Source organism: Pseudomonas sp. 15C (assembly GCF_055484735.1).
In genome coordinates this window covers 1-108,326 of sequence record NZ_JBUDGD010000016.1, presented here as the reverse complement: position 1 = coordinate 108,326, position 108,326 = coordinate 1, and the positions used below count along the sequence as shown (strand labels likewise).

Genomic DNA, 108,326 nt, shown 5'->3' with positions numbered 1-108,326 from the left:
TTGCTTCGCTGCACCTCCTTCCGCTGTGTCTGGCTGCGCCAGACGGTCGCTGCGCTCCCACGCCCGGATCAATCCCTCCGCTCAGCCTTCCGATGTCGCCGGTTAGGCAAGATCAAGATCAAGAGCACTCGAGCTGGCGCTCATTGTTGAGTGGTGAAGAGCGGTTGTTCGACTTGGAATTTGTAGTGGACTTCCCCTCACCCCAGCCCTCTCCCGAGGGAGAGGGAGCCGATTTTGGTTGGATTTGGCATTTGCGTTCGACTCGGTATCGCAGGTCGGCGTATCTCTTACATCCGCCACAATCAGTTCCCTCTCCCTTCGGGAGAGGGCTAGGGTGAGGGGCTTTTACTGAATCACTGACTACAGGCTAACAACTCACCTAATCAAAACGCCATCCGCCACTGTCCCATCACGCCATGAGTCCGGCTGTCATTGCCTGCTTCGGCTGTGAGGCCGAAGCCGACGGTGTGGTTGGCGGAGAGGCCGAGGTCGAGTCCGGCGTCGATGGACAGGCTATTGCGGTCCAGTGCGGCGCCGGCGACTTCGAAGCGTTTTCCGCCTTCGATCAGTTGTTGGTGCGTGTGGTTGTCGATTTCGCCGAAGGTGTGTTTCCAGCCGGCGCTGAAGCGCGGGGTCAGGCGCATGCCGTTGTCCAGTCGTGTGGTGTGGGCGGCGCGCAGGCCGAAGGTGCTGCTGAGGTTGCCGCGGGTTTGTTCGAAGACTTCGAGGGCTGCGTCGCCGCCTTTCTCGCGGTAGCTGTCGCGCTGGTAGCGTTGATAGCCGAGGCTGGCGAAGGGTTCGAGGGTAGCGTTGTGGCGGCCGAAGTTGTAGCCGAGTTCGGCGAAGGCTTGCTGGGTGTTGGCGTTGTAGTTTCCCTGCAGGCGGTCGCTGAAGCCGTTGAAGGCGACGCGGCGTTTGCTGCTGCCTTCGTGGCTGGCCCAGGTTGCGCCGAGGCGCAGGGCCATCGGGCCGTCCTGGCGTACGGCGTAGGCGCCGAGGTGCCAGCTGTCGAGGTCGCCGTCGTATTGGCGGGCGTCGAGTCGGGTTTGCGATTTGCCGCCGAGCAGGCCGACATGCCATTGCTCATCGAGCCGCCAGTCGGCGCCCAGGACCAGACCGTGGGTAGCGTGCTTGAGGGTGCTGTCGACATCGCGATCGACCTTGCCGCCATGGCCGAGTGCCTGAATCCATACCCGGCCGGTGTCGGCAGCAGTGGATGCCTGGCGAGGCGAGTTGGCCGATGTGTACGTCCTGTCCGAGTGGTTGCTCAACTGCTGCATCGCTGAAAGCATGCTGGCGCTCACGGGCGTAATGCTGCTGAGGGTGGCTTTGGCGAGGTTGGCGTTGCTGCCAGCGGCAAGTTGTTCGAGGGCGATGGGGGCGGTGGTCTTGTCGCTGGACAGGAGTGCGGCGACTGCAGTGTTTGCCGGTTTCATCGATACAGGCGCGGGCTGTTCGGCGGCCAGCTCTGCTTGTGCAATGACGGTTTGTTCCTGCTCAGGGGCTGATGCAGGTGCGGCGGCGAGTGCAGATGGCGGCGCCAAGGTTGGAACGGGTTCCACCGGCGGTGGCTTTGGCGTTGATGTTGGTATCGCTGATGGAGATGGCGCGACAGGCTCGATAATGCTCTCGGCGACCGCGCGGCCGGCGTCAGTCGTAGCCACCTCTTCCAGCGCCACGTCATTCCGGGCATAGGTGAGCCCGACCGATTTCTTGTTGTATTGAGGTGTAGCGGTCATGAACGCAAGGTTGTTGCGAATGGTGCCGAATTCACCTTCCACCGCGCCTGCTTCGATGATCTTGTACTGGCTGCTCTGCGGATACTCCCCCTCTGCGGCGACGATATTTAAAGTGGCGCCGGCGAGCGCGGCAGTGCCATCGACCTTGATCGTTTGACTGCCAGAAGGCGTGACCTCATACGCCAGCTCGGCGGTTGGCGCCAGGCGCAGATCGCCTTTGACCCGCGGCGCCCCCAGCGATCCGTTGACGGTGAGCAGGCCGCCGATATGCAGATTGGCCACCGCGCCTTTGCCAGCAAAGCTCCCGCCGTTATCGACATACACGTCGCCTTTGATACTTCCGAGGTTGGTCAGGGCTGTGCCACCTTGAACCAGCACACCTTCCTTGAAGTCTCCCTTGGAATTCGACGTCCAGTCGCCCTTGGCAACGACCAGCCCGTTGAAGTTGCGTGTGTCTTTCAATGCACCGCCGTCGGTGGCATCAAGAAACAGGACGTTGTCGCCCTCGCCACCGTCCAGTCGGCCGGTGAAGCTGGCACCGTCCTTGAGGCTGATCAGATCGTTGACCGCAGTGCCCTTGAAGGTTTTCTGCGCGGTTTCGAAAACGATGGGCACCGTTCCCGGATCACTGAGAAAGCTCTGAAGTCGTTCAGCAGCCTTCTCCTTGGCGCTGGCTTCGGTTGGCTGCGGTGCCGCGATGGTTGCAAACGGTTCAGCGGCTTCAGAGGGTTGCTCGGCGTTGGCAAACTCTACGCAACCGAGGGCCAGGGAAATGGCCAGCGCCAAGTGTTCTGGTTTACATCCGTGTTGAGTACGCATCAAGGAAAGCCTTTTCCAGAGAGTGAAGACTCAACTCTATGGAGGCCCTCAAAAGTCCGCTGTCGGCTGCTTCTCGTATATGTGCAGGCGACGTCGGAGCGTATCGGATGAAAAAGTCCGGCAGTTTCGACACCGGACCTTTTTTACGCGGCTTACTGGGCGCTTTTTCCTACAGCCAGGCCGGGCTGCCGTGGCGGTCGAGGTGCTTAAAAGCTCATCTGCCACTGCCCGATCAGCCCGTGGTTGCGGCTGTTGCTGCCGATCTCGCCGCTGTAACCCAGGCCAAGCGAGTGCCGTGCCGAGACTCCGACATCAAGTCCGGCTTCCAACATCAGACTGTCGCGATCCAGCGCGCTGCCCTCGACATTGAACGCCGTGCCACCGGTTACAAACGCCTGGCGCGTCGAGCTGCTGACATCGCCATAGGTGTGTTTCCAGCCGAGGGCCAGGCGTGGGGTGACGCTCATGCCGTTGTCCAGGCTGCTCAAGTGCGCCAGCCGCAAGCCGAGAGTGCTGCTGAAATTGTCCTGGGTCTGGCTGTCGATTTGCAGCGCCGCGGCGCCGCCTTTTTCCTGATAGCGGTCGCGGTGGTAGCGCTGGTAACCGAGGCTGGCAAACGGTTCGGCGCTGAGCCGGCCGCTGCCCATGGCGTAGCCGAGTTCGGCGAAGGCTTGTTGGCTGTCGGCGTCGTAGTCGCCTTTCGGACGATCGCTGAAACCGTTGAAAACGATGCTGCGCTGGCTGTCGCCTTGGTGAGCGCTGTACGCAGCGCCGAGGCGCAGGGCGAGCGGGCCGTTCTGATGCAGCGCATAAACCCCGGCGTGCCAGCTGTCGACCTCGCCATCGACGCCGCTGGCATCCAGATCGGTCTGCGAGTAACCGCCGAGAACGCCCACGCGCCAGGCCGGGTTCAGCGCCCAGTCGGCACCGAGCAAGCTGCCCTGGGTGCGTTGCTCCAGACCACTGCTGCCATGTTCGCCATCAAGCTTGCCGTAGCCACCGATACCTTGCAGCCAGAGGCGGCCGCGAGCGTTCGGGTCATTGAGATTGCGTGCCGCCGCCGGCACGCCACTGGCGGCCAGCACCGGCGTGTCGCGCTGATCGAGACCGACCAGCAAACCCGGCCCGGCCGTTTGCTGCATCGCTGCGAGCATGCTGCTGCCGACCTGACTGCTGGCACTGAGCGTGGCGCTGGTCAGGTTGGCATTGCTGGTCCCGGCCAGTTGTTCGATTGCCGCACCGGCGCTGTTTTGAGTGGTGTTGAGCAAGGCGTTGTATAGCGCATTGTTTTTGCCGATCGAGGCCAGGCTGTTGGCGGCATTGTTGCCGTTGGCAGTCGTGGCGAACTCGTTGAATGCTATGTCGTTGCGGGTGTAGGTCAGGTCGACCTGAGTCGCGGTGTAAGCGAGGGTTGGCGTCAGGAATGCGTAGTCGCTGGTGACCTGGCCGAACGTGCCGTTGACTTGTGCCGCTTGCAGCACCGTGTAGTGGCTCTGCCAAGGGTAGCTGCCGCTGCCGGGATTCACCGCGAGCGTCGCGCCATTGAGGTTGGCGACACCGCCGACCACCACCGGCGCGCTGCTGCCGTCGGCGTTGACGCCGTAGGCGAGGGTGGCAGCTTTGCCCATGGTCAAATCGTGAACAATGGTCGCACGGCCCAGGCGGGTGTCGGTGCGCAGGGTGCCGTTGACGTTGAGGCTGCCCACCGAGCCGCCCCCGGCATACACGCCGCCGGCATCGACAGTCAGGGTGCCAGCGATGCCGCCGTGGTTGATCAGGGTGGCGCCATTGCGAACTACGCCGCCATCGCTGAAGTCACCGCTGCCGTTCAGCGTCCAGGCACCTTGGCGGACCTCCAGCCACTCGAAGTTGCGGCTGGCGCCGAAATCGCCACCGAGCGCATCGTCCATGACCACCTGATCGGTGCCGCTGCCGCCATCGACGATGCCGATGAAGCGGCTGCCGTTGCGCAGCGTCAGGCGGTCATCGCCACCGCCCAGGTCCAGCGCCAGGCCGTTGCTGCCGCTGATAGTGCCGTTGTTGATTACGCTGTCGGCGAACTCGCCGACGAACTTCACGCCAAAACCGTTCAGGCCTTCGATGCGGCCGAAGTTTTCCAGCGTGGTCGCGGCCAGCCCCGAATTGCCGCTGCCGTCGTCGACCAGAATCGCGCTGTCGGCGCCGCTGATCAGCGCGCCGCGGGCGTTGAGAATGTAGCCGCCACCCAGGGCGATACCTTCGCTGCCATTGGCGAAGCCGGCCTTGTCCACGCCACCGGCGCCGACGCCTTGAATGGTGCCGTAGTTTTCGATGTGGGCGAGGTTGTCGATGTCCACGCCATCGCCGTCGCCGTTCTCTTGCAGGCCCGAATACGCGCCGGTGATGGTGCCGTGGTTGATCACCGTGCCATCGCCGTCGGAGCCAAACCCGGAACCGTTGCGCCCGGTGATCTGACCGTAGTTGATCAAGGTCGCGCCGAGGTCGGTGGTTATGCCGTGACGACCGCCGGAAATTACCCCGTAGTTGCTGATCGACACGCCGCTGGCGGTGTCGATGTCGACGCCGTCGAACTTCTGATCGGCGTTGTGCGAATCGCCCGTGGAGATCTCACCGTAATTGGTGAGGCTGGCGTTGGCGCCGGTCTTCACGCCGTCGCTGGCCTCGCCGCGAACTAGCCCGCCGGCGCGATTGATGATTGTAGTCTTCACCGCGTCGCTGCGCAGCGCGTCAAGATCCAGGCCCTGGCCGGTGGTCGAACGAATCACCCCGCTGTTGTCGATCAACAGGCTGCCGCTGACGAAGTTGCTGTCGATGCGCAACGCATCGTTGGCCCCCAGAATCTGCCCGCCACTGCGGTTGTAGATCGCGTAATTGCGCGCCTTGCTCTCATCGCCACTGCTGTCGATGGCCCGGCCACCGCTGGAAATGATCTTGCCGGCGTTATCGATCACCACACCGGCACCGCTGGTGCTGTCTTTCAGGCTCACGGCCTTGCCGCTGTTGGTGATACTGCCCGGCGCCGAAATCGTCAGCGTGTCGCTGCCGCCCAAGGTTTGCGAGGCGGTGGTGGCGGTGTTGATCTGCACGGTTTTACCGTGAGCAGTGGTGGCGGTGATCAGCAGGGCAATAGCGAGAGACAGGCGCTGTGGCGGAAACGGCATGAAGAGACGGCCTTTTTCTTATGGACGGGCCGTCCTGTATAGCGAGGGGTTTTTACAGAATGATGTCGGAGGCGATCTGCATTATTTTGCGCGGCGTCTAAGCTGGCGACGTCATGATCTGCATTTTGTTTACTGTTTCAACTACGTCGCACGTACGCCTTGCCGTAATGCCGTTCCATCTTCGCCTGAATCAGCTCCAGCCCGATCGACATCAGCCAATAGATGATCGCCGCGGTGGTGAGCATTTCGATATAGCGATAGCTCGAGCGGCCGTACGACTGGGCGAGGAACATCACTTCCCAGACGCCCATCACCGAGATCAGTGACGAGTCCTTGAGCATCGAAATGAACTGATTCGTGGTCGGCGGAATGATGGTGCGCATGGCCTGGGGCAGGGTGATGCGCCAGAAGATCACCGTTTCACGCATACCCAGTGCCAGCGATGCTTCGCGTTGGCCGTGATCGACGCCGAGAATGCCGGCGCGAAAGATCTCGCTGAGGTAGGCGCCATAGTTCAGTGACAGGGCGATGATGCCCGCGACAATCGCACCGGGGACGAGGCCCAGTTGCGGCAGGCCGAGGTAGATCAGCAGGATCTGGATCAGCAGCGGTGTGCCGCGAAAGAACGAGGTGTAGAAACTGGCGATGCCGAACGCCACGGCACTGCTCGACAGGCGCGCCAGTGCCGTGACGAAGCCCAGCAGCGACGAGGCGACAATCGAGCACAAACACAGAAACAGCGTCAGCGCCGCCCCTTGCAGAAAGCCGTTGGGCGCCAGATGCAAGCCGACGAGGTTGGGCAGCTTGTCGAGGATGATCGAGAACTTCAGATCGAAGCTCAGGAAGAATCCGGCGAACAGGCAGAACAGCGCAGCCCATGTCAGGTACAGCCGTGTGCGAAAACCGAACAGGCGCTGCAAGCGGGATTCAACTACCGGTTGCGGTGGCTGTGGCGGTGTCTGGAAAGAAGTCATTGACTGATATCGGCGCCGATCCATTTTTGCGACAACTGGCTCAGGGTGCCGTCCTGCTTGAGCTGCGCGAACACCTCACGGACTTTCGCGTCCCACTGCGCGTCGCCCTTTTCGATGGCCACCGAATTCGGCTCGGAGTACAACGCCGCGCCGGCCAGCTTGAAGCGTTTGTCCTGATTCAGGCGTGGCTGCGCGGTGACCAGGTTGGTGAGGATTGCATCAAGACGCACGCCGGCGCCGAGCCCCAGATCCTGAAACGCGACGTTGTCGGTGTCGTACGGGGCGATCTGCACATCCTCGAACGGATACTGCAGCTGCGTGTCTTCGGCACCTTCGATGACCAGGTTCTTGTTCAGATAGCTTTCGTAACTGGAGGCGCTGGTCAGGCCGACTTTCTTGCCGCTCAGGTCCTTGGCCCCGTGAATGCGATCATCCTTGGCGTTGACCACGATCACCGCCGGCGAGGCGTAATACTCGACCGGAAAATCGAAGACTTCGGCGCGGGCCTTGCTCGGTGTCATCGAGCAGATGCAGATGTCGTAACGCCCGCTCCAGCGTCCGGCTGCAATGATATCCCAGGATGGCGTCTCCAGGCGCAGTTTCACGCCCAGTTTGTCGGCGACGGCTTTGGCGACATCGACGTCGAAACCGTCGAGCTGGTTCTGATCATTGAGAAACGAGAACGGTGGGTAGCTTTCCATCAGCACGCTGACCAGTTCTTTGTTCTGCTCGATGCGATCCAGCGTGGCGCCGGCAAAAACCTGTGTCGAAGCGGCGAGCAGGGTCAGGCCCAGAGCCAGTAATGGTTGCAGTTTCACGGGCGATCCCTGAGCAAAAAAAGAGGTTGTCATTAACCGAATGGTGAGCATTAAATAGTTATAACAAAGACTCTGGTAGTGAGTTTTTTTCATAAGCATATGAGTGAAAAGCATATGGGCGCAGCAAGCACAGTGATTCTCGATGGCGGCATGGGCCGTGAGTTGCAGCGCGCCGGGGCGCCGTTTCGTCAGCCAGAGTGGTCAGCGCTGGCGTTGAGCGAAGCACCGCAGGCGGTCGAGGCGGTGCATGCCGCGTACATCGCCAGTGGCGCCAACGTGATCACCACCAACAGCTACGCCGTGGTGCCGTTCCATATCGGCGAAGCACGCTTCGCCGCTGAAGGCCAGGCGCTGGCGGCATTGGCCGGCGAGCTGGCGCAACGCGCGGTACAAGCCTCGGGTCAGTCCGTGCGCGTGGCGGGTTCATTGCCGCCGCTGTTTGGCTCCTATCGCCCGGATCTGTTCGAGGCGTCGCGAGTCAGCGAGTTGCTGACGCCATTGGTTCAGGGCCTGACGCCGCACGTGAATCTGTGGCTGGCGGAAACCCAGAGCTCGACCGTCGAAGCCCGAGCCATCCACGCCGGATTACCGAAGGATGGCAAGGCGTTCTGGCTGTCGTTTACCTTGAAAGATGAAGACACCGATGAAGTGCCGCGCCTGCGTTCCGGTGAGCCGGTCGCTGAAGCGGCGGCGGTGGCGGCTGAACTGGGTGTGGAGACGCTGCTGTTCAATTGCAGCCAGCCGGAAGTCATCGGCGCAGCGATTGACGCGGCGCGAGCGACCTTCGAGCGTCTCGGGGTGAGCATCCATATCGGCGCCTACGCCAATGCGTTTCCGCCACAGCCCAAGGAAGCCACGGCCAACGATGGGCTCGACCCGTTGCGCGAAGACCTCGACCCGCCGGGATACTTGCAGTGGGCGCGGGATTGGCAGCAGCGCGGCGCCAGTCATCTGGGCGGTTGCTGCGGCATTGGCCCGGAGCACATCGCGGTGCTGGCGCAGCAACTGCGTCGTTGAGCCATACCCGGCCAATTGTAGGAGCGAGCCTGCTCGCGAAAGCGTTGGGTCAGTCGATGCAAAGATGACTGATCCGCCGTCTTCGCGAGCAGGCTCGCTCCCACAGGGGCGTCTGTGAAGACTAGGTTCGGCACTCGGCCAGACCTTTGACCTGACCGGTCGGCGTCTGATTGTCATCGCTCAACCAGCGTTCGAAGCCTGCGCCAATCGCCGGCCACTCCGAATCCAGGATCGAATACCACGCGGTGTCGCGGTTCTGGCCTTTGACCACCATGTGCTGACGGAACACCCCTTCGAAGCTGAAACCCAAACGCTCGGCGGCGTATCTGGAGCGGGCGTTGCCGTTGTTGCATTTCCATTCGAGACGGCGATAACCGAGCTCAAAGGCATATTGGCCCAGCAGATACACCGCCTCGGTGCTTTTCGGCGAGCGCTGCATCGGCGCACCGAACGTGACGTGACCGATTTCGATGCGACCCTGCGCCGGGACAATCGACATCAGGCTGAGAATGCCCTGCACCTGACCGGTTGCCCGATCGACAACGCTGAAAAAATACGGGTCGCTGTTGGCCGCGTGATTGTTCAGCCAGTCATTGAATGCACCACGCTCGGGAAACGGGCCGTACGGCAAATAATCCCAGAGTTTCGGGTCGGCACCGGGGCCTTCGAGGGCGGCGTACAGCTCATCGGCATGCCGCGCCGGGTCAAGTTTTTCCAGGCGGATGAAGCGGCCTTCCAGCAGGGTGGCGGTGGGGGCGGGGACGCCTTTCCAGTCAGCGAGTGAAGCGGTCATGTGCGCGTCTCCTTAAAGGGCTTTGCGAAACTGGATAAGGCCCGGGCGTTCGGCGATCCGTTCGTAGAGCTGGATCGCCGTGGCGTTGGTTTCGTGGGTCAACCAATGGACTTTGCCACAGCCGTCGACCTTGGCGGTGGCGTAGACGTGTTCGATCAGCAGCCGGCCGACGCCACTGCCACGGGTTTCAGGAACCACCAGCAAATCCTGCAGGTAGCAGGCGTTTTCTATGCTCCAGTTCGAACGGTGATAGATGTAATGCACCATGCCCACCGCCTTGCCGTCGGCCCAGGCCAACGCGGCATGGGTGGGCTCGCTGGGCTCGAGAAAGCGCTGCCAGGTACTGTGCGTCACGCTGTCCGCCAGTTCGGTGTTGTAGAAACGCAGGTACGCCTGCCACAACGGCAGCCACGCAGCATGGTCAGCGGCGCTGACCGGGCGAATGTCGATCTGACTCATGGTGATTTCCTTAACGCATCAAGCGGGCGAGGGTTTGATCGTTGACGTCCGGGCTGGCGGCGAGGCCGTCGCGCACCCCGGCAACGTCTTCGGCACTGCGGTTCTGGCTGAGCTTGCGTTTGCCTTCGAGGCGTTCGATCGGAATGGCAAAACCGACGATGGCCTTGAGCATGCCGTCAATATAATCGGCAGGCGCGTCGGCGACGGCCCAGGGTTGCGCCTGCCCGGCTTCGTGGCGGTCGGTGAGGGTGCTGACGATGTCGAGCAGGCGCCCGCCATCGCTGAAGGTCTCGGCATGCCCGTAGGCGTGGACGGCGATGTAATTCCAGGTCGGCACGACTTTGCCGTGCTCGGCCTTGCTCGGGTAGAAGCCCGGGCTGACGTAGGCGTCGGCGCCGGCAAAGATCAACATGGCTTCGGCACCGTCGCGCAAGTCTTTCCACTGCGGGTTGGCCTTGGCCAGATGCCCGTACAGCGTGCCGTATTCGCCTTGTTCGCGATGCAGCAGCACCGGCACGTGGCTGGCCTGCAGGCCGTTTTCGCCATGGCTGACGAGAATGGCGAGGCGGGTGGCGAGGATCAATTCGTGCAATTGGGACAGTTCTTCGATGGCAAAGGCGCGGGGTGTATACATGACAGAATTTCCTTGGCGAATGCCCGCATCCTAGGCAGGCTATTGGTCTGTTGTAAGAGCCATTGCTGACCAATTTAATAGGTCCATTGTCATGCCTGATTCAGCGCTGTTGTCCATGCCGTTCAATCCGGCCGGTATCGAACTCGATCGCCGTCTGGGTCTAAGCCGCCAGCTTTACCAGGCGCTGCGCCTGCGGGTTCTGGATGGACGCCTGGGGAGCGGCACGCGGTTGCCGGCCAGTCGTGATCTGGCGGCAGCGCTGGGGATTTCCCGCAACAGCGTGGTGCGGGCTTATGATCAGCTCTATGCCGAAGGGTTTATCGAAGGGCGCGTGGGCGACGGTACTTACGTTGCGCAATTAGTGCCGGCAGCGGCGCTGGCGAAAAAACTATCCACAAAACTGTCCACAGGGTTTTCAACAGGCTTACCCACAGCCTTATCCACAAATTGGCTGGATTTGCCTGTGGTTTCATCCAATAAAGTTATCCACAGTGGCGGTTTTTTGCGCATTGAAGGCAACCATTTGCCGCGACCGCCGAGTGGTCCGCCCCGGGCATTTCGGGTCGGCGTTCCGGCATTTGATCTATTCCCGTTTGACGTGTGGGCCAAGCTGAATGCGGCTTTCTGGCGCAAGCCGGACCTGGAACAGTTGTGCTACGGCGATCCTTCCGGCGATCAGCGTCTGCGCGCGATGATCGCTGCGTACCTGCGCAGCTCGCGCGGTATGCAGTGCTCGGCTGAACAAATTGTGATCACCAGCGGTGCACAACAGGGCATCAGCCTTTGTGCACAGTTGCTGGTGGAGCCTGGGGACAGTGTCGCGATCGAAAATCCGGGTTACCGCGCCGCCGGTCACGCCTTCGCCGTGGCGGGCGCTCATTTGCAGGGCATCGCGGTGGACGCCGAGGGCATGGATTGCTCGGCGTTATCCGCCAGCGGCGACTGCCGCGTCGCTTACGTAACGCCCTCCCACCAGTACCCGACCGGCGTGGTGATGAGCCTGGCGCGGCGCCTGGAATTGCTGGCGTGGGCCGAGCGCAGCCAAGGCTGGATCGTCGAGGACGACTACGATGGTGAGTACCGTTACACCGGGGCGCCGCTGGCACCGTTGGCAGCACTCGATCGCCAGGGGCGCGTGCTTTATGTCGGCACGTTCGGCAAGGTCGCGTTCCCGGCATTGCGTCTCGGTTATCTGGTGTTGCCGCCGGCATTGGTAGATGGCTTCTCGCAACGCCGCGCAGTGGACGTCCGGCACTCCGAAGTCAGCACTCAAGCGGTGATGGCCGAGTTCATGGCCGCCGGGCATTTCCAGCGGCACATCCGGCGCATGCGCCGGGCCGCACTGAGCCGCCGCAATACGCTGCTCGACGGTTGGCCGCGTGAGATTGAAGGCGTGGGCGAATTGCCCGCCGTCTCGGCCGGGCTGCATTTGACCGTGGTCGTCGATAGCCTCGAACGCGAGCGGCAACTGATTGAACAGGCCGCCCGCGTCGAGGTGGAAATCAATGGCTTGAGCGGTTACTGGCTCCCGGACTCCAGCACCCCGGCGGATCAGCGCGCCGGGCTGGTGCTGGGTTTTGCCGCTGTGCCGGAACCTGCGATCAAAGCGGCGCTGACCCGCTTGCGGCAGGCGTGGCGGGCTTAGAAAACAACGCGCGGGGACAAGAAAGACCCGCGTCGGCGGGTCATTTATTGCTTGAAGATGATGGGATTTATCGCTCGAAACCTTCCAGCACGTTCACCGCGTTGATGCCGATTTCTTCCACGGCATAGCCACCCTCCATGACAAACAGGGTCGGCTTGCCAAGCGCGGCGATGCGTTTGCCCATGGCCAGGTAATCGGGGCTGTCGAGCTTGAATTGTGAGATCGGATCGTCCTTGAAGGTGTCGACGCCGAGCGACACGACGATGACGTCGGCGCCGTAACCTTCGATTTCCTTGCAGGCCCGCTCCAGCGCGGCACTCCACGCGTCCCAACCGGAACCGGCCGGCAACGGATAGTTGAAATTGAAGCCTTCACCAGCGCCTTCGCCACGTTCGTCGTCATAGCCGAGGAAGAACGGAAATTCCGCTTCCGGGTGGCCGTGGATCGAGGTGAACAGCACGTCGCTGCGCTGATAGAAAATCGATTGGGTACCGTTGCCGTGGTGGTAATCGACGTCAAGGATCGCAACCTTCGTGTGGCCCTGATCGAGGAACGCCTGCGCGGCGATAGCGGCGTTGTTGAGGTAGCAATATCCGCCCATCAGGTCACTGGCGGCGTGGTGTCCCGGTGGACGGCACAGGGCGAAGGCGCTGCGTGCGCCGCGCTGGATCGCGGCTTGCGCGGTCAGCGCCACTTGCGCTGCGCTGTAGGCTGCTTGCCAGGTCCCGGCCGTGATCGGTGCGCCGCCGTCGAAGCTGTAGTAACCGAGCTGGCCATGCAGGCTGGTCGGTTTGATCGCGCGCAGGGTGCGCGCCGGCCAGGTGTACGGCAGCAAGTCGCCGTCGGTATTGAATTCGGTCCAGCGCGCCCAGGCGCCCTTGAAGAAGTCCAGATAGTCGCGGTCATGAATGCGTGCGATCGGCTCCAGACCGAAATCCTGCGGTGCTTCAACCGGGCCGAGGTTCTGGCTTTTCACTCGCTGCAAAACATGGTCGGCGCGTGAAGGCATCTCGAAGCAGGGTTTGAGCTGTCCATCGATGAGCTCGCAGCGGCCATGGTGCAGGTGGTGATCGTCCGAGTAGATCGTCAGCATTTGTTGTTCTCCGCAAGGCTGGTTCGGTGGCCTTCAGTGTTGCGGCGCAAGGTCAATCGGAGAACGGCAGGAGCGGCCAAAAGGGGATGGATCTGGCCAAAAGCTGTGTCCGCAATTCGCCCCTTCGATTTGAATCCACCCTCCATCGGCGCTTGGAACAAGGCCCCTGCAGGAGTGAGCCTGCTCGCGATAGCGGTCTGTCAGTTACCAATAAAGCTTTCTGATACACCGCAATCGCGAGCAGGCTCACTGCTACATTCTGTCCTCAGTGTGGGCGAAACTGGCTCGGCGCCACACCGCTCCAGCGCACAAACGCATGGCGGAAACTTGCGGTCTCGCTGAACCCCAAAGTCTCGGCGATGCGGTAGATCGGCAACTGATCCTCACACAGCATCTGCTTGGCCCGCTCGAAACGCAGCTCATCGAGCAGTTCCTGGTAGCTGCTGCCCATGTCCTTGAGGTGTCGGCGCAAAGTGCGCGGTGAGCATTTCATTTGCTGCGCCAGACCGTCGAGCCCTGGCGCGGCGTTCAACTGCGCGCTGAGCAACTGCCGAATCCGTCCGAGCCAGGCCTGGCGTCCGGTGAATTCAAGGTTCTGTTTGCGGCAGCGCTCGGCCATGGCTTGATGGGTAATGCTGTCGGCCAATGGCAGCGGTTGGTCCAGCCATTGGCGCTCGAAGGCGAACGCATTGTCCCCGGCACCGAAGTGCAGCGGCGCATCGAAATGCTCGGCGTAACTGTCGCGGTAGTCCGGCGCGGCATGTTCGAAGCGTGTCGCGAGCAGTGGCAATGAATGCCCGAGCAAGTCATCGCAAATGACCTTCAGCGAGACCAGGCAGAATTCGGCGTTGAACACTGCCATGGCCGGGCTCTCACGGTAATCGGCGGCGGCAAACCAGATGCGCTCGCCGTCATCTTCAAGGCTCAACTCGAAAAGTGTTCCCAGCAGCGCCGGATAACGAATCGCCAAGCGCAATGCGTCACCGAAGGTGGCACACGTGAGCAAGGCGTACCCGAGGATGCCGTAGCAGGAAACATGCATGCGCCGTCCCAGTTCCAGGCCAATGTCCCGCTTGAGTGCGACCGCGTTGGCGCAGACCTGCATCTCCTGATTGGTGGTGATGCGTGTGTCGGCCCGTTGCAAATCCGCGGCGGTGATGCCGCTGCCGGCCAGCAACGCCTCGCTCGACAAGCCTTCGGCCTTGAAGGTGTTGAGAATCAGCGAGACCGCGTTGAGGGTGGTGAGGTGGGAGTGGAGCATGGGCATCTTCCGGAAACAGACCGTGGAATCACAGCAAGTTACGTGCCGCCATGCTAGGTCGATTAGTTGGTTCAATCAAGTTGGTCGCCGCTTGTGCAAATAAGAACAAGATACTGTTAATGGCTTGTAATAAATAGCACAGCATGTCGTGCACCTCAGGTTATTCTTTTTTCTTTGTGAATGGCACTGTAATAGTTGACAGGTTTTCGACGCAAAAATGCCCGCTCGTCTGAATTAGGATGCTTTTAGAAAGTACGAATTTGTTGTTTGTTTTTTTCTTGACCGGTTGCTTTTTCGGGTCTAGTTTTGTTTTGGAAGTTTCGTTAATCAAGTATTGAAGGGAGCGTGCGCCATGACTGGTTCGTCGAATGAAAAGTCAAAGTCTGAAAATAAGGCTGTAACAGGAGAGTTAAGCGTTATAGTCAATGGTAAGCAGGAAACGCTTAGAGCGTTTCAGTTGTTTGATATTAGTGGAAGTCTGGTCTTTATGTTTGGTGATGCCAGTTCGCACACTGGCGTGGTTAGTACAAGATTTCCGAAAGAGAAATTGGGGCAGGAGCTTGTATATATCGAAGGTGATTCGAGTGTGAATGTCAGTTATAGCGTTAATAGTGAACATGTTTCCTGGAGCGGTGGCAAGATCAGGGTGGCTACAAAGGATGATGGTGGTTACGAAGGGACTCTTCAAGCAGTTATTTCGGCGCCGGGTTCAAGCTGGAATCTAACCGGCGGGGAATTCACAGTCAACAACGCATAAGCTACGTTCCAGTAAGATATTCAATCATCTCTATCAACTGGACTGGCTTCAGGCCGGCGGCATTATAGTTTCCCTGAGAGGAGTTAATCATGGCTGACAATAAATCGAATGTGAAAATTGGAGCCGCTGGAGTAGAAGTATCTGGCGAGTTGACGGCATTTATCGACGGCAGTACCCAGCCGGAATCTTTTCTCGCTTTCAAGTGTGATGTGGATCCCAATGATCCAAGTCTCATTGTGGCGTCGTTTGGGCAGCAAGGCGTCTATTCTGTAACGCTAAAGAATGGCGAGTTTGCAAATGTTTTTATCTTTAAAGACCTTGCCTTTGTTCCAGCGCAGTCAGTATCAAAGTTAGAAATAAATCGAGGGGCGGAGAAGGGGCATTATTACGGTGAGATCGAAGCCCGTTTTGCTCATGAAGATATTCCAGAAAGTATAACGGGTAAGTTTGTAGTAACGAAAAACGCATAGTTGCTATGAGCCGCTCCCTTTGAGGTTCAGGGAGAGCGGCTCGCGACTCAATGCGGCTTTGGTAACCTGGACTTAGCCCACATGCGCTGCCAGTTCACCGCAAAGATCCAACTCGATCAACTGTCTCGCCTCGGCAGTGTCCAGTCCGGCGCCTAGCAAACCTTGCAACTTACCGAACGCCGCTTCCCGGGTCATGCCACCACCGGACAGCACACCAGCACCGCGTAAGCGACTACCCGCCTCATACACATCCAGCTCGACGCCACCTTCATGGCACTGCGTGACCGCTACCACCACAACACCGTTATCCCGTGCCCGACCAAGGCTGGCGAGGAACTCAGGGTTATCGCTCGGCCCGGTGCCGCTGCCGTAGCATTCCAGCACCAATCCTTGAATGCCGCTGTCGAGCAAGCCGTTTAGATTTTCGGCGCTGATGCCCGGAAACAACGGCAGCACGGCAACCTTGGCCAGTTGTTTCGGCTGGTTGTAGTGCAACGACGCTGGAATCGAAGGGGCTTTGAGACCGCCGCCCTGACGCTCCAGACGCTTGAACGGATGACGGCCGGAGCTGCGCACCTTCGCGCAACGGGTTGGCGGCAGCAGTTCGCCGTGGAAGTACAAATGCACGCCGGGCGCCAGCCCCTGGCCGAGAGCGACCAGTGCGCCACTGAGGTTTTCCCAGGCATCGCTGTCGGTAACGCCGGCGGGCAGCATCGAACCGGTGAAGCACACGCGAGCCTGCAGGCCGAGCAGTTGAAAGCTCATCGCCGCCGCGCTGTACGCCAGCGTGTCGGTGCCATGCAGGATCAATACGCTGTCGCAACCCTGCACGTCGACGGCATCGACCACCGCATCGCGCAGTTGCTGCCAATAGTCAGGGGTCATGTTGGCGCTGTCGATCAGCGGCGACATCTCGCGAAAGCGCCACTGCGGCACGACCAGCTCCGGCTGACTGTGCAGATATTCGCGCATGCGCGCTTCGAAACCGGACGCCGGGGCCAGACCGTTGGCGCTGGCCTGCATGCCGATGGTGCCACCGGTGTAGAGCACCATGACGTGTTGGGCGGCGGGATAAGTCGACGAATTCATGGGATTCTCCGAAACGATGAGGGCCCTGTGGGAGCGAGCCTGCTCGCGAAAGCGATGTGTCAGTCAGCCTTGTATCAACTGACGGATAGCATTCGCGAGCAGGCTCACTCCTACAAGTTATTGCACCACAATAACTGACGGGCGCAGGGGATGCGCCCGTCATTCACCTGTCAGCGTTGCGCGGCAGGTACGCCTTGCGGCTCGGCTTCGGTCTTGCCTGCAGCTGCTGGCGGGTTGGCCGGCCAGGCGTTGCGATCCAGATCCAGATCGAGGAATTTGCTCGAGTCGAACACCGGCTGCTTGACGCCGGCGCGACGCTGCTCATCGTAGTCGCGCATGACGCGCATGCCGACCTTGAACAGCATGGCCAGGGCCAGCAGGTTAACGAACGCCAGGCAGGTCATGGTGATGTCGGCAAAGGCGAATACGGTCGTGAGGTCCTGCATCGAACCCCACACCACCAGTGCCAGCACCAGACCTCGGAAAATCATCAGTGCGGCGCGGTTGCGGGTGAGGAATTGCAGGCTGTTCTCGCCCAGGTAGTAGTTGTAGAGGATGCAGGTGAAGACGAACAGCGACAGCGCGACGCTGACGAACATGCGACCCCAGTCACCGACCACGGCGGCCAGCGAGTTCTGGGTCAGGACAATGCCGTCACCTTCGAAACCCGGGGTGTAGAAGCCCGACAGCAGAATCAGCAGCGCGGTGCAGGTGCAGATCACGAAGGTGTCGAGGAACACGCTGAATGCCTGGACCACGCCCTGCGCGCCCGGGTGCTTGACGGCCGCCACGGCGGCGACGTTCGGCGCACTGCCCAGGCCCGCTTCGTTGGCGAACACGCCACGCTTTACGCCCATGACGATGGCGCTGCCGAGCAGGCCGGCAAAGGCCGGGTCTAGACCGAAGGCGCTTTTGAAGATGGTTTCCAGCATCGCTGGCACGTGTTCGATCTGGGTGCCGATCACGTACAGGGTCACGCCGATATAGGCCAGCGTCTTGATCGGTACCAACAGGTCGGACACCGAAGCGATACGCTTGATGCCGCCGATGAAGGTGATGGCCAGCAGCACGGCCAGTACGATACCGGTGTGTTGTGGGTTGAACTCGAAGGCATTCTGCAGCGAGTGCGTCACGGTGTAGGACTGCAGGCCAATGAAGGCGAAGCCGTAGGTGACCAGCAGCAGAATGGAGAACACCACCGCCATGCCTTTAAGCTTGAGGCCATGCTGGATGTAATAGGCCGGGCCACCACGGTACAGACCGTCACCATCGGCGCGCTTGTAGACCTGGGCCAGGGTGCACTCGAAGAAGCTGCTGGACATGCCGACCAGTGCGGTCACCCACATCCAGAACACCGCACCCGGACCACCAAGGGTCACGGCGATGCCGACACCAGCGATGTTACCCGCGCCTACGCGGCCGGCGAGGCTGAGCATCAAGGCCTGGAATGAGCTGAGTTGCCCGGCGCTGCCTTTGAGGCTGTCGCGGAACACCGCAAACATATGGAAGAAGTGGCGCAGTTGAACGAAACGCGAGCGAATCGTGAAGTAGCTACCGAGCCCGACAATGAGCACGATCAGTACTTTCCCTGAGAGGAAGTCGTTGATGACTTCGAGCATGGATTTTTCCTCGCTGTTTTTTGTGAGAGCAAATGCTGGATCGGAGAAACATCGTGTTACACCGCTGTGCGCACGGCACAACGGGTGAGGCGAAGGTTTCGTCCCGGATCCATATCGCGGGTTTTGTTATTAGTTCGGGTTTCGCATGGGTTATGGCCTCGTTACCGACGACCGCTCACGCGAAGAGGGGCGGCACTATACCGATCAGTGGCGCGCCCGTCTGCACGGTTGTGGTGCAAGCGACGAAACGAAGCGTTGAAACACCCGGCGTAACCGGCGCCGGGCTTTTGCAGGAGTGAGCCTGCTCGCGATGCAGGCGCTGCGGTTCTCATGGCACACCGCGTCATCGTTCATCGCGAGCAGGCTCACTCCCACAGAAGACGTTTGTCCTTCAAACGGTTAAAAAAAAGGGCTCGGGGAACAGGTCCCCAAGCCCTCAAAAGGTGAGAGGTGTCTAGTCCCTCGACCTGGTGAGCGGTGCTACAAGTTACGTGTCGGTTCAGGCTTTGAGCGGAACCAGACGCGGGGCAATCATGTTTTCCGGACGCAGGATGTCGGCGAGCATGGCTTCGTCGAGCAGGCCTTCTTCACGTACCAGTTCCAGCACGCCGCGGCCGCTTTCAAGGGCGAGGCCGGCGATGCGCGTGGCGTTTTTGTAGCCGATGTACGGGTTCAGTGCGGTGACCAGCCCGATCGAGTGTTCGACCAGTTCGCGGCAGCGCGCTTCGTTGGCGGTGATGCCGACGATGCAGTGCTCGCGCAGCATGTCCATGGCGCGTTGCAGCAGGCGGATCGAGTCGAAGATCTTGAAGGCGATCAGCGGTTCCATCACGTTCAGTTGCAGTTGGCCGCCTTCGGCGGCCATGGTCAGCGCCAGGTCGTTACCGATGACCTGGAACGCCACCTGGTTTACCGCTTCCGGGATCACCGGGTTAACCTTGCCAGGCATGATCGAGCTGCCTGGCTGACGCGCCGGCAGGTTGATTTCGTTGATGCCGGTGCGCGGGCCGCTGGACAGCAGACGCAGGTCGTTGCAGATCTTCGACAGCTTGACCGCGGTGCGCTTGAGCATGCCGGAGAACAGCACGAAGGCGCCCATGTCGGAAGTCGCTTCGATCAGGTCGGCCGCCGGCACCAGCGGTTGGCCGCTGATCAGCGCCAGACGCTGTACCGCCAGTGCTTGATAACGCGGGTCGGCGTTGATGCCGGTACCGATCGCGGTGCCGCCCAGGTTCACTTCGGTGAGCAGTTCCGGGGCCAGCGTCTTCAGACGGGCCAGGTCTTCGCCCATGGTGGTGGCGAAGGCACGGAATTCCTGGCCGAGGGTCATCGGCACGGCGTCTTGCAGTTGGGTACGGCCCATTTTCAGGACGTGATCGAACTCTTTGCCCTTGGCCGCGAAGGCCTGGATCAAGCTGTCGAGGCTCGCCAGCAGAGTGTCGTGACCGAGCAGCAGACCCAGGCGAATGGCCGTCGGGTAGGCGTCGTTGGTCGACTGCGCCATGTTCACGTCGTCATTCGGGTGCAGGTACTGGTACTCGCCTTTCTGGTGACCCATTGCCTCTAGCGCAATGTTGGCGATCACTTCGTTGGCGTTCATGTTGGTGGACGTACCGGCGCCACCTTGAATCATGTCGACCACGAACTCTTCGTGGAAATCACCGCGGATCAATCGGGCGCAGGCTTCGCTGATGGCAGCGTGCTTGGCTTCGCTCAGGTGACCCAACTCGCGGTTGGCGTCAGCGGCGGCCTGTTTGACCATCGCCAGGCCCACAACCAGTTTCGGGTAATGCGAAATCGGAACGCCGGAGAGACGGAAGTTATTCACCGCTCGCAGGGTCTGGATGCCGTAATACGCTTGCGCCGGTACGTCGAGGGCGCCAAGCAGGTCGGTTTCTGTGCGGAAAGATGCAGCGGAGGACATGATGGAAATCATCTCGATAAGGACCCGGTCTGTGCCGGAACGCTGCGAATGCTAGGCTTGCAGGAAATTTTGGGCCAATGCTGTTAAGCGCTGGCCTATGCACATTCGGCATAATGACCATGTGACGCCGCTGGTGCGGCAGACGTGTGACCTGTTTTGGTGCGTGTCCGGGAGGACGTGATGAATCTGGAAAGCAAATGGCTCGAGGACTTCAGTGCTCTGGCCGCCACCCGCAGCTTCTCGCAGGCGGCAGAACGGCGTTTCGTGACCCAGCCGGCGTTCAGTCGGCGGATCCGCAGCCTTGAAGCTGCACTGGGCCTGACGCTGGTCAATCGCTCGCGCACGCCGGTCGAGCTGACGGCGGCGGGGCAGCTGTTTCTAGTGACCGCACGCACCGTGGTTGAACAGCTCGGCGAAGTGCTGCGCCATCTGCATCATCTGGAAGGCGGGCAGGGCGAAGTCATGCAGGTGGCGGCGGCGCACTCGCTGGCGCTGGGTTTTTTCCCGCGCTGGATCGCGCAATTGCGCAATGACGGCTTGAACATCGCCACGCGGCTGGTGGCGACCAACGTCGGCGACGCGGTGCACGCCTTGCGCGAGGGCGGTTGCGATCTGATGCTGGCGTTTTACGACCCGGATTCGGCGATGCAGATGGACCCGGAAATCTTCCCTTCGCTGCATCTGGGCCAGACCGAAATGCTCCCGGTGTGCGCGGCGGACGGCGAGGGCAAGCCGTTGTTCGACCTGGAGGGCGAGGCAAGCGTGCCGCTGCTGGCCTACAGCGCCGGGGCGTTCCTCGGGCGTTCGGTGAACGGTCTGCTGCGCCAGCGCCAGTTGCGCTTCACCACGATCTACGAAACCGCCATGGCCGACAGCCTGAAAAGCATGGCGCTGGAAGGCCTCGGGATCGCCTGGGTGCCACAATTGAGCGTGCGCGCCGAGTTGGCCCGTGGCGAACTGGTGGTCTGCGGCGGTCCGCAATGGCATGTGCCGCTGGAGATTCGCCTGTATCGCTGCGCCCTGGTGCGCAAGGCCAACGTGCGATTGCTGTGGCGCAAGCTCGAAGGCGGCGCTGCACAATCCTCCTGACCCACCACAAACCCCTGTAGGAGTGAGCCTGCTCGCGATTGCGTCTGCACATTCAATGTTGATGAGACTGATCCACCGCTATCGCGAGCAGGCTCTCTCCTACAGGGGATTTACAGTGTTCTGTCGCTGACCTTAAGGTCAACAAAACCGGGCTTTTGCGGCAGAAGACAGATGGTCGCGCAGGGGGCTGCTTATTGCTTTCTTTGCGGTATACTGCGCGGCCTTCGGCCGGCACGTCCGGCCATTTTTCGTACAATCAAGCCACGCAACCTGCGTGGCTTGTTGTTTTATGACGCGCCTGCGGGCGCTCCTGAGAGAAGAGGCGCGACGATGAGTGCACTGGTTGGCGTGATCATGGGCTCCAAGTCCGATTGGTCCACCCTTAGCCACACCGCCGATATGCTGGAAAAGCTCGGCATCCCGTACGAGGTCAAAGTGGTCTCTGCCCACCGCACCCCGGATCTGCTGTTCCAGTACGCCGAAGAGGCTGAAGGCCGTGGCATCGAGGTAATCATTGCCGGTGCCGGTGGCGCTGCCCACTTGCCGGGCATGTGCGCGGCCAAGACCCACCTGCCGGTGCTGGGCGTGCCGGTCCAGTCGGCCATGCTCTCGGGCGTCGATTCGCTGCTGTCGATCGTGCAGATGCCGGCGGGCATTCCGGTCGCCACCCTGGCCATCGGCAAGGCCGGCGCGATCAACGCCGCCCTGCTCTCGGCGAGCATTCTCGGCGCCAAGCATCCGCAGTTCCACGCGGTACTGAAAACCTTCCGTGCCGAGCAGACAGACAGCGTCCTGGACAATCCAGATCCACGTATTGCCTGAGGTTGTTGAGATGAAGATCGGTGTAATCGGTGGCGGCCAGTTGGGTCGCATGTTGGCCCTGGCGGGTACTCCGCTGGGGATGAACTTCGCTTTTCTCGACCCTGCGCCGGACGCCTGTGCCGCCGCGTTGGGCGAACACCTGCGGGCCGATTACGGCGATCAGGATCATCTGCGCCAACTGGCCGATGAAGTCGATCTGGTGACCTTCGAATTCGAAAGTGTCCCGGCCGAAACCGTGGCGTTCCTCTCGCAATTCGTGCCGGTCTACCCGAGTGCCGAAGCCCTGCGCATCGCTCGCGACCGCTGGTTCGAAAAGAGCATGTTCAAGGATCTGGGGATTCCGACCCCGGCCTTCGCCGACATCCAGTCGCAAGCCGATCTGGACGCCGCTGTTGCTGCGATCGGTCTGCCGGCCGTGCTGAAAACCCGCACCCTGGGTTATGACGGCAAGGGCCAGAAAGTCCTGCGCACGTCGCAAGACGTGGTCGGTACGTTCGCCGAGCTGGGCAGCGTCGCCTGCCTGCTCGAAGGCTTCGTGCCGTTCACCGGTGAAGTCTCGCTGATCGCCGTGCGCGCTCGCGATGGCGAGACGAAGTTCTATCCGCTGGTGCACAACACCCACGACAGCGGCATTCTCAAATTGTCGGTGGCCAGCACCGATCATCCGTTGCAGGCACTGGCGGAAGACTATTCCAGCCGCGTGCTCAAGCAGCTCGATTACGTCGGCGTAATGGCGTTCGAATTCTTTGAGGTCGACGGTGGCCTCAAGGCCAACGAAATCGCCCCGCGCGTGCACAACTCCGGGCACTGGACCACCGAAGGCGCCGAGTGCAGCCAGTTCGAAAACCATCTGCGCGCCGTTGCCGGCCTGCCGCTGGGTTCGACCGCCAAGGTCGGCGAGAGCGCCATGCTGAATTTCATCGGCGTGGTTCCGCCAGTGGAGAAGGTCATCGCCATTGAAGACTGCCACCTGCATCACTACGGCAAAGCCTTCAAGGCCGGACGCAAGGTCGGTCACGCCAACCTGCGTTGCGCCGACATGGCTACGCTGCAGGCGCAGATCGTCAAGGTTCAAGCGCTGATTGCCGAGTAACGGCAGTTTCATGTGACAACGGCGGAACCATTCAGGGACCGCCGTTCTCTCATGGCAGGATGCGAAACTCTGACTAGGCTTTCGCATATCTACCAAATCAGAGGGAAATGTCATGGGAATTATCGGAACCATCTTTATCGGCTTGATCGTCGGCCTGCTCGCGCGGTTCCTGAAACCGGGCAATGACAGCATGGGCTGGATCATGACCATCCTGCTCGGTATCGGCGGTTCGCTGGCGGCCACTTATGGCGGCCAGGCTCTGGGCATTTATCAGGCGGGCGAGGGTGCCGGTTTCATCGGTGCGCTGGTTGGTGCGATCGTGCTGCTGGTGATCTACGGCCTGATCAAAAAGAACTGATCCAAAGCGACAAAGCCCTCTCTGCCAAACTGGCCGGGAGGGCTAGAATGCTCGGCGATTCAACGTTCCTTCCTTTCTATGCCGAGCACCTTCATGCGCCGTCTTTTGTTGACTCTCCTCTTGCTGGGCAGCGGTTTGGCCCACGCCGGCGAACTGCCGGAAACCGACTGGCTCGAACTGATGCCCAAGTCGGATCAGAAAGCCCTCGAGGCCATGCCTGAAATCGACCACAACACCCCGGAAGCCACCGGCACCTTCACCGAGAAGGGCGGAATGAAGCAGGCCAAAGGTCTGCCGGCGGTGATGTACTCGACCAAAACCGTGGCGTCGATGAATGACAAGCACATCCGCATCGGGGGTTACCCGGTGCCGCTGGAGTCCGACGCCAAGGGCCGCAGCACGCTGTTTTTCCTCGTGCCGTATCCGGGCGCGTGCATCCACGTGCCGCCACCGCCGCCGAATCAGCTGGTGCTGGTGCGTTATCCGAAGGGTTTGAAGCTGGACGATATCTACACGCCGTTGTGGGTGACCGGCACGCTGAAAATCGAGAAGGTCAGCAACGACCTGGCCGATGCGGCGTATGCGCTGGAGGCGGACAAGGTGCGGGTGGTGCAGGAAGCTGATCTCTAACAGCCACCCCAAACCAACTGTGGGAGCCAGCCTGCTGGCGATAGCGGTCTGTCAGAGACTTTTCCGTTGCCTGACACAACGCCATCGCCAGCAGGCTGGCTCCCACATTTCGTATAGCGGTGTAGCTTAGAGCGGTGTCGCGGCGACGCTGACACCCATCGTATGGCTCGCCCCCGGTGCGAGGGTGACGATGTCATCCATCACATTCGCGGTCTCGATGCACAGCATGCGCTGCCAGCCATCGTTGTCCATGTCCGGCAATGCGGCGGCGCGGTCGATCCACGGGTTCCAGATCACCGCCGTGCGCGAACCCGTCGAGGTCAGCTCGATGCGTCGTTCCCGGGTCGGATCGACAATGCTCAGTTGCGGCGGCGCGTCGAGGTAGATGCGGTCGGTTTCGCCGGCAAACTGCAGATCGCCTTGCTGGCTGGCAATGTTCCAGTCGTCCAGGGTCTCGATGTAATCCAGCCCGGCGACACCGTCGACCTGCACGTTACGCACGTCACTGACGGCGAAATACGTGTGCAGCGCCTGGCTGAGGGTCACGCTGTCGGTGCCGTGGTTGTGGCTGGTCAGGCTGTAGCTCAACTGATCTGCCAGATGCAAAGTCAGGGTCAGATCGACTTCGTGGGGCCAGCCCGGCAGGCCACCTTCCGGGTAGGGCAGTTTGAACTCGACCTTGACGCCGTCAGCCTCCGACTCGATGCCGCCCAGTTCCCAATCCATCGCCCGCACCAGACCGTGCGCGGGGGCCGGCTGTGCGCCGGTGTACATGGCCTGCACGCTCTGCGGGTTGCGTTCGAACTTGCCGAACCACGGCCAGCACACCGGTACGCCGGCACGGATGCTCTTGCCAGTCTTGAAGTCGGCCTTGTCGTTGAGCCAGATGATCGGCGGCTGGCCGTCGACCTGGTAACTGAGGATGTGCGCGCCTTGCTGGGCCACCAGCACTTCGGCCTTGCCGTGGCGGATGCGCCAGCAGTTCAGTTCATCCTGTTTCACGGCTTCAACGTTGGGCGTGTTCATGGGCAACTCTCGATCAGACACTGGGGACGACTATCGACCGCAAAACGGCCGCGAGGTTTAACGCGCGCGTGGCGGCACCGAACGGGTGCGACCGCTGCCGTCGATGGCGACGAAGACGAAGACCGCTTCGGTGACCTTGCGCCATTCGCTGGACAGTGGGTCATCGCTCCACACTTCGACCATCATCTGGATCGAGCTGCGGCCGATTTCCAGGGTCTGGGTATAAAAGGACAACTGCGCGCCAACGGCCACCGGCACCAGAAACGCCATGCGGTCGATCGCTACCGTGGCGACACGGCCGCCGGCGACGCGACTGGCCATGGCGGTGCCAGCCAGGTCCATCTGCGCGACCAGCCAGCCGCCGAAAATATCGCCAAAGCCGTTGGTTTCGCGCGGGAGCGCGGTGATTTGCAGGGCCAGGTCGCCCTGTGGGATCGGATCTTCTTGTTCGAGCTCTATCATGCCGAGGGGCCTCTGACCCGTGACTCTTCGTGGGTATTGCGGGTGGTAGCCGTCTTCGGGAAAAACGATTCAACACCGAACACACTGCGTTCGTCACGTTTTCCATCAGGCGCCTAAAGGGAAACTCTGCGAAAAAGGCTAAATCCCGAGCAAAGGGCGGGCCAACAACGTTTTCGCACAGCAACCTCTTACAAAACCTGCGCAGGTGGCGAGTATATCGGTCGGTAGACTCCACGACGACCGTCCGGTTCTGATTTCGACCGTCAATTACGCGCCTCTATGTGCTTTTTCGAACAATTTGCTATGGTGCCGAACCTGTCCGAGCCACCGCCAGCGTTGTTGTGGCGACAGATTCGACTATAAGAGAAGCCCTTGCCATGACCACAGCGCCTTCGAGCCTCGCGCAGCCCGAGCAACCCGCACGACCGTTGACCCGCAATGACTACAAGACCCTGTCGCTGTCCGCCCTTGGCGGGGCGCTGGAATTTTACGATTTCATCATCTTCGTATTCTTCGCCACCGTGGTCGGCAAGCTGTTCTTCCCGGCCGACATGCCCGAGTGGCTGCGGCTGATGCAGACGTTCGGCATCTTCGCTGCCGGCTACCTCGCCCGGCCGCTGGGCGGCATCGTCATGGCGCACTTCGGCGACCTGCTGGGGCGCAAGAAGATGTTCACCCTGAGCATTTTCATGATGGCCGTGCCGACCCTGATCATGGGCCTGTTGCCAACGTATGCGCAGATCGGCATCTGGGCACCGATCCTGCTGTTGTTGATGCGCGTCATTCAGGGCGCGGCGATCGGCGGGGAAGTGCCGGGGGCGTGGGTCTTCGTTTCCGAACACGTCCCGCAAAAACACATCGGCTACGCCTGCGGCACGCTCACCAGCGGCTTGACTGCCGGTATTCTGCTCGGCTCGCTGGTCGCCACGGCGATCAACAGCATTTATACGCCGGCGGAAGTCTCCGACTACGCATGGCGGATCCCGTTCCTGCTGGGCGGTGTGTTCGGCCTGTTCTCCGTGTACCTGCGCCGCTGGCTGCACGAAACCCCGGTGTTCGCCGAGCTGCAGCAGCGCAAGGCACTGGCCGAAGAAGTACCGCTGCGCGCGGTGCTGCGTGATCACCGCGGCGCGATCGCGATTTCGATGCTGCTGACCTGGTTGCTGTCGGCCGGCGTGGTCGTGGTGATCCTGATGACCCCGACCGTGCTGCAAACGGTCTATCACTTCTCGCCAACCACCGCGTTGCAGGCCAACAGCCTGGCCATCGTCTTCCTCAGCCTGGGTTGCATCGGTGCTGGCGCACTGGCCGATCGCTTCGGTGCCGGTCGCGTTTTCGTTTTCGGCTGCCTCGGCCTGCTGATCAGCTCGTGGACTTTCTATCACAGCCTCGCCGACCACCCGGACTGGCTGTTCCCGCTGTACGCATTGACCGGTCTGCTGGTCGGCACCATCGGTGCGGTGCCGTATGTGATGGTCAAGGCGTTCCCGCCGGTGGTGCGCTTCAGCGGCTTGTCGTTCTCCTACAACGTCGCGTACGCGATCTTTGGCGGCTTGACACCGATGGTGGTGAGTCTGCTGCTCAAGGAAAGCGCGATGGGGCCTGCTTATTACGTGGCGGTGCTGTGCGGGATGGGGATTCTTGTAGGTGCGTGGCTGTGGAAAAAGGGGCGCTGATCTGTACTTCAGATTACGTAAGGCTCTCGCCAGCGCGAGAGCCTTGCTTCGCACTCGCCAGCCGGTAGTCGGGCGCCGTGCTCAAGCATGTGGTCCAAGGCATTTGCTGCGTGCTGTTCGTTGATCACTTTATGCTCAACCATAAGATCCAGTAACCAAAGTGCACCGTGTACCCGCAGCCCATCGCGTTGTGCCTGCCGCCGTAACCTGCCATCTCCAGTCAAGAGCGGCCGTCCTGTTTCCTGCGCCAGCAAGTAGCAAGACACGTCCGCCAGTGAGCTGTTGTTGTGCTCGATTTTCAACCCGAAAAGTTTGATCACACCAGATTCATCAAATGACTCGACGCTCAATCCTCGCTTGAGCAGTTCTTCATGTGGGAAGTCGGCGAGCTCTTGCATTACGAAGTCGGTACAACAAAGGGTGAAGGGCAGTTGGAACATTTGCTCCAGTAGTCCGGCATTTCTAAAGTCGATCCAGATATTCGTATCGCTGATGTAGATCAGACTCATGCATTCTCCAGTGAACCCAGGAAATTAGGGTCCAATGCGCTCACCGGCTTGCGCAGGAGTTCAGCAGCTCTGGATTTGCTGATCAGTCCTTCGGCCAGCGCCCAGAATGCCAGGGACTCAAATCGTTGTGGCGGCTTGCATGGCAGAGGTTCGGGTTCCGACTTGCGCCAGCCGTTTGCACTGAACTGGATGGTCAGTGACTTATAGCCACTTTCGCTGAGCAGCTTCAGATCCTTCAGGCGTCTGAGCGCCGCATGCATCGATATGCCGTATTGGCGCTTGGCAATCAGCAGTTCTCTTGGGTGAACTCTGGAGCGAGGATGGCTGCCGAAATCACTGGTGACGCCTTTTGCCGGATAGAGGAAGGCCCCGGCAAATCGATGGCAGCAATTTTCCTTGTCTTTCTCGGGCATGTCCTCAGGTAATGCCATGACCCAGTGACCGAGTTCGTGAGCGGCAGTAAACCTGATGCGTTCGCCTGGTCGATTGGCATTCAATGCAATCAACACATGCTCGCCGTTACCGGTGGCAGCACAGGCTCCATCGAAATCATCAGGACCTTTGAGCATCGCTACCTTGATGCTGTGCTCCTCCAGTTGCTCGGTGAGGTTGGCAATCGGGTCGCTGCCGATTCCCCAGACCTGGCGAAGCTCTTCAGCCGCTTGCTCGGCTTCATCGAGGCAAGACACCGGGATCATTTGCGCAGGAGTGGCCGGGGTATATATTTCGGCAGGATTGAAACATTCCTCGAGCGCTATGTAGCGCTCGAGGTGTTCGCGGATTTTCTCTTCGACTTGTGCCTGGCGGTATTTAGGCATCTTGGCCAGCTTTCGAAATTCCAACGGCGCAAGCGGAATTGCATCCGCGCGGAAGAAATACTCCGGGCTGACCTGCAGCGCCTTGGCCAATTGCAACAGGCGAGTCGAGCTTGGAGTGCTCAACCCTTTTTCATATTTGCTCAAGGCTTGTTTGGTTATATCGCCAAGCTGATCGGCCAGAGCCTCAAGGGTGAGGCCACTTTGCAGGCGCGCGCGGCGAATACGGTCGTTTATCATAGGGGCCTCTCGTGGTTGACAAGGCTATATTCTGATAGTGATTTGTCAACTCGCCAAACGTTTCTTCTTATTTGCTGGCGGCAATACTGGCCTTTCATCCAATTGTCATATTTCAGCCATAGAGTGTTCACACGGCCTGCTGATACTTGGCCCCGACTTAACACACCCTATCTGCTAGGAGTAAGGCATGAAACTGAAGCGTTTGATGGCGGCAATGACTTTTGTCGCTGCTGGCGTTGCGACTGCCAACGCGGTTGCCGCTGTTGACCCTGCTATCCCGAGCTACACCAAGACCACTGGTGTGTCGGGCAACCTGTCCAGCGTCGGTTCCGATACCCTGGCCAACCTCATGACCCTGTGGGCCGAGAACTACAAAAAAGAATACCCGAACGTCAACATCCAGATTCAGGCCGCCGGTTCTTCTACCGCGCCACCTGCACTCACCGAAGGCACCGCCAACCTGGGCCCGATGAGCCGCAAGATGAAGGACAACGAGCTGCAGGCTTTCGAGCAGAAGTACGGCTACAAGCCGACTGCCATCCCGGTAGCCGTGGATGCGCTGGCCGTGTTCGTGCACAAGGACAACCCGATCAAGCACCTGACCATGGCTCAGGTCGATGCGATTTTCTCCTCGACACGCCTGTGCGGTGCCAAGGCTGACGTCAAGACCTGGGGCGACCTCGGTGTGACCGGCGACCTGGCCAACAAGCCAGTGCAACTGTTCGGCCGCAACTCGGTATCCGGCACCTATGGCTACTTCAAGGAAGAAGCCCTGTGCAAAGGCGACTACAAGCCAAACGTCAACGAACAACCAGGTTCGGCGTCGGTGGTGCAGTCTATCAGCAGCTCGCTTAACGGCGTTGGCTACTCGGGTATCGGCTACAAGACCGCCAGCGTGAAAACCGTGGCCCTGGCCAAGAAAGAAGGCGGCGAGTTCATCGAAGACACCGAAGAAAACGCCCTGAACGGCAAGTACCCGCTCTCGCGTTTCCTCTACGTATACGTCAACAAAGCCCCGAACAAGCCTCTGGCCCCGCTGGAAGCCGAGTTCGTCAAACTGGTGCTGTCGAAGCAGGGCCAGGAAGTGGTTGTGAAAGACGGCTACATCCCGCTGCCAGCCAAGGTTGCTGCCAAAGCACTGGCTGACCTCGGTCTGCAGGAAGGCGGCTCTGTCGCCAAGCAGTAACAAATCGAGCCCGGCGTAACGCCGGACTCTTTGTGGGAGTGAGCAGGCTCGCTCCCACAATTACCAAATTTTCGACTCCGCTGCCGGGCCTTCCGGGTGGCGGATTTGCTGCGTCACTGCATTGTCATCTTTCTGTCATACAGGATCGCTAGGGTGTGCGCATGAATGATCTGGCCAATTCCCCAATGACTACGACTTCCCCTCCCAAGCGCATTGATTTCAATACGCCTGAGCTGCAACGCAAGCGCCGCATTCGCGCGCTCAAGGATCGCTTCACCCGTTGGTACGTCCTCGTTGGCGGCCTCGCGGTGCTCGCGGCCATCACCCTGATCTTTTTCTTCCTCGCTTACGTGGTTGCGCCATTGTTTCAAGGTGCCGACCTGACCGCGAAAGACTCGATCACCCCGGCCTGGATGCAGGACGCCGGCAAGCCGCTGATGATCTCGCTCGAAGAGCAGAATCAGGTGGCGATGCGCGTCTCCGACAAGGGGCAGGCGTTGTTCTTCGATATCGACAGTGGCGCTGAACTCAAGCGCGTCGATCTGCCAGTGCCGGCCGGCGCCAGCGTGACGTCCATTGGTGAAGACCAGCCGGGTCATCCGCTGGTGGCCGTGGGCCTGTCCAATGGTCAGGCGCTGGTGTTCCGTCACACCTACAAAGTCAGCTACCCCGATGGCAAGAAAACCATCACGCCGGCCATCGAGTTCCCGTACGGTGAGACGCCGATTGCGCTGAACGAAAGTGGTGGTGCGCTGGAGCATGTCAGCCTCAATGCCACCGATACGACCCTGATGCTGGTCGGCTCTACCGGTTCGCAACTCAATGTTCTGTCGCTGACCAGCGAAGAGAACCTGATGACCGGCGAAGTCACCAACGAGCAGCAGCGTATCGATCTGCCGCAGATGACTGAGCCGGTGAAAAACATCTTCGTCGACCCGCGTCAGCAGTGGCTGTACGTGGTCAACGGTCGCGCTCAGGCCGATGTCTTCAGTCTGCGCGACAAGAGCCTCAACGGTCGCTACAAGCTGCTGGAGAATGCTGACGCCGAAGTCACCGCGACCACGCAACTGGTTGGTGGTATCTCGCTGATCATCGGCGACTCCAAGGGCGGTCTGGCCCAGTGGTTCATGGCCCGTGACACCGATGGCGAGCAGCGCCTGAAGCAGATTCGCACGTTCCAGATGGGCACCACACCCATCGTTGAAATCGCCGCTGAAGAACGCCGCAAAGGCTTCCTCGCCCTCGACGCCAGCGGCAAGCTTGGGGTGTTCCACAGCACCGCGCACCGCACGCTGCTGGTCGATCAGGTTGTCGACGGCCAGGGCCTGTTCGGTCTGTCGCCGCGCGCCAACCGGGTGATCGTCGAAGCCGGCGGCAAGCTGCAACCGTTGCTGCTCGACAACCCGCACCCGGAAGTATCGTGGAGCGCGCTGTGGAGCAAGGTCTGGTACGAGAACTACGACGAGCCCAAGTACGTCTGGCAGTCGACTGCCGCCAACACCGATTTCGAGCCGAAACTGAGCCTGTCACCACTGACCTTCGGCACCTTGAAAGCCGCGTTCTACGCGATGCTGCTGGCCGCGCCACTGGCCGTTGCCGCAGCGATCTACACCGCGTACTTCATGGCCCCGGGCATGCGCCGCAAGGTCAAGCCGGTGATCGAACTGATGGAAGCGATGCCGACGGTGATCCTCGGTTTCTTCGCCGGTCTGTTCCTCGCGCCATATGTGGAGGGGCATCTGCCGGGCATCTTCAGCCTGCTGATGCTGTTGCCGATCGGCATCCTCGTCGCCGGTTTCACTTTCAGCCGCCTGCCTGAGTCGATCCGCCTGAAAGTCCCGGACGGCTGGGAAAGTGCACTGCTGATTCCGGTGATCCTGTTCGTGGGCTGGCTGTCGCTGTACATGAGCCCGTTCATGGAGAACTGGTTCTTCGGCGGCGACATGCGCATGTGGATCTCCCACGACCTGGGCATCACCTACGACCAGCGCAACGCACTGGTGGTCGGTCTGGCCATGGGTTTCGCGGTGATCCCGAACATCTACTCGATCGCCGAAGACGCCGTGTTCAGCGTGCCGCGTGGCTTGACCCTCGGTTCGCTGGCCCTCGGTGCTACACCGTGGCAGACCATGACCCGCGTGGTCATCCTCACCGCCAGCCCGGGGATCTTCTCGGCGCTGATGATCGGCATGGGCCGCGCAGTCGGTGAAACCATGATCGTGCTGATGGCCACCGGTAACACCCCGGTCATGGAAATGAACCTGTTCGAAGGCCTGCGCACCCTGGCCGCCAACGTTGCAGTGGAAATGCCTGAGTCGGAAGTCGGCGGCAGCCACTACCGCGTGCTGTTCCTCTCGGCGCTGGTGCTGCTGTTGTTCACCTTCGTCATGAACACCCTGGCAGAACTGATTCGTCAGCGTCTGCGCAAGAAATACTCGTCGCTTTAAGCAAAGGTAGAAGTCTGTGAAACAGAACTCCCTGAAAGGATGGTTCAAGAGCGGCGCCCCAGGCGTCTGGATCAGCGGTGGCGCGGTGTCCATCGCGGTCATCATGACCATTGGCCTGTTGGCAGTGATTGCCGTGCGCGGTCTCGGTCATTTCTGGCCGGCAGACCTGATCCACGCGCATTACGACGTGCCCGGCCAGGCCAATCACCTGATCGTCGGCGAAGTGGTGCAGAAAGAAGAAGTGCCTCGCGCCCGTCTGAAGAGTGCCGGCCTGCCGGTGCCTGACGAAGGTCCGGAATTCATGACCCGCGAGCTGGTCAAGGTCGGCAACCGCGACCTGAACGGCAACGACTTCACGTGGATCGTCGGCGACTGGCTGACCAAGCAGACCACGCCGCCGGAGTTGATGGCGATCGAGCGTCGCGAGTGGGGCAATTTCTACGGCTACCTGGTCAACGTTAAACAGGACGGCAAGGTGATCGCCGAAGGCGAGGCCGCGTGGCCTGAGCTGCAAGCGCGCATCGATCGGGTCAACGATCTCGCGGCTCAATTGAAAACGCTGGAAAAAACCGACATCGGCGCGATCAACGCCGGCCTTGAGCGCATCCGTCTGCACGGTCGCAAACTCGAGCTGGAAGGCAAGCTCGATGCCACCGCGCAAGCGGACATGGCGTCCGAGCGCGCCGAGCTGGACGCGCGCTACAAAGACATCGAAGCGCGTCTGTCCGATCTGCATGCACAGTTCAACCGCGACGCCTTGACCGCCCGTGACGCCAACGGCAAGGAAATCGAAATCGGTCTGGGCAAAGTCGTGCATGCCTACCAGCCAAACGGCATGAGCACGTTCACCAAGGTCGGCTTCTACTTCAGCAAGATCTGGGAATTCCTCTCGGATGACCCGCGTGAAGCGAACACCGAGGGCGGGATCTTCCCGGCGATCTTCGGCACCGTGATGATGACCCTGATCATGGCGATGATCGTGACCCCGTTCGGCGTACTGGCGGCGGTGTACCTGCGCGAATACGCCAAGCAGAACACCCTGACGCGTGTGATTCGTATCGCAGTGAACAACCTTGCCGGTGTACCGGCGATCGTTTATGGCGTGTTCGGTCTGGGTTTCTTCGTCTACGTGCTCGGTGGTTCGGTCGACCGCTTGTTCTTCCCTGAAGCACTGCCGGCGCCGACCTTCGGTACACCGGGTCTGCTGTGGGCCTCGCTGACGCTGGCCCTGCTGGCAGTGCCGGTGGTGATCGTCGCGACCGAAGAAGGTCTGGCGCGGATCCCGCGTACCGTGCGCGAAGGTTCGCTGGCACTGGGCGCGACCAAGGCGGAAACGCTGTGGAAGATCGTCATCCCGATGGCCAGCCCGGCCATGATGACCGGCATGATCCTCGCCGTGGCCCGTGCCGCCGGTGAAGTGGCGCCGCTGATGCTGGTGGGTGTGGTGAAACTGGCGCCGTCGCTGCCGGTGGATGGCAACTACCCGTACCTGCACCTGGACCAGAAGATCATGCACCTGGGCTTCCACATTTATGACGTCGGCTTCCAGAGCCCGAACGTCGAAGCGGCCCGACCGCTGGTGTACGCCACGGCGCTGTTGCTGGTGCTGGTGATCGCGACGCTGAACCTGTCGGCGGTGTATATCCGCAACCACCTGCGTGAAAAGTACAAAGCACTGGATAGTTAACACAAACCCTGTGGGAGCTGGCTTGCCAGCGATGGCATCACCGCGGTGTAACTGAAACACCGCGTCGCCTGCATCGCTGGCAAGCCAGCTCCCACAGGTGCCGCGACAACACTGAATTTGCGTTACCCGCTGGCTAGGCCTGCGGTTCAACAAACCGAATTTGTCAGCACAGGGAGCCTCCCATGCAGCACGAAACACACAGCCACGGCATCAACATGTCTGCCCTGGGCCGCGACAAGCAGAGCCTGAATCTCGAACAGGAAACCGTGGCCATCGAAGTGCCCGGCCTGAGCCTGTACTACGGCGAGAAGCAAGCGCTGTTCGACGTCAGCATGAATATTCCGAAGCAGCGCGTGACCGCGTTCATCGGCCCGTCCGGTTGCGGCAAGTCGACTTTGCTGCGCACCTTCAACCGCATGAACGATCTGGTTGACGGCTGCCGCGTTGAAGGCGCGATCAACCTGTACGGCAACAACATCTATCGCAAGGGCGAAGACGTTGCCGAGCTGCGTCGTCGCGTCGGCATGGTGTTCCAGAAGCCCAACCCGTTCCCGAAGACCATCTACGAAAACGTGGTGTACGGCCTGCGCATCCAGGGCATCAACAAGAAGCGCATCCTCGACGAAGCCGTTGAATGGGCGTTGAAAGGCGCGGCCCTGTGGGACGAAGTCAAAGACCGTCTGCACGACTCGGCGCTTGGCTTGTCCGGTGGTCAGCAACAGCGTCTGGTGATCGCTCGCACCATCGCGGTCGAACCGGAAGTTTTGCTGCTCGACGAACCGTGCTCGGCCCTCGACCCGATCTCGACGCTGAAAGTCGAAGAGCTGATCTACGAGCTGAAATCCAAGTTCACCATCGTCATCGTCACGCACAACATGCAGCAGGCGGCGCGGGTGTCCGACTACACGGCGTTCATGTACATGGGCAAACTGGTGGAATTCGGCGACACCGATACCCTGTTCACCAATCCGGCGAAGAAGCAGACCGAAGACTACATTACCGGTCGCTATGGCTGACCGAACAGCTGCAAGCCGCAAGCTTCAAGCGGCCAGTAGGAGCGGTTCGAGTACGACACAAATCAGCTTGCAGCTTGTAGCTTGCAGCTCATGGCTTTTGCGGAGCAAATCATGATTTCGAAGGAAGGTTTAACCCATCACATTTCCGCGCAGTTCAACGCCGAACTGGAAGAAGTGCGCAGCCACCTGCTGGCCATGGGCGGGCTGGTCGAGAAGCAGGTCAACGACGCCGTCACGGCGCTGATCGAGGCCGACTCCGGCCTGGCTCAGCAAGTGCGCGAGATCGACGACCAGATCAACCAGATGGAACGCAACATCGACGAAGAATGCCTGCGCATTCTTGCTCGGCGTCAGCCGGCCGCGTCGGACTTGCGTCTGATCATCAGCATTTCCAAATCAGTGATCGACCTTGAGCGCATCGGCGACGAAGCGACCAAGATCGCCCGCCGTGCCATCCAGTTGTGCGAGGAAGGCGAAGCGCCGCGCGGTTACGTCGAGGTTCGCCACATCGGCGACCAGGTGCGCAACATGGTCCGCGATGCGCTGGACGCTTTCGCGCGTTTCGACGCCGATCTGGCTTTGTCGGTGGCGCAGTACGACAAGATCATCGACCGCGAATACAAAACCGCCCTGCGCGAGCTGGCGACCTACATGATGGAAGACCCGCGCTCTATCTCGCGGGTTCTGAGCATCATCTGGGTCCTGCGCTCGCTGGAGCGCATCGGCGACCACGCGCGCAACATCTCGGAACTGGTGATCTACCTGGTCCGCGGCACCGACGTGCGGCACATGGGCCTCAAGCGCATGAAAGAAGAAGTTGAAGGCACCAGCGCCGAAACCGCTAATGTTCCGGGCGAAGCTGACGATAAGTAAGATTGCCTGAGAAAAGCGCCCGGCCCTTTGGCCGGGCGTTTTTGTTTGTGCTTTTCATAGGTACAACCGAATTAAAAAGCAGCACCCGCGAACGAAAAGTCCCGGCGTGACTGAAGAGTTTTGGCAATGTGCCATCAGCCAGCGTTATGCTTGCCGGGATTTTAATAGGGGTGTTGGATGAGCAAGATCAGTGTGTTGGTCGTGGACGATGCTTCGTTCATTCGTGACCTGGTGAAAAAGTGCCTGCGTAATTACTTCCCGGGGATTCGCACCGAGGACGCCGTGAACGGTAAAAAGGCCCAGGCCATGCTGGCCAGAGAAGCCTTCGACCTGGTGTTGTGCGATTGGGAAATGCCGGAAATGTCCGGCCTCGAATTGCTGACCTGGTGCCGCGAGCAGGACAATCTCAAGACCATGCCGTTCGTCATGGTGACCAGCCGGGGCGACAAGGAAAACGTCGTGCAGGCGATTCAGGCTGGCGTGTCCGGCTACGTCAGCAAACCGTTCACCAACGAGCAGTTGCTGACCAAGGTCAAGCAGGCGCTGAACAAGGTCGGCAAGCTCGACACCCTGATGAACAGCGCGCCGACCAAGATGAACTCGGCATTCGGCAACGATTCGCTGAGCGCACTGACTGGCGGCAAGCCTGCCGTGGTCGGCGCTGCCCCGGCTGCGGCAGCAGCCAACCCGTTTGCCAAGCCTGCTGCAGCGGCGCCGGCAGCCGCTGCTGCGCCATCGCGCGGTTTGCTCAACGCGCCGCCGGTGCAAGCACCTGCCGCGTCGAAGGCGCCGGTCGGTGGTCGCGGCCAGGGCCAGTTGCGCCTGCCGAGCGGCACCCAGCAATGCGTGATCAAGGCGCTGAGCATCAAGGAAGCGCTGCTGGTGGTGAAGCGCACCGAGACCCTGCCGCAGATCCTCGACAGCGCCGTGCTCGATCTGGAGCAGGGCGACAACGCCGAAGTCGCGCGCCTCAACGGTTACCTGCACGCGGTTGTCGCGGTTGAGCAGAAGCCAGACAGTGAATGGCTGCAACTGACCTTCCGCTTCGTCGATCAGGACGCGCAGAAGCTCGACTACATCTCGCGCCTGATCGCCCGTGGTACGGCGCAGAAGCACTTCGTACCGGGCGCCTGATCTTCGTCGCCTGACAAGTCGCTATCGCCAGCAGGGCTGGCTCCCACATTTGCAACGCATTCCAATGTGGGAGCCAGCCTGCTGGCGATAGGGCATCAACCGCATCATCCATCTTCTGCACTGCCTATTTGCAACATCTGTCGACTAGCCTGGTCTGCTTCACCTGCTAGGCTCATTTCCAGGCCTTCTTTCGACAGATTCTTGCCCATGCTCGCGCGCCTGCTGTTTCTCTGTGCTGTCTTTCTGGCCTCCACCTCGGCAGTGGCCATGACCATCTATAAATCCACCGATGCCAATGGCGTGGTTTCCTACAGCGACCGGCCAAGCAAAGGCGCGCAGGTGTTCGTGTTTCAGGACCGCATGGTCGAGCGCCTGGAGCGCCAGGTGTACCTCGATATCAAAAAGCAGAAAGGCACCGACGTGGTGTTCGTGCGCAACGATCTGTACGCGCCAGTCGAGATCGCCCTGGCATTCACCGGCCTGAGCAATGTGCGCGGCGCACCGGCGCAAACCATTCGCCGGGTATTGCCCGCGCGCAGCAACACGCGGCTGGCGCTGCTGACGGCGATTTCCGCCGGCAAGCCGCTGGTGTATTCGCCGCAGTTCCATTATTCGCTGGGTGACCCCGCTGGCGCGGCGCAGAGCTATCGCTATCCATTGCCATGGCGTGGCGGGCCGTTCCGCCTGAGTCAGGGCGCCAACGGCCAATACAGCCACTACGGGCCGAAGAATCGCTATGCCATGGACATCGCCATGCCGGTGGGCACGCCCATCATTGCCGCGCGAGCCGGAGTGGTGGTGAAGACTGAAAACTCACAGAGCGGGCGCGGCACCGATGCGTCGGGCAATTTCGTGCGGGTGCTGCACGATGACGGCACGATGGGCGTGTACCTGCATCTCAAACAGGGTTCGGTGAGCGTGCGTGAGGGGCAACGGGTCAAGGTCGGCAGTCCGCTGGCGCTGTCGGGCAACACCGGCAACAGCAGCGGCCCGCACCTGCACTTCGTGGTGCAGCGCAACACCGGGGAAGGGCTGGTGTCGATTCCGTATCAGTTCAACCAGCCGCTGGGGGCGTTGCCCAACTTTGCGTTGGGCAAACAATAATCGGGTAATTGTGCCGGCCCCTTCGCGAGCAGGCTCGCTCCCACAGGTTTGGTGTGATCCCTGTGGGAGCGAGCCTGCTCGCGAAAGCGGCGACGCGGTCCCGGATCAGCCCATCAATCCAGCATCAACACCTTGGCCAGCACGATCTTCGGCCCTTTCATCTTCTTGATGATGATCCGCAGGCCTTCGACCTCCAGCACTTCTTCCTCTTCCGGCACGCGTTTGAGGGTTTCATAGACCAGCCCGGCGAGGGTTTCCGCTTCGATGTGGTCCAGGTCGATGCCCAGCAGGCGCTCGACCTTGAACAACGGCGTATCGCCACGGACCAGCAGCTTGCCCGGCTGATAGGCGAGAATGCCGCGCTCAGCCTTGCGGTGTTCGTCCTGAATATCGCCGACCAGCACTTCCAGCACGTCTTCCATGGTCAGATAGCCGATGATGTTGCCATCAGCCTCCTCGACCACGGCGAAGTGCGAGCCGCCCTTGCGGAACTGTTCCAGCAGCTGCGACAACGGCATGTGCCGCGAGACGCGCTCCAGCGGACGGGTCAGCTCGGCCAGGTTGAACGACTCGGGAATGTGGTCCAGCGCCGCCAGCTCCAGCAGCAGATCCTTGATGTGCAGCAGGCCGACGAACTCCTGGCGCTCGCTGTCGTACACCGGATAACGGCTGAACTTGTGGCGACGGAACATTGCCAGGATTTCTTTCAGCGGTGCGTTGAATTCGAGGGTGATCAGGTCTTCCCGGGAGTTGGCCCAGTCGACCACTTCCAGCTCGCCCATTTCCACCGCCGAGGCCAGTACGCGCATGCCTTGGTCGCTCGGATCCTGTCCACGGCTGGAGTGCAGGATCAGTTTCAGTTCTTCGCGGCTGTAATGGTGTTCATGGTGCGGGCCGGGCTCGCCTTGCCCTGCGATACGCAGAATCGCGTTGGCGCTGGCGTTGAGCAGGTAGATCGCCGGGTACATCGCCCAGTAGAACAGGTACAGCGGGACCGCCGTCCACAGCGACAGCAACTCGGGTTTGCGGATCGCCCAGGACTTTGGAGCGAGTTCGCCGACCACGATGTGCAGATAGGAAATGATGAAAAATGCGGTGAAAAACGAGACGCCTTTGACGATCTCCGGCGAATCGACGCCGATCGCGCTCAACAGCGGTTCGAGGATATGCGCGAACGCCGGCTCACCGACCCAGCCCAGGCCGAGGGAGGCGAGGGTGATACCCAACTGACACGCCGAAAGGTAGGCATCGAGCTGACTGTGCACGGTGCGCAGGATGTGGCCGCGCCAGCCGTGCTGCTCGGCGATGGCTTCGACCCGGGTCGAGCGCAGTTTGACCATGGCGAATTCCGCCGCAACGAAAAAGCCGTTGAGCAACACCAGGATCAGAGCAAAAAGAATCATGCCAAAGTCGGCGAAAATGGTAGCGAGGGACAAGCCAGGGGAAGGGTCCATGATGGAGTTTTGCAGGTTCCGTGTGATTCGAAAGTAAGGGGAAACAGCGCCTGAAAGGCAGGCGCAAGTCAGCCAATGTAGCGGCTGACTGGGCAATTGCCTAGTAGCGTGTGCCGGGCGGCGTCACTCGGCGGCGCTGATCGCCCGTGCGCTGGCCACCTGAGCCGGGGCGAAATGGCAGGTGAACGTGCTGCCGTGGCCGGGCACGCTGCTGATCTCCATGCGCGCACGGTGGCGCAACAGCACGTGTTTGACGATGGCCAGGCCGAGGCCGGTGCCGCCGGTGTTGGAGTTGCGGCTGGAATCGACGCGGTAGAAACGCTCGGTCAGGCGCGGCAGGTGCTTGCTGTCGATACCGATGCCCGAATCCTGCACGCTCAGGTGCGCGCCCTGATCGTCGCCCCACCAGCGAATCCGAATGTTGCCCTCGGCCGGTGTGTACTTGACCGCGTTGAACACCAGATTGGAAAACGCACTGCGCAACTCCGCTTCGCTGCCCTTGAGCAGCACGCCGGCATTGGCTTCCAGCGTGATGTGCTGATTCTTCGCGCCAGACAATTGCTGAGCGTCGCTGGTGATCGACTGCAGCAGTGTATCGATCTGCACCGGTTGGTTGTCTGATGGGTAATCGGTGGCTTCGAGCTTGGCCAGCAGCAGCAAGTCGTTGAGCAACGTCTGCATGCGCCCGCCCTGTTGCTGCATCTGCTGCAGAGCGCGGCTCCAGCGCGGGTTCACTTCTTCGACGTTATCGAGCAGGGTTTCCAGATAGCCGCAGATCACCGTCAGCGGTGTGCGCAGTTCGTGAGAAACGTTGGCGATGAAGTCTTTGCGCATCTGCTCCAGTTGATGGATGCGCGTGACATCGCGCACCAGCATCAGGTGCTCGTTGTTGCCGTAGCGGGTCAGGTACAGCTGAATGCGCACGCGATCGTTGGTCGGCGAGGGGATTTCCAGCGGCTCGGCGAAGTTGTCCTGCTCGAAATATTCCTTGAAGCGCGGATGCCGCACCAGGTTGGTCACCGGCTGGCCGCTGTCTTGTGGGGTCTTGAGGCCGAGCAGGGTCTCAGCGGCGCGGTTCCACCATTCCAGGTTGCCGTCGCTGTCGAGCATGATCACCGCGTCTTTCAGCGCCGCGGTGGATTCCTGCACCCGGTCGATCACCGCTTGCAGCCGCCCGCGCACCCGTTGGTCGCGGCGTTGCAGGTGGTAGATGCTGTCGAACACTTCGCCCCATAGACCGTAGCCATCGGGCGGCGCTTCATCGGGCTGGTGCTGACGCAGCCATTCGTGCAGACGCAGCAATTGCTTGAGCGTCCAGGCCAGATACAGGCCCAGGCCCACCGCGAGGCTCCAGCCGTAATAGCCGCTGATCAGCCCGATCACCAGGCACGCGGTGACCAGCAGCAACATGTGGCGAATCAGGGTGCCATGCCAGTTTTGATTCACAGGGGCGTCCTTAGCCGCAGCGTCAAGTTTCAAGCTGCAAGCTGCAAGTCAGAGCGGCTCGCTTTCTTGCCGCTTGTAGCTAGAAACTTGCAGCTGCTTTTATGCTTTTGTGGAGAACCGATAGCCCGTACCGCGCACGGTTTGTACCAGATTTTCGTAAGCATCGCCGAGGGCCTTGCGCAGGCGGCGAATGTGCACGTCGACGGTGCGCTCTTCGACGTAAACGTTGCCGCCCCAGACCTGATCCAGCAACTGGCCGCGGGTGTAGGCGCGTTCCTGGTGGGTCATGAAGAATTGCAGCAGGCGATATTCGGTCGGGCCCATCTCGGCCGGTTTGCCGTCGATGGTCACGCGGTGGCTGATCGGATCGAGCAGCAGGCCACCGACTTCGATCGGCGCTTCGCCATCGGTCGGGCCGGCGCGGCGCAGTACCGCCTTGAGACGGGCGACCAGTTCACGCGGGGAAAACGGCTTGGTGATGTAGTCGTCAGCGCCGACTTCCAGACCCTGGATCTTGTTGTCCTCTTCGCCCTTGGCGGTGAGCATGATGATCGGGATGTCCCCGGTCAGCTCGTCACGCTTCAGGCGTCGGGCCAGTTCGATGCCGGACGTGCCGGGCAGCATCCAGTCGAGCAGGATCAGGTCGGGTTTGCGGTCGACGATGATGGCGTGGGCCTGCTGCGAGTTCTCTGCCTCGAGGCAGTCATAGCCGGCCATTTCCAACGCCACGGCGATCATTTCGCGAATGGGCGCTTCGTCGTCGACGATCAGAATGCTCCTGCCAACCATGCCTTAATCCTCTTGTCATTTAACTGTCTTGCGCCGCATTAGATAACGGAATTATTGCAGTCGTGTGACAGTATTTCTGCCCGCCAACAAGTTTGACCATCCTGGACTAAGCTCTAAGTCCGAATCCTGACAACCACAAAAGAAGGTTTCCATGACTCAGATGACTGCTTCTTTCAAAGCCCTGCTGATGGCCGCGGCCCTGGCGTTGCCTGGCCTGGCCATGGCTGCCGATCCGGCGATGGAGAAGGACGGCATGTTCACCGATCAGAAAGGCATGACCCTGTACACCTTCGCCAAGGACTCCGCCGGCAAGTCAGCGTGCAATGACAAATGCGCGGCGAACTGGCCGCCATTGATGGCGCAGGCGGGTGACAAGTCGATGGGCGACTGGACGGTGGTCAAGCGTGACGACGGCTCGATGCAGTGGGCTTACCAGGGCATGCCGCTGTACACCTTCGTGATGGACAAGAAGGCCGGCGACATGACCGGCGACGGTAAAATGGACGGCGCCTGGAAAGTCGCCAAAGCCAAATAGCCATGGTCCCGTGTAGGAGTGAGCCTGCTCGCGATCGCGGTGTGTCAGCCGCATTTTCGTTAACTGACACACCGCTATCGCGAGCAGGCTCACTCCTACACTGATTTGGGTTTAGCGCAGCGCGTAATCCACGACGATTCCGACAAAAATCGCCAACCCGGCCCAGTGATTGTGCAAGAACGCCTTGAAGCAACGCATCCGGTCGCGATCGCGGGTGTACCAGAACTCCCACGCATAACAGCCAGCGGCCACCAGCAAGCCGAGGTGAAACCACATTCCCAGTTCGAATTTCGACCCCGCCAGCATCAGGCAACCCAACGACAGCGCCTGCAGGCTGAGAATGATCACCCGGTCCGCCTCGCCAAACAGGATCGCCGTGGATTTCACCCCGATCTTCAGGTCGTCATCGCGGTCGGTCATTGCGTAGTAGGTGTCATAACCCACCGTCCACAACAGGTTGGCAATCCACAGCAGCCACGCCGCTGCCGGCAACTCACCGGTTTCGGCGGTGAATGCCATCGGCATGCCCCACGAAAACGCCGCGCCCAGCACTACTTGCGGGTAATAGGTGTAGCGCTTCATGAACGGATAGGTGCAGGCCAGCGCCAGACCGCCCAGTGACAGCCAGATAGTCGGCGCGTTGGTGCACAGCACCAGCAGAAAACTGATGCCCATCAGCACGGCAAAGAACACCAGCGCTTCTTTCGAACTGATCTTGCCGCTGGCCAAGGGGCGCTGCGCGGTGCGTTTGACATGGCCGTCGACCTTGCGGTCGGCCCAGTCGTTGATCACGCAACCACCGGCCCGGGTCAGCACCACACCGAGGACAAAAATCACTACGTTGGCCAATGACGGCGAGCCCTTGCCGGCAATCCACAATGCCCACAACGTTGGCCACAACAGTAGATAGATGCCGATTGGCTTGTCCATGCGCGTCAACTGAATGAAATCCCATGCGCGCGGGTTCAAGCGGTTGAGGGACTTGAGCAGGCTCTGATACATCATCAGTTCTCCGGATGAGCGCGAGCGGCGCTCCACAGGCTCGGCAGGAAGATTTCCGCGACCAGCACGCTCAGCGCGCCGCGGTCGAAACGCGAGCGGCGGGCCCACAGCGCGGGCGCTTTGGCTTCTGCCGGCAGCCAGTCTTCAGGGTAATGGCAAACCTCGATGGCGCGGCGCTGAAACGCCTGATCGCAAAACAGCAATTCGCCCAGCGAGCGGCTGCCAAGTTCATCCATGTGCAAGCCGTCACCCTGCAATGCCGCACGCGAGGCAACACTGCGGGCGAACACCCAGGCCTCGCCGTGGCCACGCAGATACACCTCGCGCACCCAGCCTTCGCTGCCTTCGACCAGTTCCAGCGCCGCGCATTCGTCGCTGCGCAGGGTGGCCCAGCCTTCGAACAACGGCGTCACGCTGAAGCCATCGCAGGACAGTCGCGTCAGGCGGCGGGTCAGCGAGCCTTCGTCGAACAACCAGTCCAGGGTCAACGAATCGGGGCGGGGTGACAGTCGGCTTTGGGTCAGCCAGAGCGGGGCGGGGCAGGCATTTGAATGTTGCACAATGAGTCATTATTGGCCGCAAATGAGGCGGCGAGCTTACCATGGCGGGCGGCGAGATTGATCGATCCGGGTGGCCGTTGCGCCGAACAGGCTTGCATCTGCCCGGCACCCTCAGTACAAAACGCGCTGAGCCGGATGGCAGCGCAACACCCATCGACCGTCCGCGCCAGCAATCGCCTGAACCTTGAGGAAGTATCCGAATGAAAAAGTGGCAATGCATCGTCTGTGGCCTGATCTACAACGAAGCCGACGGCTGGCCGGATGACGGCATTGCGCCGGGCACCCGCTGGGAAGACGTGCCGGCAGACTGGCTGTGCCCGGACTGCGGCGTCGGCAAAATGGACTTCGAAATGATCGAAATCAACTAAGCAAAATCAAGGAGTAAGGCATGAGCGCACCTGTCGTCATCATCGGCACTGGCCTGGCGGGCTACAACCTGGCCCGCGAGTTTCGCAAGCTCGACAGCGAAACCCCGCTGCTGCTGATCACCGCCGATGACGGCCGCTCGTACTCCAAACCGATGCTCTCCACCGGTTTCGGCAAGAACAAGGATGCCGACGGCCTGAGCATGGCCGAGCCCGGTGCCATGGCCGAGCAGTTGAAGGCCGAAGTGCGCACCCACACGCGCATCAGCGGCATCGATGCCGGCCACAAGCGCCTGTGGATCGGTGAAGAGGCGGTGTATTACCGCGACCTGATTCTCGCCTGGGGCGCGGAAACCGTGCGTGTGCCGATCCAAGGCGATGCTGCCGATCTGGTCTTTCCGATCAACGATCTGGAAGACTACGCACGGTTTCGTGCGGCCGCGGCCGGCAAGCGGCGCGTGCTGTTGCTCGGTGCCGGGCTGATCGGTTGCGAGTTCGCCAATGACTTGATCCTCGGCGGCTACGAAGTGCAACTGGTCGCGCCGTGCGAACAGGTCATGCCGACCCTGTTGCACCCGGCCGCTGCGGCCGCCGTGCAGGCCGGGCTGGAAAGCCTCGGCGCAAAATTTCACCTCGGCCCGGTGCTGACCCGCCTGCAGAAAGTTGCCGATGGCCTCGAAGCGCACCTGTCCGACGGCCAGGTCTTCGCCTGCGACGTGGTGGTCTCGGCAATTGGCCTGCGCCCACGCATCGATCTGGCAGCGGCGGCGGGGCTCCAGGTCAATCGCGGTGTCATGGTTGATCGGCAGCTTAAAACGTCCCACACCAATATCTACGCCTTGGGCGACTGCGCCGAGGTCGACGGGCTGAACCTGTTGTACGTCATGCCCCTCATGAGCTGCGCGCGAGCGCTGGCCCAGACCCTGGCGGGAAACCCGACAGCGGTCAGCTACGGCCCGATGCCGATCACTGTGAAAACCCCGGTGTGCCCGCTGGTGGTCTCGCCGCCGCCGCGTGGCAGCGAAGGCGTCTGGACGGTTGAGGGGCAGGGCGCTGACATCAAGGCGCTGTGCCGCAGTGCCGATGGTCAGTTGCTCGGTTATGCGCTGACCGGCGCCGCGGTCATGGAAAAACTCGCCCTGAACAAACAGCTTCCGGCCCTGCTGGCGTAAATGCCGGTCGTTCTGTCGTAAACACCCCGCTTTTGCCCCGACAAAGGTCGCGGGGAGACTGGCGTCGCCCGTATCCGCGTGCCATTCTCACTCCCGTCTGCCGCAGAGTAGAGCCTGCGGCGCCTTGGGCGCTGTTCCAACGAGAACAGCACGGACATAACAACAAAAAACCGTCAAAGGGGCTTCACTAATGCGTAAACCAGAACTCGCCGCCGCCATCGCGGAAAAAGCGGACCTGACCAAAGAACAGGCCAATCGCGTCCTTAATGCCGTCCTCGAAGAAATCACCGGCGCCCTGCACCGCAAGGACAGCGTAACGCTGGTCGGCTTCGGCACCTTCCTGCAACGCCACCGCGGTGCCCGCACCGGCAAAAACCCGCAAACCGGCGAACCGGTGAAGATCAAGGCCAGCAACACCGTTGCGTTCAAGCCAGGCAAATCGTTGAAAGACAGCGTTAATCCATAATTGCGGCGAATCTCCTGAATAACGGGAGAACCGCTGAGAAAAATGGGCATTTCGATTGCGGTCGAATGCCCATTTTTTATGTCCGCCAATTTGTGGATTAAAAACACGCTACTGCCAAACGCATTAATAAGAGCCGGGCTTCGATTAGCGTTGCGGCTTTGCAAACAGTCGGCGATTAAAAATTTTTAATAAATGCTAGCAATATGATGGCACTTTTAATCATCTTTTGTTGTCGCGCCGCGATGCGTTGAAACAATACCGAAGTCTTTCGGAATCATCCTACATCCGGATTTTTCAAAACCGGTCATGCTCCGGGCCGTCTTCGCCAGTGCACACGGGGTGTTGCGGATTTTTGAAAACGGACGCTCTGGATCGCGGTTTTCAGGCCGGTGTTGCGACGATGCACAAGCGAAGGGGGTATCGGGGATACCCTGACAGGATATAAGGAAACCTCCTACAACAAACAAAGAACACTTCGTCTTGTTGTTTAATCAGATGCTTGCTAGTGGCCATCATTGTGATTACGATGCGCCCACTTGAAAGAGCACATCTCAATTGGATGAGTCGCTGAACTGCTCTTCGATACTGTCCCGCGTGGCTGACACTCTATTTGCCCGCACGACTGTAATCCTTAATAAAGGCCATGGATGTCCTACTCAAGCAAACTTTCCGCCCATTACCTCGAACTCGCAAAAGTCTCTGTTTCAAAAGAGAATTTCGCGGGCGAAGACGTTCGTTTCTCGAGCGAATTCGAGGCGCTGGAAAGCGAGCTGGCCAAAGCCTCGTCGATGCACGAAAGCGGGCAGATCGACTGGCTGAAAATCCGTGAAAACAGCGAAAACCTGCTGCGTACCCAATCCAAGGATTTGCGTGTCGGCGCCTGGCTGACCTGGTCGTTGTACCAGCGTGAATCCTTCCCCGGCCTGCTGGCCGGCCTCGGTCTGCTGCACCATTTGTCGGAAAACAACTGGGCCGACGTCCACCCGCTGAAACCGCGCACTCGTGCCGCCGCCATTGGCTGGCTGGTGCCGCGTCTCGAGCAGGTCATTACCGAAAACATTGCGATCAAAGAGCAGTTGCCGATGTTCCGGCAGCTCTCCGAGCACCTGGCCGGTCTCGAGGCCGCCTGCACTGAACATCTGGGCGATGACGCGCCGCTGTTGCTGCCGATCTCCCGTCGCCTGAAAACCATGATCCAGCGCGCTGCCGACAACCAGCCGGCCCCCGGCGTGGTCGGCGCGGCGGTAGCGCAGGTCAAACAGGCCGCGACCCAGCTGCTCACTCCCGGCGCGCCGATCGACAACGAGCGCGATGCGCACAAAGCCCTGCGCGCTCAACAGGAAAGCGCCCGGCCGTTGTGCGCCTGGTGGCTGAAACAGAAAGCCACCGACCTGCGCGCGTTGCGCCTCAACCGCACCTTGCTGTGGATGACCATCGACGCGGTGCCCGAGCGCAACGCCGAGCAGATCACCGTATTGCGCGGTCTGCCGCTGGAAAAACTCAAGCTCTATCAGGACCGTTTCGATCAGGGCAAATACGCCGACCTGCTGGTGGAACTGGAGGCGAGCCTGGCGAAGGCGCCGTTCTGGTTCGATGGCCAGAGGATGGTCTGGGAATGTCTCCAGAACCTCAACGCCGAATTGGCCATGCGCGAAGTGGAAATCCACTTCGCGCTTTTGGTTCAACGGCTGCCGGGCATTGTCGAGTTGCGCTTCCATGACGGCGCGCCGTTCGCCGATCCGTCTACTCGCGCGTGGATCGCCGCCAACGTCATGCCGCACCTGCAAAGCGCCAGTGCGCCGCGCAAGGTCGAGAGCGAAAACGTCGAAACCCAGCCCGCCTGGGAGAAAGCGCTCGAGGAAGTCCTGCCACTGCTGCGCAAGGAAGGCCTCAAGCCGGCCGTGCAGATTCTCAAGCAGGGTCTGCAATCGGCCCATGGCGGGCGCGAACGGTTTTTTTGGCAGTTCGCCCTCGCGCGGCTGTGCTTCATGGCCAAGAAATATGAACTGGCCAAGAACCAGCTCGAAACCCTCGATCAGACATTACAGGACTCAGGCCTGCACGCCTGGGAGCCCGATCTTGCATTGGAAGTGCTGCACCTGCTGCACAGTTGCTGCGAGTTGTTGCCGCAGAACCATGCCGTACGTGAACGCAAGGAAGAGATTTATCGCAGGCTGTGCCACCTCGACCTCGAAGTGGTACTCGAATAGGCCCCAGGGCCACAACCGCAAGGAGAAAAGCCATGGCCAAAGAAGGCTCGGTAGCCCCCAAGGAACGCATCAACGTCACCTTCAAACCCGCCACCGGCGGTGCTCAGGAAGAGATTGAACTGCCGCTGAAACTGCTGGCAATCGGTGACTACACCCACCGCAAGGACGATCGCAAAATCGAAGATCGCAAGCCGATCAGCATCGACAAGATGACCTTCGATGAAGTGTTGGCCAAGCAAGAACTGGGTCTGACGCTGAGCGTGCCGAACCGTCTGCAGGAAGATGGCGAGGCCGACGAGCTGGCTGTGCAACTGCGCGTCAATTCGATGAAGGACTTCAACCCGGCCAGCCTGGTCGAGCAAGTGCCTGAGCTGAAAAAACTGATGGAACTGCGCGATGCGCTGGTGGCCCTCAAAGGCCCGCTGGGTAACGCGCCTGCGTTCCGTAAAGCGATCGAAGGCGTGCTCGCCGACGACGAATCCCGTGGTCGCGTACTCGGTGAGCTGGGCCTGAACGCCGCAGCCCCGGACGCCTGAGACTCTTGCCAAGGAAGCCAACACAATGAGCACTAGCGCAGCACAAGAGAAGAGCGCCGCCAGCGGCGAATACAGCATTCTCGACAGCATCATCGCCGAAACCCGTCTGACTCCGGACGACGAAGCCTATGACATCGCCAAGCGTGGCGTGTCGGCGTTTATCGAAGAACTGCTCAAGCCGCAGAACAACGGTGAGCCGGTCAAGAAGGCCATGGTTGACCGCATGATCGCCGAGATCGATGCCAAGCTCAGCCGTCAGATGGACGAAATCTTGCACCACCCGGATTTCCAGGCGCTGGAATCGTCGTGGCGTGGCCTGCAGTTGCTGGTCGACCGCACCAACTTCCGCGAAAACATCAAGATCGAAATCCTCAACGTCTCCAAAGAAGACCTGCTGGACGATTTCGAAGATTCGCCGGAAGTCATGCAGTCGGGCCTGTACAAGCACATCTACACCGCTGAATACGGCCAGTTCGGTGGTCAGCCTGTGGGCGCGATCATCGCCAACTACTACATGTCGCCAAGCTCGCCAGACGTCAAGCTGATGCAGTACGTGGCCAGCGTTTCGTGCATGTCTCACGCGCCGTTCATCGCTGCCGCCGGCCCGAAATTCTTCGGCCTGGAAAGCTTCACCGGCCTGCCGGATCTGAAAGATCTGAAAGACCACTTCGAAGGCCCGCAATTCGCCAAATGGCAGAGCTTCCGTACCTCGGAAGACTCCCGCTACGTTGGCCTGACCGTGCCGCGTTTCCTGCTGCGCAACCCGTACGATCCGGAAGAAAACCCGGTCAAATCGTTCGTCTACAAGGAAACCGTTGCCAACAGCCACGAGCACTACCTGTGGGGCAACACCGCGTACGCGTTCGGCACCAAGCTGACCGACAGCTTCGCCAAATTCCGCTGGTGCCCGAACATCATCGGCCCACAGAGCGGTGGCGCGGTTGAAGACCTGCCGTTGCACCACTTCGAAAGCATGGGCGAAATCGAAACCAAGATTCCTACCGAAGTATTGGTTTCCGACCGTCGTGAATACGAACTGGCCGAGGAAGGCTTCATTTCCCTGACCATGCGCAAAGGCTCCGACAACGCGGCGTTCTTCTCCGCAAGCTCGGTGCAGAAGCCGAAGTTCTTCGGCATCAGCGCAGAAGGCAAGGCGGCAGAGCTGAACTACAAGCTCGGCACCCAACTGCCGTACATGATGATCGTCAACCGCCTGGCTCACTACTTGAAAGTGCTGCAGCGCGAGCAACTCGGTTCGTGGAAAGAACGTACCGACCTCGAGCTGGAACTGAACAAGTGGATCCGTCAGTACGTCGCCGACCAGGAAAACCCGAGCGCCGAAGTGCGTGGCCGTCGTCCGCTGCGCGCTGCGCAGGTGATCGTCAGCGACGTTGAAGGCGAGCCGGGCTGGTACCGCGTGAGCTTGAACGTGCGTCCGCACTTCAAGTACATGGGTGCCGATTTCACCCTGTCGCTGGTTGGCAAGCTGGACAAAGAGTAAGAGCGACTCATGGACGGATACGGCAGCCTGTTCGAACGCCTCAACGGCGACGCACAACTACGCAATGGCAAGAGCCTCGAGGTTTCTGCCATGGCGTCGGTGGCTGCCCATCTGGCCAAAATGCTCAGCACCCGGGCCGGCAGCGTGCAAACGCTGGCCGACTACGGGTTGCCCGATCTCAATGACATGCGTCTGAGCCTGCACGACTCGCTGAGTCAGGCCCGCCTGGCCATCGAAAGCTTCATCGAAGCCTACGAGCCGCGCCTGAGCAATGTGCGTGTCATTTCCCTGCCGCGTGACCACGATCAACTGCGCCTGGCCTTCAGTATCGAAGGTCTGCTGGAAGTTGAAGGGTTCAAGCGTCAGGTCAGTTTTTCCGCGCGCCTGGATGGCAGCGGTCAAGTCAAGGTCACCTAAGGAGATCCCCGATGTCTGGCAAACCCGCAGCACGCGTATCCGACCCCACCGCTTGCCCGCTCCCCGGCCACGGCACCAACCCGATCGCCGCCGGTTCCGGCGACGTGTTCTTCGACGGCCTCGCGGCCGCCCGCCAAGGCGATGCCTCGGCGTGTGGTGGTGCGATGTCCGGCGGTTTGGCGACCACTGTGTTGATCAACGGCAAACCTGCTGCGACGGTTGATTCGGTGGGGACCCATGGCAACAAGGTCACGGCTGGTTCCGGGACGGTGATTATTGGTAATTCGCATACGCCGGCGCCGTTTGTGCCGCCGTTGCCGGTGGAGATCAAATGGCCGTTTAACGAGCACTACGTCATCAATTGTCAGGACTCTGGGAAGCCACTGGCGGGAGTGGCATACAGCTTCAAAACAGCCTCGGGGAAAGTTATCAGTGGGGTCACGGGAGCCGACGGGAAGACGCAAAAAATCTCGTCCTCTATAGCGGAGTCCTATGAGTTGACTATTGAACAGCAATCTGAAGTCGTAATTGGATAAAAGGATTTTGTTATGGCGGATACGAAAATAGCATCAAGTCTGACGCCGGCCAGTAACCAAACTGGTAAGTCTGCAGCTGTCCGTCAATTCAAAATCACAGACATACCTGATGCGATGGATAAGATGAAATGGCCAGTTGCTGCGAAGCTTATGCGCCACTGGTTTGATGGCGCGCCATGGCCAACCGCCGATGGTGCGATGAGTAAAGAGGTCAAAGACCATATTGCTCTTGCTGACATCGCCTACGTGAATGACACTATCGTAAAAATGGACTGGTTGATGCAGTTTGAACCTGCGAAAGCTGTCATTGAAGAGCTCAAGTCTGCTTGGGATAATACTGCAGGTCGTAATAATATAAGCAAGAAGATTAAAGATAAGTATCTTGGCTCGGCGCCGGGTGTCTATCCTTTTAAGTTTGCGAGCGCTAGGAAGGTTGAAGAGTTTGGATACAGTAATAATCGAGCAGTTAAATTTGGCCTGATAGAGAAAACTGATGAGTTGCGAGCTGCGCTGGCAAACTTTAATGTCCGCGTATTTCCAGAAGGAAAACTGGTGATTTCCGTAGATAGCATTCAGCTGTTTGTGGAGCGAATTGGGTTTTATGCTGAGGACGCGTATGACTTCAATGACTCACCGGATGACAATTTCAGTCAGCCATTGGGGTTCTGGAACTTTGATGGTATAGCCAACCCTGCCTATGCGGCCACCGCAAATGCCGGTGCAGCGCAGATGAAGTCAGACATCGCTTCAAACCCCTATATCAGTGCGGAAGATTCTCAGGCGATGTTTAGGGAAATAGAGAGCTCGCGTTATTTCTATATTACAAATTCTCACTTTGTAAAATATCGGATGGAATTTAAAAAAGGCGGTGATTTCCAGGTTCTGTCTGATGTTCAATATCAAAACGTTCCCGCGACAGTTATTAATGTTTGGAATAAATGATGCGCATTTTTACTCATGTACAATCCGCTGTCGAACTGGGTGTGGCGAAAAAATGACTACGCTTAAAAAGAAATGGCTAGTGCCTATCAGTTTGCTCTTGGTGTTTATTGCATTGCTCGTTTATTGCTTGAACGCAATGCTGGGCTATCCTGCAAGTACAACTACAGCTAGTCCCTCGGGCCGCTACACAATTGAGAATGTACGTGTCGGCAGGATTTTCATGCTTGGTGGTATGGCGTATTTGAGAGTTATCGATTCAAAAGAGCCAGGAAAGGTATATCGAACCCCGCTGTATGATACTCAGTCATTGGACATGCGTACATTTGAAGATGATGCTGAGGTTGGAATTACTTGGATCGCCTTCGAAAAGAAAGATAAGGCTTTTGTAATTTCCATGCCGCAATGGGAAGAAAGCTGGCTGAATATTTTCATCAGTAATACACCCTACGAGATTCTGGAAAACTGATAGCAGTATGAACAGCTACGTCCGTCTCGCCCTATGTTCATCAACCCACGCCCTCGGATGCGTGGCTTATGCATTTTTGAATTACGCGGTTGTGCATGCTTACAAGCTTTTTAACGGCGGATTTACCTCCCATGGCGTCGCCATCGGCATTGCGACTTACGCACTGTTTTACATTTTTCTGAGCGTCAATCTGATCGTTGCGCTGACTCCAAATCTGGTTGCCAAGCTGGTCATCCTTTTTCTGATGGTGGGCTTCATCCTGCTCTGGATGCTACCCGACAACCCTTTAAGAGCCCTGTTCTACGGCGTGGCCCAAGGTTGCGTCACGTTGCTGGCGATCCTCACCACTCAAGTCATCGAGTTGCGCTGGGCTTTGCGAAACATCACAGGTCGCATTCAGCCAAGTCGGCCTGCAGGTGCCATCCAATGACCAAGTCGGGCGTCGAACGTAATCCACAGGTCGGTATTTCCATGAGCTCCATTACCAGGCAGGTACCCCGTGTCCTTTAACCACTACTACCAAAGCGAACTCACCGCACTGCGCCAACTCGGTCGCCGTTTCGCCGAGCGTAGTCCGGCGCTGGCGCCGTATCTGGGGCAGGCCGGGCGGGATCCGGATGTGGAGCGGTTGCTCGAAGGCTTTGCGTTCCTGACCGGGCGCCTGCGCCAGAAGCTCGATGACGAGTTGCCGGAGCTCAGCCATTCGCTGATGCAGCTGCTGTGGCCGAATTACATGCGCCCGCTGCCGGCGTTCAGCATTTTGCAGTTCGACCCGCTCAAGCGTTCCGGGCCGGCGCTGCTGGTTGAGCGCGATACGCCGATCGAGAGCAAGCCGATCGAAGACGTGCGCTGCCGTTTCCGCACCTGCTACCCAACTGAAGTGCTGCCGCTGGATCTGGCCGCGCTGAACTACTCGGTGAAGGGCGATGGCTCGCTGCTCAGCCTGCGCCTGGAGATGAGTGCCGACGGCCATCTCGGTGAGCTGGAGCTGAGCAAACTGCGCCTGCACTTTGCCGGTGAGCGCTACATCAGCCAGATGCTGTACCTGAGCCTGCTGCGCAACCTCGACGGCATCGAACTGATCCCGCTCGACGGCGCCGGCAAGCCGATCGATGGCGTCAGCGGCAAACCGATGGCGTTCAAGATTCCCGGCGACCGCGTGAAACCGGTGGGCTTTGCCGAAGAAGAAGCGTTGATTCCGTATCCGCTGAACACCTTCCGTGGCTATCGCTACCTGCAGGAATACTTCGCCTTCCAGGACAAATTCCTTTTCGTCGACGTTAACGGTCTGGACATCCTCAAGGCGCTGCCGGAAGACACGCTCAAGCAGATGCGCGGCCTCGAATTGCGTTTCGATATTCGCAAAAGCGGCATCATGCGCATGCGTCCGACGCTGGATAACGTCAAGCTGTTCTGCACGCCGATTGCCAACCTGTTTGCCCACGACGCACTGCCGATCCGCCTCGACGGCAAGCAGGACGAATACCTGCTGCTTCCGGCGGAATACGATCTGGAAAACTGCGGTGTGTTTTCGGTGGAAACCGTGACCGGCTGGAAGCCCGGCGGCCTCGGTTATCAGGAGTACGTGCCGTTCGAATCCTTCGAGCACGACCCGAGTTTCGACGTGCCCAACAGCCGCCCGCATTACAGCATCCGCCAGCGTTCGTCCTTGCTGCACGACGGCCTCGACACCTACCTGAGCTTCGGCATCCGCCACACCGAAGCCCACGAAACCCTGTCGATCGAGCTGATGTGCACCAACCAGAACCTGCCGAAAAAGCTCAAGCTCGGCGACATCTGCATGGCCTGCGAAGAGACGCCGGAGTTCTTGAGTTTCCGCAACATCACCCCGGCCACCCCGAGTTTCGCGCCGCCACTGAATCGCGACTTCCTGTGGAAGCTGATCAGCAACATGTCGCTTAACTATCTGTCGCTGGCCGACGTCAATGCGTTGAAGGTGATTCTGGAAACCTACGACTTGCCGCGCTACTACGACCAGCACGCAGAGAAGGTCAGCAAACGCCTGCTCGGCGGCCTCAAGCACATCAAACATCACCACGTCGACCGCTTGCATCGCGGCCTGCCGGTGCGCGGCTTGCGCACCGAACTGACCATCGACCCGGAAGGCTATATCGGCGAAGGCGACCTGTTCGTTTTCGCTTCGGTTCTCAACGAGTTTTTCGCGCTTTACGCCAGTCTCAATTCATTCCATGAGCTGCGGGTAAAAAGCACACAGGGAGAGGTGTACCAATGGACACCACGTATGGGCCTGCAGCCCCTGCTCTAAGCGGGCTGACCAAGGTAATACGCGAGTACTCGCTGTTTCAGGCCGTGCTGCTGGTGATCGACCGGCTGCGCGAGGCCCACCCGCACCTGAGCGAAGACGATCTGTACGATCAGGTCGAGTTCCAGGCCAACCCGAGCCTGGGCTTTCCGCGCAGCGACGTCGATCGCGTCGAGTTCTTCGAAGAGCACGGCAAGATGCGCGCACGCATGCGCTTCAACCTGATCGGCCTGGTCGGCTCCGGTTCGCCGCTGCCGGCGTTCTACGGCGAGCAGGCGCTGGGCGACAGCGAGGACGGCAACCCGACACGCAATTTCCTCGACCTGTTCCACCATCGCCTGCAACGGCTGATGCTGCCGATCTGGCGCAAGTACCGCTACCGCGCAAGCTTTCAGAGCGGCGCGGTCGATCCGTTCTCGGCGCAGTTGTTCGCGCTGATCGGCCTGGGCGGCGACGAAATCCGCAAGGCCAAGGAACTGAACTGGAAACGCCTGCTGCCGTACCTCGGCCTGCTCAGTCTGCGGGCGCACTCGGCGGCGCTGATCGAAGCCGTGCTGCGTTACTACTTCAAGCACGAAGACCTGGTCATCGAGCAGTGCATCGAGCGTCGCGTGGAAATTCTCGACGAGCAGCGCAATCGTTTGGGCCGCGCCAACAGCGTGCTCGGCGAAGACCTGGTGCTCGGCGAACACGTGCGCGACCGCAGCGGCAAATTCCGCATTCACATCACCGAACTCGACTGGCAGCGCTTCCACGAATTCCTGCCGATCGGTTTCGGTTACCAGCCGCTCTGCGCGCTGGTGCGGTTCACCCTGCGTGACCCGCTCGATTACGACATTCGCCTGGTCCTGCGCCAGGAAGAAATCCGCGAACTGCGCATCGGTGAGCAGAACGCCTGTCGCCTCGGCTGGACCAGTTGGCTGGGCCGCGAGAAAGCGGACGGCGTGGTGACCCTGGGCAGCAAAATTCATTAAGGACGTGAGCCATGATCAACGTAGACCTGCAACAACTCATCCAGGCGCTGGACGCCGAAACCCGTCGTGATCTGGAGCGTTCGGCCGAGCGTTGCGTGGCCCGGGGCGGCAGCAAGATTCTCGTCGAAGACCTGCTGCTGGGCTTGCTGGAACGTCAGAACGGCTTGTTGTCGCGCGCCTTGCAGGATGCCGACGTCGATGCCGGTGAGCTGAGCGCCGCGCTGCAATCGCGGGTCGAGCACAGCGCTTCGCGCAACCCGGTGTTCGCTCCGGAACTGGTGCAGTGGCTGCAAGACGCACTGCTGGTGGCCAACCTTGAACTGGGCCAGACCCAGGTCGAAGATGCCGCACTGATTCTGGCTTTGCTGCGCAACCCGATGCGCTACGCGGGCAGCCGTTATCAGCCGCTGCTCGCCAAGCTGAACATCGATCGCCTGAAGGAATTTGCCCTGTCGCAACAGGAACAACCGGCGGCCAATGGCAAACCTGCCGCACAAGGCGAATCGCTGTTGCAGCGCTTCACGCACAACCTGACTCAGCAGGCCCGCGACGGCAAACTCGACCCGGTGCTGTGCCGTGACGGCGCGATCCGCCAGATGGTCGACATCCTCGCCCGTCGCCGCAAGAACAACCCGATCGTGGTCGGTGAGGCCGGTGTCGGTAAAACCGCCATCGTCGAAGGTCTGGCCTCGCGTATCGCCGCCGGTGAAGTGCCGCAGGTGCTCAAAGGCGTTGAATTGCTCTCGCTGGACATGGGCCTGTTGCAAGCCGGCGCCAGCGTCAAAGGCGAATTCGAGCGTCGTTTGAAAGGCGTGATCGACGAAGTCAAAGCCTCGCCGAAGCCGATCATTCTGTTCATCGATGAAGCTCATACGCTGATCGGTGCCGGCGGCAATGCCGGTGGCTCCGACGCAGCCAACCTGCTGAAACCGGCACTGGCCCGTGGCGAATTGCGCACGATCGCCGCGACCACTTGGGCCGAGTACAAGAAATACTTCGAGAAGGACCCGGCACTGGCCCGTCGTTTCCAGCCCGTGCAATTGCACGAACCGACCGTCAGCGAAGCAGTGACCATTCTGCGTGGCCTGGCTCAGGTCTACGAGAAGAGCCACGGCATCTACCTGCGTGATGACGCAGTGGTTTCTGCGGCCGAATTGTCCGCGCGTTATCTGGCTGGACGGCAACTGCCGGACAAAGCCGTCGACGTGCTCGACACCGCGTGCGCGCGCGTGCGCATCAGCCTCGCCGCCGCCCCGGAAAGCCTTGAGCGTCTGCGTGGCGAACTGGCGGAAGGTGGCCGTCAGCGCCAGGCCCTGCGCCGCGATGCCGAGGCCGGTCTGCTGATCGACCACGAAGCGCTGGAGGCACTGGAAGCGCGTCTGGACGAAGCCGAAAGCGAGATGGTCGCGCTGGAAACCCTTTGGACCGAGCAGAAAGCATTGGCCGAGCGCCTGCTTGAATTGCGTCAGCAACTGGCCAAGGCCCGCGAAGCTGCGGCTGTCGAGCCGACGGTCAGCGTTGAGGAGGACGCTGAAGGCACGGTGATCGAAACCCACGCTGCCGAAGTCGAAGAAGGCCAAAGCGTCGAAGCGCTGGAAGCGCAGCTGCACGAAACCCACACGGCGTTGACCGCTGCACAAGTCAAAGAGCGTCTGGTCAGCTTCGAAGTATGCCCGCGTCTGGTTGCCGAAGTGATCAGCGCCTGGACCGGCGTGCCGTTGGCGCAACTGGCCCGCGAACACAACGCCAAGGTCGCCAGTTTCGCCACCGATTTGCGCACGCGCATTCGTGGTCAGGAACAAGCCGTGCACGCGCTGGATCGCTCGATGCGCGCCACCGCTGCCGGCCTGAACAAGCCTGACGCACCGGTCGGCGTGTTCCTGCTGGTCGGCCCGAGCGGCGTCGGCAAGACCGAAACCGCGCTGGCCCTGGCTGACCTGCTGTATGGCGGCGACCGTTTCATCACCACCATCAACATGTCCGAATTTCAGGAGAAGCACACCGTTTCGCGCCTGATCGGCGCGCCACCGGGCTACGTCGGTTACGGCGAGGGCGGCATGCTCACCGAAGCGGTGCGGCAGAAACCGTATTCGGTGGTGCTGCTCGATGAAGTCGAAAAGGCTGACCCGGACGTGCTCAACCTGTTCTACCAGATCTTCGACAAAGGCGTGGCCAACGACGGCGAAGGGCGTGAGATCGATTTCCGCAACACGCTGATCCTGATGACTTCGAACCTGGGCAGCGACAAGATCAGCGACCTCTGTGAAAACGGTGCGCGGCCAACCGCCGAAGTCCTCGAAGAAACCATTCGCCCGGTGCTCAGCAAACACTTCAAGCCGGCGCTGCTGGCGCGGATGAAAGTGGTGCCGTACTACCCGGTCGGCGGCCCGGTGCTGCGCGAGCTGATCGAGATCAAGCTCGGTCGTCTGGGCGAGCGCCTGAATCGTCGTCAGCTGGATTTCACTTGGTGCCAGAACCTCGTCGATCACCTGTCCGAGCGCTGCACGCAAAGCGAAAGCGGCGCGCGCCTGATCGACCATTTGCTCGATCAGCACGTATTGCCGCTGGTGGCCGATCGTCTGCTCGATGCGATGGCCACGGGTGAAAGCCTCAAGCGCGTGCACGCCACGCTCGACGGCGACGCCAGCGTGACGTGCGAGTTCGCCTGAGGTGGGTGTGATGTTCACTCGAGTGTCGCAGCCACTGGTCTACGCCGAAGCGTTGCTGGCGCAGTTCGCCAGTCTGTCGCGGGCGGCGGACGGTGCTGCGCTGCTGGGTGACTTCGTGCGCGGGCTGGCCGAGCTGAGCGGTTGCGAACTGACGCAGCTGTACCTGCTCGACGCCACCCACACCTGCCTGGGGATGAACGCCGAATGCCTCGACGGGGCGCTACAACCGCGCCAGGCAGCGAGCCTGCCGGCCGATTACAACGGTGAACAACTGCTGCAATTCGCGTTGTGCCAGAACCGCGTGGTATGCCTCGACGATTTGAGCGGCAGCTTGCACGAGACCAGTTTTCTGCCCGTGACGACCAGCGCGTGGCAGTCCTTGCTGTGCGTGCCGCTGGTCAACAGCCACAAAGCGGTCGAAGGCTTGTTGCTCTGCGCCAGCCGTCGCCGCACCGACTTGCAGGGCTTTGCCGATTCCCTCGGTCAGCTCGGTTCGTTCGTGCTCGGCCAGTTGCATTTGCTGCAACGCCTGCGTCAGCCATCGGCGGAATCGGCCACGGCGGTGCGCAGCGTGCCGAGCATCAGCGGCTACGGTCTGATCGGCAAAAGCGCGGCGATGCGCCAGACCCATTCGCTGATCAGCAAAGTCCTGCACAGCCCGTACACCGTGTTGCTGCGCGGCGAAACCGGCACCGGCAAGGAAGTGGTTGCGCGAGCGATTCACGATTGTGGCCCGCGCCGTTCCCAGGCGTTCATCGTGCAGAACTGCGCGGCGGTGCCGGAAAACCTCCTTGAAAGCGAGCTGTTCGGCTATCGCAAAGGTGCCTTCACCGGTGCCGATCGCGACCGCGCCGGTCTGTTCGATGCGGCCAACGGCGGCACGCTGCTGCTCGACGAGATCGGCGACATGCCGCTGTCGTTGCAGGCGAAGATTCTGCGCGTGTTGCAGGAAGGCGAGATTCGTCCGCTGGGTTCCAACGACACGCACAAGATCGACGTGCGCATCATCGCCGCAACGCACCGCGATCTGGCGGCGCTGGTCGGCGAAGGCAAGTTCCGCGAGGACCTGTATTACCGCCTCGCGCAATTTCCGATCGAGTTGCCGGCCCTGCGTCAGCGCGAGGGCGACATCCTCGAACTGGCGCAACACTTCGCGGAAAAAACCTGTGCCTATCTGCAGCGCGATCCGGTGCGCTGGTCGAGCGCGGCGCTGGAGCACCTGTCGGGTTACACCTTCCCCGGCAACGTGCGCGAACTCAAGGCGCTGGTCGAACGTGCCGTGCTGCTGTGCGAAGGCGGCGAACTGCTCGCCGAGCATTTTGCCCTGCGCATGGAGCCGGTCCTCGAGGACAACAGCCACCTGAATCTGCGCGAACGCCTGGAGCAGGTCGAGCGCACCTTGCTGCTCGATTGCTTGCGCAAGAACGACGGCAACCAGACTCTCGCCGCCCGCGAACTGGGGCTGCCGCGGCGCACGCTGCTGTATCGGCTCGGTCGTCTGAACATCAATCTGGGGGATTTCGATGGCTAGGCAAAAACGCATCGATCTGTCCCGAAAAACCAATTTCAGCGCCGCCCGCAAGGGCCGGCGCTTTGTGCTTTGTCTACACCTGGAGACCCTCTGATGTCTGTTCGTCACTGGCACGCTGTCCTGCTGACCCTCGTCGTTCTATGCGGCCTTGGCGGCTGTAGCGGCAATTACAAATTCAACGACAACGACTATCGCCCGTTGGGTGATCCGCAAGCGGTCAATCGCGGCAAGTGACCGCAAGGAGCATCAAACATGGAATTGGTTTTCGAAATGCTGAACACCAAGCAGTTCGTGCCCACCGAATTGTGCCAGCGGACCTTCAAACAGGCCGGCGGCGTGATCGGGCGAGGCGAGGACTGCGACTGGATCATCCCTGACCGCAAGCGTCACCTGTCCAATCACCACGCGATTGTCAGCTACCGCGATGGCTCGTTTTTCCTGACCGACACCAGCAGTAACGGTGTCCAGGACGGCAGCAGCCACGCGCGCCTGCACAAGGGCGAGCCGGTGCGCATCGAGCACGGCAGCACCTACATTCTCGGCGACTTCGAGATTCGTGCGCGACTGGTGCGCGACCCGGCGACCTTCGACGGTGAAGTCGGCCGTCCGCGCGCTGCCGGCAGCATCATTCCGGACGACGCGTTCCTCGACCTCGATCCGCTCAATGCGCTTGAACAGCAAGAGCGCGTGTACTCGGAAATCGACGAGCTGCTGGCGCCCACGGCCAAACCGGAAGATTCGCGTCAGCGTGCCGACTACGCGCGCATCGACATGGAAAGCCTGCTGGTTCCGGAGCTGATTGCCGCGCCGGTCGAACCCGAGCCCGCTCCGGCCCCGAAAGCCGTCGAGCGTCAGACCGACGGTTTCTGGGAGCATTTCGGCGCTGCGCTGGGTGTCGACGTCAAAGGCCTCAGCCACGACGAACGCGAGGCCATGGCGATCAATGCGGCGCGCCTGTTGCGCCAGAGCGTCGGCGGTTTGCAGCAGAGCCTGCGCACCCGCTCGGAGCTGAAAAACGAATTGCGTCTGGCCCAGACCACCGTGCAAGGCACCAACAAGAACCCGCTGAAATTCGCCGTTGACCCGAGCGAAGCGCTGGAGATTCTGTTGCAGCCGAGCAAGCCCGGGCATCTGCCGGCCGAACAGGCGATCTCCCGTGCGTTCCGTGATTTGCAGGCGCATCAAGTGGCCTTGCTCACCGCCAGCCGCGCCGCTGTGCGCGGCACGCTGGAGCACTTCTCGCCGGAGCAGCTGACCCTGCGTTTCGAACGCGACAACAAGCCACTGATCGCCACGTCGGGCGGGCGCTGGAGAGCGTTCGGTCGTTATCACCAGGCGCTGCGTCAGGACGATGACTGGAGCGAGCGCCTGCTGGCCCGCGACTTTGCTCAAGCCTACGAAGAACAGATCCGCCTGATTTCCACCCTTCACACCGACCACCAAGGATGATGCGCATGTCTCGCCGCTCGACCGCTTTTTTCCAGACGCTGACTGCGCTCACTCTGCTGGTGCTGCTCGCCGGTTGCTCGTCGCTGTCGCCGTACTCGAAAGTGACCAAGATCAACCTGAAACTCACCGGCAGCGATCAGCTCAACCCGGACCTCAACGGGCGGCCGTCGCCGATCGTCGTGCGCCTGTTCGAACTCAAGCACCCGGTGACTTTCGAGAACGCTGATTTCTTCAGCCTCTACGAACGCGCCAAGGAATCCCTCAACCCGGATCTGGTGGCCAGCGAAGAACTTGAGCTGCGCCCGGGTGAAACCGTGGAGATGAAGCTCAAGGTGGAAGAGGGCAGCCTTTATGTTGGCGTTCTCGCCGCTTACCGCGACTTGCCGGACACCCAATGGCGCCACACGGTTCAGATCACGCCGCTGGAAGTCACCGAAGTCGATCTGACGCTGGACCAGACCGGCATCCGTAACACCCATCAAGTGCTCGCCAAGGCGGATGACTGAACATGAATACCCATAAAGTCATTTGGCAGGAAGGCATGCTGCTGCGTCCGCAGCACTTCCAGCACAACGATCGCTATTACGATCACCAGATGAAAACCCGCACGCAATTGCTCGGTGGCTACACCTGGGGTTTTCTCAATCTGGAAATCGACCTGCAGTTCCTCAACATGGGCAAACTGGTGATCAGTGAAGCGTCGGGGATCCTGCCGGACGGCAGCCTGTTCGAGCTCGGCGGCAACACCGAACCGCTGGCGCTGGACGTGCCGCCGAACACCGGCAACACGCCGATCTATCTGGCACTGCCGCTGGTTACCGGCAACCACATCGAGGCCCGTCGCCCGGAGCAGTCCGACGTGCTCGCGCGCTACACCGCGTACGACGCCGAAGTTGCCGACTCCAACGCTGGCGACGATTCGGCCAGTCAGGTCAGCTGCGGTCGCCCGGACTTCAAACTGTTGCTCGGCGAGCAGCAGAGCGATCAGGCCTACGTGAAGCTGAAGATCTGCGACGTGCTCGACACGACGCCCGACGGCGTGATCAGCCTCGATCCGGATTTCGTGCCGACCTACATTCAGGCTCACGCGTCGAGCTATCTGCTGTCTTGCCTGAAAGAAGTCATCAGCATGCTCAGCCACCGTGGCGACACCATTGCCGAGCGGATTCGCTCCAACGGCAAGGTCGGCGGCGCCGAGGTCGGCGACTTCATGATGCTGCAACTGATCAACCGCACCGAACTGCTGCTGCGCCATTACCTGGGTCTGGAGCAGGTCCATCCGGAGGAGTTGTACCGCACGCTGCTGACCATGCTCGGCGATCTGGCGACCTTCTCCGGCGAGAGCAAACGCCCGCGTCTGGACAGCCGCTATTCCCATGCCGATCAGGGCGCCAGCTTCCGCAAACTGATGGAAGCGATTCGTCAGGTGCTGTCGATGGTGCTCGAACAGCACGCCATCGAACTGATCCTGCAAGCGCGTCAGTACGGCATCATCGTTTCGCCGTTGCACGACCACAAACTGCTCGGCTCGGCGTCGTTCGTGCTGGCAGCCAGTGCCGACTGCGACTCCGAAGAACTGCGCCAGCGTCTGCCGGCGCACCTCAAGGTCGGCCCGGTGGAGCGCATTCGCCAACTGGTCAACCTGCACCTGCCAGGCATCAAGGTCAAACCGTTGCCGGTGGCCCCGCGGCAGATCGCGTTCCACTCCAACAAAACCTATTTCATTCTCGAACTCAGTTCCGAAGACCTGGCACAACTCGAGCGCTCCGGCGGTTTCGCGTTCCACGTGTCCGGCGAATTCGCCAATCTTGAACTGAAATTCTGGGCCATCAGGAACTGACCGACATGATCAAGGAAACGGATTACAGCCAGGACGACAAAACCGTCCTGCTCGATCGCCAGGGCCACGGACCGGCGTCGAGTCCATTGACCGACTTCGCCGCGCCGCCGCGTTTCGAGCAACTGGAAGAACGCATGATCTACGCCGCGCGCCTGCGTCCGGCCGAGGCATTCAACATCAGCCTCAACTCGCTGGTCGCGGCGTCGTCGGAACTGCTCTCGGAAGTGGTGCGCCTCAAACACAGCGAAACCCGCGAAGACCTGTACGCGCTCAACGAGCGCCTGACCGCCGGGCTCAAGCTGTTCGAAGTGCGCGCCCTGCACAACGGCGCCGAAAGCAGCCAGGTGATGGCCGCGCGTTACGTGCTTTGCACCGTGGTCGACGAAGCTGTCGTGACCACGCCGTGGGGCAACGAAAGCGAGTGGTCGCAGATGAGTTTGCTCAGCAGCTTCCACAACGAAACTTTTGGCGGTGAGAAGTTTTTCCAGCTGCTCGATCGGCTGTCGAAAAACCCGGTCAAGCACCTGCCGATGCTCGAACTGATGTACCTGTGCCTGTCCCTCGGTTTCGAGGGCAAGTACCGCGTGCAGGCGCGCGGCATGCTCGAACTCGAGGGCATCCGCGATGCCTTGTACCGACAGATCCGTCAGTTGCGAGGCGACGTGCCGCGCGAGCTGTCCCCGCACTGGGAAGGCCTCAACGACCAGCGCCGCAACCTGGTGCGTATCGTGCCAGCGTGGATGGTGGTGCTGTTCACGCTGGTCTGCCTGGTGGTGATGTACTCGGGCTTCGCCTGGGTCCTGGGCGAGCAGCGCGACACCGTTCTGCAACCTTATCAGCCGCTTGATCCGGCCGCGGTGCAACCGCAGTCGCAGCCGTAAACAGGGACGTGTGATGAAAAAGTTTTTCAAGAAAGTCGGCGCCTTCCTGCGCCAGACCTGGGTCTGGACCTTGCTGCTGGTGCTGTTTCTGGCGCTGCTGGTGTGGTTCGCCGGTCCATTGTTGGCGGTTGACGATTACAAGTTCTGGGAAAGCCCGACCTCGCGTCTGCTGACCATCGCCGTGCTGTTCCTGATCTGGGGCCTGACCATGGTCTTCGTCAGCTGGCGCGCCGGGATTCGCAAGAAAGCCGAGGAAGCCAACGAAGACGGCCAGGACCGCATTCGCCGCGAAGAGCTGATCGACGAAGAGCAGAAAGAGTTGAAGGCGCGCTTCAAGGACGCGCTGAAAACCCTGAAGACCTCGAGCCTGTATCGCGGCCGCAGCGAGCGCTGGCGCAGTGACTTGCCGTGGTACCTGCTGATCGGTCCGCAGGCTTCCGGCAAGACCAGCCTGCTGGACTTTTCCGGTCTGGAATTCCCGATCAACAAGATCGACCGCAAGCTGACCCGCGACACCCTCGGCACCCGTCACTGCGACTGGTATTTCGCCGATCACGGCGTGCTGATCGACACCGCCGGGCGCTACATGACCCAGCCCGACGCCGAAGTCGACGGCAACGCCTGGACCACCCTGCTGGAACTGCTGCGCAAGCGTCGCCGCGGTCGTCCATTGAACGGCGTGCTGGTGACCATCCCGGTGGAAACCCTGCTCGGCGGCAGTGAGCAGGACATCGATACGTTGGCGCGTCAGGTGCGTGGGCGTCTGCAAGACGTGCATCAGAAACTGCACGTCGATGTGCCGGTGTATCTGGTGTTGAGCAAGGCCGACAAGCTGCTCGGCTTTGACGAGTTCTTCGACCAACTGACCCGCGAAGAAAGCGATCAGGTGCTCGGTACCAGTTTCCGCAAGGATCAGGTCGGCACCGACGTGGCAGTGCTGCGCAACGAGTTCGAAGAGCTGCTGCGTCGTCTCAACAGCCAAGTCATCATGCGCATGCACTCCGAGCGCGATACCCAGCGCCGTGGCCGCATCCTCGACTTCCCGCATCAACTCGGGCAGATCGGCGAGCGCCTGTGCCTGTTCGTCGACATGGCGTTCACCGGCAACCGTTATCAGCGGGCTACGCAACTGCGCGGTTTCTACCTGACCAGCGCGCCGCACCTCACCCAGGAAATGGATTCGACCACCGCCGGCATCGGCGCCAGCCTCGGCATGAACGCCGGCGTGCTGCCGACCCTGCGCAGCGGCCGTTCGCGGTTCATTCATCACCTGTTCAGCCAAGTTATTTTCCCCGAAGCCGATCTGGCCGGTCTCGACAAGCGCGAGCGCAGCCGCATCCATTGGGGTCAACGTGCGCTGTACGTCGGCGCACTGGCGGCGCTGGCCCTGTTCGGCATGCTCTGGGCCGGTGGTTTCTCGGCCAACTATGAGCGCCTGGAAAACCTGCGCACGCTGGCGCAGAACTGGACCCAGCAACGTTCGGCGCTGTCGCCACGCGATGACGCCATGGGCGTGCTGAAAACCCTCGACACCAGTTACGCCGCCACCCAGGCGTTCCCGAAAAAGGGCGACGTGTCGTACCACGAACGCGGTGGGCTGTATCAGGGCGAAGACGTCAATCCGGTGGTCAAGCAAGCCTACGAGCATGAGCTTGAAGCGCAACTGCTGCCACGGGTAGCGACCATGCTCGAAGGACAGATTCGCGCCAACATGAAGGACCGCGATCGCTTGCTCAACAGCCTGCGCGCGTACCTGATGCTGAACATGAAAGACCGCCGCGATGCGGTCTGGCTCAAGGACTGGATTGCCACCGACTGGTCGCAGCGCTATACCGGCAACACCGCAGTGCAGAACGGTCTGAATGCGCACCTTGATCGTTTGCTCAAGCAGCCGTTCATCTATCCGCTGAACGATCAGTTGGTGACGCAGGCGCGTCAGGTCCTGCGCAGCGAATCGCTGGCGACCGTGGTGTACCGCATGCTCCGCGAGCAGGCGCGCAACCTGCCGGACTACCGTTTCAGCCAGCACCTCGGCCCGCAAGGCTCGTTGTTCATCGGCACTGAATACGTGATTCCGGGCTTCTACACCCAGAGCGGTTATCAGCAGTACTTCTCGGTGCAGGGCTCGGCGCTGGTCACCGACATCCTGCGCGACAACTGGGTGCTGGGCGAAGGCGCGGGCATCAGCGACATGGACTTGCGTCGCCTGATGGTCGAACTGGAGCAACTGTACTTCCGCGACTACGCCAACTATTGGAGCGAAGCGGTTGGCCAGGTTGCATTGCCGCCGATCAGCGACGCCGGTGAAGGCGCCGAGCAACTGGCGGGCCTGACCTCGGCCAACTCGCCGGTGCTGGCGCTGCTCACCGAAGTGCGCGAGAACACCCGCTTCGAAGCGACGGCTGATCCGGTCGAGGAAGCCGGTGATGCGGCCGATGCGCTGGCCGACCAAAAAGGCAAGCTGGGCAAGGTCGGCAAACTGGCGTCTGCCGTGGCGGACAAGGCCTCGGCGCTGAAGGTCGCCAAGAACCTGCCGGACACCGCGAAGAAGTCGCTGCAACGCCGCTTCGAACCGTTGCACCGTTTGCTCGATGACAACAACGGCCCGGCGGCGGACCTGACCCCTGCGCTGAGCGCGCTCAACGACCTGCAGCTGCAACTGGCCGGCCTGGCCCGTTCGAGCACGCCGGAACAAGCCGCCTTCGAACTGGCGAAAACCCGCATGAGCGGCCAGCGCGATGCGCTGACCAACCTGCGCAATGCCTCTGGTCGTCTGCCGCGTCCGCTGAGCGTGTGGTTCAACGTGCTGGCCGAAGACTCGTGGCGTCTGGTGCTCAACGATGCCTATCAATACCTGAACGGCCGTTATCAGAACGAGCTGTACAGCGTGTATGGCAAAACCATCAGCAAGCGTTATCCGTTCAGCGCCACCAGCACCAGCGACGTGGCGATCAGCGACTTCCGCGAGTTCTTCAAGGCGCAAGGCATCGTTGACCGCTTCTTCGACAACTACATGCGTCCGTTCGTCAGCGGCGATCCGGGCAACTACCGCATGCGCAGCGTTGACGGTCACAGCCTGCCGGTGTCCAAGGTTTACCTTGATCAGATGGCCGCCGCCCTGACGATTCGCCAGAGCTTCTTCTCGATCAACCCGGCCGAACCGACCGTGCAGTTCAAACTGGAGCCGTACACCCTCGACCCGGCCGTGAGCCGTTCCGAGTTCAAGTTCGGCGACAAGACCATGGAATACCGCCACGGTCCGATTCTGCCGATGTCGTTCAAATGGCCGACCGACGCTGAAGACGGCCGCACCAGTCTGGTCATGGACAAAATGGCCGGACGTCCGATCGGCATCGAGAAGAACTCCGGCCCATGGTCGCTGTTCCGTCTGTTCGACCTGATGCAGACCGAGTACATGACCGGTCGCGACGTGCTGGTATTGAAAGCCGATGTGGGTGGCCTGCGCGCCAACTACCTGCTGACCAGCCAGGGCACGCCGAACCCGTTCGACATGGGCGTGCTGCGCACCTTCCGTATGCCGGTGCAGCTCTGATGCTGGTGGCCAGTGCCTGGCGCAGCGCGGCGCGTACCGACCCGGGCAAGGTGCGGGCGCGCAACGAAGATGCCTTCCTCGACCTGCCACAGCATGGCCTGTGGGTGGTCGCGGACGGCATGGGCGGTCATCAGGGCGGCGACATCGCCAGCCAGTTGATCGTCGCCAGTCTGGCTGAACTGCCGCAACACGAGGACTTCGACGAACGCCTCAAAGCCATTCGCCAGTGCCTGCACTGGCTGAACCGGCGTTTGGGGCAAGAGTTGACGGTCACCGCCGGGCGTCACGACAGCATCATGGGCAGCACCGTCGTCGCGCTGCTGGTGGAAGGCAATCGTGCGGCCTGCATCTGGGCTGGCGATAGCCGTTGCTATATGTGGCGTGGGCAGCGTTTGTATCAGCTGTCCAAGGACCATTCGCTGCAACAGCAATTGATCGACAAGCAACAAATGAGCGTCGAACAAGCGGCAGCACACCCGGCGGCTCAAGCCTTGACCCGAGCCGTCGGTGCTGCCGAACAACTGACCCTGGATGTGCTGGAACTTGAGGTCTATCCGGGCGATGCGTTTTTGCTTTGCAGCGATGGTTTGTATCAAGGCCTGAGCAGCGATGCCCTCGGCAATGCCCTCAGCCTGAGCGCGCCGCATGTGGCGCTGGAACGTTTGTTCGACGGCGCCCTGCGTGGCGCCGCGCGTGACAACCTGACTGCCGTGGTGATCCGCCAATGAGTGAACTCGAATCGCCCATCGATGACCTGCTGATCAGCGAAGAGCAGGCCAACAACCTGACCTATTTCGCCTTCGCCAAGGGCAACCAGGCAGAACCGTTGCTGGCGCCGACCAAGGCCAGCATCGGTGCGCTGCCGGATGTACTCGCCGGTCGTTACCACCTCGAGCGTTTGCTCGGGGCCGGTGGCATGGGCGCCGTTTACCGGGCGCGGGATCTGCTGCACGAACAGTTCGGCGATCCCGACCCTTACATTGCGCTGAAAATCCTCAGCGAAGAATTTGCCGAATCGCCGGACGCCAGTGCCTTGCTCTACAGCGAGTTCGCCCTGACCCGGCGCCTGCGCCACGACAACGTCGTGCGTGCGCACACCTTTGAAGTCGACACCGACTGCCAGCGGGCCTTCATCACCATGGAATACATGCGTGGCCTGACCCTGGACAAATTGCTCTGCGAGCGGCCCCTTGGTCTGCCGTGGAAAGAACTGCGCGACATCGTCCTGCCGCTGCTCGACACGCTGGCCTACGCCCACGGTCGCGGGGTGCTGCACGGTGACATGAAGCCGAGCAACGTCATGCTCAGCGAAGACGGCTTGCGCCTGTTCGACTTCGGCCTCGGTCAGGCAGAGCAGGGCACCTTGCCCGGCCTGCCGCACCTGAGCCGTGAACGCTTCAACGCCTGGACCCCGGGCTACGCCGCCCCCGAACTGCTTGAGGGCCAACCACTGTCGGCCAGCGCGGACGTGTACGGCGTGGCCTGCGTGATCTATGAACTGGCGAGCGGCAAACACCCGTTCCGCCGCTTGCCCTCGACCCAGGCCCGCGACGAGCATCTGGAGCGCGAGCTGCACGCACCGAAAAATCTACCCCAACAAGGCTGGCAAGCGCTGCGAACCGCGCTGAGCTTCAACCCGGCAGAACGCACCATCACTGCCCAACAACTGCGTGACGCCTTGGGCGCCACTTCGTCCTGGCTGCAACGTCTGCGACTTCGGGCGTAACGGATGACATTCGAACAGGGAGCACACGATGTTCAACTCAGCTAACGAAACCCACTTCAGCCTCAAGGTCGAAGACTACGTCGGCGACCTGCAAGTGCTGTCGTTCACCGGCACCGAAGGCATCAGCCAGCCGTATCGCTTCGACCTCGAACTGGTCAGCGAAAACCCGGATCTGGATCTGGAACAGCTGCTGCACAAGCAGGCGTTTCTCGCATTCGACCCACAGGGCTCGGGCATTCACGGGCAGATCTACCGCGTCGCCCAGGGCGATGCCGGCAAGCGACTGACCCGCTACAAAGTGTCGATGGTGCCGCAACTGCAATACCTGCATCACCGCACCAACCAGCGTATTTATCAGCAGATGTCGGCGCCGAAAATCATCGCGCTGATCCTCGACGAACACGGCATCAAGAGCAACGCCTACAGCTTCCAGCTCAGCCAGCCGTGCCCGGATCGCGACTACTGCGTGCAGTACGACGAAACCGACCTGCATTTCGTCCAGCGCCTGTGCGAAGAAGAGGGCATTCACTACCACTTCCAGCACAGCGAAAAAGCTCATCTGCTGGTGTTCGGCGACGACCAGACCGTATTCCCCGACCTCGGCCAGCCGACTGCGTACGTGCAGGGCAGCGGCATGGTTGCCGACGAACCGGTGATCAAAGCCTTCAAACTGCGCCTGGAAACCCGCACTACTCGCACCACGCGCCGCGACTACGACTTCGAAAAACCACGCCTGCAAATGGAGGCCGCGTACAAACCCGATGGAGAGAGCACCGAACCGGATCTGGAAGACTACGACTACCCCGGCCGCTTCATCGACCGCGCGCGCGGCAAGTTCCTCAGCCAGCGCGCCCTCGAACGCCATCGCGCCGACTACCGTCAGGCCGAAGGTCGCGGCGACCAGACCAAACTGGTCAGCGGCCACTTCATGGCCCTGTCCGACCACCCGCGCAGCGAGTGGAACGACCTGTGGCTGCTCACCGAAATCTTCCACGAAGGCAAGCAACCGCAAGTCCTCGAAGAAGGCGTGACCAGCGACACCACCGACAACAAGGACGACTTCCACCAGGGCTACCGCAACACCTTCCTCGCCACCCCGTGGGACGTGTTCTACCGCCCGGCCCTCGAACACCCGAAACCGCGCGTGCTCGGCAGCCAGACCGCCATGGTCACCGGCCCCAAAGGCGAAGAAATCCACTGCGACCAATACGGCCGCATCAAGGTGCAATTCCACTGGGACCGCGAAGGCCTCGCGGACGACAAAACCAGCTGCTGGCTCCGCGTCTCCAGCGCCTGGGCCGGTGACCGCTACGGTGCGATCAGCATCCCGCGCATCGGCATGGAAGTCCTCGTCACCTTCCTCGAAGGCGACCCCGACCAACCGCTGGTGACCGGCTGCCTGTACCACAAGGAAAACCCGGTGCCGTACGCCTTGCCTGCGAACAAGACCCGCAGCGTGTTCAAAACCCTTAGCTCGCCGGGTGGTGGTGGGTACAACGAGCTGCGCATTGAAGACAAGAAAGGTGCGGAGCAGATCTACATTCATGCGCAGCGTGACTGGGATGAGAACGTTGAGCATGACCAGAAGATTCGGGTCGGCAATGAACGTCATGACACGGTGGTGAAGAACACCTACACCGAGCTGAAGGCTGAAGAACACCGCACCACGATTGCCGAGCGAAAGGTTGAAGCGAAGCTGGATGATCATTTGACGATTGGGCAGAACCAGCATGTGAAGCTGGGGACTGCGCAGCTGACCAGTGTGGGGAAAGAGATACACCTCAAGGCTGGGGACAAGATCGTTATTGAGGCGGGGACGGAGCTGACCATTCTTGGGGGTGGGAGCTTTATCAAGCTTGATGGCGGTGGGGTGACGGTGGTTGGGCCGGTGATCAAGATCAATGCGGGTGGCTCGGCGGGATCGGGGACTGGGATTGGGATTAAGCCGCCGGTGCTGCCGGGGGCGGCGGATAAGGATAAGGCGGGGAGTTTGATGGATCAGGCGTTGTTGAATGCGTCTGAGGAAAAGATCAAACGCAAACCGAAGCGCATGCTCAATTTTTCCGGGTAAGACATCGACGGCAATCCAAGCCACCAGGGATCAGAATTCAGGTATTTGGTAATGACAGAGACAACCAAGAAAGTAGAAAAATGGTCGTATCCCTTGAAAGTAGGGGCAGCAGGAGCGACGGATCCGCAGCAGTTTTATAAGGCTTTAGCCAATGCCAAAGATGGGTTCTATCCGTTGGGGGCCAATGGCCTTTGGCATGGTGGTGTTCATTTCGATGAGGCCTCGGGTTTGGTACCTGACTTGGCGGAAGTTAAATGCATCGCTGACGGTGAAGTAGTCGCTTATCGCATTGACAGCACGTACCCGAAATCCGCCTATGGTATGGCTGAGGCTGAATTTTCGACCGGTTTTGTATTGGTTAAACACCGACTGGAAGCGCCGGTGCAACCAGCCCCCCCAGCTCCTGCTGGATCGCCCGCTTCGCCGCCAGCGGCTGGTCCAAGCCTGAATTTTTTCAGTCTTTACATGCATTTGTTGCAGTGGAAGAACTACGAAGAAACTCCAGCATTGTCGCGACCACCCTTTTGGGGTGGGGGTACGTTGCAAGTCAAAGCGTCGGCTGACGACGAAATCCTGGGTTTGCGTGTTCGTCAGGAACCGCGTGGCAAGTCAGGGTACGCAACCGTGTTAACGGTTTTGAGCCGCGGTACGGTCGTCGAGACGGGTGAAGAAGAAAACGGCTGGCTTAAGGTGGTCAGCGTCACGCCCGCTAATACCGACCTCCAGCCCGGAACAGGCTGGGTATTCAAGAGAGAGATGACAGCCGGTTCGACACCGAACACTTACGTCATTGGTACCGCTGCAAAAGACCCGATGAATCCACCTCAGAAAGGTCTCGTTGTACGTGCTACTGCGAGCCAGTCAGGCGCTGCAAAAGCCATTTTGCCCCACGGCACGCAAGTCAGGATCGGGAGCGACGGGACGCGTGGCAAATACCAGAAACTGTTGGAAATTGTCAGCGGGAATGCTGTTCCACCGTTGGCTCCTGCTGAAGTGCTCGGTTATGTCTGGGAGGGGCAACTTGAAGCCAAAAGTGAGCCTGCCGAAAAGGACGCTGTGCATATCCTGACAACTCCATTCCCGATTTCGGCGGGGAGTCTGATCGGTCATGTGGGGAAGTATCAAAACCATTCGGATTCTGCCCCAAAGAATCTATTGCACGTTGAGGTGTTTAGCTGCGAAGACGTAAAGGCATTTACCGAACTGAGTAAAGAGAAAGCTGCGGGAATGCCTGCCGCAGGAAAAACGCTCGTAAAAATTCCAAAAGACAGCGTGTTGGTTACTCACACGCAAGGAATGAGCGCAACAAATCCTCCGAAGGTGACGGATCCCCACAAAAAAGTTGGATATGACTTCTTTGTCCCTGTCGGGGTATTGGAAGCGCTACCCGCGGAAAAAAAGATAAAGGTTCCTGTTGTCATGGGTGGAACCACTACCTATACGCTTTGGTGGCGTCTGGACGAGTTGCTGGGGGATGCCGAAGGGAATGAAATCAGCGGTTGGTTTGCAGAGCCGGATACTGCGTTGTCACGCCATTCACCATTTGAGTGGGAGGGTTTCAGCTTTATAGATGAGGCTGGTAGTAACGTGGATCATTTGGCCGCGTTTCTTCATGCACAGGAAGGTCTTAGTGAGGAAGAGCAAGCTAACTACCAGCCTAATATCGGCAATGCCGAAGATGGATCTACAAAGCAAAATCTTTACAAAATTCTAGACAGAAACGGCGATAAAAAACTCACGCCTTCGGAAATAAAAGAGGCGTTGAGTAAACCTTGGTTCGCACAGCCGATTTCTCAGATGGTTACACGCTATGAAAATGAGTGGCAATTCAAACAAGAAAAATGGGATTCTCTGGATGAGTTGATGGGCCATAGTGAATCAGAGCCACATGGTGAATGGATTGAAGAAAAGGCAAGAATTAAGAAGTTGAGCTGGTGGGACAAGCTTGCCGGGCAGCATGGAATTACCAGTGATACTAATGTTCGGCATATTCACCCTATTGCGCTTATCGGGAATTTTACTGCACCACGTGATCTTATTACCTTAGAGATGCTTCGGGCTGCTAATCCAGCAGGAGAGGAGGCGCATCACGCCAATATTTTACCCTATCTCAATAAATATGCTTTGGCGTATAAGCTTGAACAACCAAAGGCTATTGCGCATTTTCTGTCTCAAGTTGGTCATGAAAGTCAATTCAGAGTTGTCGAAGAAGGTTTGAGGTTTAGCGCGCGGCAAATGAAAAAGACTTATGGATGCAGATACCATAATAAAGTGAATGGCTATAATGAGCAGACGGATAGCTGTGATTTTGGTGTGTTGAGAAGCAAACTGTGGACAGAGACAAGTCATTACGCGCTGAATCCTGAAAATCTTGCCAGTTACGTCTACGCCGATCGAATGGGTAATGGCAATGAGGCTAGTCGAGATGGCTATCGATACCGCGGCCGCGGAATGTTGCAGGTGACGGGGAAGTCGGAATATCAACGGTTTACTAACGTACATAATCAACGCAACCCGTCGGATATTCAGGATTTTGTGGCAAACCCGGATCTTCTGGTTTCGTCGACCGAATACGGTGTTGAGTCTGCGTTCGTATTCTGGTTCACGAAAACTGGTCAGGGAGGCACTAAGTTGTGCGAGGTCGCCAAGACAGGAAGTGTGGCGGACGTAACACAAATGGTGAATGGCGGCCAAAACGGATACGCGGACAGGAATACTAGATTTCAAGCACTTGCTGCACTCATGAATATTAATTAAGAGGTCATTGGCTATGCTCCGTTTTTTCATGTTTGCTCTTGTTTTTCTTCTAGCAAATTCCAGCAGTGCGCAGGATTCTGATTATTTGCAGGGGCAGGTGATTCAGGGGCCGTTTAAAACTGACGTCGTAAGCGGAGGCGAATTATCATTCCTGCAGACGACTAGCGAGGAGTTCCCTGTTTCTCTGGTTCTGGATGTTGTTGGAGTCGACAATATAAAAAATAGAAGTCTTGTCGATAAATACGATGTGGCTGGCTCAGATCCAAAAATCGAGTCTATTTTCTTTTATCCGGTGAAGGGTAAGAAAAACGTGCTTGTTTTGGTTTCATGGGAAATCACGAGCAGGGGTATTGGGACGTACGGAACGCTTTATCAAGTTTATGGGTATGAAAAAAGCGCGGACAATAAGCTGGTTGTGAATCAACTTGTCAGGTTTGATAGGAATTTGAGCGGGATGGAAGGATATCAAGAAGGCGAGGAGCAACATTTTTCATATGTTAATGCAGGTTTGATAAAGGCCTATCTCAAGAAAATCAATGGCGCTAAATAGTGATAGCTGGCGGGTTTTTTTCACTTAATAAGGAAAGGCGACGCTTTATTACTATGCGCAAAAATGGTTTTTGCCTGATTCGCCAAGCGCAAAGCCTGTACCACTCAAGGATGAACACCGTGGACCGTTTTGTTTTTACCCTGCTAGCCGCGCTGCTAATGCCAGTTTCAGCGGCCTACGCGCAGGACGACTGCCGCAATGTCACCTCAAGCCTGGAAATGGTGCCCTGCTCGGAGGCGGCGAAGAAGGCTGCCGATGCGCAGTTGAACGTCAGCTACAAGCAGTTGATGGCGCGACTTGAGTCTGGCTATCGAGCCGATCCCGCGTTGGGCGTGGAGTACGCCGCGAAGGTTAAAGAGTCGCAGCGAGCCTGGCTAAAACTGCGCGATGCGAACTGCCCGTTGGAGGCGTTCGAGATCGAGACGGGGATGCCGGCGCATGTGTTCGCGGTTAACTCATGCATCGCCAGAATGAGTCGCGAGCGCTCGGCGTATCTGGACAAGATTGTCCCTGCTCTTGCATCCGACAAGAGTACTTCGACGGCACCCACCAGCGACGCTTGCCCCTCGGAGGAGTTCGCGCCTTTCCTTGCGGCGTTTTCCGCCAACGGCGAATTACAACGCCGTCTCACTGCGATGACGGTTAAATTGCTGGTGTTGAAACCGGTAGCTGGGAAGGATCGAAGTACCTTTGAGCCTTCGACCTCGGGAGTTAGTGGAACAACGTTCACCTATCCGCTGATGGCTGCAATCACACCCGGCAAGACACCTGGAGTCGAGATCGAAGAGGTCGACGACAGTCACGTCAACGTCGTGGATAAGCGAGCGGGCAACAGCAATGTGAAAATCTTCAACTTCTCTCGTCAGGCGTGCTGGGTGCTAGAGGGTATAGAGGACTGGTCGATCAGTGAGAAGGATTTGGTCGCAACACGTAACCCCGTAATGAGCCGCGCTGAAAATTTCTGTGAACAACGTGCTGAAGCTTTAGGAGGGCTGGGATTTCTTGAGCAATATCCGCTGACAGCGGAATTGATTGAGGCGTCTCTGGAAAATTATGTATGTGCCGCGGAGTCGGGTGATGCACAGGCGAGCCTGTCGGCGGCAAGCCTGAGTCTTTCGCAAATGGCATCTCAGTTGGAAACCCCTAAGGTTGAGGCTCTGTTCAAAGCGGCCTCGAAAATACCGAGCGGCGCGTTGGCCTATGCCACGTTTTTCTGCATCGGAAACTCCACCGACTATAACGGTCCTTGCCTTCATCCCAAGCAGGCAGAGGAGCAGGTCATCCGCGCCATTGAGATGGGTTCAACGGACGCTATGGTTTATCTGGCTTCTACGTTCGAGGCTGGAGAGTTGGGAACAAAAGATCTGTCACGCGCACTGGCTTGTTATCAAATGGCGGCGGACAAAGATGAGCCCCGCGCGATTGAGCAGTTAAAACGTCTGGACTCGCATGGCCCGGAGCCAATCAAGGCCAGTCACTGTATTTGAAACCGGATCATGCTTGATGCTTATTCGCACGCATCGCGCTTGAATGGGGCAGGGTAAAACGTTTAATTTTCGAGCATCAGACACATCCGGTTTTCCTTTAAACTCCCCACCCCCAAGGAACGCGCTCAGGACACGGAATGCCAGCCCCTTCTTCCTCGCTTCGCCCAGCGTTGGTGCTTTGGCTATACGCCGCTGCGATCACGCACATCCTCGCCGGTCTAACCCTGACCTGGGCGGGTGATTCCGGCTTGCTCGATGGCTACCTGCAAATTCTCGAACTGTCGTTCTGGGGCACCGGTGCGGTGCCCGCGGCCGGACACGATCAACAAGTCTGGTGGCTCGCGCTGTTCGGCGCGACGCTGCAAAGTTATTCGCTGTACATGCTCGCGCTGGTGCATCTGGGCAATCGCTTGAAAGTCCCGGCAGTCTGGGGTTGGTTAATCGCGGGCATCCTGTTATGGGCGCCGCAGGATATGTGGCTCTCGGCGCAACAACAGGTCTGGTCGCACGTGTGGCTCGATGGTTTTGCGTTGTTGGTGTTGTTGCCGCCGCTGTTTTGGCTGTACAGACATGACCGTCAAAGGAAGGAGTGACAGCGTGAAAGGATTTTCGATTCTTCTCGGTTGCTTGATCTCTGCTGCGTCATCCGCATTGTTTGCTGGAGAGGCGTGCAACCCAGACAGTTTGTCCAACCCGGACTTGATCACCTGCGGCCAGCAAACCTTCAAGAAAGTCGATGGTGTCTTGAACGAGCAATACAAAAAAGCGCTGTCGATTCTGGCTCCTGCGGAGCAAAGCCACCTGAGAGATGTGCAAAAGAACTGGGTGCGCTTCAAAGAGTCGTTTTGCGAAGAGCGTTATCAAGCTGCGTTGCCGGGCGCTGAGGCGCCAATCGAGAGGCTTGGGTGTCTGGTGCAGACGAGCAATGCTCGGCTGGGAGAGTTGATCGCTCTTCAGACGGGTTTACCGCTGGATGGTTTTTACAAAGCGGCATCCGCGATTGCCGGGAAGGATCGTGAGAGAAATTTAGCGGCCTCAATCGAGCGGCTGGGAGGGGATCAATTCGATGATCCGCTTTGGAAGAAGTACGCAGAAGGGCACTGCCAGATGGCTAGCCGTCTGTTGCGTGAAGACGTCGCCTACTGCGTGGTGAGGATGCGCTTTCAATTACCCATGAACCGCTAAAGGAATGTTCGGTTTGAAATTTTCGTCTGCATTGTTTTCCGCGTTGCTCGCTTTCGTTCCTCTGGCGGCTCATAGCGAGGTCACGACCGAGGTTTTTTGCTTTCGCTCCTACGAAGGCAAACCCATAAATTTTGAGTTCCGAACCTATTACGACTCTGTCGCCAAATGGAGCGGTGCTGGCGTCAAGTACAGCAAGTCGAAAAAGGCTATCGGGCTGGTTCATCGCAGTACTGAACAAGAAGAACTCGTGTATGGCCGGCCTTACCAGTACACGACAACTTGGGTTGAAGTAGTTGATGGTGCACTGACAGGTGAGTATCAGATGGTCACTCAGGGTGGCCGGGTTGATGCGATGACGTATACGAATTACAAATCTGCGAAGAAGTATTCGTTTGAAAATGATTACAACGTGGATTCGAAACCTGAAACAGGTTGCCAGTGGTGAGACAGGGAATACTCACGTAGGGGGGCTTAACGCCCCTTTTTTCATATTCAATCAGGCTCTTGAATCATCAGCGGGGAGGCGAGTTGAAAAGATTAGCTTTGGTCGCGTTATTGCTGTGCTCTTTCTCTGTGGCTGCGGGGCCAATGTTCCCGTCCCTCAAGTCATGCATGGAGGCCGACAGCGGCTGTGCGTTGGCGTTGAAAGAAAACCTTCTGGTGGACGCAAAATCCGGGCAACGTCTCTCCGACGAGGCGGAATCGGCCGGAGCAATGAGTGGTTTCTGGCTGTATCGAGATGGCGAGCGTTACATTCTGGAGAACGAAAACTACTCCCAGGCAAAGACGCGTCGTTGGCTGGTTTTCACTTACAACGGCGGAAAAGTAGCACTCGACGGCGCCTATATTTTCTCGATAGACATTGACCCGAACACCGGACCTTACTGGCACGGCTATGACTGTCGAGGTGATGCCAAGCCGTTCGCAGTGCCAACGAAAGAACCCTTCAGTGAAGTTGCCTTGGAGGCGTTGTGCGGTGGTGCTGAAGGCTGGGTCGTCTCGGGGAAGGATAAAATCGTGCCCGTGTCAGCCAAGGGGCTGGCTGTCAATGTTCCCGTTTACCACGCTCGCAACCGTGATGGTTCAGCGACGTACCTGTTTACTGAAAGCGATGTTCCGGATCTTTCAAAGCTTGTGTGTTTGTCCAATTGCGCCGATGTCACTCAAATACCAATACGCGTCTCGCAAGAAACAGCGCCATTGAAGGGCAGGCAGGATGGAACGTTGTGTTCAGATGACGAAGACATTTACTTCAGTTGCCCGTTGGAGGGTGGTAAGACGGTTTCCGTTTGTGCACGGGGAAACAGCAAGCCCACGGCCGGTTTTGTTCAGTACCGTTACGGCGTGCCGAGCAAAATAGAGATGATCTATCCGAAGACGGCTTTGCCGCCCAAGGGCAGATTCTTTGTCGTGAACGCTTCTGAAGGCAGCGTGAACTTGAACATCATCAAGTTCAAAAACGGCGCTTATACCTACCTCGTTAATCAAGCCTTTCTGAGTTATCTGACGGTGCTCAAGGACGACAAGGCGGTGTTCCGGCAGTATTGCGGTGAGGGAGGGAATGCCTACATAAGCCGGGCGGCGTTCCAGGGGTTGGAAGCGCGGCCCAAAAGCGCAGAGGACTTTCGCTAGTTTTTGTTATCGAGCTTTAGAAAGGGGACCCAACGTCCCCTTTTTTCATCCGCAAATCCCGCTACGGCTTCGCCGCCGCGCTCTTCACCTCCATATGATCAAGCGTCCCTTCCACCATCAATCGCACCCCATCCGCCATCCTGCTCAGGGCGAGTGCCACAGAGCGGCGTGAGCCGTGGAGGTCGTCGGCCAGGTCGCAGGCGATGACGCTGATGGACAGGAGGTCTTCGGAGGCGTTGGCCATGAGGGCTTCGGCGTCGGTGCCGGGGGAGAGTTTGAAGAGGCCGGTTTCGCGCTTGGGGTGGGGTTCGGTGGGCGGTTTGAAGTGGTGGTCGAGGGCGCGCTCGGCGGCTTCGTGGAATTTCTTCGATTCCAGAGATTCGTAGGGCGATATGTCCGGGGCTTCCGGGGGGTTGGGTGTTGGTTTCTTCATTGAAATATACCGATTAAGGAGCTAACACCCCTTCGCTCGCACTTCGAATAAGGTGGCAGCTGTGTATAGGTGTGCAAGACCGGCAATCGGCAAACCGGCAGATCCTGAGATCTCCCACACACAGCTGCCATAACGATTCGCGAGCATAAGAAAACGCTCGATGAATAGCTATAACCGATAGTGTGCCGATGCGGACTTGCACGTCCGTATCGCCGATTTTGCGGCGACACACAAAGCCTATCCCTCACGACCAATCCCGCCTAGTTCACGGACAGCCCGGCACTTTGCAGGAAATTTCCCATGGATTCGCGGGGCGGAAGATCAAAAGATCGCAGGCTTCGCCAACTCCTACAGGGATGTGTTTCAACAGGTGTAGGAAAGGTGAGTGGTGAGACGCGGAGCGTCTCGGGATGCATTCCCACATGGAGCGGGGGAACGATTAGAGGGTGAGCGCTGAATCGTGACTTGGCGGTCATCGTGCGCGAAATGGTCTGCATCATCCTCCAACAGCGTCAGATACTGGCGTTATCGTCCAAATCCCTTACACTGCCCCGGCCGTTCATTTTCCTTTTGAGGCTGTGCGCATGAAATTTCGTTTTCTTCTGTGGATGATGGGTTTGTTGATGGGTAAGGCCAGCCGGACAAATCCTGCGTTTCAGCAGCAGTTGGGTGACAAGGATCTGGTATTTCAGCTGCAGACGCTGGATGGGAAAGTGGCGCGGCATTTCGTGGTCAAGGATCAGCGCATCACCAGCAAGTCTGGCGTGGTGGCGGAGCCGGCGTTTGCGATTGCGTTTAAAGATGCCGGTTATGGTTTTGCGACGATGCAGGCGAAGAACAAGCAGTTGGCGTTTATGCAGGGGATTCAGGACAAGTCGATCCAGCTCAAGGGTAATCCGGCGCTGGTGATGTGGTTTCAGGGGTTGATGAAGTATTTGGTGCCGAGGAAGGCCAAGCGTAAGGCTTGAGTCTGCGGTGACGCGGAGCGTCACGGGATGCATTCCCACGCGGAGCGTGGGAACGATCAGATGTGGTCAGATAGACCGAGTTGGATTCTTCGCGAGCAGGCTCGCTCCCACAGGGGATTTATGTAGATCCTGGGGAGCGGGCCTGTTTCGTTTTAGCCCTGGCTGAATTGCGAAGCCAGTTCCCGCAGCAGCACTTCAGCTTCGAGGACTTTGCTGACCACATCATTGGCTTTATCGCGCGTCAGGCCGACGCGCTCGAGCAGTGCGTCGGGAATGTCTTCATCCGGGCCGGAGCCAATCCCGCGACTGCGCAGCAGGCGTACAGCCAGGCAGACTAGGTTCGGGTATTCGGCGTAGGCGCCGTCGTAGCTTGGGTCGTGCTGGAAGCGCAGGGCGGTGGCCAGCTCGTCCGGCATGTCCCAGTAGCGCATCAGCCACGAGCCGATCTGTTCGCGGCTGATACCCAGCAGGTGTTGCTCGATGTAGCTGTGGCACAGGTGCGGGTTGACCTCCAGGTGGCGGCAGATCAGCGAGAAGTGCGGCGGGAATACGTGGGCCAGCAGCAGATAGCCGAAGTTGTGCAGCAGGCCGGCCAGATAGGTCAGGCCGGCTTCCGGGCGCTGGGCGCGTGGCATGGCGCGGGTCAGGCCTTCGATGACGGCGGCGGTATAGATCGACTGCTGCCAGTACGGCGTGGTGTGTTGCGGGTGGTCTTTGGGCAGGCTGAGGGTCTTGCCAAGGGCCAGGCCCAGCGCCAGGTTGATTACGAGATCGAAACCCAGCACGCGGACGATCGCGTCTTCCACCGAACGAATCTTGCCCGGCGAGGCGTAGTACGGCGACGCCGCCCAGCTCACCACTTGCGCGGCGAGCGCCGGGTCGGTTTCGACCACGCCGGTGATGTCGTCGATGGTGGCATTGGGATCGACGCGCAGCTTGATGATTTTTTGTGCGGTTTCGGCCAGCGGCGGAATTTCAATGGTCGCTTCCAGACGTTGCTGAATGCGCCGCGCCGTGAACGCCTGCACGGCCTGGGTGATTTCCTCGCGGTCATCGTCCGGGCGGTCGAGGTTGGGGCGGATGCTGCTCAGGGCTTCGCCGAAGTTGGCGGCGCTGGCCTTGGTCAGCATCGATTTGAAGTCATCGCTGCTGATTTCCAGCAGCAGGCCCGGCTCGCCGGAGTTGATCAGCAGCTTCGGCTCGCGCAGCAGGCTTTCTTCATAGAGGCAAGGCGAACTGGTCAGCGCCGGCAGGCCCGGCAGCAGGCTCAGATTGTGTTTGCCAAGCATCTTTTCCAGGCGCTCGGTGGACACGGCTGTGAGGCGGCGACCAGTGAGTTCGGCGAGGCGATTGAGATCCAGCAACTGGCTCTGTGGAAACAGCACCATCAACGCGCCGACGGCGTCGTCCAGCAACACGGCTTGCACCTTGCGCGACGCGTTGAGGCCGTGGTGGTCGAGCACTTCTTCGTAGGCAACGCCCAGCTTGTTGAGCAGCAGCCGAATAACAGACGGAGCTTGCGGAGATTCGGGGACGAGAGCAGCTTCGGTCATGGTCTGTATCCGTTTTTGAAACAATGGCAGGAGTATAACCACCTCTGCCGGAACGAGCTGTCGGAAACTGCGACAGTGCTCACACTTGGCCGTATTGCTGCCCATGCCGCAGCCAGCGATCAAGCAACGGGCTGACGTGGGTCGGCCAGCGCTCCAGCAGGGCTTGCGCGGCGTCGCGCACGGCGGGCAACAGATCGGCGTCGCGCATCAGGTCGGCGACCTTGAATTGCAGCAGGCCGGTCTGACGAGTGCCGAGCATTTCCCCGGGGCCGCGCAATTCGAGGTCTTTTTCGGCGATGACGAAACCGTCGTTGGTCTCGCGCATGATGCCCAAACGCTGACGGCCGATCTGCGACAGCGGCGGATGGTAAAGCAGCACGCAATGACTGGCCGCGCTGCCTCGACCCACCCGACCGCGCAACTGATGCAGTTGCGCAAGACCCAGGCGCTCGGGGTTTTCGATGATCATCAGGCTCGCGTTGGGCACGTCGACGCCGACTTCGATCACCGTGGTGGCAACCAGCAATTGCAGGTTGCCAGCCTTGAACTCGGCCATCACCGCAGCTTTTTCGACCGGTTTCATGCGCCCGTGAATCAGCCCGACTTTCAATTCGCCGAGGGCAGCGGTGAGGTCTTCGAAGGTGGTTTCGGCGGCCTGGCAGGTCAGCTCTTCGGATTCTTCGATCAGCGTGCACACCCAATAGGCTTGTCGGCCCTCGGCACAAGCGCCGCGCACGCGTTCGATGACCTCAACGCGACGGGTGTCGGTGACCAGCACGGTGTTGACCGGGGTCCGGCCGGGCGGCAGCTCGTCGAGGATCGAGGTGTCGAGATCGGCGTAGGCGCTCATCGCCAGTGTTCGCGGAATGGGTGTTGCGGTCATGATCAGTTGATGCGGGCACATGCGCCCGCCGACGCCTTTCTGCCGCAGCGCCAGACGCTGCTGCACGCCGAAGCGGTGCTGTTCATCGATGATCACCAGCGCGAGGTTCTTGAACTGCACTTCGTCCTGAAACAGCGCGTGGGTGCCGACCACCATCGGCGTGCCGCTGGCGATTTGCTCCAGCGCGGCGACGCGGTTCTTGCCCTTGAGCTTGCCGGCCAGCCACGCGACGTCGATGCCCAGCGGCTCGAGCCAGCGCTTGAAGGTGATGAAGTGTTGCTCGGCAAGAATCTCGGTCGGTGCCATCAGCGCGACTTGATATCCAGCCTCCAGTGCTTGCAGTGCAGCGAGGGCGGCGACCACGGTTTTGCCCGCGCCAACGTCGCCCTGAATCAGCCGCAGCATCGGTTCGTGCTGGCTGAGGTCGTAAGCAATTTCGTTGCCGACCCGTTGCTGCGCGCCGGTCGGGCTGAAGCCGAGGTTCTTCAGGTATATCGGTGGCAGCTTCGTGGCTTTCGGCATCGCCGGTGCGCGTAGCGAACGCAGGCTTTCGCGCAGGCGCTGTTGCGACAGTTGATGGGTAAGCAATTCTTCGAAGGCCAGCCGATGCTGCGCCCAGTGATGACCGAGGGCGAGTTCATCGACGTCGGCATCGGCGGGCGGGTTGTGCAGATAGCGGATCGCGTCGGCCAGCGGCGCCAATTGGTAGTCGCGAGCGAGCTCGGTCGGCAGCCAGTCGGGCAGGGTCGAAGGCTCGAGCAGGGTCAGCGTCTGCATGCACAACTGGCGCAGACGCTGTTGGGTCAGGCCTTCGGTGAGCGGGTAGACCGGCGTCAGGGTTTCGTCTACGGGCGGCGGTTCGTCGCCAGTAATTGCGCGGTATTCCGGATGATAGATTTCCAGACCTGAGGCGCCGGGCCGCGCTTCGCCGTAGCAGCGCACCCGCGTGCCACGCTTGAGGCCTTCTTTCTGCGCGTTGCTGAAATGGTAGAAGCGCAGACTCAGGCCGCCAGTACCGTCCTGCAAGCGCACGACCAGGCTGCGACGGCGCCCCATGACCACGTCGGCGCCGCTGACGGTGCCTTCGACCACGGCGTCTTGCCCCGGGCGCAGCGCACCGATCGGCACCACGCGGGTGCGATCCTGATAACGCAGTGGCAGGTGAAACAGCACGTCCTGCAGATTCTCGAGGCCGACCTTGGCCAATTTCTCGGCCATGGCCTCGCCGACACCCTTGAGTGCCGTCACCGACACTTGCGACAGCTCCGTCATGACCCTGGCTTAACCGGCCGTGACCGGCGCGGCTGGCTTGGCCACCGAGCACAGGCGAATGGAGTCGGCGAGGATCTCGATGGCTTTCGGCCGCGGGAAGCTCGCGCGCCAGGCAATCGCCACGGTGCGGAACGGCACGGGCGCGGTCAGCGGACGGACTTCGATCACGCCCGGGGCGTAGTGATGGCTGTCCACTGCCGACAACGGCAGGATCGAGATGCCCAGGCCGGACGCGACCATGTGCCGGATGGTTTCCAGCGAGCTGGATTCGACCGTGGTGTGTTTGGCACCGTCGTTGCCCTTGGTCAGGGTCGGGCAGGCTTCGAGCACCTGATCGCGGAAGCAGTGGCCTTCGCCGAGCAACAATAGGCTCTTGTCGTTGAGCAGGCCGGCGTCGATGGTTTCCTTTTTGGTCCACGGGTGCTGGGCCGGCATCAGGACGTAGAACGGCTCGTCGTACAGTGGCAGGGTCAGCACATCGGCTTCGTTGAACGGCAGGGCGATGATGATCGCGTCCAGTTCGCCGTTGCGCAGTTTGTCGCGCAGTACGTGGGTGAAGTTTTCTTCGATGTACAACGGCATCTGCGGGGCGACCCGGTGCAGTTGCGGAATCAGGTGCGGGAACAGGTACGGGCCAACGGTGTAGATGGCGCCGACTTTCAGCGGTGCGGTCAGCTGGTTCTTGCCGGCCTGGGCCAGTTCGCGAATGCCTTGGGCTTGTTCCAGGACTTTCTGCGCCTGGGCGACAATGCCTTCGCCGACCGGGGTCAGGCGCACGGCGCTTTTGCTGCGCTCGAAAATCAGCACACCGAGTTCGTCTTCAAGCTTCTTCACGCCCACCGACAGCGTCGGTTGGCTGACGTGGCAACGCTCGGCGGCATGGCCGAAGTGCTGTTCTTGGGCGAGGGTAACGATGTAGCGTAATTCTGTGAGGGTCATAGCGAGCGTCCATGAAGATGCGCCAAGCATACCGGCTGCAATCGATAGACGCACGTTATCAGACTGAGGGCTGAGTGCGACACCGGACGATGTCGGTTTGCCGCAGGCAGATACGCGAAAGGCACCTTTGGGGTGCCTTTTTGGCTTGGTTCTCTCGGCTGGCGAAGAACCTTGTGGGAGCTGGCTTGCCAGCGATTGCGGTGGGTCAGCTAACAAATACTTCTCTGACGCACCGCAATCGCTGGCAAGCCAGCTCCCACAGGTATTGCGATGTCACTTAGCGGCGGCGTTCGAGGGAATAAACAAACGGCGCAACAATTTCGATCGAGCCATTGTTGAGCATGTCGGCCGGTGGCTTGGGCAGCGGTTGCGCGCGGCGGATCATGTCCAGGGTGGCCCGGTCCAGATCAGCGTTGCCGGAGCGGCCCACCAGTTCGAACGACAACACGTTGCCTTCGCCGTCGACCACGAAGCGCAGACGATTCAAGCCTTCCTTGCCCCGTGCCTGTGCGCTTTGCGGGTATTTCTTGTACTTCTGCAAATGCGCGAGCAGGGTGCCTTGCCAACTGGCCTTGGCCGCCAGTTGTGCTGGCGATGGGCCTGGTGCCGGCTGGGCGGATTTCTCCGTCGGTGCCTGGGTCGGTTGGGTGTCGGCCGGTTTTTCCTCGGAAGGTTTTTCCTTCGGCGGGTCAGGCAGCTTCTTCTCGACCGGCTTCGGCGGCTTGGGCTTAGGCTTCGGCTTGGGTTTCGGTACCGCGATTTCCGCTTTCGGTGCTTCGGCCAGTTTCGGCATCGGCAGCTCTTCCACCGGAGCCGGTGGCTGTGGCGGTGTGACGACTTTCGGCGGAGCGGGCGGTGGCGGGGCGGGCACTGGTGCCAGCTCGACCATCATTGCCTGCGGCGGCAATTCGATGGGCGGGCGAGTGGTCCAGTTCAGCGCCAGCGCGATGGCCAGCGCATGCACGCCCAGCACCACGGCCAGGCTACCGCTGTAACGCGTCAGCTTATGGCGCGTGTTGATCATTTCTTGGCTGCCGTCTCGAGACCGACCAGACCGACCTTCAGGTAACCGGCGGCGCGCAGGTTATCCATCACGCTCATCAGGTCACCGTAATCCACGCCTTTGTCGGCCTGGAAGAAGATGGTGGTGTCTTTCTTGCCCTGGGTCTTGGCGTCGAGCGTGGCGCCGAGTGCTTCGGCTTTCACTTCGTCGTCACCGAGGAACAGGCGCTGGTCAGCTTTCACGCTGAGGAACACCGGTTTCTCTGGCCGCGGCGCCGGTTTCGCGGTCGAGGCGGGCAGGTCGACTTTGATGTCCACGGTGGCCAACGGCGCGGCCACCATGAAGATGATCAACAGCACCAGCATCACGTCGATGAACGGCGTGACGTTGATTTCGTGGTTCTCGGCCAGATCGTCGTCTGCGCCTTCTTTCAAATGCAGGCCCATGGCCGATTACCCCACTTTGACCATGTGCGGCTGCGAGCTGCGCTCAGGCTGGTGGTCGAGGTCGCGGCTGACCAGCAGCAACACTTCTGCCGACGCATCGGACACCTGCGCCTTGTAACCGGCGATGGAGCGGGCGAAGACGTTGTAGATCACCACCGCAGGAATCGCAGCAACCAGACCCAGCGCGGTGGCCAGCAGCGCTTCAGCGATACCCGGGGCAACGACGGCGAGGTTGGTGGTCTGGGTTTTGGCGATGCCGATAAAGGAGTTCATGATGCCCCACACGGTACCGAACAGGCCGACAAACGGCGCGGTGGAGCCGATGGTGGCGAGTACGCCGGTGCCGCTGCTCATGTTGCGACCGCAGGCCGCGACCAGACGCTCGAGGCGGAAGCTCACGCGTTCCTTGATGCCTTCTTTTTCGCGGCTGTTGGCCGACAGGCGCATCTCTTCGAGCGCGTCGTGCACCAGCAGGTTGGCGAGGGTGCCTTCCTTCGCCGCAGTGGCACTGGCTTCCTTGAGCGTGGCGGCTTTCTTCAGCGCAGCGATTTCGCCTCGCAGACGACGCTTGGCGCCCATCAGCTCAAAGCCTTTGGCGATCCAGATAGTCCAGGTGATGATCGACGCGATGGCCAGACCGATCATCACGATTTTCACGATGATGTCGGCGTTCTGGTACATGCCCCATGGCGACAGGTCGTGGGCCATGCCCAGGCTGTTGTCGGCTTCGAGGACTTCAGGTGCGTCGACGGCTTGCACGCTCTGCACCGGATCGGTGGCGGCCGGTGCAACTGGCGCGGCGGCGGGTGCGTTCTGCTCGGCAGCGGCTGGCGTGGTCGGGGCCTGGGCGTCAGCGAATGCGGCGGTCGATGCCAGCATCAGGCTGAGCAACAGAGCCGCCACCGCGCTCCAGGCGCGAGGTCGATTGGTTGGCGAAGCGGGAGTTTGATTACGTGTCATGCTGGCCGGACCTGAGATTGAAAAACGATGATGCTCTTCCAGGCCTCGTGAGGCCGAGAACAAAAGTGACGTGCATTATTGCAAGTAATTCTTGTTAACAAAAGTAATAGAGTAACTTTTTTTCCGCGATCGCTAGCCGTTCGTCCTGTGCCAGAGCTAGTCTGTGCCTTTCCGATGGGAGTTTTCTGATGTCCGCGCCTTCTGTTTTGATTGCCGGTTGTGGTGATGTCGGCAGTCGTCTGGCCACGCAACTGTTGGCTGCCGGCTGGGACGTTTTTGGTCTGCGGCGCAATGTGTCGCGACTGCCGGACGGCGTCACAGGCGTTGCTGGCGACCTGTTCAACGAAGAGTGCCCGGCGAATTGGCCGGTCGGTGCCATCGATTACCTGGTGTATTGCGCTGCGGCCACCGAGCACGATGAAGAGGGCTATCGCAAAGCCTACGTGCAGGGTTTGCAGAATGTACTGAGCTGGCTGGGCGACTATGGGCAAGCGCCTGAGCGACTGATCTTCGTGTCCAGCAGCAGTGTATATGGCCAGCAGGACGGGGCGTGGGTCGATGAGACCTCAGAGACTGTCGCGGCCGGTTATTCAGGTCGCTTGATGCTCGAAGCCGAGCAGGTCGCGCTCAACAGCAGCATCCCGGCCAGCGTTCTGCGCCTGACCGGCATCTACGGGCCGGGCCGCGAGTGGTTGCTGACCCAGGTGCGTCGCGGTTATCGCGTGGCGGTCGAGCCGCCGCTGTATGGCAACCGCATCCATGCCGATGACGCGGCCGGCCTGCTGGCGTTTCTGCTGGAAAAGGATCGGCAGGGCGTGAAGCTGGAAGACTTTTACATTGGCGTCGACGATGCGCCGGCGCCGTTGGCAGAAGTGGTGGGCTGGTTACGCGAATACCTGAACGTGACCGAGTGGGCCGAAGACGCCAGCGTGCGGCGTACCGGTAGCAAGCGTTGCAGCAATGCGCGGGTGAAGGCGTTGGGCTGGGTGCCGACTTATCCGACCTACCGCGAAGGCTACGCAGCGATTCTTGAGGGCAAATGCTGACTTCCTGACAACACAAAACAACTGTAGGAGTGAGCCTGCTCGCGATAGCGGCGCATCAGACACCTCGGTGTTGACTGATGCGCCGCTATCGCGAGCAGGCTCACTCCTACAGGGGGATCGCGGCGAACTCAGAGACGGTTACTGCTTCTCCAGCAACCACTTGCGCTCGCCCGGCGTGTACTGCGGCATTTCATCCGCCAGCGCGGTGTTCACGGCCTGGAAAATCTCCAGTTCCTTGCCCTTGCGCGCAAAGATGTAGGCATTGCCTTGACCGTTGAGTTGCAACCACATGTTGTCGTTGGTGCTGCTCATTGATGCGCAATCGCCCGCCAGGCACAGGGCATAACGGTCGGCCCCCGGCAAACCGGAAACCTGGCCATCCGCCTGGAACTGCACGGTGTTGCCTTCGCCCTGACCACTGGCGATAGTCCAGTTGCCGCCCATGTAGGCGGAATACAGCGCACGTTCGAAACTGGCGCCGATCGGTGCGCCTTCCGACACCGGAATCTGTGCGCGGTCGAACACCTGCTCGGGTTCGTTCTCGCTGGCGGCTTGCTGCAGTTGCTCGCCATCACGCTTCAGCTCACTGGCGGAGCTGCCATAGAAGTCGACTTTCCAGGCGCCGGACTGTTCGCCCAGCAGTTGTCCTTCGACGTTCTCGAAACCGTTGGTGTAGCGGGCCTGACCGGCCTTGGTGTTGACGTCCCATTCCAGATTCGGGCCATAGGCCTGAAGCGCTTCGCGCAGGGGGCCGCCCTTGGCGGCGGCATCGATCGCCACCTGATTGATCCAGATGCCGCTGATGTCACGATCGGCAGGGTCGCTGGCGCAGCCGCCGAGGAACATGGCGAGCAGCGAGAGAGCTAGCGCTTTGCGCATGGTGGAGTCCTTTCAAAACCTTTTCTTGCACGGCAATCGGCGCGGCGATCAGGCCGCGCCGTGCGCATTACTCGATGACCAGAATGGCATCCATTTCAACCTGCGAACCCTTTGGCAGAGCTGCTACGCCAATGGCGGCGCGGGCCGGGTACGGCTGGTCGAAGTACTTGCCCATGATCTCGTTGACCTTGGCGAAGTGGCTCAGGTCGGTGAGGAAGATGTTCAGTTTGACGATGTCCTTGAACGAACCGCCGGCGGCTTCGGCCACGGCTTTGAGGTTCTCGAAGACCTGAACGGTCTGGGCTTCGAAGCCTTCGACCAGTTCCATGGTTTTCGGGTCCAGCGGGATCTGGCCCGACATGTATACGGTGTTGCCTGCCTTGATGGCCTGGGAGTAAGTACCGATGGCGGCCGGGGCCTTGTCGCTGGTGATGACGGTTTTGGTCATGTATGACTCCTTGTAATAGGCAGGTTATGCACGCATGCGGGTGATGCGGATCACTCCGGTCAAGGCGCGCAGCTTCTTGATCACGCGAGCCAGGTGCACTCGGTCGTGGACGCTGACCACCAGCTGCACGACGCTGATGCGACCATCGCGTTCGTCCATGCTGATTTTTTCGATATTGCCGTCGGCCGCGTTGACGCTGCTCGCCAGCAGGGCGATCAGGCCGCGCTGATGCTCCAGCTCGACACGCAGTTCGACGTTGAATTCACCGGTGACATCCTTGGCCCACGAGAGCTGGATGCATTTTTCCGGGTTGTGCCGGATTTCGCTGATGTTGCGGCAGTTGTCCAGGTGCACGACCATGCCTTTGCCCGCCGACAGGTGGCCGACAATCGGGTCGCCCGGGATCGGCGTGCAGCATTTGGCGTAGCTGAGCACCAGACCTTCGGTGCCGCGAATCGCCAGCGGGCCTTCCGGGCTTGGCAGTTGCTCGCCTTCGCCGAGCAGGCGACGGGCAACCACGTAGGCCATGCGGTTGCCCAGGCCGATGTCTTCGAGCAGGTCTTCGATCAGTTCGAGGCGGTACTCGGTGAGCATCGCCTTGACGCGTTCGGCCGGGATTTTCTCCAGCGAACTGTCGAAACCGTTCAGGACCTTGTTCAACAGGCGCTCGCCGAGGCTGATGGACTCGGAGCGGCGCTGCAGTTTTAGCGCATGGCGAATATGCGTGCGCGCCTTGCCGGTAACGACGAAGTTGAGCCAGGCCGGATTCGGCCGAGCGCCGGGAGCGCTGACGATCTCGACCGTGGAGCCGCTTTGCAGCGGTTCCGACAGCGGTGCGAGACGGCGGTTGATCCGGCAGGCGATGCAGCTGTTGCCGACGTCAGTGTGCACCGCGTAGGCAAAGTCGACCGCGGTGGAGCCTTTCGGCAACTCCATGATCCGGCCCTTGGGCGTGAACACGTAGACCTCGTCCGGGAACAGGTCGATTTTTACGCTTTCGATGAATTCCAGCGAGTTGCCGGCGCGTTGCTGCATTTCCAGCACGCCTTTGACCCACTGGCGGGCGCGGGCATGCGTGCCTTTCGGCTGCTCGTCGCCGCTGGACTTGTACAGCCAATGGGCGGCGATGCCGTTGTTGGCCATCTCTTCCATTTCGCGGGTGCGGATCTGGATTTCGATCGGTACGCCGTGCATGCCGAACAGCGTCGTATGCAGCGACTGATAGCCGTTGGCCTTGGGAATCGCGATGTAATCCTTGAAGCGCCCCGGCAATGGTTTGTACAAATTATGCACAGCGCCAAGCACGCGGTAGCAGGTATCGACCTTGTCGACGATGATCCGGAACGCGTAGACGTCCATGATCTCGTTGAAGGCCCGACGCTTGCCGCGCATCTTCTTGTAGATGCCGTAGAGGTGTTTCTGGCGACCGCTGACTTCACCCTCGATGCCGTCGATGGCGAGGCAATGGCCAAGAGATTCTTCGATCTTGTTGACGATTTCCTTGCGGTTGCCCCGGGCGCGCTTGACCGCCTGATAGATCCGCGCGGAACGCATCGGGTGCATCGCCTTGAAACCGAGGTCTTCGAATTCGATACGGATCGCGTGCATGCCCAGGCGGTTGGCAATGGGCGCGTAGATTTCGAGGGTTTCCTTGGCGATGCGCCGGCGTTTTTCCCCGGACAGCACTTCCAGCGTGCGCATGTTGTGCAGGCGGTCGGCGAGTTTGACCAGGATCACGCGAATATCGCGTGCCATGGCCATGGCCATCTTCTGGAAGTTTTCTGCCTGGGCTTCGGCCTTGGTCTCGAAGTTCATCTGGGTCAGTTTGCTGACCCCATCGACCAGTTCGGCCACGGTTTCACCGAACTGCGCTTGCAGCGCCTCTTTGGCGATACCGGTGTCTTCGATCACGTCATGCAGCATCGCCGCCATCAGGCTCTGATGGTCCATGTGCATGTCGGCCAGAATATTCGCCACCGCAAGAGGATGCGTGACGTACGCCTCGCCGCTGCGACGGCGTTGACCGTCATGGGCTTGTTCGGCGTAGAAGTACGCTCGGCGGACCAGGTTGACCTGGTCGTTGCCGAGGTAGGTCGATAAGCGATCGGCGAGGGCGTCTATGCTCGGCATGATAAATCCTGCCGCAAGCTGTGATCCCGCGCCGTGCTACGTCGACCAGGCATAGGCTTAGACAGCCTCGTTGGACTCGTCCTCGAACGCTGCGAACAGCGGCTCATCCTGGACGATTTCCTGCTCGGCGATGTACTCGTAGCTCATCACGCCTTCAGCAATTTCACGCAGCGCGACAACAGTCGGCTTGTCGTTTTCCCACTGAACCAGGGGATCTTTGCCGCCGGTGGCCAGTTGACGGGCACGCTTGGTAGAGAGCATGACCAGCTCAAAGCGGTTTTCCACGTGTTCTAGGCAGTCTTCAACGGTTACGCGGGCCATGGTATTCCTCGTAGCGAATGCAATATGCGCGCTGCCCGAATGGGCAAGCGGACTCAGCAGTTTAAAAAATCACCAGCGATTAGGGAAGCGCTGATTTTTTGACCAAGCCCTTCAACGCGCTGCAAGCACCAATGTAAAGCGCTTGCAGGCATTTTGGGAAGTGCTGTTTTAACCGAGCAGTTCGGCCAGCAATTTGCAGAAACGCACCTGTTGACGCTTCTGTTGCAATTGATTGGCGCGGAAAATTGCCTTGAGATCGTCCAGCGCATGGGCGAAATCGTCGTTGATGATGAGGTAATCGTAATCGACGTAGTGGCTCATCTCGCTGACCGCTTCGCGCATCCGCCCGTCGATGATCTCGTCACTGTCCTGACCGCGGTTCGTCAGACGCTGATGCAGCGCTTGCAGCGATGGCGGCAGAATGAAGATCGAGCGTGCCTGCGGCATCAGCTTGCGCACTTGCTCGGCACCTTGCCAGTCGATTTCCAGAATCAGGTCATGGCCTTCGTCCAGCGTCTGCTGCAGGCGGCTTTGCGAGGTGCCGTAGAAGTTGCCGAACACTTCGGCGCGTTCGAGGAAGTCGCCGTGTTCGCCCATTTTCACGAACTCTTCGCGGGTCACGAAGTGATAATTCACGCCGTCCACTTCGCCCGGACGCATGGCGCGGGTGGTGTGCGAGACGGAAACGCGGATCTCCGGGTCAGCGTCGGTCAACGCCTTGACCAGGCTGCTCTTGCCTGCGCCCGATGGCGCGGAAATGATGTACAGGGTGCCGGTGTGTTGGGTCATGTCGGGGTAGCCTTACTCAATGTTCTGCACTTGTTCGCGCATCTGCTCGATCAACACTTTGAGGTTGACGGCGGCCTGGGTGCTGCGCGGGTCGAAGGCTTTGGAGCCCAGTGTGTTGGCTTCGCGGTTGAGTTCCTGCATCAGAAAGTCGAGACGGCGGCCGGCCGCACCGCCGGACTTGAGCACCCGGCGTACTTCGATGATATGGGTGCTCAGGCGATCCAGCTCTTCGGCGACGTCGCTTTTTTGTGCGAGCAGGACCATTTCCTGCTCCAGACGCTGCGGGTCCAGCTCGGCCTTCATGTCGGCAAAGCGGTCGAGGACCTTCTGGCGCTGGGTGGCGAGCATTTGCGGGACCAGTTCACGCAGGGTCACTACGTCTTCCTCAATGGAAGTCAGGCGATCGTTGATCAAGCGGGCCAGCTCCGCGCCTTCGCGCTCGCGGCCGGCCTTCAGTTCTTTCAGGCCCTGGTTGAACAACGCCAGCGCATCGGCGTTCAGCGCTTGTGGATCCGCCGCATCAGCCACCAGCACGCCCGGCCAGGCCAGCACTTCCAAGGGATTCAGCGCAGCGGGATTCTTGATCAGGCCGGCAACGGTTTCCGCAGCGGCGACCAGTTGCGCGGCGCGCTCGCGGTCGACTTGCAGCGGCTTGCCGGTGCTCTCCTCGGTGAAGCGCAGCGTGCACTCCAGTTTGCCTCGCGACAGGCCCTGACGCAGCGCCTCACGGACGGCGCCTTCGAGGTCGCGAAACGATTCGGGCAAACGCAGGTGCGGTTCCAGATAGCGGCTGTTGACCGAGCGCAATTCCCAGCTCAGGGTGCCCTGGACGCCGGCTTTCTCGACGCGGGCGAAGGCGGTCATGCTGTGCACCATGGCGGTGACCTCGCAATGCAGATCGGCGCAGCAGGGATTTCCGCAGGCGCGATATCAATGAATGTAAGCCGACTGGCAGCAAAGGCGCAGGATTGTAGCGCAGTGCAGCGAATGCGCCCAAACACACGGTGTGACAAAGCGCTGCAGCCCGTCGGTAACGTGCGTTTCACAACCTTCACCGGTCGCCCCGGCTTTTTAACCAGTGCCCAGGCGCGGTGCACCGCTCTATAATGCCCGGTAGTTTTCCGTCCTCAGTACAGGTATTTCCTATGAAACGTCCAAGTGGTCGCGCTGCCGATCAGCTCCGCTCGATCCGCATTACCCGCAACTACACCAAACACGCCGAAGGATCGGTGCTGGTCGAATTCGGTGATACCAAAGTCATCTGCACCGTCAGCGTCGAAAACGGCGTGCCGCGGTTTCTCAAAGGTCAGGGCCAGGGCTGGCTGACCGCTGAATACGGCATGCTGCCGCGCGCCACTGGCGAGCGTAACCAGCGTGAGGCGAGCCGCGGCAAGCAGGGTGGTCGTACCCTGGAAATCCAGCGCCTGATCGGCCGCTCCCTGCGCGCGGCGCTGGACATGTCCAAGCTGGGCGACGTGACCCTTTACGTTGACTGCGACGTGATCCAGGCTGACGGCGGCACGCGTACGGCGTCCATCACCGGTGCCATGGTCGCGCTGGTCGACGCACTGAAAGTGATCAAGAAACGTGGCGGCCTGAAGGGCGGCGACCCGCTCAAGCAGATGATCGGCGCGGTATCGGTTGGCATGTATCAGGGCGAGGCGGTGCTGGATCTCGACTATCTGGAAGATTCCGCTGCCGAAACCGATCTGAACGTGGTGATGACCAGCACCGGTGGTTTCATCGAGGTGCAGGGCACCGCTGAGGGCGCGCCGTTCCAGCCTGAAGATTTGAATGCCATGCTGGAACTGGCGAAGAAAGGCATGAACGAGATTTTCGAACTGCAAAAAGCCGCATTGGCCGACTGAGCCAATTCGCAGCCGCAAGGAGGACGCGATGAGTGACAAGCAAGACGTGCTGCCCAAACCGAGTCAGGAGATTCGCCAGTGGGCGATGTTTTGTCACTTGTCCAGCTTTCTGGGTAGCGTGTTTCCCTTTGGAAGTCTGCTCGGTCCGCTGATCCTCTGGCAGATGAAGCGTGAGACTGACCCGTTTATCGATGCGCAGGGCAAGGAAGCGCTGAATTTTCAGATCACCATGACCATTGCCATGCTCATCAGCGTGGGGCTAATGGTGGTGCTTATCGGGTATGTTTTGATTGTTCCGGTGGTGATATGTGCGTTGGTAATGCCGATCATCGCTGCGGTGAAGGCCAATAAGGGATTTCCCTACCGTTATCCATTCACCTGGCGGCTGATCAAGTAACGGCCCGCTGAGGCACCCAATAAAAAAGCCCCGACCTGTCGGGGCCTTTTTTTACAATTCAATAAAGTGTTTTCTGATGTAGGAATAGTCTGTTATCGATTTAAGGTCGAGTATTTATTTATGAATATTAAATTGCTACATTTTTAGTCACAACTGTATGGGCAAGTGTTTATTTCTGTACTTGTTATTGGTGCGAACTGATTGTTAAAGTTGCTAGGTGTAATGTTTCTTTTGAAACATCTCGATATGTTCAAGCCATCGAAGGCTCTTGAATTTTCCAGTAATCAGTGTTGATAAAATCAGCCGGTTCATGAGTCGAGCCCAGGTAAACGCTCGCCTCCTGAATACACAGCCAAGAATAATCCACATGATTCAGCTCGATTTTTACGGCACGCTCGTGGCCGCTTCTCTAGTGTTATTACTCGGGCGCGGACTCGTTGCGCGTGTCGGCTTTCTGCGAAGTTACAATATTCCCGAACCGGTGGCGGGCGGTCTGGTCGTCGCCGTGCTGTTATTGATACTGCGCACGTTTGATATAGAAGTGCGCTTTGATACTTCTCTGCAAACGCCGTTGATGCTGGCTTTCTTCGCCACGATTGGCCTGAGTGCGGACCTCGCCAGCCTGAAAAAGGGCGGCCGCGTTGTCGGCATATTCCTGCTGGCCGTCATCGGCTTGCTGGTGGTGCAGAACGCGATGGGTATCGGGCTGGCAACCTTGCTTGGGCTTGATCCCCTGATGGGCCTGCTGACCGGTTCGATCACCCTGGCGGGCGGGCATGGTACGGGTGCTGCCTGGGGAACGGTGTTCAGCGAAAAGTATGGGCTGGCCTCCGCCTCGGAACTGGCGCTCGCCTCGGCGACGTTCGGTCTGGTCCTCGGCGGACTGATCGGCGGGCCGGTTGCGCGCTTGCTGGTCAAGCGGGTGCAGGTGCCGGGCGGTAATCAGGAGCAAGCCCCGCGGCTGCCAAAAGGCTTTGAGCAGCCGAACAAGGAGCGCTCGATCACGCCGTTTTCGTTCGTCGAAACGCTGGCGTTGATTGCGATCAGTTTGCTGGCTGGCAATCTGTTGAATGGCTTGCTGCAGGGCTCTGCCTTCGAGTTGCCGGCGTTTGTCTGCGTGCTGTTCGTGGGCGTGGTGTTGCGCAACGGCCTCGCGGCACTCGGCTTGTATCAGGTGTTCGAACGGGAGGTTTCGGTACTCGGCAACGTCAGTCTGTCGCTGTTTCTGGCGATTGCTCTGATGTCGCTGAAGTTGTGGGATCTGGCGGCGCTGGCCTTGCCGATCTTTATCATCCTCGCTATGCAGGCGCTGGTCATGGCGCTGTTCGCAATCTTCGTGACATTCCGTGTGATTGGCAGCAACTATGATGCCGCCGTGCTGGCAGCGGGGCATTGCGGTTTCGGGCTGGGCGCCACGCCTACGGCCATCGCCAACATGCAGGCGGTGACGCAGCGCTATGGGCCGTCGCAGATTGCCTTTCTGGTGGTGCCGATGGTCGGAGCGTTCTTCATCGACATCATCAACGTCATCGTGATCAAGCTGTATCTGGCCTTGCCGTTGTTCGCTGCTGTCTAGGCCGCGTCTTTGTTCGAGACGAAAAAAATGCCCGCATCAGACGATGCGGGCATTTTTTCTGGCGGCGATCCGACGCTTAGATGGTCAGCGTCCAGTCGTAGTCGACGATCAGCGGTGCGTGCTGCGAGAACCGTGGCTGACGCGGCAGGCGTGCGCTGCGCACGAAGCGCCGCAGGCCCGGTGTCAGGATCTGATAATCGAAGCGCCAGCCCAGATTGAGCATCTCGGCCTGTTCGTTATCCGGCCACCAGCTGTATTGATCGCCTTCGCGGCTGACTTCGCGCAACGCATCGACGTAGCCCATGTTGCCGACAATCTCGTCCATCCAGGCCCGTTCCGGCGCCAGGAAGCCTGGAGACTGCTGGCTGTCGCGCCAGTTCTTGATGTCGAGCTTCTGCTGCGCCACGTACAGCGAGCCACAATAAATGTACTCGCGACGTTTGCGCCGCTGTTTGTCCAGATATTTGCCGAAGTCGTCCATGAGCTTGAACTTCTGGTTCAAGTCCTCATCGCCGTTCATCCCCGAAGGAAGCAGCAAGGTGGCAATACTGACTTTGTCGAAATCTGCTTGCAGGTAGCGCCCGTAGCGGTCGGCCGTCTCGAAACCGAGACCGCTGATGACAGCCTTCGGTTGCAACCGCGAATACAAAGCCACGCCGCCTTGGGCAGGGACTTCAGCATCGCAGGCATAAAGGAAGTAGCCATCCAGTTGGAAGGCTGGGTCGTCCAGTTCAAAGGCGGAGGCACGGGTGTCCTGCAGGCAGATGACGTCGGCATTCTGTGCTTGCAGCCAACTGAGCAAACCGCGCTCGACTGCCGCCTGAATACCATTGACGTTCACACTGATGATCCGCATAAATGGCCCCAAAAATCGCGTGCGTGTATGATACACGGCGTCAAGCTAATTAGCTAAATCCGTGGTATTTGGGGTTTTTTTCATGCAAGCGTATCAGCGCGATTTCATTCGTTTTGCCATCGATCGCGGCGTTTTGCGCTTCGGTGAGTTCACCCTGAAGTCCGGGCGCACCAGTCCCTACTTCTTCAACGCCGGCCTGTTCAACTCGGGCTCGGCCCTGGCGCAGCTGGGGCGTTTCTACGCCGCCGCCATTGCCGAAAGCGGCATTCCTTTCGACGTCCTGTTCGGCCCGGCCTACAAAGGCATTCCGTTGGCCGCGACCACTGCCGTTGCGCTGGCCGAACACCATGACCGCGACCTGCCATGGTGCTTCAACCGCAAGGAAGCCAAGGCTCACGGCGAAGGCGGCAGCCTGGTTGGCGCGCCGCTGACCGGTGACGTGCTGATCATCGATGACGTGATCACCGCCGGCACCGCGATCCGTGAAGTGATGCAGATCATCGCCTCGCAGGAGGGCGCCAAGGCCGCCGGTGTGCTGATCGCTCTGAACCGCCAGGAGCGCGGCAACGGCGAACTGTCGGCGATCCAGGAAGTCGAGCGTGATTTCGGTATTCCGGTGATCAGCATTGTTTCGCTGAATCAGGTGCTGGAATTCCTCGCTGACGATCCGCAGCTCAAGCAGCACCTGCCGGCCGTGGAAGCGTATCGCGCCCAGTTCGGCGTCTAAGCGCCGGCTTTTGTGGGAGCGAGCCTGCTCGCGAAAGCGTCCTGCCAGTCGACATCAATGTTGAATGGAAGTCGGTATTCGCGAGCAGGCTCGCTCCCACATGGGTTTTTCCACTTGGGTTTTGCAGCAAAAAAAGCCCCCGCTCAGTCAGACTGAGCGGGGGCTTTTTGTTTGCACGATCGCTTACGGACGCTTGCGATTGCTGATCAGCGTACCCACACCGGTGTCGGTGAAGATTTCCAGCAGAATCGCATTCGGTACACGCCCGTCGATGATCAGCGAACTACCCACGCCGCCCTGAACCGCTTCCAGCGCGCAACGGATCTTCGGCAGCATGCCGCCGTAGATGGTGCCGTCAGCGATCAGATCGTCGACCTGCTGCGTGCTCAGACCGGTCAACACCGTGCCCGACTTGTCCATCAGGCCGGCGATGTTGGTCAACAGCATCAGTTTCTCGGCTTTCAGCGCTTCGGCAACCTTGCCGGCCACCAGGTCAGCGTTGATGTTGTACGACTCGCCGTTCTCACCTACGCCGATCGGCGCGATCACCGGAATGAAGTTGCCTTTGACCAGCAGGTTCAGCAGCTCGGTGTTGATCCCGACCACTTCGCCGACATGACCGATGTCGATGATTTCCGGTTGGGTCATCTCCGGGGTCTGGCGGGACACGGTGAGCTTCTTCGCGCGAATCAGCCCGGCGTCTTTACCGGTCAGGCCGATGGCGCTGCCGCCGTGGCGGTTGATCAGGTTGACGATGCTCTTGTTGACCTGACCACCCAAGACCATTTCGACCACGTCCATGGTCGCCGCGTCGGTCACGCGCATGCCGTCGACAAAATGGCTCTCGATCGACAGGCGCTTGAGCAGGTCACCGATCTGTGGGCCGCCACCGTGTACCACCACCGGGTTGATGCCCACGGCCTTCATCAGCACGATGTCGCGGGCGAAGCCGGTTTTCAGCTCCTCGCTTTCCATCGCGTTGCCGCCGTATTTGATCACCAGGGTCTTGCCGACATAACGTCGGATGTAAGGCAGTGCTTCGGACAGGACCTTGGCAGTGTTGGCGGCGGCTTCGCGTTCGAGGGTCATTCAGGGCTCCGGGTGGATCAGAACGGTAGTTGGAGATCAGGTGCAACGCGTTTCAGTTGGGCGTGGAACACATCCTTGATGCGCTGCAATTCAGCCTCGTCATCGGCCTCGAAGCGCAGCACCAGCACCGGAGTGGTGTTGGACGCGCGCACCAGGCCCCAGCCTTTGGCGTAATCGACCCGCACGCCGTCGATGGTGGTCAGGTCAGCGCCTTCACCCCACTGAGCATCGTGCAGTGCATCAATGATGCTGAATTTGCTCTCTTCGGTCACATGGATATTGATTTCCGGCGTAGAAATATCGTTCGGGAAGGTCGCAAACAGCTCTTCCGCGGTGGATTTTTCCTTGCTGAGGATCTCCAGCAGGCGTGCAGCGCTGTAGATGCCGTCGTCGAAACCGAACCAGCGTTCCTTGAAGAAGATGTGCCCGCTCATTTCCCCGGCCAGCAGTGCGCCGGATTGCTTCATTTTCTTTTTGATCAACGAGTGACCGGTCTTCCACATTAGCGGCCGACCACCGTATTCCTTGATCAGCGGCACCAGGCGACGAGTGCATTTGACGTCGAAGATGATTTCCGCGTCCGGGTTGCGTGCCACTACGTCACGGGCGAACAGCATCAGCAGACGATCCGGGTAAACGATGCTGCCGGTGTTGGTTACCACGCCGACACGGTCGCCGTCGCCGTCGAAGGCCAGGCCGATATCGGCGTTGGTTTCCTTGACCTTGGCGATCAGGTCGACAAGGTTTTCCGGCTTGCCCGGGTCCGGGTGATGGTTGGGGAAGTTGCCGTCAACTTCGCAGAACAACGGAATGACTTCGCAGTTCAGCGCTTCGATCAGTTGCGGGGCGATCACGCCGGCAGCACCGTTGCCGCAGTCGACCACGACTTTCAGGCGACGGGCCAGTTTGATGTCCTGGACGATTTCGGTGTTGTAGCGGTCGAGGATTTCAACCTGGGTAACGCTGCCCTGGCCGCTGCTCAGATCGTTGTTCTTGATGCGCTGGTGCAGCACTTGGATCTGCTCGTTGGCGAGAGTATCGCCGGCGATGACAATCTTGAAGCCGTTGTAATTGGACGGGTTGTGGCTGCCGGTGAGCATCACCCCGGATTTGCCGGCCAGCACGTTGGCCGCGTAATACAGCGCCGGTGTCGGCACCAGGCCGACGTCGCTGACATGGCAACCGCTCTCGGCGATGCCGCGAATCAGCTCGGCGACCAGCTCCGGACCGGACAAGCGCCCGTCACGACCGACCGACACGTTCGGTTCGCCTTGGGCCAGGCTCTGCGAGCCGATGGCGCGGCCAATCCAGTAAGCGGTTTCACCGTTGAGAAAATCCGGCACGGTGCCGCGAATGTCATAGGCGCGGAAAATGCTCTCGGGGAGGGTCGGGGCGATCTTGGCTGGAGTGCTCATCTGCACAAATGCTCCATCTGGAAAGTGGCGGGACAGGCCGACGAATCGTTCGACGGCAGGCTCAAACTGAAGGGTATGACGGCGTTTTCCACAGAGAGTTCGTGCTATGAAAGGGCCATGACACCCCGCGCAGCAGAGCTTTGGCCGGCCAATGCCTTGATTTACCGCGCTAAACCTTGCAGATGACAATTTCGGTTTGTGGTGCGCCAGCGGGCTGGCTCACCACAGGATCAGCCGATCGGATCACTTCGTTCCGGTATGTCCGAAGCCGCCGGTGCCGCGTTCGGTTTCGACGAATTCCTCGACCATTTCGAAGTGCGCCTGCACCACCGGCACCAACACCAGTTGCGCCAGACGTTCGCCGACGGTCATGGTGAAATCGCTTTGGCCACGGTTCCAGCAGGACACCATCAGCGGGCCCTGGTAGTCGGAGTCGATCAGGCCGACAAGGTTGCCCAGTACGATGCCGTGTTTATGGCCCATGCCCGAGCGCGGCAGGATCAGCGCGGCGAGGTTCGGGTCGCCGATGTAAACCGACAGTCCAGTGGGGATCAGCACGGTTTCACCCGGCTTGATCACGGTGTCCCGATCCAGCATGGCGCGCAGGTCGAGGCCGGCGGAGCCTGGGGTGGCGTATTGCGGCAGCGGGAAGTCGGTGCCGATGCGTGGGTCGAGGATCTTGGCTTGCAAAGCGTGCATGTGAATTAAACCTGGTTCAGACGTTCGGCGATAAAAGTGACCAGTTGGCGGGCGATCTTGCCCTTGCTGGTCTGGGCGAAAACCGTGGCGTGCAGCTCACGGTCAATGACGCTGCAGGCGTTTTCTTCGCTGTTGAAACCGATGCTCGGGTTGGCGACGTCGTTGGCGACGATCAAATCGAGATTCTTGTCCTTCAGCTTGCGTGCAGCGTAGTCGAGCAGGTGTTCGGTCTCGGCGGCGAAGCCGACACTGAACGGACGGTCGGGACGGGTCGCGATACTGGCGAGGATGTCCGGGTTGCGCACCATTTGCAGGACGAAACCGTCACCGCTCGCAGGGTCTTTCTTGAGCTTTTGCGGGGCAACGACTTCCGGGCGGTAATCCGCAACCGCTGCCGAAGCAATGAATACGTCGCACGGAATCGCCGACTCGCAGGCGGCGAGCATGTCGCGGGCGCTGACCACGTCGATGCGCGTGACGCGATCGGGAGTTGGCAGGTGCACCGGGCCGCTGATCAGGGTGACGCGGGCGCCGGCTTCCACTGCGGCTTCGGCGAGGGCAAAGCCCATTTTCCCGGAGCTGTGGTTGGTGATGTAGCGCACCGGGTCGATGTTTTCCTGGGTCGGGCCGGCGGTAATCACCACATGCTTGCCGGTCAGTGCCTGACGCTGGAAGCAGTCGGCGGCGAGCAGCGCCAGCTCGGTGGCTTCCATCATGCGGCCCATGCCGACGTCGCCACAGGCCTGGCTGCCGGACGCCGGGCCGAAGGTCTTCAGGCCACGGCTTTCGAGCAGTTGCAGGTTGGCCTGGGTGGCCGGATCGCGCCACATCGCTTGATTCATTGCCGGTGCGACGGCAACGATGGCGTCGGTGGCCAGCACCAGCGTGGTCAGCAGATCGTTGGCGATGCCTTGCGCCAGACGGGCGATCAGGTCGGCGGTGGCCGGGGCGATCAGTACCAGATCGGCCCATTTTGCCAGTTCGATATGGCCCATCGCGGCTTCGGCGGCCGGGTCGAGCAAGTCGAGGTGCACCGGGTGGCCGGACAGGGCCTGCATGGTCAGCGGGGTGATGAACTCGGCGCCGCCATGGGTCATGACCACGCGCACTTCGGCACCCTGGTCGATCAGGCGGCGAACCAGATCGGCGCTCTTGTAGGCCGCAATGCCGCCGCCGACGCCCAGAACGATGCGTTTCCGATACAGCCGCTGCATAGGTCTGCCTTTCATTTCGTTGATGACTGCGTGGCGACGCCCTTCCCCAGGATTGAATCGCGCGCAAAAAAGATGGGCTACGATATCACAGCGACCGCTACGGAACAGCGGCGCCCACAGACAGGGAGTGTGTATGAGTATTCGCGATTGGCCGGCGGCGGAACGGCCGCGGGAAAGGTTGTTGGAGCACGGGGCAGGGAGCCTCTCGGACGCCGAGTTGCTGGCGATTTTTTTGCGCACTGGGGTACCCGGAACCAGCGCTGTGGACCTGGCGCGACACCTGCTGAAGCAATTCGGCAGCCTGCGTTTACTGCTTGAGGCCGATCAGGACGCATTCAGTAAACAAATGGGGCTCGGGCCGGCGAAGTATGCGCAACTGCAAGCCGCACAGGAAATGAGCAAGCGCCATCTGGCCGAACGGTCACGGCAGAAACCGGCACTGGAAAACCCGCAAGTCGTGCGCGACTACCTCAAAGCGATGCTACGGCACGAACCGCACGAAGTGTTTGGCTGCCTGTTTCTCGATTCCAAGCACCAAGTGCTGAATTTCGAGGCGCTGTTTCGCGGCTCGATCGACAACACCAGCGTGCATCCCCGGGAAGTGGTGAAGCGCGCACTGGCCAATAACGCGGGGGCGGTGATCCTGTGTCACAACCATCCCTCCGGCAATACCGACCCCAGTCAGGCGGATCGGCTGCTGACCAAGCGGCTGCAAAAGACCCTGGAGCTGATCGACGTGCGCGTACTGGATCACTTCATCGTCGGCGATGGCGAACCGCTGTCGATGGCGGAGTGTGGCTGGATGTAGTTCTCAAGACCAACGGTTCCCTGTAGGAGTGAGCCTGCTCGCGATAGCAATCTTCCAGTCACCGCATGGGTTGACCGAAGTGCCGCCATCGCGAGCAGGCTCACTCCTACAGGTTTTGTGCAGGGCAGGTTATTTGAGGTTGACCTTGGAGTAGTCCTGACGGCCGAACGGGCTGACGGAGTAACCCTGCACGTCTTTACGTGTCAGCGCATACGCCGTCGGGTGCGCCAGCGGTAGCCACAATGCCTGTTGCTGAATCTGTGCCTGCGCCTGTTCATACAGTTTGGTGCGCACGCCTTGTTCGCTGGTGGTCTTGCCGGCGCTGATCAGCTTGTCCAGATCGGCATTGCAGTAGCGGGCGAAATTGGTGCCGGATTTGACCGCTGCGCAGGAAAACTGTGGCGTGAGGAAGTTGTCCGGGTCGCCGTTGTCGCCAGCCCAGCCCATGAACAGCAGATCGTGCTCGCCAGCCTTGGCGCGGCGAATCAGCTCGCCCCATTCGATCACGCGGATCTCCGCCTGAATGCCGATTTCAGCCAGGTCCGACTGCAACATCTGCGCGCCCAGACTTGGGTTCGGGTTGAGCAGGCTGCCTGACGGCCGCGTCCAGATCGTGGTCTGGAAACCGTCCTTCAGCCCGGCCTTGGCCAGCAGCGCCTTGGCCTTCGCCACGTCGTGCGGGTAGCCCGGCAGGCTCTTCGCGTAGCTCCAGGTATTCGGCGGATACGGGCCATTGGCCGCTTCGGCGGTGTCTTCGAACACAGCCTTGATGTAGTTGACCTTGTCGAAGGCCAGGTTGATGGCCTGGCGCACTTCCGGCTTGTCCAGCGGTGGATGCTGGCTGTTGATGCCGACGAAAGCGGTCATGAACGCGTCAGTCTTTTCGACTATCAGTGTCGGCTCTTTCAGCGCTGCCTGTACGTCGAGAGGTTTCGGCGACAGGGCGATCTGGCATTCATTACGCCGCAGCTTTTGCAGGCGCACGTTAGCGTCCGGGGTGATGGCGAAGATCAGTGGGTCGACCGCAGGTTTGCCACGGAAGTAGTCGGGGTTGGCCTTGTAGCGGATCGCCGCGTCTTTCTGAAAGCGATTGAAGATGAACGGGCCGGTGCCGATCGGCTGGCTGTTGAGCTTGTCGGTCGCGCCGGCCCTCATCAACTTGTCGGCGTACTCGGCTGAGTAAATCGAGGCGAAACCCATGCTCAGGGTGGCGAGAAAGGTCGAATCCGGGTGATCAAGGGTGAAGCGTACGGTCAGCGGATCGAGTGCATCGATTTTCTTGATCAGCGCTGGCAGTTGCATTGACTGCGCGTGGGGGAAGCCGCTCTGCGCGACCTTGTGCCACGGGTTGGCCGGGTCGAGCATGCGATCGAAGCTGAACTTGACGTCTTCGGCGGTCAGCTCACGGCTCGGTTTGAAATAGTCGGTGGTGTGAAACTTCACCTGCGGATGCAGCTTGAATACATACGTCAGCCCATCAGTGCTGACTTCCCAGCTGTCGGCCAGGCTCGGGATGACCTTGCCGCTGGCGGTGTCGAAATCGACCAGACGATTCATCAGCACGTCGGCCGAGGCGTTGGTGGTGGTCAGCGAATTGTACTGCACCACATCGAACCCTTCGGGGCTGGCCTCGGTACACACGCTCAGCGCGGCGGCCTGGGCCAGAGGGCTTAGCAACAGCGGGGCGAACAACAGGGGTAGGGCAGCGAGGCGCATGGTCGGTTTCCTTTACAGATCGAAGGCCCATCTGCAAGTGCAGTCTGGAAAAGTCCTACCCTAGAGGTCTGAATTGCAAATGACTATCCCCTTTTTGCATTTTCAGGGCACCGCGACGACACTGGTTCAGGTGGCGGTGCGCAGGAAAACGTTTGAAATGTCGTTGCAGGGGATTTTCTACGACGAGTGGTAAAAATCGCCGTCAGCCTTTATCCAAGGGATCCGCAGGCTAAAAAAACGCCTTTTTGCCGATTGATTGCACACCGATTGTTGTTGCACCCCGGTCTTTCTGGTATAAAGCAGCGCTCTTTTCTAGGGGCCCGGTTCCTTCACTGTAGGTGTAGCCGGTAAGACCTCTAAAGAAACGCGGCGCCTGGCGCCAAATGACTGAGAGATTAAGCGGCCAACCCATGCCGGGTTGGGCATGTGGTTTTAGAGGGCTGAGGCATGTCGAGAGTATGTCAAGTTACCGGTAAGGGTCCGGTGACTGGGAATAACATTTCCCACGCAAACAACAAAACCCGTCGTCGTTTCCTGCCGAACCTGCAGCATCACCGCTTCTGGGTTGAAGAAGAGAAACGTTTTGTGCGTCTGCGCGTATCTGCCAAAGGCATGCGTATCATCGACAAGCGTGGCATCACTGTCGTGCTCGCCGAACTTCGCCGCGATGGCAAGATTTAAGGGAGCTAATCATGCGTGAATTGATTCGTTTGATCTCGAGCGCCGGTACTGGTCACTTCTACACTACCGACAAGAACAAGCGTACTACCCCGGACAAAATCGAGATCAAGAAATATGATCCGGTTGTTCGCAAGCACGTGATCTACAAGGAAGGCAAAATCAAGTAATTGATTTTTCCCGACTTACAAAAAAGGCCCGTATCTCACGATACGGGCCTTTTTTGTTGTCCGGCGTTTGGACCGTGTCTGCGGGTTCAACCGCAAGCCAGATGAGTGATTTTCAAATCCGGATCGGTCTGGATGCGCAAGCGGTTGTTCTGATGCTGGCGATCAAGCGAGTTGACCACTGCAGTGGTGGCGCGCGCCTGCTTGCGAACCTGTTCTTTGACGGCGAGCGTCAGAAAACGGCCAATAAATTCCTGCGTCCAGCGTGTGTCGCAACGCTGAGGTGGCGGGTCGGCCTGGGCTGATGTTTGAATGGCGAGCATCAGCACGCCGGCCAGGATACTGATTTTCAGAAACTGGATCATTGGGTATCGCTTCCTTGTGATTGATGCTTCGAGCCTCTTTTCGAGGCCGGTTGCAGCATCCGGCACAATCCACGATGACGTGCAGTAATTATCTATATCGCTCAGGAAGAGGGACGGCAAAAGGCCGGTCTCTAGCGAGCCGGGCCTTTTACTTTGAGACGTACAGTGATCAGCCGCAGATGAGCTCAAGAATTTCATCGCGTTCGTTGACCAGCACCCTGACGCGATTGGGTTTGGGCAACAGATTGAACAGATCTTCGGGGCGCTCCAGGCGATGTTTGTCCACGCCGGCCGCTTCACGGATGGCACTCAGCGTTTCAGCTGTGGCGACTTTGCCGACAGCAAACGCTGCGGCGTCGATATTGCAGTAGTCAGACATGATGCTTCCTTGCTTGCGATTTGAGTCCGGGCGCACGCCCGCTGGCGCCGCCGTCGCAAAGTCTTCCTCAAAGGTATTGCGCCTGTCTGGTTGGTGTCGTCACCGACTGTGTCGGATCAAGCCTTCTGTTCGAAGATCACATAGATCTTGCGGCAGGCCTCCAGCACTTCCCACGTCCCGCGAAACCCCGCTGGAATCACAAAGCGATCGCCGACACGCAAGGTCTTGGCATTTCCGTCGCTGTCTCGCAGCACCGAAACGCCCTGCAGAATCTCGCAATACTCATGCTCGGTGTAATTCACCGTCCACTGGCCCACCGCACCTTCCCAAACGCCCGCGCCCATCTGGCCACAGGGACTTTCGTATTGATGGAACACGGCTTGTTCAGGATCGCCCTTGAGCACTTTGGCCGGGTCCGGGCGATAGCGTTCGGCTTCGCTGCCGGTCAGGCTGATGTCGACGACGTTCTCGATGTTCATTGTTGTTTTCTCCGGTGATGACGGCGCGTGGACTGGAATGGGCGAAAGTCTATGTTTATTAAATTGAACACTGCAAGGCCGTATGGCCGGCTTATGTCAAATATATTGAAACAAACCCGGTCGCTGGTTTAGGGTGGCGGGTGCCTTGGGCCGACATGCAGGCTGGCCGGGCAGTATTCTTGATGAACGCCGCAGTGCTTGTGGCGTTCGTATTCAATAAGAGGAGGACACCCGAATGACCACCCTGACTCGTGCCGACTGGGAACAACGCGCCCGCGACCTGAAGATCGAAGGCCGCGCCTACCTCAATGGCGAATACACCGCTCGTCGACGGCAGTCCAGTCGACAGATGGGTTGCGCTCCATCAAGGCCTTGATCGGTATGGCGGCCAGATCGTC

Annotated in this window: 100 protein-coding genes and 2 pseudogenes; 59 read left to right on the top strand and 43 right to left on the bottom strand. The window is 59.9% G+C overall.

Annotated features, from left to right (window positions below; all coding sequences use genetic code 11):
* Positions 1-383: 383 nt before the first annotated feature.
* The 4 genes from ACYYKW_RS11425 to ACYYKW_RS11410 form a co-directional block, all read right to left on the bottom strand.
* Complete coding sequence (locus ACYYKW_RS11425) at positions 384-2,558, bottom strand: autotransporter outer membrane beta-barrel domain-containing protein (RefSeq protein ID WP_464990151.1); 2,175 nt, start codon at positions 2,556-2,558, stop codon at positions 384-386.
* Between the two features lie 206 nt (positions 2,559-2,764).
* Positions 2,765-5,719 (bottom strand): autotransporter outer membrane beta-barrel domain-containing protein, encoded by a 2,955-nt coding sequence (locus tag ACYYKW_RS11420; protein ID WP_464990150.1) that lies wholly within the window; start codon positions 5,717-5,719, stop codon positions 2,765-2,767.
* 137 nt (positions 5,720-5,856) lie between these two features.
* Positions 5,857-6,693: an amino acid ABC transporter permease gene (locus tag ACYYKW_RS11415; RefSeq protein WP_090287688.1), complete on the bottom strand. Its 837-nt coding sequence runs from the start codon at positions 6,691-6,693 to the stop codon at positions 5,857-5,859.
* Complete coding sequence (locus tag ACYYKW_RS11410; protein WP_464990149.1) at positions 6,690-7,511, bottom strand: ABC transporter substrate-binding protein; 822 nt, start codon at positions 7,509-7,511, stop codon at positions 6,690-6,692. Before ACYYKW_RS11410 ends, ACYYKW_RS11415 begins: the two co-directional genes overlap by 4 nt.
* Positions 7,512-7,625: 114 nt before the next feature.
* Between ACYYKW_RS11410 and ACYYKW_RS11405 the strand changes: the two genes are divergently transcribed.
* Positions 7,626-8,528, top strand: coding sequence for a homocysteine S-methyltransferase family protein (locus tag ACYYKW_RS11405; protein ID WP_464990148.1), 903 nt, complete (start codon positions 7,626-7,628; stop codon positions 8,526-8,528).
* 121 nt (positions 8,529-8,649) lie between these two features.
* Here ACYYKW_RS11405 and ACYYKW_RS11400 read toward each other — a convergent pair whose 3' ends face one another.
* The 3 genes from ACYYKW_RS11400 to ACYYKW_RS11390 are packed head-to-tail and all read right to left on the bottom strand — an operon-like array spanning position 8,650 to position 10,414.
* A complete protein-coding gene (locus ACYYKW_RS11400; RefSeq protein WP_093096727.1) occupies positions 8,650-9,321 on the bottom strand; it encodes a GNAT family N-acetyltransferase in 672 nt (223 codons plus the stop codon).
* A 12-nt stretch (positions 9,322-9,333) separates the two neighbouring features.
* Positions 9,334-9,780 carry a GNAT family N-acetyltransferase gene (locus ACYYKW_RS11395; RefSeq protein WP_093096730.1) on the bottom strand — a complete coding sequence of 149 codons (447 nt, stop codon included), beginning with the start codon at positions 9,778-9,780 and terminating at the stop codon, positions 9,334-9,336.
* 10 nt (positions 9,781-9,790) lie between these two features.
* The gene (locus tag ACYYKW_RS11390) at positions 9,791-10,414 is read right to left on the bottom strand and encodes an FMN-binding negative transcriptional regulator (RefSeq protein ID WP_093096734.1); all 624 of its coding nucleotides are present in this window, start codon (positions 10,412-10,414) and stop codon (positions 9,791-9,793) included.
* 91 nt (positions 10,415-10,505) lie between these two features.
* Here ACYYKW_RS11390 and pdxR point away from each other — a divergent pair, with 91 nt between their 5' ends.
* Positions 10,506-12,059 carry a MocR-like pyridoxine biosynthesis transcription factor PdxR gene (gene pdxR, locus ACYYKW_RS11385; RefSeq protein ID WP_464990147.1) on the top strand — a complete coding sequence of 518 codons (1,554 nt, stop codon included), beginning with the start codon at positions 10,506-10,508 and terminating at the stop codon, positions 12,057-12,059.
* Between the two features lie 67 nt (positions 12,060-12,126).
* Here the strand turns inward: pdxR and ACYYKW_RS11380 are convergent, their stop codons facing one another.
* Positions 12,127-13,152, bottom strand: coding sequence for a histone deacetylase family protein (locus tag ACYYKW_RS11380; protein ID WP_464990146.1), 1,026 nt, complete (start codon positions 13,150-13,152; stop codon positions 12,127-12,129).
* A gap of 265 nt (positions 13,153-13,417) precedes the next feature.
* Complete coding sequence (locus tag ACYYKW_RS11375) at positions 13,418-14,413, bottom strand: AraC family transcriptional regulator (RefSeq protein ID WP_464990145.1); 996 nt, start codon at positions 14,411-14,413, stop codon at positions 13,418-13,420.
* Positions 14,414-14,765: 352 nt separating this feature from the next.
* Between ACYYKW_RS11375 and ACYYKW_RS11370 the strand changes: the two genes are divergently transcribed.
* Together ACYYKW_RS11370 and ACYYKW_RS11365 are read left to right on the top strand one after the other, a co-directional pair.
* Complete coding sequence (locus ACYYKW_RS11370; RefSeq protein ID WP_464990144.1) at positions 14,766-15,170, top strand: hypothetical protein; 405 nt, start codon at positions 14,766-14,768, stop codon at positions 15,168-15,170.
* Between the two features lie 89 nt (positions 15,171-15,259).
* A complete protein-coding gene (locus ACYYKW_RS11365; protein WP_464990143.1) occupies positions 15,260-15,640 on the top strand; it encodes a hypothetical protein in 381 nt (126 codons plus the stop codon).
* A gap of 72 nt (positions 15,641-15,712) precedes the next feature.
* Here ACYYKW_RS11365 and ACYYKW_RS11360 read toward each other — a convergent pair whose 3' ends face one another.
* From ACYYKW_RS11360 to ACYYKW_RS11350, 3 genes are all read right to left on the bottom strand, one after another.
* The gene (locus ACYYKW_RS11360; protein WP_093096758.1) at positions 15,713-16,729 is read right to left on the bottom strand and encodes an asparaginase; all 1,017 of its coding nucleotides are present in this window, start codon (positions 16,727-16,729) and stop codon (positions 15,713-15,715) included.
* Positions 16,730-16,899: 170 nt separating this feature from the next.
* The gene (locus ACYYKW_RS11355; protein ID WP_093096762.1) at positions 16,900-18,348 is read right to left on the bottom strand and encodes an alanine/glycine:cation symporter family protein; all 1,449 of its coding nucleotides are present in this window, start codon (positions 18,346-18,348) and stop codon (positions 16,900-16,902) included.
* Positions 18,349-18,847: 499 nt separating this feature from the next.
* Positions 18,848-20,272, bottom strand: a complete 1,425-nt coding sequence (locus ACYYKW_RS11350) for an aspartate ammonia-lyase (RefSeq protein ID WP_093096767.1) — start codon at positions 20,270-20,272, stop codon at positions 18,848-18,850.
* 180 nt (positions 20,273-20,452) lie between these two features.
* On the opposite strand from ACYYKW_RS11350, the gene ACYYKW_RS11345 reads away from it, so the two are divergent.
* The 5 genes from ACYYKW_RS11345 (at position 20,453) to ACYYKW_RS11325 (ending at position 24,264) form a co-directional block, all read left to right on the top strand.
* Positions 20,453-21,361: a LysR substrate-binding domain-containing protein gene (locus ACYYKW_RS11345; protein WP_464990142.1), complete on the top strand. Its 909-nt coding sequence runs from the start codon at positions 20,453-20,455 to the stop codon at positions 21,359-21,361.
* A gap of 330 nt (positions 21,362-21,691) precedes the next feature.
* Positions 21,692-22,183 carry a 5-(carboxyamino)imidazole ribonucleotide mutase gene (gene purE, locus ACYYKW_RS11340; protein ID WP_007954291.1) on the top strand — a complete coding sequence of 164 codons (492 nt, stop codon included), beginning with the start codon at positions 21,692-21,694 and terminating at the stop codon, positions 22,181-22,183.
* 10 nt (positions 22,184-22,193) lie between these two features.
* A complete protein-coding gene (locus tag ACYYKW_RS11335; RefSeq protein WP_464990141.1) occupies positions 22,194-23,276 on the top strand; it encodes a 5-(carboxyamino)imidazole ribonucleotide synthase in 1,083 nt (360 codons plus the stop codon).
* A 112-nt stretch (positions 23,277-23,388) separates the two neighbouring features.
* A complete protein-coding gene (locus ACYYKW_RS11330; RefSeq protein WP_090287652.1) occupies positions 23,389-23,634 on the top strand; it encodes a GlsB/YeaQ/YmgE family stress response membrane protein in 246 nt (81 codons plus the stop codon).
* Positions 23,635-23,727: 93 nt separating this feature from the next.
* A complete protein-coding gene (locus tag ACYYKW_RS11325) occupies positions 23,728-24,264 on the top strand; it encodes a DUF3299 domain-containing protein (protein ID WP_090288674.1) in 537 nt (178 codons plus the stop codon).
* 126 nt (positions 24,265-24,390) lie between these two features.
* On the opposite strand, the gene ACYYKW_RS11320 is transcribed toward ACYYKW_RS11325, so the two are convergent.
* The gene (locus ACYYKW_RS11320; RefSeq protein WP_464990140.1) at positions 24,391-25,290 is read right to left on the bottom strand and encodes a D-hexose-6-phosphate mutarotase; all 900 of its coding nucleotides are present in this window, start codon (positions 25,288-25,290) and stop codon (positions 24,391-24,393) included.
* A 57-nt stretch (positions 25,291-25,347) separates the two neighbouring features.
* Complete coding sequence (locus tag ACYYKW_RS11315) at positions 25,348-25,752, bottom strand: acyl-CoA thioesterase (protein ID WP_003229628.1); 405 nt, start codon at positions 25,750-25,752, stop codon at positions 25,348-25,350.
* A gap of 377 nt (positions 25,753-26,129) precedes the next feature.
* Between ACYYKW_RS11315 and ACYYKW_RS11310 the strand changes: the two genes are divergently transcribed.
* Complete coding sequence (locus ACYYKW_RS11310; RefSeq protein WP_093096782.1) at positions 26,130-27,428, top strand: MFS transporter; 1,299 nt, start codon at positions 26,130-26,132, stop codon at positions 27,426-27,428.
* 8 nt (positions 27,429-27,436) lie between these two features.
* Here ACYYKW_RS11310 and ACYYKW_RS11305 read toward each other — a convergent pair whose 3' ends face one another.
* Positions 27,437-27,937, bottom strand: coding sequence for a PIN domain-containing protein (locus tag ACYYKW_RS11305; RefSeq protein ID WP_093096786.1), 501 nt, complete (start codon positions 27,935-27,937; stop codon positions 27,437-27,439).
* Positions 27,934-28,992, bottom strand: a complete 1,059-nt coding sequence (locus ACYYKW_RS11300) for a helix-turn-helix domain-containing protein (RefSeq protein WP_464990139.1) — start codon at positions 28,990-28,992, stop codon at positions 27,934-27,936. The genes ACYYKW_RS11305 and ACYYKW_RS11300 overlap by 4 nt, the downstream gene beginning before the upstream one ends.
* Before the next feature lie 187 nt (positions 28,993-29,179).
* Here ACYYKW_RS11300 and ACYYKW_RS11295 point away from each other — a divergent pair, with 187 nt between their 5' ends.
* From ACYYKW_RS11295 to ACYYKW_RS11265, 7 genes are all read left to right on the top strand, one after another.
* The gene (locus tag ACYYKW_RS11295) at positions 29,180-30,178 is read left to right on the top strand and encodes a phosphate ABC transporter substrate-binding protein PstS (RefSeq protein ID WP_090287642.1); all 999 of its coding nucleotides are present in this window, start codon (positions 29,180-29,182) and stop codon (positions 30,176-30,178) included.
* A 413-nt stretch (positions 30,179-30,591) separates the two neighbouring features.
* On the top strand, positions 30,592-32,625 hold the full coding sequence (locus ACYYKW_RS11290) for an ABC transporter permease subunit (protein WP_172833306.1): 2,034 nt from the start codon (positions 30,592-30,594) through the stop codon (positions 32,623-32,625).
* Between the two features lie 16 nt (positions 32,626-32,641).
* Positions 32,642-34,312 carry a phosphate ABC transporter permease PstA gene (pstA, locus tag ACYYKW_RS11285; protein ID WP_090287637.1) on the top strand — a complete coding sequence of 557 codons (1,671 nt, stop codon included), beginning with the start codon at positions 32,642-32,644 and terminating at the stop codon, positions 34,310-34,312.
* Between the two features lie 182 nt (positions 34,313-34,494).
* Positions 34,495-35,328 carry a phosphate ABC transporter ATP-binding protein PstB gene (gene pstB, locus ACYYKW_RS11280; protein ID WP_090287634.1) on the top strand — a complete coding sequence of 278 codons (834 nt, stop codon included), beginning with the start codon at positions 34,495-34,497 and terminating at the stop codon, positions 35,326-35,328.
* A gap of 111 nt (positions 35,329-35,439) precedes the next feature.
* Positions 35,440-36,201, top strand: coding sequence for a phosphate signaling complex protein PhoU (gene phoU, locus ACYYKW_RS11275; protein ID WP_016772483.1), 762 nt, complete (start codon positions 35,440-35,442; stop codon positions 36,199-36,201).
* A gap of 177 nt (positions 36,202-36,378) precedes the next feature.
* The gene (locus ACYYKW_RS11270) at positions 36,379-37,335 is read left to right on the top strand and encodes a response regulator (protein ID WP_336356527.1); all 957 of its coding nucleotides are present in this window, start codon (positions 36,379-36,381) and stop codon (positions 37,333-37,335) included.
* A gap of 207 nt (positions 37,336-37,542) precedes the next feature.
* Complete coding sequence (locus ACYYKW_RS11265) at positions 37,543-38,439, top strand: peptidoglycan DD-metalloendopeptidase family protein (protein ID WP_093096795.1); 897 nt, start codon at positions 37,543-37,545, stop codon at positions 38,437-38,439.
* A gap of 113 nt (positions 38,440-38,552) precedes the next feature.
* Here the strand turns inward: ACYYKW_RS11265 and ACYYKW_RS11260 are convergent, their stop codons facing one another.
* From ACYYKW_RS11260 to phoB, 3 genes are all read right to left on the bottom strand, one after another.
* Positions 38,553-39,893 carry a hemolysin family protein gene (locus ACYYKW_RS11260; protein ID WP_090287628.1) on the bottom strand — a complete coding sequence of 447 codons (1,341 nt, stop codon included), beginning with the start codon at positions 39,891-39,893 and terminating at the stop codon, positions 38,553-38,555.
* A gap of 123 nt (positions 39,894-40,016) precedes the next feature.
* Positions 40,017-41,303, bottom strand: coding sequence for a phosphate regulon sensor histidine kinase PhoR (phoR, locus tag ACYYKW_RS11255; protein ID WP_258451528.1), 1,287 nt, complete (start codon positions 41,301-41,303; stop codon positions 40,017-40,019).
* Positions 41,304-41,438: 135 nt separating this feature from the next.
* Positions 41,439-42,128 carry a phosphate regulon transcriptional regulator PhoB gene (gene phoB, locus ACYYKW_RS11250; RefSeq protein WP_007896474.1) on the bottom strand — a complete coding sequence of 230 codons (690 nt, stop codon included), beginning with the start codon at positions 42,126-42,128 and terminating at the stop codon, positions 41,439-41,441.
* Positions 42,129-42,279: 151 nt separating this feature from the next.
* Here phoB and ACYYKW_RS11245 point away from each other — a divergent pair, with 151 nt between their 5' ends.
* Positions 42,280-42,663: a COG4315 family predicted lipoprotein gene (locus ACYYKW_RS11245; protein ID WP_093096803.1), complete on the top strand. Its 384-nt coding sequence runs from the start codon at positions 42,280-42,282 to the stop codon at positions 42,661-42,663.
* A gap of 111 nt (positions 42,664-42,774) precedes the next feature.
* Here ACYYKW_RS11245 and ubiA read toward each other — a convergent pair whose 3' ends face one another.
* Together ubiA and ACYYKW_RS11235 are read right to left on the bottom strand one after the other, a co-directional pair.
* Positions 42,775-43,665 carry a 4-hydroxybenzoate octaprenyltransferase gene (gene ubiA, locus ACYYKW_RS11240; protein WP_090287621.1) on the bottom strand — a complete coding sequence of 297 codons (891 nt, stop codon included), beginning with the start codon at positions 43,663-43,665 and terminating at the stop codon, positions 42,775-42,777.
* A gap of 2 nt (positions 43,666-43,667) precedes the next feature.
* Entirely contained in the window at positions 43,668-44,225 is a 558-nt protein-coding gene (locus ACYYKW_RS11235) for a chorismate--pyruvate lyase family protein (RefSeq protein WP_464990138.1), read from the bottom strand.
* A gap of 200 nt (positions 44,226-44,425) precedes the next feature.
* Here ACYYKW_RS11235 and ACYYKW_RS11230 point away from each other — a divergent pair, with 200 nt between their 5' ends.
* From ACYYKW_RS11230 to ACYYKW_RS11080, 31 genes are all read left to right on the top strand, one after another.
* Positions 44,426-44,593: a rubredoxin gene (locus ACYYKW_RS11230; RefSeq protein ID WP_003177199.1), complete on the top strand. Its 168-nt coding sequence runs from the start codon at positions 44,426-44,428 to the stop codon at positions 44,591-44,593.
* A 20-nt stretch (positions 44,594-44,613) separates the two neighbouring features.
* Entirely contained in the window at positions 44,614-45,762 is a 1,149-nt protein-coding gene (locus tag ACYYKW_RS11225) for an NAD(P)/FAD-dependent oxidoreductase (RefSeq protein ID WP_464990137.1), read from the top strand.
* Positions 45,763-45,952: 190 nt separating this feature from the next.
* Complete coding sequence (locus tag ACYYKW_RS11220) at positions 45,953-46,228, top strand: HU family DNA-binding protein (protein ID WP_003213368.1); 276 nt, start codon at positions 45,953-45,955, stop codon at positions 46,226-46,228.
* 647 nt (positions 46,229-46,875) lie between these two features.
* A complete protein-coding gene (tssA, locus tag ACYYKW_RS11215; RefSeq protein ID WP_093096821.1) occupies positions 46,876-48,438 on the top strand; it encodes a type VI secretion system protein TssA in 1,563 nt (520 codons plus the stop codon).
* Between the two features lie 32 nt (positions 48,439-48,470).
* The gene (gene tssB / locus ACYYKW_RS11210; RefSeq protein ID WP_003229587.1) at positions 48,471-48,974 is read left to right on the top strand and encodes a type VI secretion system contractile sheath small subunit; all 504 of its coding nucleotides are present in this window, start codon (positions 48,471-48,473) and stop codon (positions 48,972-48,974) included.
* 25 nt (positions 48,975-48,999) lie between these two features.
* A complete protein-coding gene (gene tssC, locus ACYYKW_RS11205) occupies positions 49,000-50,475 on the top strand; it encodes a type VI secretion system contractile sheath large subunit (protein ID WP_016772499.1) in 1,476 nt (491 codons plus the stop codon).
* 9 nt (positions 50,476-50,484) lie between these two features.
* On the top strand, positions 50,485-50,892 hold the full coding sequence (gene tssE / locus ACYYKW_RS11200) for a type VI secretion system baseplate subunit TssE (RefSeq protein ID WP_090287609.1): 408 nt from the start codon (positions 50,485-50,487) through the stop codon (positions 50,890-50,892).
* Positions 50,893-50,903: 11 nt separating this feature from the next.
* Positions 50,904-51,428, top strand: coding sequence for a PAAR domain-containing protein (locus tag ACYYKW_RS11195; protein WP_122087903.1), 525 nt, complete (start codon positions 50,904-50,906; stop codon positions 51,426-51,428).
* Positions 51,429-51,440: 12 nt separating this feature from the next.
* The gene (locus ACYYKW_RS11190; protein WP_093096831.1) at positions 51,441-52,370 is read left to right on the top strand and encodes a DUF6402 family protein; all 930 of its coding nucleotides are present in this window, start codon (positions 51,441-51,443) and stop codon (positions 52,368-52,370) included.
* Positions 52,371-52,422: 52 nt separating this feature from the next.
* Complete coding sequence (locus ACYYKW_RS11185) at positions 52,423-52,836, top strand: hypothetical protein (RefSeq protein WP_336356522.1); 414 nt, start codon at positions 52,423-52,425, stop codon at positions 52,834-52,836.
* Between the two features lie 7 nt (positions 52,837-52,843).
* Entirely contained in the window at positions 52,844-53,266 is a 423-nt protein-coding gene (locus ACYYKW_RS11180) for a hypothetical protein (RefSeq protein WP_336356521.1), read from the top strand.
* Between the two features lie 69 nt (positions 53,267-53,335).
* A complete protein-coding gene (tssF, locus tag ACYYKW_RS11175) occupies positions 53,336-55,123 on the top strand; it encodes a type VI secretion system baseplate subunit TssF (protein ID WP_093096845.1) in 1,788 nt (595 codons plus the stop codon).
* Positions 55,087-56,094 (top strand): type VI secretion system baseplate subunit TssG, encoded by a 1,008-nt coding sequence (gene tssG / locus ACYYKW_RS11170; protein WP_093096850.1) that lies wholly within the window; start codon positions 55,087-55,089, stop codon positions 56,092-56,094. Before tssF ends, tssG begins: the two co-directional genes overlap by 37 nt.
* Positions 56,095-56,105: 11 nt before the next feature.
* Positions 56,106-58,763 carry a type VI secretion system ATPase TssH gene (tssH, locus tag ACYYKW_RS11165; protein ID WP_464990136.1) on the top strand — a complete coding sequence of 886 codons (2,658 nt, stop codon included), beginning with the start codon at positions 56,106-56,108 and terminating at the stop codon, positions 58,761-58,763.
* Positions 58,764-58,773: 10 nt separating this feature from the next.
* Positions 58,774-60,294, top strand: coding sequence for a sigma-54 interaction domain-containing protein (locus tag ACYYKW_RS11160; protein WP_464990135.1), 1,521 nt, complete (start codon positions 58,774-58,776; stop codon positions 60,292-60,294).
* 93 nt (positions 60,295-60,387) lie between these two features.
* Complete coding sequence (locus ACYYKW_RS11155) at positions 60,388-60,528, top strand: hypothetical protein (RefSeq protein WP_003229566.1); 141 nt, start codon at positions 60,388-60,390, stop codon at positions 60,526-60,528.
* A gap of 18 nt (positions 60,529-60,546) precedes the next feature.
* A complete protein-coding gene (tagH, locus tag ACYYKW_RS11150; RefSeq protein ID WP_464990134.1) occupies positions 60,547-61,743 on the top strand; it encodes a type VI secretion system-associated FHA domain protein TagH in 1,197 nt (398 codons plus the stop codon).
* Positions 61,744-61,748: 5 nt separating this feature from the next.
* Positions 61,749-62,249, top strand: a complete 501-nt coding sequence (gene tssJ, locus ACYYKW_RS11145; RefSeq protein ID WP_203420024.1) for a type VI secretion system lipoprotein TssJ — start codon at positions 61,749-61,751, stop codon at positions 62,247-62,249.
* A gap of 2 nt (positions 62,250-62,251) precedes the next feature.
* Positions 62,252-63,583, top strand: coding sequence for a type VI secretion system baseplate subunit TssK (tssK, locus tag ACYYKW_RS11140; protein ID WP_090287582.1), 1,332 nt, complete (start codon positions 62,252-62,254; stop codon positions 63,581-63,583).
* Positions 63,584-63,588: 5 nt separating this feature from the next.
* On the top strand, positions 63,589-64,464 hold the full coding sequence (gene icmH, locus ACYYKW_RS11135; RefSeq protein ID WP_090287580.1) for a type IVB secretion system protein IcmH/DotU: 876 nt from the start codon (positions 63,589-63,591) through the stop codon (positions 64,462-64,464).
* Between the two features lie 13 nt (positions 64,465-64,477).
* The gene (tssM, locus tag ACYYKW_RS11130) at positions 64,478-68,017 is read left to right on the top strand and encodes a type VI secretion system membrane subunit TssM (protein ID WP_464990133.1); all 3,540 of its coding nucleotides are present in this window, start codon (positions 64,478-64,480) and stop codon (positions 68,015-68,017) included.
* A complete protein-coding gene (locus ACYYKW_RS11125) occupies positions 68,017-68,745 on the top strand; it encodes a PP2C family protein-serine/threonine phosphatase (protein ID WP_464990132.1) in 729 nt (242 codons plus the stop codon). The genes tssM and ACYYKW_RS11125 overlap by 1 nt, the downstream gene beginning before the upstream one ends.
* Entirely contained in the window at positions 68,742-69,743 is a 1,002-nt protein-coding gene (locus ACYYKW_RS11120; protein WP_464990131.1) for a serine/threonine-protein kinase, read from the top strand. Before ACYYKW_RS11125 ends, ACYYKW_RS11120 begins: the two co-directional genes overlap by 4 nt.
* 28 nt (positions 69,744-69,771) lie before the next feature.
* The gene (locus ACYYKW_RS11115; protein ID WP_464990130.1) at positions 69,772-71,814 is read left to right on the top strand and encodes a type VI secretion system Vgr family protein; all 2,043 of its coding nucleotides are present in this window, start codon (positions 69,772-69,774) and stop codon (positions 71,812-71,814) included.
* A 51-nt stretch (positions 71,815-71,865) separates the two neighbouring features.
* The gene (locus tag ACYYKW_RS11110; RefSeq protein ID WP_464990129.1) at positions 71,866-74,571 is read left to right on the top strand and encodes a hypothetical protein; all 2,706 of its coding nucleotides are present in this window, start codon (positions 71,866-71,868) and stop codon (positions 74,569-74,571) included.
* Between the two features lie 13 nt (positions 74,572-74,584).
* The gene (locus ACYYKW_RS11105; protein ID WP_464990128.1) at positions 74,585-75,121 is read left to right on the top strand and encodes a hypothetical protein; all 537 of its coding nucleotides are present in this window, start codon (positions 74,585-74,587) and stop codon (positions 75,119-75,121) included.
* A 119-nt stretch (positions 75,122-75,240) separates the two neighbouring features.
* Positions 75,241-76,608 carry a lysozyme inhibitor LprI family protein gene (locus ACYYKW_RS11100; RefSeq protein WP_464990127.1) on the top strand — a complete coding sequence of 456 codons (1,368 nt, stop codon included), beginning with the start codon at positions 75,241-75,243 and terminating at the stop codon, positions 76,606-76,608.
* A 137-nt stretch (positions 76,609-76,745) separates the two neighbouring features.
* A complete protein-coding gene (locus tag ACYYKW_RS11095) occupies positions 76,746-77,201 on the top strand; it encodes a cell division protein (RefSeq protein ID WP_464990126.1) in 456 nt (151 codons plus the stop codon).
* 4 nt (positions 77,202-77,205) lie between these two features.
* Positions 77,206-77,793: a lysozyme inhibitor LprI family protein gene (locus ACYYKW_RS11090; protein WP_464990125.1), complete on the top strand. Its 588-nt coding sequence runs from the start codon at positions 77,206-77,208 to the stop codon at positions 77,791-77,793.
* 13 nt (positions 77,794-77,806) lie between these two features.
* Positions 77,807-78,238, top strand: a complete 432-nt coding sequence (locus ACYYKW_RS11085; protein ID WP_273526314.1) for a hypothetical protein — start codon at positions 77,807-77,809, stop codon at positions 78,236-78,238.
* 167 nt (positions 78,239-78,405) lie between these two features.
* Positions 78,406-79,425 carry a hypothetical protein gene (locus tag ACYYKW_RS11080; RefSeq protein WP_464990124.1) on the top strand — a complete coding sequence of 340 codons (1,020 nt, stop codon included), beginning with the start codon at positions 78,406-78,408 and terminating at the stop codon, positions 79,423-79,425.
* Between the two features lie 61 nt (positions 79,426-79,486).
* Here ACYYKW_RS11080 and ACYYKW_RS11075 read toward each other — a convergent pair whose 3' ends face one another.
* Entirely contained in the window at positions 79,487-79,858 is a 372-nt protein-coding gene (locus tag ACYYKW_RS11075; protein ID WP_464990123.1) for a DUF6124 family protein, read from the bottom strand.
* Between the two features lie 584 nt (positions 79,859-80,442).
* On the opposite strand from ACYYKW_RS11075, the gene ACYYKW_RS11070 reads away from it, so the two are divergent.
* On the top strand, positions 80,443-80,826 hold the full coding sequence (locus tag ACYYKW_RS11070; RefSeq protein ID WP_208939243.1) for a helicase: 384 nt from the start codon (positions 80,443-80,445) through the stop codon (positions 80,824-80,826).
* A 152-nt stretch (positions 80,827-80,978) separates the two neighbouring features.
* On the opposite strand, the gene ACYYKW_RS11065 is transcribed toward ACYYKW_RS11070, so the two are convergent.
* The 6 genes from ACYYKW_RS11065 to exbB form a co-directional block, all read right to left on the bottom strand.
* A complete protein-coding gene (locus ACYYKW_RS11065) occupies positions 80,979-82,379 on the bottom strand; it encodes an aminoacyl-tRNA deacylase and HDOD domain-containing protein (protein WP_400557246.1) in 1,401 nt (466 codons plus the stop codon).
* 79 nt (positions 82,380-82,458) lie between these two features.
* Positions 82,459-84,534 (bottom strand): ATP-dependent DNA helicase RecG, encoded by a 2,076-nt coding sequence (gene recG / locus ACYYKW_RS11060; RefSeq protein ID WP_464990122.1) that lies wholly within the window; start codon positions 84,532-84,534, stop codon positions 82,459-82,461.
* Positions 84,535-84,543: 9 nt separating this feature from the next.
* Positions 84,544-85,473 carry a hydrogen peroxide-inducible genes activator gene (locus ACYYKW_RS11055; protein ID WP_090287545.1) on the bottom strand — a complete coding sequence of 310 codons (930 nt, stop codon included), beginning with the start codon at positions 85,471-85,473 and terminating at the stop codon, positions 84,544-84,546.
* Between the two features lie 277 nt (positions 85,474-85,750).
* Positions 85,751-86,497, bottom strand: coding sequence for a TonB family protein (locus ACYYKW_RS11050; protein ID WP_090287542.1), 747 nt, complete (start codon positions 86,495-86,497; stop codon positions 85,751-85,753).
* Positions 86,494-86,922, bottom strand: coding sequence for a TonB system transport protein ExbD (gene exbD / locus ACYYKW_RS11045; protein ID WP_090287539.1), 429 nt, complete (start codon positions 86,920-86,922; stop codon positions 86,494-86,496). Before exbD ends, ACYYKW_RS11050 begins: the two co-directional genes overlap by 4 nt.
* A gap of 6 nt (positions 86,923-86,928) precedes the next feature.
* On the bottom strand, positions 86,929-87,882 hold the full coding sequence (gene exbB / locus ACYYKW_RS11040) for a tonB-system energizer ExbB (protein WP_093096935.1): 954 nt from the start codon (positions 87,880-87,882) through the stop codon (positions 86,929-86,931).
* A gap of 188 nt (positions 87,883-88,070) precedes the next feature.
* Between exbB and ACYYKW_RS11035 the strand changes: the two genes are divergently transcribed.
* A complete protein-coding gene (locus ACYYKW_RS11035; RefSeq protein WP_093096938.1) occupies positions 88,071-88,928 on the top strand; it encodes an SDR family oxidoreductase in 858 nt (285 codons plus the stop codon).
* A 138-nt stretch (positions 88,929-89,066) separates the two neighbouring features.
* Here the strand turns inward: ACYYKW_RS11035 and ACYYKW_RS11030 are convergent, their stop codons facing one another.
* The 6 genes from ACYYKW_RS11030 to ACYYKW_RS11005 all read right to left on the bottom strand — a co-directional run bounded on the left by ACYYKW_RS11030 (position 89,067) and on the right by ACYYKW_RS11005 (position 94,371).
* Complete coding sequence (locus tag ACYYKW_RS11030) at positions 89,067-89,807, bottom strand: hypothetical protein (RefSeq protein WP_093096941.1); 741 nt, start codon at positions 89,805-89,807, stop codon at positions 89,067-89,069.
* Between the two features lie 67 nt (positions 89,808-89,874).
* Positions 89,875-90,255: a RidA family protein gene (locus ACYYKW_RS11025; RefSeq protein WP_003229509.1), complete on the bottom strand. Its 381-nt coding sequence runs from the start codon at positions 90,253-90,255 to the stop codon at positions 89,875-89,877.
* A 24-nt stretch (positions 90,256-90,279) separates the two neighbouring features.
* Positions 90,280-92,385, bottom strand: a complete 2,106-nt coding sequence (gene spoT / locus ACYYKW_RS11020) for a bifunctional GTP diphosphokinase/guanosine-3',5'-bis pyrophosphate 3'-pyrophosphohydrolase (protein ID WP_090287531.1) — start codon at positions 92,383-92,385, stop codon at positions 90,280-90,282.
* Between the two features lie 57 nt (positions 92,386-92,442).
* A complete protein-coding gene (gene rpoZ / locus ACYYKW_RS11015) occupies positions 92,443-92,706 on the bottom strand; it encodes a DNA-directed RNA polymerase subunit omega (protein ID WP_464990121.1) in 264 nt (87 codons plus the stop codon).
* 168 nt (positions 92,707-92,874) lie between these two features.
* Positions 92,875-93,495 carry a guanylate kinase gene (gene gmk, locus ACYYKW_RS11010; protein WP_464990120.1) on the bottom strand — a complete coding sequence of 207 codons (621 nt, stop codon included), beginning with the start codon at positions 93,493-93,495 and terminating at the stop codon, positions 92,875-92,877.
* A 12-nt stretch (positions 93,496-93,507) separates the two neighbouring features.
* Positions 93,508-94,371: a YicC/YloC family endoribonuclease gene (locus tag ACYYKW_RS11005; RefSeq protein WP_336356500.1), complete on the bottom strand. Its 864-nt coding sequence runs from the start codon at positions 94,369-94,371 to the stop codon at positions 93,508-93,510.
* A gap of 269 nt (positions 94,372-94,640) precedes the next feature.
* Here ACYYKW_RS11005 and rph point away from each other — a divergent pair, with 269 nt between their 5' ends.
* From rph to gltS, 3 genes are all read left to right on the top strand, one after another.
* A complete protein-coding gene (gene rph, locus ACYYKW_RS11000; protein WP_090287527.1) occupies positions 94,641-95,363 on the top strand; it encodes a ribonuclease PH in 723 nt (240 codons plus the stop codon).
* A gap of 28 nt (positions 95,364-95,391) precedes the next feature.
* Positions 95,392-95,760 (top strand): DUF4870 domain-containing protein, encoded by a 369-nt coding sequence (locus ACYYKW_RS10995; RefSeq protein ID WP_336356499.1) that lies wholly within the window; start codon positions 95,392-95,394, stop codon positions 95,758-95,760.
* Between the two features lie 367 nt (positions 95,761-96,127).
* Complete coding sequence (gltS, locus tag ACYYKW_RS10990; protein WP_464990119.1) at positions 96,128-97,336, top strand: sodium/glutamate symporter; 1,209 nt, start codon at positions 96,128-96,130, stop codon at positions 97,334-97,336.
* A 76-nt stretch (positions 97,337-97,412) separates the two neighbouring features.
* Here the strand turns inward: gltS and ACYYKW_RS10985 are convergent, their stop codons facing one another.
* Positions 97,413-98,192 (bottom strand): exodeoxyribonuclease III, encoded by a 780-nt coding sequence (locus ACYYKW_RS10985; protein ID WP_007920349.1) that lies wholly within the window; start codon positions 98,190-98,192, stop codon positions 97,413-97,415.
* Positions 98,193-98,274: 82 nt separating this feature from the next.
* Here ACYYKW_RS10985 and pyrE point away from each other — a divergent pair, with 82 nt between their 5' ends.
* Positions 98,275-98,919 carry an orotate phosphoribosyltransferase gene (gene pyrE / locus ACYYKW_RS10980; RefSeq protein WP_090287521.1) on the top strand — a complete coding sequence of 215 codons (645 nt, stop codon included), beginning with the start codon at positions 98,275-98,277 and terminating at the stop codon, positions 98,917-98,919.
* A gap of 183 nt (positions 98,920-99,102) precedes the next feature.
* On the opposite strand, the gene argB is transcribed toward pyrE, so the two are convergent.
* From argB to coaBC, 4 genes and pseudogenes are all read right to left on the bottom strand, one after another.
* Positions 99,103-100,008: an acetylglutamate kinase gene (argB, locus tag ACYYKW_RS10975; RefSeq protein WP_016772548.1), complete on the bottom strand. Its 906-nt coding sequence runs from the start codon at positions 100,006-100,008 to the stop codon at positions 99,103-99,105.
* Positions 100,009-100,025: 17 nt separating this feature from the next.
* A pseudogene (locus ACYYKW_RS10970) lies at positions 100,026-101,402 on the bottom strand (phosphomannomutase/phosphoglucomutase); the annotation flags it as partial.
* 264 nt (positions 101,403-101,666) lie between these two features.
* Positions 101,667-102,122 carry a dUTP diphosphatase gene (dut, locus tag ACYYKW_RS10965; RefSeq protein WP_093096957.1) on the bottom strand — a complete coding sequence of 152 codons (456 nt, stop codon included), beginning with the start codon at positions 102,120-102,122 and terminating at the stop codon, positions 101,667-101,669.
* A gap of 5 nt (positions 102,123-102,127) precedes the next feature.
* Positions 102,128-103,336, bottom strand: a complete 1,209-nt coding sequence (gene coaBC / locus ACYYKW_RS10960) for a bifunctional phosphopantothenoylcysteine decarboxylase/phosphopantothenate--cysteine ligase CoaBC (protein WP_090287515.1) — start codon at positions 103,334-103,336, stop codon at positions 102,128-102,130.
* Positions 103,337-103,469: 133 nt separating this feature from the next.
* Here coaBC and radC point away from each other — a divergent pair, with 133 nt between their 5' ends.
* Positions 103,470-104,144, top strand: a complete 675-nt coding sequence (gene radC / locus ACYYKW_RS10955; RefSeq protein ID WP_464990118.1) for a RadC family protein — start codon at positions 103,470-103,472, stop codon at positions 104,142-104,144.
* A 129-nt stretch (positions 104,145-104,273) separates the two neighbouring features.
* On the opposite strand, the gene ACYYKW_RS10950 is transcribed toward radC, so the two are convergent.
* Complete coding sequence (locus tag ACYYKW_RS10950) at positions 104,274-105,860, bottom strand: ABC transporter substrate-binding protein (RefSeq protein ID WP_464990117.1); 1,587 nt, start codon at positions 105,858-105,860, stop codon at positions 104,274-104,276.
* A gap of 447 nt (positions 105,861-106,307) precedes the next feature.
* Between ACYYKW_RS10950 and rpmB the strand changes: the two genes are divergently transcribed.
* Positions 106,308-106,541 carry a 50S ribosomal protein L28 gene (gene rpmB, locus ACYYKW_RS10945; RefSeq protein WP_007920377.1) on the top strand — a complete coding sequence of 78 codons (234 nt, stop codon included), beginning with the start codon at positions 106,308-106,310 and terminating at the stop codon, positions 106,539-106,541.
* Positions 106,542-106,552: 11 nt separating this feature from the next.
* On the top strand, positions 106,553-106,708 hold the full coding sequence (gene rpmG / locus ACYYKW_RS10940) for a 50S ribosomal protein L33 (protein ID WP_003177274.1): 156 nt from the start codon (positions 106,553-106,555) through the stop codon (positions 106,706-106,708).
* Between the two features lie 86 nt (positions 106,709-106,794).
* On the opposite strand, the gene ACYYKW_RS10935 is transcribed toward rpmG, so the two are convergent.
* The 3 genes from ACYYKW_RS10935 to ACYYKW_RS10925 all read right to left on the bottom strand — a co-directional run bounded on the left by ACYYKW_RS10935 (position 106,795) and on the right by ACYYKW_RS10925 (position 107,928).
* Complete coding sequence (locus tag ACYYKW_RS10935) at positions 106,795-107,190, bottom strand: hypothetical protein (protein WP_157720813.1); 396 nt, start codon at positions 107,188-107,190, stop codon at positions 106,795-106,797.
* A gap of 49 nt (positions 107,191-107,239) precedes the next feature.
* A complete protein-coding gene (locus tag ACYYKW_RS10930; RefSeq protein ID WP_093096966.1) occupies positions 107,240-107,449 on the bottom strand; it encodes a peptidase inhibitor in 210 nt (69 codons plus the stop codon).
* 116 nt (positions 107,450-107,565) lie between these two features.
* Positions 107,566-107,928, bottom strand: coding sequence for a cupin domain-containing protein (locus ACYYKW_RS10925; RefSeq protein WP_090287508.1), 363 nt, complete (start codon positions 107,926-107,928; stop codon positions 107,566-107,568).
* Positions 107,929-108,163: 235 nt separating this feature from the next.
* Between ACYYKW_RS10925 and ACYYKW_RS10920 the strand changes: the two are divergent.
* Positions 108,164-108,250, top strand: a pseudogene (locus tag ACYYKW_RS10920) (hypothetical protein); the annotation flags it as partial.
* Between the last annotated feature and the right edge of the window lie 76 nt (positions 108,251-108,326).

Excerpts from the sequence above, each read along its gene's own strand:
- ACYYKW_RS11425 (WP_464990151.1), bottom strand. The coding sequence starts at position 2,558 with ATGCGTACTCAACACGGATGTAAACCAGAACACTTGGCGCTGGCCATT.
- ACYYKW_RS11420 (WP_464990150.1), bottom strand. The coding sequence starts at position 5,719 with ATGCCGTTTCCGCCACAGCGCCTGTCTCTCGCTATTGCCCTGCTGATC.
- ACYYKW_RS11415 (WP_090287688.1), bottom strand. The coding sequence starts at position 6,693 with ATGACTTCTTTCCAGACACCGCCACAGCCACCGCAACCGGTAGTTGAA.
- ACYYKW_RS11405 (WP_464990148.1), top strand. The coding sequence starts at position 7,626 with ATGGGCGCAGCAAGCACAGTGATTCTCGATGGCGGCATGGGCCGTGAG.
- ACYYKW_RS11400 (WP_093096727.1), bottom strand. The coding sequence starts at position 9,321 with ATGACCGCTTCACTCGCTGACTGGAAAGGCGTCCCCGCCCCCACCGCC.
- ACYYKW_RS11395 (WP_093096730.1), bottom strand. The coding sequence starts at position 9,780 with ATGAGTCAGATCGACATTCGCCCGGTCAGCGCCGCTGACCATGCTGCG.
- ACYYKW_RS11390 (WP_093096734.1), bottom strand. The coding sequence starts at position 10,414 with ATGTATACACCCCGCGCCTTTGCCATCGAAGAACTGTCCCAATTGCAC.
- pdxR (WP_464990147.1), top strand. The coding sequence starts at position 10,506 with ATGCCTGATTCAGCGCTGTTGTCCATGCCGTTCAATCCGGCCGGTATC.
- ACYYKW_RS11380 (WP_464990146.1), bottom strand. The coding sequence starts at position 13,152 with ATGCTGACGATCTACTCGGACGATCACCACCTGCACCATGGCCGCTGC.
- ACYYKW_RS11375 (WP_464990145.1), bottom strand. The coding sequence starts at position 14,413 with ATGCTCCACTCCCACCTCACCACCCTCAACGCGGTCTCGCTGATTCTC.
- ACYYKW_RS11370 (WP_464990144.1), top strand. The coding sequence starts at position 14,766 with ATGACTGGTTCGTCGAATGAAAAGTCAAAGTCTGAAAATAAGGCTGTA.
- ACYYKW_RS11365 (WP_464990143.1), top strand. The coding sequence starts at position 15,260 with ATGGCTGACAATAAATCGAATGTGAAAATTGGAGCCGCTGGAGTAGAA.
- ACYYKW_RS11360 (WP_093096758.1), bottom strand. The coding sequence starts at position 16,729 with ATGAATTCGTCGACTTATCCCGCCGCCCAACACGTCATGGTGCTCTAC.
- ACYYKW_RS11355 (WP_093096762.1), bottom strand. The coding sequence starts at position 18,348 with ATGCTCGAAGTCATCAACGACTTCCTCTCAGGGAAAGTACTGATCGTG.
- ACYYKW_RS11350 (WP_093096767.1), bottom strand. The coding sequence starts at position 20,272 with ATGTCCTCCGCTGCATCTTTCCGCACAGAAACCGACCTGCTTGGCGCC.
- ACYYKW_RS11345 (WP_464990142.1), top strand. The coding sequence starts at position 20,453 with ATGAATCTGGAAAGCAAATGGCTCGAGGACTTCAGTGCTCTGGCCGCC.
- purE (WP_007954291.1), top strand. The coding sequence starts at position 21,692 with ATGAGTGCACTGGTTGGCGTGATCATGGGCTCCAAGTCCGATTGGTCC.
- ACYYKW_RS11335 (WP_464990141.1), top strand. The coding sequence starts at position 22,194 with ATGAAGATCGGTGTAATCGGTGGCGGCCAGTTGGGTCGCATGTTGGCC.
- ACYYKW_RS11330 (WP_090287652.1), top strand. The coding sequence starts at position 23,389 with ATGGGAATTATCGGAACCATCTTTATCGGCTTGATCGTCGGCCTGCTC.
- ACYYKW_RS11325 (WP_090288674.1), top strand. The coding sequence starts at position 23,728 with ATGCGCCGTCTTTTGTTGACTCTCCTCTTGCTGGGCAGCGGTTTGGCC.
- ACYYKW_RS11320 (WP_464990140.1), bottom strand. The coding sequence starts at position 25,290 with ATGAACACGCCCAACGTTGAAGCCGTGAAACAGGATGAACTGAACTGC.
- ACYYKW_RS11315 (WP_003229628.1), bottom strand. The coding sequence starts at position 25,752 with ATGATAGAGCTCGAACAAGAAGATCCGATCCCACAGGGCGACCTGGCC.
- ACYYKW_RS11310 (WP_093096782.1), top strand. The coding sequence starts at position 26,130 with ATGACCACAGCGCCTTCGAGCCTCGCGCAGCCCGAGCAACCCGCACGA.
- ACYYKW_RS11305 (WP_093096786.1), bottom strand. The coding sequence starts at position 27,937 with ATGAGTCTGATCTACATCAGCGATACGAATATCTGGATCGACTTTAGA.
- ACYYKW_RS11300 (WP_464990139.1), bottom strand. The coding sequence starts at position 28,992 with ATGATAAACGACCGTATTCGCCGCGCGCGCCTGCAAAGTGGCCTCACC.
- ACYYKW_RS11295 (WP_090287642.1), top strand. The coding sequence starts at position 29,180 with ATGAAACTGAAGCGTTTGATGGCGGCAATGACTTTTGTCGCTGCTGGC.
- ACYYKW_RS11290 (WP_172833306.1), top strand. The coding sequence starts at position 30,592 with ATGCAGGACGCCGGCAAGCCGCTGATGATCTCGCTCGAAGAGCAGAAT.
- pstB (WP_090287634.1), top strand. The coding sequence starts at position 34,495 with ATGCAGCACGAAACACACAGCCACGGCATCAACATGTCTGCCCTGGGC.
- phoU (WP_016772483.1), top strand. The coding sequence starts at position 35,440 with ATGATTTCGAAGGAAGGTTTAACCCATCACATTTCCGCGCAGTTCAAC.
- ACYYKW_RS11270 (WP_336356527.1), top strand. The coding sequence starts at position 36,379 with ATGAGCAAGATCAGTGTGTTGGTCGTGGACGATGCTTCGTTCATTCGT.
- ACYYKW_RS11265 (WP_093096795.1), top strand. The coding sequence starts at position 37,543 with ATGCTCGCGCGCCTGCTGTTTCTCTGTGCTGTCTTTCTGGCCTCCACC.
- ACYYKW_RS11260 (WP_090287628.1), bottom strand. The coding sequence starts at position 39,893 with ATGGACCCTTCCCCTGGCTTGTCCCTCGCTACCATTTTCGCCGACTTT.
- phoR (WP_258451528.1), bottom strand. The coding sequence starts at position 41,303 with ATGTTGCTGCTGGTCACCGCGTGCCTGGTGATCGGGCTGATCAGCGGC.
- phoB (WP_007896474.1), bottom strand. The coding sequence starts at position 42,128 with ATGGTTGGCAGGAGCATTCTGATCGTCGACGACGAAGCGCCCATTCGC.
- ACYYKW_RS11245 (WP_093096803.1), top strand. The coding sequence starts at position 42,280 with ATGACTCAGATGACTGCTTCTTTCAAAGCCCTGCTGATGGCCGCGGCC.
- ubiA (WP_090287621.1), bottom strand. The coding sequence starts at position 43,665 with ATGTATCAGAGCCTGCTCAAGTCCCTCAACCGCTTGAACCCGCGCGCA.
- ACYYKW_RS11230 (WP_003177199.1), top strand. The coding sequence starts at position 44,426 with ATGAAAAAGTGGCAATGCATCGTCTGTGGCCTGATCTACAACGAAGCC.
- ACYYKW_RS11225 (WP_464990137.1), top strand. The coding sequence starts at position 44,614 with ATGAGCGCACCTGTCGTCATCATCGGCACTGGCCTGGCGGGCTACAAC.
- ACYYKW_RS11220 (WP_003213368.1), top strand. The coding sequence starts at position 45,953 with ATGCGTAAACCAGAACTCGCCGCCGCCATCGCGGAAAAAGCGGACCTG.
- tssA (WP_093096821.1), top strand. The coding sequence starts at position 46,876 with ATGTCCTACTCAAGCAAACTTTCCGCCCATTACCTCGAACTCGCAAAA.
- tssB (WP_003229587.1), top strand. The coding sequence starts at position 48,471 with ATGGCCAAAGAAGGCTCGGTAGCCCCCAAGGAACGCATCAACGTCACC.
- tssC (WP_016772499.1), top strand. The coding sequence starts at position 49,000 with ATGAGCACTAGCGCAGCACAAGAGAAGAGCGCCGCCAGCGGCGAATAC.
- tssE (WP_090287609.1), top strand. The coding sequence starts at position 50,485 with ATGGACGGATACGGCAGCCTGTTCGAACGCCTCAACGGCGACGCACAA.
- ACYYKW_RS11195 (WP_122087903.1), top strand. The coding sequence starts at position 50,904 with ATGTCTGGCAAACCCGCAGCACGCGTATCCGACCCCACCGCTTGCCCG.
- ACYYKW_RS11190 (WP_093096831.1), top strand. The coding sequence starts at position 51,441 with ATGGCGGATACGAAAATAGCATCAAGTCTGACGCCGGCCAGTAACCAA.
- ACYYKW_RS11185 (WP_336356522.1), top strand. The coding sequence starts at position 52,423 with ATGACTACGCTTAAAAAGAAATGGCTAGTGCCTATCAGTTTGCTCTTG.
- ACYYKW_RS11180 (WP_336356521.1), top strand. The coding sequence starts at position 52,844 with ATGAACAGCTACGTCCGTCTCGCCCTATGTTCATCAACCCACGCCCTC.
- tssG (WP_093096850.1), top strand. The coding sequence starts at position 55,087 with ATGGACACCACGTATGGGCCTGCAGCCCCTGCTCTAAGCGGGCTGACC.
- tssH (WP_464990136.1), top strand. The coding sequence starts at position 56,106 with ATGATCAACGTAGACCTGCAACAACTCATCCAGGCGCTGGACGCCGAA.
- ACYYKW_RS11160 (WP_464990135.1), top strand. The coding sequence starts at position 58,774 with ATGTTCACTCGAGTGTCGCAGCCACTGGTCTACGCCGAAGCGTTGCTG.
- ACYYKW_RS11155 (WP_003229566.1), top strand. The coding sequence starts at position 60,388 with ATGTCTGTTCGTCACTGGCACGCTGTCCTGCTGACCCTCGTCGTTCTA.
- tagH (WP_464990134.1), top strand. The coding sequence starts at position 60,547 with ATGGAATTGGTTTTCGAAATGCTGAACACCAAGCAGTTCGTGCCCACC.
- tssJ (WP_203420024.1), top strand. The coding sequence starts at position 61,749 with ATGTCTCGCCGCTCGACCGCTTTTTTCCAGACGCTGACTGCGCTCACT.
- tssK (WP_090287582.1), top strand. The coding sequence starts at position 62,252 with ATGAATACCCATAAAGTCATTTGGCAGGAAGGCATGCTGCTGCGTCCG.
- icmH (WP_090287580.1), top strand. The coding sequence starts at position 63,589 with ATGATCAAGGAAACGGATTACAGCCAGGACGACAAAACCGTCCTGCTC.
- tssM (WP_464990133.1), top strand. The coding sequence starts at position 64,478 with ATGAAAAAGTTTTTCAAGAAAGTCGGCGCCTTCCTGCGCCAGACCTGG.
- ACYYKW_RS11125 (WP_464990132.1), top strand. The coding sequence starts at position 68,017 with ATGCTGGTGGCCAGTGCCTGGCGCAGCGCGGCGCGTACCGACCCGGGC.
- ACYYKW_RS11120 (WP_464990131.1), top strand. The coding sequence starts at position 68,742 with ATGAGTGAACTCGAATCGCCCATCGATGACCTGCTGATCAGCGAAGAG.
- ACYYKW_RS11115 (WP_464990130.1), top strand. The coding sequence starts at position 69,772 with ATGTTCAACTCAGCTAACGAAACCCACTTCAGCCTCAAGGTCGAAGAC.
- ACYYKW_RS11110 (WP_464990129.1), top strand. The coding sequence starts at position 71,866 with ATGACAGAGACAACCAAGAAAGTAGAAAAATGGTCGTATCCCTTGAAA.
- ACYYKW_RS11105 (WP_464990128.1), top strand. The coding sequence starts at position 74,585 with ATGCTCCGTTTTTTCATGTTTGCTCTTGTTTTTCTTCTAGCAAATTCC.
- ACYYKW_RS11095 (WP_464990126.1), top strand. The coding sequence starts at position 76,746 with ATGCCAGCCCCTTCTTCCTCGCTTCGCCCAGCGTTGGTGCTTTGGCTA.
- ACYYKW_RS11080 (WP_464990124.1), top strand. The coding sequence starts at position 78,406 with ATGGAGGCCGACAGCGGCTGTGCGTTGGCGTTGAAAGAAAACCTTCTG.
- ACYYKW_RS11075 (WP_464990123.1), bottom strand. The coding sequence starts at position 79,858 with ATGAAGAAACCAACACCCAACCCCCCGGAAGCCCCGGACATATCGCCC.
- ACYYKW_RS11070 (WP_208939243.1), top strand. The coding sequence starts at position 80,443 with ATGAAATTTCGTTTTCTTCTGTGGATGATGGGTTTGTTGATGGGTAAG.
- ACYYKW_RS11065 (WP_400557246.1), bottom strand. The coding sequence starts at position 82,379 with ATGACCGAAGCTGCTCTCGTCCCCGAATCTCCGCAAGCTCCGTCTGTT.
- recG (WP_464990122.1), bottom strand. The coding sequence starts at position 84,534 with ATGACGGAGCTGTCGCAAGTGTCGGTGACGGCACTCAAGGGTGTCGGC.
- ACYYKW_RS11055 (WP_090287545.1), bottom strand. The coding sequence starts at position 85,473 with ATGACCCTCACAGAATTACGCTACATCGTTACCCTCGCCCAAGAACAG.
- ACYYKW_RS11050 (WP_090287542.1), bottom strand. The coding sequence starts at position 86,497 with ATGATCAACACGCGCCATAAGCTGACGCGTTACAGCGGTAGCCTGGCC.
- exbD (WP_090287539.1), bottom strand. The coding sequence starts at position 86,922 with ATGGGCCTGCATTTGAAAGAAGGCGCAGACGACGATCTGGCCGAGAAC.
- exbB (WP_093096935.1), bottom strand. The coding sequence starts at position 87,882 with ATGACACGTAATCAAACTCCCGCTTCGCCAACCAATCGACCTCGCGCC.
- ACYYKW_RS11035 (WP_093096938.1), top strand. The coding sequence starts at position 88,071 with ATGTCCGCGCCTTCTGTTTTGATTGCCGGTTGTGGTGATGTCGGCAGT.
- ACYYKW_RS11030 (WP_093096941.1), bottom strand. The coding sequence starts at position 89,807 with ATGCGCAAAGCGCTAGCTCTCTCGCTGCTCGCCATGTTCCTCGGCGGC.
- ACYYKW_RS11025 (WP_003229509.1), bottom strand. The coding sequence starts at position 90,255 with ATGACCAAAACCGTCATCACCAGCGACAAGGCCCCGGCCGCCATCGGT.
- spoT (WP_090287531.1), bottom strand. The coding sequence starts at position 92,385 with ATGCCGAGCATAGACGCCCTCGCCGATCGCTTATCGACCTACCTCGGC.
- rpoZ (WP_464990121.1), bottom strand. The coding sequence starts at position 92,706 with ATGGCCCGCGTAACCGTTGAAGACTGCCTAGAACACGTGGAAAACCGC.
- gmk (WP_464990120.1), bottom strand. The coding sequence starts at position 93,495 with ATGACCCAACACACCGGCACCCTGTACATCATTTCCGCGCCATCGGGC.
- ACYYKW_RS11005 (WP_336356500.1), bottom strand. The coding sequence starts at position 94,371 with ATGGTGCACAGCATGACCGCCTTCGCCCGCGTCGAGAAAGCCGGCGTC.
- rph (WP_090287527.1), top strand. The coding sequence starts at position 94,641 with ATGAAACGTCCAAGTGGTCGCGCTGCCGATCAGCTCCGCTCGATCCGC.
- ACYYKW_RS10995 (WP_336356499.1), top strand. The coding sequence starts at position 95,392 with ATGAGTGACAAGCAAGACGTGCTGCCCAAACCGAGTCAGGAGATTCGC.
- gltS (WP_464990119.1), top strand. The coding sequence starts at position 96,128 with ATGATTCAGCTCGATTTTTACGGCACGCTCGTGGCCGCTTCTCTAGTG.
- ACYYKW_RS10985 (WP_007920349.1), bottom strand. The coding sequence starts at position 98,192 with ATGCGGATCATCAGTGTGAACGTCAATGGTATTCAGGCGGCAGTCGAG.
- pyrE (WP_090287521.1), top strand. The coding sequence starts at position 98,275 with ATGCAAGCGTATCAGCGCGATTTCATTCGTTTTGCCATCGATCGCGGC.
- argB (WP_016772548.1), bottom strand. The coding sequence starts at position 100,008 with ATGACCCTCGAACGCGAAGCCGCCGCCAACACTGCCAAGGTCCTGTCC.
- dut (WP_093096957.1), bottom strand. The coding sequence starts at position 102,122 with ATGCACGCTTTGCAAGCCAAGATCCTCGACCCACGCATCGGCACCGAC.
- coaBC (WP_090287515.1), bottom strand. The coding sequence starts at position 103,336 with ATGCAGCGGCTGTATCGGAAACGCATCGTTCTGGGCGTCGGCGGCGGC.
- radC (WP_464990118.1), top strand. The coding sequence starts at position 103,470 with ATGAGTATTCGCGATTGGCCGGCGGCGGAACGGCCGCGGGAAAGGTTG.
- ACYYKW_RS10950 (WP_464990117.1), bottom strand. The coding sequence starts at position 105,860 with ATGCGCCTCGCTGCCCTACCCCTGTTGTTCGCCCCGCTGTTGCTAAGC.
- rpmB (WP_007920377.1), top strand. The coding sequence starts at position 106,308 with ATGTCGAGAGTATGTCAAGTTACCGGTAAGGGTCCGGTGACTGGGAAT.
- rpmG (WP_003177274.1), top strand. The coding sequence starts at position 106,553 with ATGCGTGAATTGATTCGTTTGATCTCGAGCGCCGGTACTGGTCACTTC.
- ACYYKW_RS10930 (WP_093096966.1), bottom strand. The coding sequence starts at position 107,449 with ATGTCTGACTACTGCAATATCGACGCCGCAGCGTTTGCTGTCGGCAAA.
- ACYYKW_RS10925 (WP_090287508.1), bottom strand. The coding sequence starts at position 107,928 with ATGAACATCGAGAACGTCGTCGACATCAGCCTGACCGGCAGCGAAGCC.